The organism is Acinetobacter sp. NIPH 2100 (assembly GCF_000369805.1).
In the GTDB taxonomy this organism is placed as follows: Bacteria; Pseudomonadota; Gammaproteobacteria; order Pseudomonadales; family Moraxellaceae; genus Acinetobacter.
The window spans coordinates 2,474,743-2,590,085 of the sequence record NZ_KB850224.1 but is presented as its reverse complement, the minus strand read 5'-3'; the positions used below and the strand labels follow the sequence as shown (position 1 = coordinate 2,590,085).

Here is a 115,343-nt window from a genome sequence, read left to right as displayed (position 1 = left end):
GAGTAATGCAGCAAGAGCGCTTTTTTGAGTCATTCTAGGTGGTTCCAATATCTTGTATGAAGCAGACGAGCCTAGCATTTTAGGATAAAGCAAAGCCGACTTCTACGGGGGAAATCGGCTTTTTCATACAGTATTGTAACCTGAAGCTTAATTGGTCGGATTATTTCGAATAATAATTACGAACATCATCGCAAATTTGACGGTTGTCGCTATCAGAAGCTGCTTTTGCATCAGCTCGTGCTTCTTTTAAAGCTTCCTGAAAATCTTTGCCTTTCACGCGTTTATTGAGTGTTTCGACAGCCTTGGTATCATTACTTAAATAGGCTTTGACCAGATTGTCATAGGCTTTGTTAAATTTTAAATCTTTTCCAATGAGACTTGGGCAGATTTCAGAAAGCACATAGATTGCAGCAAGTTCTTGCTTGGTTACGCTGTCAGACATTGGCGTGACTTCAATCTTTTCAGTTTCTGACTTTTTCTCAGCCGCAAATGCTGATGAAGTAAGTGCACTCGAGGCGATGAGCAATGATAAACCTAGTGTTTTAAAAACATTTTTCTTCATAAGAAATCAGACTCAAATAACAAGACTTAAAGAATTTGAATAACTTATAGCATAAAAGGATGTTAAAAAATGTATGTTTGCTGTAGGAACCGTGGAGAAAATGTGGTTTTTAATTTGAGTATTGAAAACCTAGCCATTGTTTAATGGACTTATCAGGCTTAAAAAATTGTATGTGTTTGAAGAGGTTGCTTGGTGCATTTTTGCTCTTCACTTGATCTTCGAAGTCACCACGAATATGATTAAAAAATAAACTAATTGGCTTCTTTATGAAAATGAAAATAGTGGTTAAATGTGTATTGTGAAATATAAAGGTTGAGTAAAAAATTAGGAAAATAACAAATATATTGAAAGAGGAAGCAAGAACATGGAGCCAAAATTCAAAGGCGGTGTTGATATTGCACTGAAACTACCGCCGCATCAATTCGAAGCTACAGTCGCATTCTATCGTGATGTGATTGGTCTTAAGCAAATCACAGAAAAAGGTTCAGAGATTGGTTTTGAGTTTGGACCAGTTAAATTATGGATTGATGTGGTTGACGGGATGAGTCAAGCAGAGCTTTGGCTTGAACTGTTTACAGATAATTTTCCCGAAGCAGCTCAATATCTGAATCAGGCAGGTGTGGTGCGTTGTGATGCTATTGAGCCTTTACCTGAGGGCTTCAAAGGTGGTTGGATCAGCAGTCCAGCCAATATTATTCATATGGTCCGCGAACCAGATGCCTGGTAATGCTTATATGTATAGAACTAAGGCCTTGGTAGATAATGAAAGAGTGGTTTCAAACAATTTGGGTTTAAAACCACATGATTATTCCAAAGCTTGATTAGCCTTCGAAATTTAAAACTTCTTCACATACAGACTTTTGTTCAGCTTTATCGACTTCTGATGCTGCTTCACGCGCATCTTTTAACAAAGTTTTGAATTCGCCATCTTTTTGTAGGCTATCTAGTGATGCTGTTTTATCTGAATAATTGCTGAGATATGAACCCACCATTTTCTTGATATTTTGATCAAACTTGGTGTTCTTTCCGATCAAGTTAGGACACATTTCGATAAGCACTTGTGCATTGGCGATGTCATCTTTAATTAATGCATCCGCTTCTTTGACTGAAACCGCTTCATCAGCAAAAACAGCTGGTGCTGTTAAAAGTGTGAAACTCACCCCGAAAACTCGGATAAATTTAGATAAATGTCTCATGGTTGTATAAATTTCTAATACTATGAAGTCATAACTATATATAATTCAAGGAATAATTCAATTGGGAAAACTGCTGAGTAATCTGGTGGTTGTTGACATCTCTCTATGATTTTTAACTGTGATTTATGTTGCTTATTGATTTGGTATGAAGATCGAAAGATATGTTGTTCAGATGAGGAAGGATGGTTGAATTTAGTCTAATTTCAGTGATGGAACTTGACAAGTGGATTACCATTGCCTAGGTTTCATGCCTTATTTGAGTTATTTTCAGCTGTTCATGCAAGGCAGAGCTGAAGATGCCAGCAGATACTGTATAGAGAATTAATTTTAGTGAATATCTTAATAGCAAATGATGATGGTGTGTTCGCACCAGGACTACAAGCTTTGGCCCAAGCGTTAAAGCCATTGGGTCGCGTGGTGGTGGTTGCACCTGAAAGTGAACGAAGTGGTTATTCGAGTGCTTTAACGCTAGATCGCCCATTGCGGCCTATACAAATTTCTGAAGATGTTTGGGCTGTGAATGGTACACCTGCGGACTGTGTCTATTTATCCATGAATGGACTATTTGATTTTGAGTTTGATCTGGTGGTCAGTGGAATCAATAGTGGTGCCAATCTGGGTGATGATGTTTTATATTCAGGTACTGTGGGCGCTGCTTTCGAAGGACGCTTGATGAAGCATCCAGCAATTGCTGTATCACTAGCTGGATCAAATGTACGCGCTTATGAGCATCCGCAATATTATGCAGTTGCCGCGCAATGGGTTCATGATTTTATTGCCAAAGGTTTACCTGTTTTGCCACCGCGTCATATCTTTAATATTAATATTCCAGATGTGGAACAGATCAAAGGGGCGCAGGTCACCTATCAGGGGCGTCGTGCGCAATCAAAGCCAATAAGTAGTCATGTTGATCCGCGTGGTCGTCAAGTGTATTGGATTGGATTGGCAGGTGAAGCGATTACCGATCCACAAGCCGTATCGAGTGATATCCAGTCTGATTTTTTTGCAGTTTCGAATGGTTATGTCAGTATTACGCCTATCCAAATGGATGCGACTAACTATGCAGTACTGGAAAATTTGCACGCTCATGTAAATGGTTAGGCGTTTGAATGTTATAACTTTGTGAATATCAGAGGTGAGAACTCGTTTTTTCTCACTTTTTTGATACTCTTAGGCGCAAATATATTAAGGTTTTTTCGATGAGGGCGAAGATGCACTTAAACCATGTCTCGGTTTTTCTATCACAGAAGATGATTAAAACAATCGTTTTGTCTATGGCGGTTGCAACAGTGACAGTGATGACAGGGTGTGCGTCTAAACCGCAAGTGAATGGTGGCACACGTTCTGTGCAAGCACCAAATTATTATACTGTTCGTTCAGGTGATACTTTAAGTGCGATTTCAAATCGCTATGGTTTGAACTATCTAGATGTAGCCGCACTTAATGATATCTCTGCGCCATATCGAATTTATGTGAATCAATCTTTGCGCTTAAAAGGTTCTGTTGCTCAACGCACAACCTCAACACAAGTGATGGCGCAAACCGCACCTATTCAGCGTCAAAGCATTAATTTACCAACGCAGCAACCTGTTCCACCAAAAACACAGCCTGTGATCCCACGTCCCGTCGTACCAACCGTGCCAGTGAACCCATCATCGACGCTAGCTTCAAGCTTGCGTTGGGTGAAACCATCGAATGGACCAATTATCCAAAGCTATAATATGGCGAGTAATGTGAAAGGAACGCGTTATGGTGGTAATGAGGGCGATCCAATTTTTGCTGCTGCAAATGGGCAAGTGGTCTATGCTGCGGATGGCTTAAAAGAGTATGGCAATTTGGTCTTGGTCAAACATATTGATGGCTATATCACGGCATATGCACATAACAGCAAAATGTTGGTGAAGAGCGGTGATAATGTGACTGCTGGTCAGAAAATTGCAGAAATGGGTTCTTCGGGTGCTTCACGCGTCATGATGGAGTTCCAAGTCCGCTTAGATGGAAAACCTGTGAACCCTGTCACGGTTTTACCAAATTAACTCTAGGATTATTAACAATATTTCAATTATTTATTAATAATCCTCTAGTGCATAAATAGACTTCCTTGTATACTCAAATTAGATTGCTTTCATTAGAACAATAAGCATATTAATAAATTAAGGGTAAGAGGGAAGTCTATGCTAGATCAATTGCGTGCAATGGGGGTTTTTGCCTGTGTTGTCGAAAAAAGCTCTTTTAGCGGTGCTGCAAGAGACTTAGGGATTACAACCAGTGCGGTCAGTCAACAAATCCGTTCTTTAGAACAAGAAATGGATGTTACTTTACTTCATCGTTCAACTCGCAAACTTAGCCTTACTGAGGCTGGACAAGCATTCTTCTTAAGTTGCCAAGAAATGTTAGCTGCGGCGGAACGTGGCAAAATCAGAATTAATGAATTACGTGATGATCTGGTCGGTGATTTGCGTATTGCAACCACGCCTGAATTGGGTGCTTTACACGTGATTCCTGCACTTTCTCATTGGATGTCAGCGCATAAAGGCTTGGCAATTCATTTTGAAGCCGATCACCGTTATATCGATTTAATTGAAGAACGCATTGATATTGCGATTCGCATGAGCTTAAAAGTAGATGATCATCAACTGGCTGCTGTGCCTTTAGCACGAGTCGATCAAGTATTGGTTGCTTCACCGAGTTATCTAAATCAAGCACAGCCGATTACACGTCCTGAAGACTTGCGCCATCATGAATTACTACCCATCACTTTAATGCAAGGCTATCAACATTTTGCATTCCGTCATGGCATCAGTGGTGAAGTGGTGAATCTCGACATGAAATCACGTTTAGGCACCAATAATGTCTTCGTGGCAAAATCGCTATGTCAGCAAGGTCATGGTATCGCACGTATTTTGTATATGGATATTCAGAAAGAATTGGTGAGTGGTTCATTGGTTGAAGTTTTACCTGATTGGCAACTTCCTGCATATACCTTGCATGCATTAACGTCTAAGCGTGAACAATACCCGATGAAAGTGCATCGCTGTATTGATGCGTTGAAACAATATTTTGCTCAGTTACCAGGTGGACGTTCCTTACAGGGCGTAGCCTAACAAAAAAGCCATGCTTCTAGGAGCATGGCTTTTTCTTTTATCTCTTTTTCTTGTGTTTAAGAGATTTTAAGCTTTTTGCTTCAACAGCATTTTCTTCTGAAACTTTCGCTTCAGCAGCTTCTTTTTTTGCTTTCTTACGCTTTTTCTTTTTCTTTGGTTCATCATCTTCAACTGCTTCACCGTCTTCGATGGCTTGCCAATACTCAAGTTGTTCCATGACGGCAGCGTAGATTGAGTTCTTGCTGTAGCGTCCTTTTTTGTCGAGAGTTCCGACTGGACGTGCCATGAGAATCTCTAAAGCTTGGTCGATGATGTCGATCGCGTGGACATGGAACTGGCCAGCTTGCACAGCGTCAATCACATCTTGACGTAACATCAAGTGTTGCATGTTTTGACGTGGAATAATCACCCCTTGTTTACCTGTTAAGCCTTGCAGCTTACATGCATCATAGAAGCCTTCAATCTTCGCATTGACGCCACCAATTGGTTGTACTTGACCTAACTGATTCATCGAACCAGTAATGGCCCAAGATTGATCAATCGGAATTTGGCAGATGGCAGATATTAAGGCGGAGAGTTCCGCAACCGTCGCGCTATCGCCATCGACCTGTCCGTAACTTTGCTCAAATGCTAAAGCCGCAGAGAAGTGCAGGATTTGTTCACGACCGAAGTGTGCTTTTAAAAAGCTGGACATCAGCAAGACACCTTTGGCATGCAATGATCCACCCAACTCAACGCTACGCTCAATGTCTAAGATATCGCCGCCACCTTGATATACAGACGCAGTCAGGCGGGAAGGTAGACCAAACTCTACATCGGCATAGTGGATCACAGAAAGGGCATTGATTTGACCTAGGCGATGTCCTGAAGTTTCAATCAACTGGGTACCACGAGACAGATCTTGCCAATATAGCTCACGTAAATAGCCTAGACGATATTGACGATGATGCAGTGCTTGATTCACATGCTGATCGATCACGATTTTATCATCCGCTTTAAAAGCATGATGATGGGCTTCACGAATTAAATCACCTAGTGTAGAAGCATGCAGTGACAATGAGCTTTGATCTTCAGCTTGGCGACTAGAGTCAGTGAGTAAAGCGGCAAGCGCTGAGCGATCGAAAGGAAGTAATTTGTCAGCTTGAACATAATCAGCGATCAACTGCATATAGGCTTGTTCATTACTGTCATTACGTTGTAATGTATCGGTAAAGTCGGCACGGATTTTAAAGACACTGCCTAACTCTGGCTCAATCTCTAAAATTTCATAATAAATCTCAGGTTCGGCCAGTAAGATCACTTTAATATCTAAAGGAACAGAAGCAGGTTCAATCGAGATGCTACCTGTTAAGGTCAACATATGTTCCAAAGAGGATAACTTAAGTTGTCCTGATTTTAATGCGCGTTTTAAACCTTGCCATGCATAAGGCTGCTCAAGTAGCTGTTCAGCTTCAAGCATTAAAAAGCCGCCGTTGGCTTGATGCAAAGAACCAGGACGAATCAGGGTGAAATCGGTGGTAATCGTACCGTTATGTGTTAACTGCTCAACATGACCTAATAAATTGTAATGGGTTGGAAAGTCTTCAAAAATAACCGGCGCACCGCTATTTGGTTTGTTGGCAATGATCACATTGGCTTGATAACGTGAAGGGACACGGTTAAATAAAGCTGGAGTAAAATCATCTTCTTCTTGCTCTAAGATTAGCTCAACATTGTCAATAATGTCTTCAGCATAATGCTTTAAGAACAGTTCTAGTCCATTTACCTCTTTGTTTTTATTGAGTATAGACTCAATACGGGGCATCACTACTTGTGTTGCAATGTCACGATTTAAGCTTGAAACTCGATCACGCGCATCATCTTCTAAATCACCTAGATGCAAACCTAAGCGTTCAAGCTTTTTCTCCATATAGCGAATATTGGAGTTGATTTCTGTGCGCTCTTTGCTTGGTAGAGCATTCAACTCATTTTGAGTTAATTCATGATATTCATTCTCTTTGAGTTGCATCGGAATAAACACATGTTTGTCATTACGAGAAATCAATTTTAAATTGATTTCCTCACCTTCTTTGGTGAGTTCAACCAAAGCTTGCTGTTGTACGTCCCCCGTATCTTGACGAATACGTTCGATACGATTGTGGTAGCTTTCTGCACTAAAACGACGTTCTAACTGTTTTAAAATGATTTGCCATGCTTGTTGCAGTGCATTTTGAAATTTAGTGCCTTGTCCAGCTGGAAAGCGGAGTGCAATGGGCTGTCTTGGGTTTTTGAAGTTATTAACATATACCCAATCATTTGGCGTCGGCATGGTTTTGGCGTGTTGCTGCAGCAAACGCTTAATCATGGTACGTTTACCGAGTCCAGCTGTACCAACAGCAAAAATGTTATAACCAGAATAAGGTAGGGATATCCCAGCTTCAACAGAGGCGCGGGCTCGATCTTGCCCTAAAAAATTATTGAGTGGTTTAATCCGTTTTGTTGAGCTTGGTATCTCAGCTAAATCTGGAATATGAGTCAGTTGATCTGCACGTAATGCTGTTTTAGTCAGTGTTGGTTGTATGTCCGTCTGCTCAAAAGCGCTAGGTAATGAATTAAGGTTTGCAGTAATAGTGTTTGTTGGTGTTAAAGATAAAGTTGTTGCCGTCATTTGATCGAGTTTTTGGGTCACTGTTGCTGTCCAACAAATTAAACTAAAGTTGAGTAATTAAAGGTATACAGTTTTAGGTCTAAAGATCAAGCGAACTTGTGTTTTTTATCGACAAAACAAAAGAATGGTTGCATAAAGCAACTTGCAAGCAAGGGCAAGAAACGATTGAATAAGCACATTCACGCATGTTCATGGAAAATAATAACCAATGACAACTCAAGCCTCTAGTTGGGCATCTGCATTTAAAGCATTTTTAGATCGCCGTGCTCTAATTATGTTATTTCTTGGATTCTCTGCGGGGATTCCAATTTTATTGATTTTTTCTAGCCTATCTTTATGGTTGGGCGAAGCTGGTATCGATAAAAGTGCGGTCACTTTTTTTAGTTGGGCTGCACTCGGTTATTCTTTTAAGTTTGTTTGGGCGCCATTAATTGACGAATTGCCGGTTCCGTTTTTAACCAAAAGTTTGGGTCGTCGTCGTGCTTGGTTGCTCATTGCACAATGCTTAATTATTTGTGCGATTTGTATCATGGCATTTTCTGATCCATCTTTGGGTCAAAGCTATTTAATCCAGATGGCGGTCGGGGCTGTACTGTTGGGCTTTTCAGCAGCGACACAAGATATTGTCATTGATGCTTACCGTATTGAACTGGCTGAAACTGAAATGCAAACGGTTTTGGCTTCAACCTACAATGCAGGTTATCGTATTGGGATGATTGTTGCTGGTGCTGGTGCATTGTTCTTGGCTGCCTATTTAGGCACAGCGAAAGGCAACTACATCTACGAAGCTTGGAAATACACCTATTTAACTATGGCAGCCGTGATGGTGGTTGGGATCATCACCACTTTGTGTGTTCGTGAACCACAGGTAAATCGTGTTTATAAACACTATAAAACCACTGACTATTACCGCTTGGTATTTGTATTCTTTATTGCAGTTGCAACCTTTGTTATTAGTTATATTTATTCTGGCAATGTCACAGATGCAATCTCAAAATCAGCAGGGATTAAGGATACAGCTGCTTTATTTGGTTTAGAAGCATTACGCTTTTTAACAGCTACCGCAACGGCGTTATTAGTCGGTTTTGGACTAGTGAAGACTGGTGTCGTGAATCAGCAAATGGCAAAAGAAACATGGGTCGCTCCGATTCTGGATTTCTTTAAGCGTTATGGGGTCAAACTGGCTTTAGTCCTGTTACTGCTGATAGGTTTCTTCCGTATCTCTGACATTATTGCAGGGGTAATTTCCAATGTGTTCTATCAAGATCTGAACTTTAGTAAGGAGCAGATTGCAGAAGCGGTTAAAATTTACGGTGTTTTATTTAGTTTGGTGGGCGGTTTCCTAGGTGGTTTGTTGGCACAACGCATGAACATTATGAAATTGATGTTTGTCGGTGCAGTCTTAGCCAGCTCAACCAATTTGATTTTTATCGGTTTGGTAAAATCGGGTAAGCCACTCGATCAAGTTGAAGTACAAGTTGGTGATCAGCATTATCAAGTTCAGACTGATGAGGTGGGGTATTGGAAGCTACAGGTACCGAATGAAGTGTTGTTAAAGGCAGATTCAGTTCAGGTCAGCACCCAATATCAAAATCAGGCTGATTCTAAAATTCAATTGGCAGTGCCGTATTTAATCAGCTCGCAACAGCCTCAAATTCAATTGTTGCCAATGAGTGGTGATGACCAACTCACAGCAAAAGAGTTAAAACAAAGTTTGGTGATTAAAGGACAGCTCGCGAATATTAAGTCTGAAGATTTAGATGTTGAACGTCCAGTGATTTTAAGCTTAGATGGCCAGGAGTTTGTGGCGAAGCTAGATCAACAGGGTTTATTTAGTGGCGTTATCGATGGCAAAATTTTACAGGCATCGCCAAGTAAAAGTATTACAGCTGTAGCAAACTTAAAAAGTAATCCTACGGATCAATTGTTAGCAACACGACAATATCGTATTGATACAGCATCCCATGCAGAAACAGCGCTCAATGTAGATATTCAACCGATTACTGTGATTGATCCTGCTCAACAAGGCACAGTTGAGCTTTCTGGCAAGGTGATTAAAAGCTATAGCTCTTTATGGTTATATTTAGCCATTATTGTGGATAATTTGGCTTCTGGTCTGGCAGGTGCGGCATTTATCGCATTCTTGTCCAGCTTAACCAGCGTATCATTTACAGCAGTTCAGTATGCGATTTTCAGTTCTCTCATGACGCTCACGCCTAAATTGTTGGGTGGGTATTCGGGAACAATCGTCAGCAATATTGGCTATCCGAATTTCTTTTTAATGACGACTTTAATTGGTATTCCAATTTTAGTTCTTGTGGTTTGGGTTGCGAAACTTTTACGTGACCATGAAAACCAGACAACACAGCAGAAAGGTGAATAACTATGCGCATGTTACATACGATGCTACGAGTAGGTAATTTAGAACAGTCTTTAACGTTCTACACTGAGGTACTTGGTATGAAATTGCTACGCCAACGTGACTATGAAGAAGGGCGTTTTACGTTAGCATTTGTTGGTTACGGTGATGAAAAAAACAACACAGTGCTTGAGCTTACTCATAACTGGGATACGACGAGCTATGAACTTGGCAATGCCTATGGTCACATTGCAATTGGTGTAGACGATGCTTATAAAGCATGTGAAGACATCAAGGCCCGTGGCGGTAAAGTCGTACGTGAAGCGGGCCCAATGAAAGGTGGTGTAACGGTCATTGCTTTTGTTGAAGATCCAGATGGTTATAAAGTTGAACTTATTCAACAAGATCAGGATGCCTATAATAATTAATCTTTGGTCACATAAGCCCAAGATTTCTTATCTAAAGCCCTAGCTTTATTTATACAGCCCAGTATGATGTTCGATCAAATGGTCAACAAGTCATACTGGGCTTTATAGTTCTTAGAGAATAGATAGGGATAAGTTATGTTGAAATTATTGGCATTGGATCGCTTTACCATATTATTGGTTGGGATGGTAATACTGGCGACGTTTTTTCCAGTTTCGGGGCAAATTGCACATTATTTTAATATTCTAACCACCGTCGCAATCGCAATACTTTTCTTCTTGCACGGCGCGAAACTCTCACGTGAGGCAGTGCTTGAGGGGATGATGCATTGGAAAATGCATGCTTTGGTGTTTGCTTTTACTTTTGCGATTTTTCCTGTCATTGGGCTACTCGCTAGACCTGTCTTGGAACCTTTGTTGGGTCAGCCTTTGTATTGGGGTTTCCTGTTTATGTGCTTCTTGCCATCCACAGTACAATCTTCAATTGCATTTACCTCTATGGCCAAGGGCAATGTCGCTGCTGCTGTTTGTAGCGCTTCTTTCTCCAATATCATTGGTATGTTTATTACCCCGATTTTGGTCAGTTATTTTATTTTAGGACAAAGTCAGCACGGTTTTGATCCAACCAAATCGATTATTCAAATCACCTTGTTACTGCTAGTTCCTTTTATTCTCGGTCAGTTACTTCGTCCTTATGTTTTTCCGTATATGGTTAAAGTGCCAAGCATCGTGAAGGCTTTTGATCAGGGATCAATCTTAATGGTGGTGTATGGTGCATTTAGCAGTGCCGTGGTTGCAGGCCTATGGCATCAGGTCAGTGGTTTAACCCTACTATATCTAGTCCTTGCATGTTCAGTGTTACTGACGATCGTTATGCTGCTTGCTTTATATTTACCGAAATGGTTGGGCTTTAATCAGGCTGATCAGGTGACGATCTTTTTTTGCAGCTCCAAGAAAACACTGGCGAGTGGAGTGCCAATGGCACAAATTCTATTTATCGGGCAACCTTTGGGTATGATTGTGCTGCCAATTATGATTTTTCATCAAATTCAGCTCATGGTCTGTGGCGTGATTGCGAATCATTGGGCAAAATCCAAGCAGGAATAGTTCGCAAAATTTAATTCTTTGGCGTATAATGCTTGCCACTTGTTGGCTTTGCTCTGACCGTAAGAGTCTCGGTGAGTCAAAAGAAATGGTCTGTTGTGGTGTTGATCTGCAAGTGTGCGAACACTTTGCTTTCCTCGTTTTGAGAGTGATCAATTGCGATAACAGCTTAAGCCTTTCTTACTAATAGGAGCATCGAGCATGCGCGCCGATATTCACCCTAAATACGAAAACTTAGTTGCTACTTGTTCATGTGGTAACGTAATCGAAACTAAATCTGCTCTTGGTAAAGAAACTATTTACCTTGACGTATGTTCAGCTTGCCACCCATTCTATACTGGTAAACAAAAGAATGTGGACACTGGCGGCCGTATCGACAAATTCAAACAACGTTTCTCTGGTATGTCACGTTCTATCAAACGTTAATATCGAGAAAGAAAAAACGGGCAATATGCCCGTTTTTTTGTGTCTTCTAATTCTCCCTCCTTTCAAAAAGGAGGGAGAGTTTTTTATTGATCCTGTACGTCAGTCAGACGATCAAGTTTTTTCTGGAAATAGTTACCTTGTAAGTAGCGAGCTTCTACATTCCATGCATTTGCAAACAGATTCATGTCATTGAGCTCCATCAAGAAAATTTCCACTGGCTTTTGAGCTATAAAGTGCAGGATTTTTTCTTGTAATGTTGCCATGTCTTTGTCTGAACTCAGCATCTTGGTCAGTTTGCTATGCAAGCTCAAATACTGAACATCAATTTGTTGCAGTAGAGTGTCGCTATATAAGGAATCACCAAAACCACGAATCGAGATTTCTGCACCGTGTTGGCGGAGTAAGGCAATTTGTGGCTGTGCTTGAGATAAGTTCTGTTGAAGTGCTTGTTCTGAGAATTGCAAAATCAATGGATGTGCTTGTTTGCTGCCAATAATGGTCAATAACTTGGCAACCAATTCAGGCAATTTCTTATCATTCAACAGCACATGGTGATTGAGATTTACAATCAATTTAGCTTTAGGATATTGAGTAATAAAATTGTGCAATTGCTTGCAAGCTTCTACCAGTATCCAACGATCAAGCTGAATGGATAATTCCGGGTCATCTTTCAGATCAGCAAGATCACTTAAATCCTGCCATTGATTGTCAAAAATAAATCCACCAGAAACTTCATAGGTATGCGTATGCTGATCTTGTTTATCATAGAGCTGTTGATATTTAAGATGAATATCACCTGCATCAAGTTTCTGTTTCAGCCCTTGTAATAAGGTTAATTGGACTGCTGTTGGAATATGTTCTGTGGTAATGCCAATATCCGCATCAATTTTTGGCGTATTAAAGACAGGTAAGCTTTGTGCAAATGCTTTGCTGAGAACTTGTTCAAAACGTGCCTCATCTGGAATTGCTTGTGCAAGTTCACAATAACCCAATTTCAGATGCAAAGGGAAAGTATGCTGTGCTGTCGCTAATAGTTGTGGCTTCTGCAAGCTGTTCAAGCCAATTAGAAGCGAATTCAAGACATTCTTTGATTCAGCTTGAAATAAAGAAACATATATCGCGCTATCAACCTGATAAACAGGGGCATTTACCTGTTCTTTGATAAAGTTCTGAATATTGGAAAAGTAAGCTTTGCTTCCGCGCCAGTCGGTTTGGAAAACTTCATTTGGGCAGCTACTCAGGCTAAACAGCACAACCGCATTGGCATTGGCTGGGTGATTGGTGAGTTGCCGATTAATCTGCTGTAAAGCCGTATTTAAATTTGATACTTTTTCAGCAGAAACGGCTACTGCTGGTGTCGCGGCTGTAGTTTGAGAGGGCGTACCACATTCAATATTAAGTTGTATTTCTTCTTCATTCCCAGAAGGTAAAAATTCAAGATGCAGTGGATTATTTTTTACAGTTGCATTCTGGGTACGCAGTTCAAAACTGCCATGCTCAAATTGCCCTTGAGAAATCTTTTTAAACCGAAGTTTAAATTGGCTTAGGTCCTCTGGTTGTAACACATCCAGAATAGGTAAACCAATCAGTTCATCTTCACTGGCGAAACCGAATAGATTGGCATATTCAGCATTCACATTGATATGGATGCCTTCTTGTAAAATAGCAACCGCTTTGTGGCTCTCAGCAACCAAAGACTGTGCTTGAGACTGTGCCGCTTCTAATTCATTTAATAAACGATGTTCTGCTTGTACTAGGCGACTATAAGACAGCGCACGGACGATGCTGATATAGAATTTTTCTGGAGACTTAAGATTTAATACATCATAGATGCCTTTATGAATATAGGTCTGATATTGATCAGCGTTATAGTCATCTGGTTCTAACAGCAGTACGGGTAAGCTCGGCTGCGATGATGCCTGAATTAAAGACAGCGTTTGTTCAATTTTTAAGTCATAAGCACGACCAAAAATAACAATATCCCAGGGTAAATTTAGCTGTTTCTCAAATGTTTTAAGATCATCTAGCAATGTCGCTTGAATTTGATGGTCTTGTGCCGTAAAAATCGCTGCAATTTGATTATAACGCAATTGGTTATCATCAATAATCAGTAAACGGGTTTCCGTCCGTTTGAGTTTCTTAGAGAGTAAAGAATTTCTCACTTTAATGCTTCCCATAAATCTTGATCAATTGTGTCCATATTTTTTTGTGCCATATATTTTTGAAGAACAGGGAGTTCCTCATCATTTAGCAGTTCAAACTCAAATTGAACAAAACTCTGGGTAATTAATTGTGCGTTTAATAAATACACTTTGACTTCCTCTTTCCCCAATCTTAAATGAACAGCTTGGTGTTCTCTAAAAATTTGTGAACCTGGTAAAATTAAGGTTGTTTTTGTTTCATCCAAATTTTGGTTTTTTAATAAAAGTGTTGGATGATAGTTGCTGATATGCCGATCTGCTTGTAAGCGCACAGCACAAGGGAAAATCTCCTGCGCCAATACTTCTAAACCAAGTTCTAAACTTTTCTCGCTCGATTGTTTGAGCCAACGAATTACTCCTCCACGCCAGTGCCCATGTGATGTTTCTTTGACTAAAATATATTCGCCTGTTCTTAGGTTTTTCGGTGCTTCGCCTGACCATTTAATACGATAACCGTTCACACTGATATCGAGTATATCTGCTTGGTAAACAGCTTTGCTTTCACGGCTTAAACGCTGGATGGCTGATTCTTGATTATCTGTAGCGCTCTTTTTATCCCAAGCCGACATAAACTTGGATTCATTTTGCAGGCCATAACCGTGGTCTAACAATAACGTCTCGGAAAAGTTTTTCGCTTTAGATAAATAAAAGTGAGCCGTGAGCAGACCAAAGCAGATATGCAATTGTGCAGAATATTCATAACGCTCATGGCGACGTTCTGCGGTTGTACCTAAAATGGTTTGCACATGAAATTTCAGTGCTGGCGTTAAATAGATTTTTTCATTTTTAGAAATATATTCTGCATTTTTATGCAGCGTGGCTGTGACATGATCCAACAAACTATGTGTACTGATAAAAATGTTCGGGTTGAAGCCTGAACTTTGTTTTTTATTATAAATAGGTGGATGGTCTTTACTGGTATCTACCACATATTTGGTCAGATCAGTCTCCTTTGCCAAAATCTGAACCATTTTCGCCCAGTCAAAACTACACTGGAACAATGCCTGTATTTCAGATTGACGGATTTGATTGGTATTGAAAATATCCATCAAAATCAGTTGGGCGTAAGCCTGAGTAATATTGGTAATCGAACTAGGCTTACCTTGAGACTGGTCTAGGTTGGTATGCTGATATTTATGTGTCACTGCTGCATCATAAAGCTGATGGGCAATTAACCATTGTCCAGCAACTGGTTCGCTATACAACATATGCTGTTGATAAAGAAGTTGGGTCAGTTGCTGTAAAGATTGAAATGTTGCTAAGGTTCTTGCTGTTTGCAAGTTCTTTTTTTGATTCAGGGCGAAGATAGAGAACTTTTGCTGATCAAGTTGATCATTACTGCGACGCACAATATTGATATAAATTGCAGCGAAGTAGCAACGCAATAACATTGCCAGTTCAATAATGTGTTCATTACGATCAGAACTAATTACACCCTGATTAAAAAAGTTCTTTTCTAGGCTACCTAAAACATTTTCAATAGTCGGATGCAGAACCTGAACCAAGTCAAAACGTAAAGTTTCCGAACATTCTAATTCACTCAGCTCTAACAGAGCTGCAAACAGTGCTTTGGAGGTATCACCCAACTGCATAATGGACAAATTTGAAATCCATTCATTGAGACTTTTAGAATTGGTATCGCAAAAGCTAAGTTTGTCCCGTCTTAAGACTGTTGGAATTTGAAAAATATCCGAAAAAGCATTATTCATCATTGTGTTATCAATCTCAGAATGTTTGAACCCCAAAAAGCGGTGTTTTATTTTTTTCGCCCGCAATTTCCCTGACGAGTTTCGGGACGAGATATCCTGGTAAACTCGCTAATACATCACTGTATATCTGATCTATCTCTGAAGATCTTAAATCAAAATGCTGAGCACCTTTAACTTTATCCAAAACATGAAGGTAATAGGGCATTACTCGTGCTTCAAATAAACGGCTACTCAATGCATTTAAAGTTTCTGCAGAATCATTCACACCTTTGAGCAAAACTGCCTGATTGAGAACGGTTATATGCTGGAATGATAACTGTAGCAACTTCGAGCAAGTGAAATCATCGAGTTCAGCTGCGTGGTTTGAGTGTACCACTACTACAATACGTAGCCTACTGTTTTTTAATATAGAAATTAGCTCTTCATCAATACGATTCGGGATCACAATTGGAACCCGTGAATGAATTCTCAATATCTTAATCTGAGGGAGAGATGCGACTCGTTCTAGCCACAAAGAAATTTTTCGATTGTTTAAAGTGAGGGGGTCACCACCACTCAAAATCACTTCATTGATTTGTGGATTCTGCTCAATATACTGTTTAATGTTGAGCCAATCGTCATTTTTAGGAAGATTCTCCTGATATGGAAAATGACGGCGAAAACAGTAACGACAGTGAATCGCACATGCACCGGTTAAGGTCAGCAAAAAACGTGATTGATATTTGTGTAAAACCCCCGCCATCTGATTTGCGGCTTCTTCACCTAAAGGATCCGTCACAAATTCAGGATGCTCTTCCAGTTCTAGGTGATGGGGTAAGACCTGTAACAATAGCGGATCAAGTGGATCACCAATGGTCATTTTTCCGACGAATGCACGTGGAACGCGCAATTTAAACTGTTCAGAGGCAAGGATTGCCCCTGATAATAGCTGATCGGTAGATAACTCAAGCAGATTTAACAGCTCTAAGGGATCAGTAATTAGGTCACTGAGTTGTGATTGCCAGTTTTGCTCTTGATGTAAATAGTTTATCATGCCATACGTTAAAAATAGTGTTAGTGTCACACCTGTGCGTGTAGTCTAACATTAATAGATTTGAGTTTTAAGTTTGGAGTGCGCCTTTCATGGCCTATTATTCTACAAATGATTTTAAAGCAGGCCTTAAGGTTATGCTTGATGGCAACCCATGTTCAATCATGGAAAATGAATATGTAAAACCAGGTAAAGGTCAAGCGTTTAACCGTGTGAAATTACGTAACCTTCGTTCTGGTAAAGTATTAGAAAAAACATTTAAATCAGGTGACTCTTTAGAAGCAGCTGATATTGTAGAAGTTGAAATGGATTACCTCTACAACGATGGCGAAATGTGGAACTTCATGGATCCTGTATCTTTCGAGCAAATCGCTGCTGATAAAACAGCAATGGGCGATGCTGCGAAATGGTTAAAAGATGATTCAAATGAAAAATGTACGATCATGTTATTCAATGGCGTACCATTGAACGTAAATCCACCAAACTTCGTTGTGTTGAAAATTATTGAAACTGATCCAGGTGTACGTGGTGATACTTCTGGCGGTGGTGGTAAACCAGCGAAACTTGAAACAGGTGCGGTAGTACGTGTTCCATTATTCGTACAGCAAGAAGAAAGTGTTCGTGTAGACACGCGTACTGGTGACTACCTAGAACGTGCATAATTGTAAATGAGTGGCAGAGCTACTCAAGACATACAATTATCGAAGGGATGATTAAACAATCATCCCTTTTTTTATGCCAAAGTATTAGATAAATAATTGAAGCTAGAAGGTAAACTTACAAAGATATTTCTTCTACAGAAAATATAGAAAGGGAAATCTAAATAACCACGCGTTATGTAATTGAGAGGTTTTGAATGGAGACAACACAAGCAAAGTCAACACTTCCCTCAAAACTCCTATGGAGTTTGGTTGCCATCGTTGGGGCAATTTCATTTGGGATATTGGCGGTTAGTCGTGGTGAGCATGTTAATGCGGTCTGGTTAGTTCTTGCCGCGGTCTGTGTATATAGCATTGCATATCGGTTCTATAGTTTATTTATTGCAAACAAAGTTTTTGAATTAAATCCTAAACGGTTAACCCCAGCTCATCGTCTTGCCGATGGTCTGGATTATGTTCCTACTAATAAATTCGTTTTATTCGGTCATCACTTTGCCGCTATTGCAGGTGCAGGGCCCTTAGTCGGGCCTATCCTCGCAGCACAAATGGGTTATTTACCTGGTACCATCTGGCTCTTGGTCGGTGTGGTGATTGCCGGTGCGGTACAAGATTTCCTCGTTCTCTTTATCTCCACACGGCGAGATGGTCGCTCTTTGGGAGAAATGGCCAAACAGGAACTTGGTACCTTTGCGGGTGTCATTGTCATGCTCGGTACACTGGGCGTGATGATTATTATCCTTGCGGTATTAGCCTTGGTTGTGGTTAAAGCCTTGGCACATAGCCCGTGGGGGGTGTTCAGTATCGCTGCTACCATTCCAATCGCATTATTTATGGGCGTGTATATGCGCTATCTACGTCCAGGGAAAATTGCAGAAGTTTCTATCATTGGTTTTGTGCTGATGATGGCGGCAATTGTATATGGTGGGGATGTCGCCAAAGATCCATATTGGGGGCAATTATTTACCCTCAGTGGTACTCAATTGACATGGGCCCTGATCATTTATGGTTTTATTGCTTCAGTTTTACCTGTTTGGTTGTTGTTAGCACCGCGTGATTACTTATCGACTTTCCTTAAAATTGGTGTGATTGCAGGCTTGGCGATTGGGATTATCTTTGCGATGCCTGATTTGAAAATGCCAGCAGTCACGCATTTTGTTGATGGTACAGGTCCTGTATTTGCAGGTAGTTTATTTCCATTTCTATTTATTACCATTGCTTGTGGTGCGATTTCAGGTTTCCATGCCTTGGTTGCATCAGGCACAACCCCTAAACTGGTCGATAACGAAGTCAATATTCGTATGATCGGTTATGGCGGTATGTTGATGGAATCCTTCGTCGGCATCATGGCAATGATTTGTGCGACGGTACTTGATCCAGGCATTTATTTTGCGATCAATGCGCCAGCAGCAGTTTTAGGAACCTCGGTAGAGACCGCTGCGGAAGCAGTGCGTAATCTTGGCTTCGTGGTTAGCCCAGAAATGTTGACCTTATTGGCTCAGGAAGTTGGTGAGAGTTCAATCTTGTCTCGTACAGGTGGTGCACCGACATTTGCAATTGGTATGGCGCATATCATTTCAGAGATATTTAACAACCGCTCAATGATGGCGTTCTGGTATCACTTTGCGATTCTATTTGAAGCTTTATTCATTTTAACTGCGGTAGATGCGGGAACACGTGCATGTCGTTTCATGGTGCAGGATACTGTAGGAATCGTGGTTCCAGCGATTAAACAATCAAGTTCATTCTTTGGTAATTTGGTGGGGACCTTTGTCGCAGTCGCAGGTTGGGGTTTCTTCGTTTATCAAGGTGTGGTTGACCCACTCGGTGGAATTAACTCCTTGTGGCCGTTATTTGGTATTGGTAACCAAATCTTGGCATCGATGGCCTTAATCTTAGGTACGGTCATTCTATTCAAGATGAAAAAAGAGAAGTATGTTTGGGTCACTATTGTCCCGACGATTTTCTTGTTCATCACGTCAATGACTGCCGGCTGGCAAAAGATTTTCCATGAAAATCCGAAAATTGGTTTCCTTGCACAAGCGAATCGTTTCTCTGATGCAATTGCACGTGGTGAAATCCTTGCACCAGCTAAAACAGTTGCTGAAATGCAGACCATTGTCATGTCGAATCAGATCAATGCAGCCTTATGTGGCTTCTTTATGATTGTTGCGATTGTGATGATCATTGCTTCGATTGGTATTGTACGCAGAGCATTGGCGAGTCCAACACCAACAGTGAATGAAGCCCCTGCAGTTTATTCTGAAACCCCGATGACTGCGAATAGCATCAAAGGAGAGTAGTGATGGATTTTAAAGTTGCTCGACAAGGCAGTGCGGTGATTGTGAAGATTATTAAATTCACCATCATGTCGCAAAAACATTTGCTTTTATCACCCAAGAATTGGTCACGGATTGCCGTGTTATGGCAGCGTTTGCAGCAGAGCTTTCGGTTGATGGTGGGTGTGCCCGATTATGAAACTTATGTGCAGCATATGAAAGTGCACCATCCTGATTTAACGCCAATGGATGCAAAGACTTTTTATCGTCATTGTATTGATGCACGTTATCCTTCAGCTGGTGGTAATATGAAAAAATGCCCTTGCTAGAAATCAATTGATTTCGTTGAAAAAAAACCAAAACAGTGTATGTTGAAACATGCACTGTTTTATTTTGGGGATAAAATTATGTGGAGCACGGATCAGGCTTCAGTTCAAGACAAGAAAAGACAAAACCAAGCATTAGAACAAGATATCAAAAGCTTTGGTCAAAAGATTGAGCAATTTTTAATTGAAGTCAATCAGCTCATTTTAGATAAGCCGCAACAAACTAAACTGGCGCTGACCTGTTTGTTGGCAGGTGGTCATGTGTTGTTTGAAGACTTACCCGGATTAGGTAAAACCACCTTAGCCAGTGCTTTGGCTCGTTTGGCAGGACTCCATTTTCAGCGGATTCAATTTACCAACGATATGTTGGCCAGTGATGTGATTGGCATCAATATTTTTAATCAGAAAGAACATCTATTTGAGTTTAAGCAAGGGCCGATTTTTACCCAGATTTTGCTGGCAGATGAAATTAACCGTTGTAGTCCCAAAACCCAAAGTGCCTTGCTTGAAGCGATGGAAGAAGGCGCCGTGACTGTAGATGGCGTGCACTATGAATTGCCACAACCGTTCTGGGTATTGGCAACACAAAACCCACTCTTTCAAAGTGGCACCTATGCATTACCAGAGTCTCAGCTCGACCGTTTCTTGATGCGATTATCACTGGGTTATCCATCTCGTCAGGCAGAAAAATTACTGTTACAGCAAAGTTCACGGCAAGTGCTGATTCATCAGTTAGAGGCGGTATTTAATCAAGCTGATATTTTGCATTTACGTGAATTGGCAAAACAGATTTTTCTCAGCGACGCCGTGCTGAACTATATTTTAGATTTGGCTGCTGAAACGCGTAAACAACGCCACGGTCTATCTACACGTGGGGTATTGGCTCTCAAGGCTGCGGCACAAGCTTATGCTTTGGTTGAGGGACGCAGTTTTGTGACGACGGATGATGTACAAACCGTATTTGTGGCTGTGGTTGCACATCGCCTGAGTCTAGGTGAGACGGAGGTCAAACAGCTGTTGCAGTCAGTTGATGCATTGTAAGTGAGTGCAGGATATGCAAACTGGACTCAAACAACAGCTTAGTCAATGGATCGCGAAACGTTTCCAAGTGGATCACAGTAAAATACTGCGACAGAAGGATGTTTTGGTCTTTATCTATAAGCAAGGTTTTTTATATCTTATCCTGATACTAATCACTTTTATTGCTGGAATTAACTATGCAAATAATCTGATTTTAGGATTTTGCTTTTTAATCAGTGCCATTCTTTGTATTAGTTTTTATCTGACCTTTAAGCAATTACATGGTTTGTACATTGATGTTGTGATGCCTGAGGTCGGGCAAGTTGATCAGGCACTCATTTTAAAGCTGCTATTTAAACAGCCTGTCAGTGCCGCACGTTACCTAAGAATCCAATGGCAAAATCAAGAGCAGCTTATTTATCTAGACCAGACTCAACATAGCTTTGAATTGCCTTTTGTAGGAGAAAAACGAGGGTTATATGAATTTGGTGCTGTTAAAATTTATTCTACTTATCCATTGGGACTAGTACGTGCATGGACTTATTTATATCCAAAGCATAAAGTCTGGGTTGCGCCAAAGGCCTATGATTGGCAGAAAGAACATAAAAATAAACCTACTTCAGCTCAAGATAGCCTAGATGAATTTAAAGAGCTCCGAGGCTTTCAACAAGGTGATTCTTATCAGAATGTGGCATGGAAACAGGTTGCACGCGGGCAGGGATTCCTAATCAAAATGTTTGAAGCTCAAGCCAATCATCAACATTTAGAAATTGATTATCAGCAGATCCCAGCTCAAAGCCATGAAGAAAAATTAAGTTTTATGATGGGTTTGATCGAGCAATGTGAACAGTTAGGCGATGAGTATGCACTCATTTTGCCACATGCACGTTTGGAAAGTGGGCAGGGGCAAGCTCAGTTGATTAAGGCTAAACTTTTATTGGCGCAGGCATAATCATGACTAAACAAATCTATTTCTGTGTTTTGGCTACATTGGCCTTGGTTCTAATCGGGCAAGTTGCCTTCATTCCAGTGACCTTAACAGGTTTATGGGGTGTAGTGTGGTTGCTGTTGGTACGTCGATACAGCAAACAGAGCTGGGTAGCCTTTCCTAAATGGTTTTTGCTGGTCTTTATTTTATTGTCATTAGGATTGGTATATCTCAATTATCAGACTTTGTTGGGGGTAGAGGCGGGTGTTGCCTTTTTAAGTACCTGTTTATTTGCCAAATGTTTGGAAGCTAAAAATACCCGTGATTTATTGATTATCTTTAATTTTGCTCTATTTGTTAGTGCAAGCCTACTGTTACATAGCCAAGCTTTTTGGATGGCATTGATTGTATTTACAACTTTTGTGATGTGTTTAATTGGTTTGTATCGGATACAAACAGGATTGTTTAATCAGAAGAAATTGCCATCAAACCAACTTAAACAGGATGTGAAGCAAATTTTTAAATTTGTAGGCATTGCAATTCCTTTCTTCTTGATTTTATTTATCTTCTTTCCTCGATTACCACCACTTTGGGCAGTTCCAATTCAGAAGGATCAAGCGACAACAGGAATCAGTGATCGGATGTCACCTGGAGATATTGCGCAATTATCGCAATCTTCAGCGTTGGCTTTTCGGGTGGTGGCAGATATGTCGCAATTTCCAAGCAGACCAGAACTGTATTGGCGAGCTTTAGTTTTAGATGAATATGATGGAACTACATGGACCAGCAGTTTTTTTAATCAGCAAATCAAAAGAATACAGCCTACCCCTCGTAGCGTACCTTATCAGTATTTAGCAGCAGATGAACAAGCCAATTGGATCATGGGCTTGGAATACTCGATCCCACAGGAGCGTTATTTACAGCTTTATCAAGATCATAGTATTCGTCCATCAAGGCTCATCAAACGTAATGTACCGATACAAATGTTTTGGCTAGGAAGAAGGCCAGCAGAAGCAGTGTCTTTGTCACCGCGGCAACTAGATTTAAATCTTAAGTTTGATGAAGGTCGGGATATTAAAGCGCAGCAATTGGCACATACACTTTTTGAAAAAAGCCACAAGCAACCAGAACAATACCTACAATCTGTGCTGTCATGGTATCGAAAAAATGGATTTGTATACACTCTGACGCCAGGGACTTTAGGGGGGGATCGTATCGATCAATTCCTGTTCTCTAGCAGGAAAGGTTTTTGTGAACATTATGCCTCGAGTTTTGTCATGTTGATGCGTTATGCAGGGATTCCTGCACGTGTGGTGACAGGCTATCAAGGTGGACAATTGGCTCCAGATGGACAAAGTTGGGAGGTTCGACAGCTTGATGCGCACGCGTGGAGTGAGGTTTATCTTGATGGAAAATGGAAAAGAATTGACCCAACTGCCATGATTGCACCACAACGGATTGACACAGGCATGCAGGATTATCTGGCACAAGATCAAACTATATGGGGCGATGAGAGTAAGGCTTGGCGTTTACAACAGTTCAAATTTCTAAAAAATATGCGGATTTGGAGTGATTATTTAAGTTATCAATGGCAAAGCAAAGTAGTGGGCTATGATGCAGAAAAACAGAAAAATTGGTTATCTAAATTAGGTCTAGATTCAAGTTATGCTTACGCGCTGGTTTTGATTGTTTCTATCGGAATGATTCTGGTGGTCTATGTCGGTATTTATTGGTGGCGACAAACAAGGCAGCAAGAGGGCTATCAAAAAGCTGTACTTAAGTTTCAAAAGAAGTTGCCTAAAAATCTGCATAAACAACCAGCTGAAACCTTTCAGGTTTGGATGCAGCGTTTAGCCAGTCAGGTTGAGGATGATCATATATTTGAACAAACGATTGTGTTATATCAAAAAATTGTTTTTTTAGAGCAAAAGAATAGCGTGAATACTCAAGATTTTAAGCGCTTGCTTAAAGACTGCACAATTGCACTGAAACAATCTCAAAAAAACTTGTGAAGCTGATAAAAAATGAATATGATGCTTCTCATTCTAGGTGTATAGCTCAGTTGGTTAGAGCGCTACGTTGACATCGTAGAGGTCTCCAGTTCGAGTCTGGATATACCTACCAAGATATTAAAGTCATATAACTTTCTATAAAGTTACATGAACTCCAAAGCCCTGAATTGCATAGATTCAGGGCTTTTTTTTAATTCTTATAAGGTTTATTAAAACTAAAAAATTGAAAATTTTGAGGGTAACGAGAAATCGACCATACCTACATGTCGGATTATTTAGAATTTATTTATAGATATTATATCAAGATGATAAATCGCCCTAATCGAAGACCTGAAGTTTTTTAAATAAATACTAGAAATTAATATCCAATTTTTCTATTAGTTTTAATAACTTAATTTATAAACTTATAAAAAATAGATGTAAAGGGTAGCAGAGTTATTTTTTGATGATGAAGGGCAGGGATTACATAGGTGATTTGGGATAAATAAAACTCACTTAATATGATTTTTTTAATGACTTAAATTTAGCCTTTTGCTAAATTATCTCTAATATATAGGGGTATTTTATGACAAGAATTTTAATTGCTTCAATCCTATTGGCCTTGAGTTTAAATGTAACCGCTAATTCAGATTTTAATACTGATGATGAGTTGGCAAAATTAGGGATTGTTGGGCCAGATTTTAAATTTATAGATCTTGAACGAGCTACTGATTTTTTTAAAAAAACGACTGAGAAGCTATCAAGTTCACTGAATTATAAATCAAATGAATTAGTAAAAATAACATCAGCTTCGACGACACCACACTATTCTGCGGTAACGTTTAGCCCTACTGTAGATGTATCTGAAGCTGAAGAAAAAGATTTAGTTGATTTTATGAGTACGAGGGAAGCTGTTCAGGTATGGTGTAAAGAGCTTTTCAATTCTAAATATATGGGTGTAAATGATCATAAAGTTGAAGTGTTATATAAAAATAAAGTTGGAGCAACATTAGGTAATGTTGTTTTGAATAATCAAACATGTAGGTAGATTATTTTATAAAATTGAGTTAAATCAATATTTTCTCTTCAAAATTCAAAATCCCCACTTTTCCATTGGGGATTTTTATGCCATAAGAAAAAGATGGCCGCTCATGAGAGCAAAAATAAACAATTTGCTATGCTGTTGTTTTTCTGTTTCTTAATTGTTGATTTTAATCAAAAATTTACAAATTAGGAATTTTCAGCGTATTTCCCTTGTAGAATATTCACATCGTCGCTTAACTCTCCTGTTATAAGGATATCAACAGATTTGTACGATAACGTATTGGAATTATGATTTTTTATAAATGCCCAAGCGCTATAAGATGGCTTTGAGGATAGCGAAATTAATGAAACATTTTATCTTAACCAGTGTAACTGCAATAGCTGCAGTATTTTCTACACAGACCATGGCTTTAAACTTTGTTGCAGGTAAAGATTATACGGTTGTACAAAATCCAGAAAAGACGTCTGTGCCCGATAAAATCGAGGTACGTGAGTTCTTTTGGTATGGTTGCACATATTGTTTTAAATTAGAACCACATATGCAAACGTGGTTAAAGAAAATTCCAAATGACATCTATTTTCTTCGTACGCCAGCGGCCATGACCCCAATGTGGGAGCAAGGCGCACGCGCATATTATGTGAGTGAGGCCTTAGGTGTGCGTAAACGTACACATCTACCATTATTCCATGCCAATTTTTCTGGTAACCAAAGAATTTTGCAAAAGGATGCTTTCGCTAAATTCTTTACTCAATATGGTGTACCTGAGCAAAAATTTAATACAATGTTTGATTCTTTTGCAATCACTGCCAAAATTGCCGAATCCAATCAATTAGCTCGCAAGTATCAACTTACGGGTGTTCCTGCTGTGGTGGTAAATGGCAAATATATTGTGCAGGGCGGTGATGAAAAAGTCATTCAAGTGGTTGAATATCTTGTGGATAAAGAGCGGAAACAGAAATAATTTTTAGATCTTATAAATAGTATTATTTTTATTTGCATATATGGACCAAAATGCTTTATTCGCCGTGGTCATTATTTATTTTGTTTCGCTTTTTTCAGCCTCAAAAGGGTGCTTGACCCAAGTGGATAATGGTGCTAATTTAATCAATAAGGAAGTCATATACTATTTGGGATTTAAGAGAAATCTTGCCTAAATGAACAAAGATATGACAACCTGAACACACAGCTAACAACGAACGAAACGGTTCAGATCGTTTTTAAAAATGTTCAAGGTTGTAGAAAAGCCCGTTAATCGGGCTTTTTTAATGTCGATTATTTTTGAATAAAATTTAAGTTATAGTGAAATAAAGATTGGAGGAGCAATGGGGGATTGCGATGCTGATGTTTATTATTTTAGTCATTGTGATTGGCTTGGTTTTATTATTTTTGTTCGCAAACAAAACAGGTGCTACACAGGATACTACGGATTATAGTCATCCGTATTCTTCAACAACGTCTAGCTGCGATTCATTTCAGGACAATAACGATACGCATATGGATGATTGTAGTGCGAATGCTGATTCGAGTTCTGACTCAAGCAGTTGTGACAGTAGTAGTAATGATTAAAAAAGCTTGTACCCTTGAGGGTAAGAGGTACAAGCTAAACTGGGCTTAAGGTAAGTCAAACCAAATCATTTGGCTATCTTGTAATGCAGTAATGGTTGCTGTTTCATCAAACAGTAGCGCATCGCCTGCTTTGACTACGTGATCAGCAATCATGACTTCTCCTGAAATCACGTGCACATAGTTCACTTTTTTCTGTGCTGTAATTTCTAAATGTTGATCTTTCTCAATGACAGCAGTTTTCACTTCCGCATTTTGACGAATCGACATTGGCGCAGATGTATCACCAGCAATCAAGTGCCATTGGTTTGGATGATCTTTCGGGTTGAGTTGAATTTGCTGATAGGTTGGCTCAGCATCTTGCACATTTGGTTGAATCCAAATCTGTAACAGATGCACCGCTTTATCATGCTTGTTCATTTCACTATGGGTGACCCCAGTTCCAGCACTCATCAATTGCCATTCACCTGCATTGATTTGGCCTTCATTGCCCATACTATCTTTGTGGGAAATGGTGCCATCAAGTACACAGGTTAAGATTTCCATGTTGTCATGGGGATGGGTACCGAAACCATTATGTGCAGCAACCGTATCATCATTGATCACGCGAAGGGCACTGACACCCATATATTTAGGGTTGTACCAGCTACCAAATGAAAAGCTATGGTAGGTGTCTAACCAACCTGCTTTGACATGACCACGATTTTCACTACGATGTAGATAAGCATTCATCTTTCATCTCCCAATTATTATGTTTTGCTTGATGTTTATAGTATCGATTCATAATGATGATAAATAGTCTTTTATTGCGACATATTGTCCTAAAAATGAAATGATTGAGTATTTAACTTTTTATTTCAAATAATAAAAAAGGCTGAATCAAATATTCAGCCTTTTCAAGTTGGTAAACGAATTTACCAATCTTTTATTTTGATTTATTTTCCAACTGTGGAATTGCAGAACCTTGGCCAACAGCAAGTAAACCTGTTTCAGTATAGATACCGAGTTTTGCACGGGTATCAGTAATGTCGAGGTTACGCATGGTTAACTGACCGATACGATCCATTGGGGTAAACATCGAATCACCTTTCTCCATGGTCAAACGCTCAGCTTCATAGGTGAGGTTCGGAGATTCAGTGTTCATGATGGTATAGTCATTACCACGACGCAATTCCAAAGTTACGGTACCAGTAATGGCTTTAGCAACCCAACGCTGTGAAGTTTCACGTAGCATTAATGCTTGTGAATCGAACCAACGGCCTTGGTAAAGTAAACGACCTAAACGTAAACCGTTAATGCGGTATTGTTCGATTGTATCTTCGTTATGGATACCTGTTACCAAGCGCTCATAAGCAATGTGTAACAACGCCATACCTGGTGCTTCATAGATACCACGAGATTTCGCTTCGATGATACGGTTTTCGATTTGGTCAGACATACCTAGACCATGACGACCACCGATGCGGTTTGCTTCGAGAATGAATTCAACTGGATCTTCGATACGTTGACCATTCAATGCAACTGGCATACCTTCTTCAAAAGTAATGCTCACTTCTTCTGGTTGGATTTCAACGTCATCTTTCCAGAACGCAACACCCATAATTGGGTCTACGATTTTAATACCCGCATTGAGGTATTCTAAATCTTTTGCTTCATGCGTTGCGCCTAACATATTTGAGTCAGTTGAGTACGCTTTTTCTTTTGACATTTTATAGTCAAAGCCGTTGTCGATTAAGAATTGCGACATTTCGGCACGACCGCCTAACTCATCAATAAAGGTTTGGTCTAACCAAGGCTTATAGATTTTGAGGGCAGGGTTGGTCAATAAACCATAACGATAGAAACGTTCAATATCGTTACCTTTATAAGTAGAACCATCACCCCAGATGTTGACGTCATCTTCTTTCATTGCCGTTACAAGCATGGTACCTGTGACTGCACGACCTAAAGGTGTGGTATTGAAATAAGGAACGCCACCCGTGCTGATATGGAATGCGCCACACTGAATTGCAGCAATACCTTCCAGTGCAAGTTGTAAACGACAATCGATTAATCGAGCTTTGACTGCGCCGTACTGTTCAGCTTTCTTTGGAATAGCATCATAGTCATCTTCATCAGGTTGACCCAGATTTGCAGTGTATGCATAAGGCTCTGCGCCTTTCTGTTTCATCCATAATAAAGCTGCTGAAGTGTCTAAACCACCAGAGAAGGCAATCCCAACTTTTTTTCCTACTGGTACATGCTGCAAGATCGTTGCATTATCAGTCATTGCTAGTCCTAACTATTTCGAAATAGGCACCCTAATACATCGGTGACCAAAGAGAATTTATACGCTCAGTACTATATCACTTTTCAAATCGATTTTTTTTGTGTTAGGAAAGGAATTCTTTTTTTTTCATTTGAAAAATAGATTAACATCGGAAAAATATAAAGTTTTACGATAAGTATTCATCAGAAGGCATTCTCTTTTTATGGGCTTTCTAAGCCCAGAGGGAAGTGAGAGAAACGCTGTAAAACTTATCGCTAACAGTAGATCTTAAAGTGAATCATTTAAGCCAATAAATTGCTTCTCAATCGGGGTAAATACATGGTCCTGACGTGCAATCAGATATAAGCCGATATCTCGATACTGCTCAGGTGTTTCTCGATAATATTGGATCTTGTATTTTTCGATCAATGATTTGGCAATCATCGAAATACCCATGCCTAACTGGGTAAAGTGAATTAAAGCTTCATGATCATAAATATGGGTGAGTTCACCTTTTGTAAGATTATAGTCCACATAGATACTGTCTAAAGTTGTGGCATAGCAGCATTGTTCAGAAGCCAGCAAGATATTTTGATGATTCAGGCAATCTTCAAGACTCTCGTGGTTAATCATGTTTTTACCAATAATAACCAGTTGATCATCAGCCTTTTGAATGTATTGCAGATTTTTGTGTTTAGGGTATCCCAGAGCATAAGCTATATCCAGATTACCCGCTAAAATTTCCTCCTCAATATAACCTGTTGGGCCTGTTTTCATGGTCATAGAGAGGTCAGGGTAAGCTTCATAGAGTTTACTAAAAGAGGGATAAAAACGCATGCCGCCTAGGCTGGTATTGGTTCCAAAACGCAATACACTTTCTTGTTGATAGATCTTATTCTCTGTTTCTTCCCAAGTAAAAATCATCTTTTTGTATTGGGCGTATAAGTTCATCCCAGACTCAGTGAGTTCAACCCCTTTGGGTTTACGGATAAATAGTTGGCGTTTGTAGTGATTTTCAATTTTTTTGATTTTCGCCGTCATATTGGACTGCAAATAATTCAGCTTATTTGCCGCTGCTGTAATGCTTTTAAGCTCAGCAACAGTAACAAATGATCGGATATCGCTAATATCAATATTCACTTTAAGTCCTCAATATTTCAGCCTAAACAATTTAAAATCGCATTGTAGCATTGAGATTGAATTAGACATCAAAAAAAATGATGTATCTATTAAAACACAGCATTATTCATGATGTTATTTATTTTATACACTAGAATGACTTTCTAAGGGTTGAGTACAACACGTGAATATTCGAGTCGTTAGTGCAATCGCGTTGCTATGCTTGGTGTGGGGATCTTTATGGGGACTGGTCAAACATAGTCTGCAAGTGTTTCCGCCATTCCTCTTTATCTCTACACGGTTGATTTTAGCGGCATTGACATTGATGGTCGTACAACGAATTCTAAAAAAATCTATTTTGCCAAAACATGCTGAATGGAGGTCATTGATCATTTTAAGTATGTTGATCTGCTTTGGTTTCTATGCCACACAGACTTTTGCCATGCAATTTGTAGACTCAGGCCTATCTGCAGTGCTTGTGTTTACCATGCCAATTTTTATTGGCGTACTAGCGCATTATTTCTTAAATGAAAAGTTAAATCGCCAGAAGGTGATTGGACTTATTTTAGGGACTTTGGGACTGATGGCAATCTTATGGCCTCAACTACACCATTTACATCTAAATGTGTCTTTATTGGGGCAAGTTCTGTTAATTGGTTCGGGCCTCTTTTGGGCAATGTCTACGATTTATATTAAAAAGAATTTTGCTGCATACGACAAAATTAAATTGACGATCTGGCAGCTTTTGCTTGGTGGAAGTTTAATGTTCGTCATGGCTTTGTTATTTGAACCTGTCGATGCTCAGGTTTGGCTCAATCCTTTAAATGAATCTGCATTATTTTATATTGCAGTGGTCGGGACTGGTTTTGCCTTTGTACTTTGGAACTGGATTGTAAGTCAGGTCGATACCTTTATTGCTTCGATTTCGATCATGTGTATTCCAATTTTAAGCTTATTGTTGGGCTATCTGATTTGGCATGAACCTTTAACGCTGAATATTTTAATTGGCGCAGCATTTATTTGCTTGGGCATTATGATGAGTTCTTTAAAAATGAAATCAGCACGTGTCGATGTGGCGTATTCAGCGAATCAACAACGCTAAGCTATTGTTTAGCAAGAAATGTGAGTCTATATAAACATTCAATCTGCGTTTGAATTAAATTAATTTTATTGAACAAGATCAGCCATGTTTTCATTGCTGATCTTTTCGTTTTTGTCATTTGAATAATTAAGACCGAGCGAGCTTGGATAACTCATTATTATTACAAAATATTTATTCAGAAAATATGGACTGAGCTAGGTGGAATTGACTTTTTCAACGCTGAAAATTTTATAAATAGTCATCCCAAATAAACAAAAAAGTATTAAAGTACTATGCAACAAGTTGCAAAGCCAAAATTATAGAAGGAATACCATGACTAGCTATGCAAATATCTTAAAACCATTACATTTGGGTTTTACTACCATTAAAAACCGTGTCGTAATGGGCTCGATGCATTCAGGTTTAGAAGATCGTTTTTTCAATTATCCTAAACTTGCGGCTTATTTTGGTGAGCGAGCAAAGGGTGGGGTTGGCTTGATCATCACTGGAGGGATTTCTCCAAACCGCCAGGGTTGGTTGCTCCCTGCGGGTGGAACGATGAATAGTTTGGCGGATATTCCTCATCATCGTCTGGTCACACATGCTGTGCATAAGCATGGCGCAAAAATTTTGATGCAAATTCTGCATTCAGGCCGCTATGGTTATCATCCATTTTCGGTCTCATCGTCTGCAATTCAGGCACCCATTAATCCATTTAAACCGCGTCAAATGTCGGATGCTCAGATTCTTGCAACCATTGACGATTATGCGCGTTGTGCCAGTTTGGCTAAAAAAGCAGGTTATGATGGCGTAGAAATCATGGGTTCAGAAGGTTATTTAATTAACCAGTTCTTAAGTAGCCATGTGAATAAGCGTACTGACCGTTGGGGCGGTGATATCGATAATCGTATGCGTTTCCCTGTGGAAATTGTAAAAGCGATTCGCGCTAAAGTCGGTGAAAAATTCATTATTGCATTCCGCTTGTCTTTGCTTGATTTGGTACATGATGGCAATACCATGCCCGAAGTGATTGTAGTGGCCAAAGCATTGGAAAAAGCTGGAATTACGCTGTTAAATACAGGGATTGGCTGGCATGAAGCACGTGTCCCAACTATTGTGACTTCAGTCCCTCGTGCCGCATTCGTGGATTATACCGCTGCGGTAAAACAACATGTTTCTGTACCTGTGATTGCATCGAATCGTATCAATATGCCTGATGTGGCCGAAGAGATTATTGCTTCTGGCAAGGCTGATATGGTGCAAATGGCTCGTCCATTCTTGGCTGATGCATACTGGGTAAATAAAACCGCGACCAACCGTGTGGATGAAATTAATACTTGTATTGCATGTAACCAAGCGTGTTTAGATCATGCATTTAAGAATGAGCGTGTAAGCTGTTTGGTCAATCCACAGGCGTGTCATGAAACAGAATTGGTTTATATCAAAACCAAAAAACCAAAGCGTATTGCTGTTGTCGGCGGTGGTGTGGCGGGGATGTCGGCTGCAACAGTTGCAGCAAGTCGTGGTCATGCAGTGACATTGTTTGAAGCCAACAATGATGTCGGTGGTCAGTTTAATTTGGCCAAGGTTGTACCTGGTAAAGAAGAGTTTCATGAAACGATTCGTTATTTCAAAGTACAACTGAAACAGACAGGTGTTGATGTACGATTAAATACGCGTGCTAGCCGTGAGCAGTTAGAGCGTGAAGGTTTTGATGAAGTTATTGTGGCAACGGGTGTTGTACCGCGTGCATTAAAAATTCAAGGCAGCACAGCACCACAGGTGTTGTCATATGCAGAAGTATTGCGTGGTGCCGAAGTTGGACATAAAGTTGCGGTGATTGGTGCGGGTGGTATTGGTTTTGATGTTTCAGAGTTTTTATTAAAGCCACCACATCAACCTCAGCCACAGCCTTTGGCTGATTGGCAGCGTGAATGGGGTGTTGATCCAAATCCGAATTATATGTCTGAGGGGGGTACACAACGTCCAGAGGTGGAAATTCCAATTCGCCAAATTTATTTATTGCAACGTAAAACAACACCGCTGGGTATCGGTCTGGGTAAAACTTCAGGTTGGGTGCATCGCGCACAATTGAAAAAGCATGCGGTACGTATGCTTCGTGGTGTGCAATATAAAGCAGTCACCGATGAAGGTTTGTGGGTCGAGCATAATGGACATGACCAATTATTGCGTGTCGATACGATTGTGGTCTGTGCAGGGCAGGAATCGGTTAAAGATTTAATGCCAAAAGACGGTGAAAATACCTCAGCGAACTATCATATTATTGGTGGTGCGAAGCTGGCTGCCGAGCTTGATGCGAAGCGCGCGATCCGTGATGGTGCTGAATTAGCCGCTAAACTCTAAAATTGATGAAACATTATGCATTTGAATACATTGCAGTTAAATTTCTCTTGTATAAAGAGGGCAAGCTTTGTATTCTTACGCACATGGAAGCGTGGCAGAGCGGTTTAATGCACCGGTCTTGAAAACCGACGAGGGTGTGAGTCCTCCGTGAGTTCGAATCTCACCGCTTCCGCCAAATTCAAAAAGCCCTTGTAAATAAATACAAGGGCTTTTTTCTTATCTATATTTTTATCTTACATTGTTGGTGAATAATCAGAGTTTGATTTAGATACTTACCTGTCTTTTATATAACAGGAACCATCGAGCGTTTGGATCAAGCTAGATTCAGCCTTTCCACAATTGATCAATGCATGATTATAAGAATGCTAGTTGGCCGCACGATAGATTTTGGGTGCAGAGCCATTTCTGTAGAGAGTTATATAAGCCTTCAACGATAGGTTCAGCCTCTAGAAAATTCAAAAAAGCTCAAAACAGTATCAAAATGGGTTGTAGTCTAACTTTATCTATAGCAGCTCCTTAAAATTTAAGATCAACATATTTTTAAATGAGCTGTATAAAACATTCAAAAAAGGGGTTAGGTCTAAAGTTTCAATAGATAAATTTTTCTTGAAAAATAACAGGGATCTACACTTTTTTTTACCGTTCGGTATGTTTTGTGAAAAAATCACGCTTTTGTTAATTTATGTGTTCAATTTTGTATTTTTGTAGTATTCTTTTGTGAAAATTGTCAACAAATTCGTACAATTTGTCAATAAGAAATCTATCTTTACATTTTTGTGGGTTCTGAAACATGATAAGCCGATTCAAGAAAAGCGTTGTCTCAAAAACTTCATTTATCGCTTTAGTTGGCTTATTTATTGGGTTTCATAGTTCTATTGCTTTTGCTCAACCTAAAGCAGGAAGTAGTATCACGAATATTGCAAGTGGTGACTTCTATGATGAGCAAGGTAATCTGCAAGTCATTAATTCAAATGCAGTTATTTTAACTGTTCAACCGATCTATTCTTTAACTTTACAAAGTAATCAACAGAACATCGGCACTATTGGCAGTAAAGTTAATTTTCCGCATGTTTTAACAAATACAGGTAACATCGTAGATGACTATAAATTAAGCCTTATTCAGTTAACCAATGATCAATTTAATTTAGATAATGTCGCTGTTTATATCGATCGGGACCAGAACGGGGAGCCTGATGACAATAATAATTTATTGAATTCAAGCATGAGCTTTCGTTTGGAAGCAGGAGAGTTTGCTTCCTTGGTTGTAGTTGGCAGTATCCCAACCAACGTAAGTGCAAATAACGTTGCTAACTTTACTTTAACCGCAACAAGTCAACACGATAACACGATCGTTATGACGGTAAATGATACTGCGAAAGTGGTTGATGATGCTGTTATTCAAGTCACGAAATCACAAAATATTAGCACTGGTAAGACTGGCACAGAAATTACCTATACCTTGAGCTATTCAAACACAGGTACTGCCGCAGCAAGATTGGTATTACGAGATATTTTGACCACAGATGTGACATATAAGTCTGGGAGTGGTAGTTGGGGGAATGGTGCAGGATCTTTAACCGATGCGGATGATACGGAGACAGGCGCAAATGCACCAATAAAATATAAAGCGAGTAATGGACAAATTGATGTAGAACTTGCAAGTGTGGCTGCTTTGAGTAAGGGCACAGTAAGTTTTAAAGTAACCGTGAATCCAAATGCCGCTGAAAAAATTCCCAACACCGCAGATTACCAGCAATACAATACATCAAATGCTATTTTGAAAAATACATTAACCAATACGGTAATTTTTAATGTTCAACAAACTTTAGGTGTAGTACTTAACTATAGTCCGAGCAGCGCAAGTGATGACGGCGAACCAAATGGTGGGTTAAATAACTTACAAATCCAAAATAATACCTTTGGAGGCGTAGCAAAAGAAATCCAATTTGATAACTATGTTTGGAATACAGGCCAAGCGACTGATACTTATAATTTAAGTTTTGTTAAAAGTAACGTACCAAGCTGTGCTGTCGTTCGTTTATATCATGCTGATGGTCGTACTTTACTTACAGATACAAATGGTGATGGCATCATTGATACTGGTGGATTGGCTTATGGCACTTCCAAAAGAATTAAATTAGGGGTTTATTTCCCATCTAATTGTACTTCAACAAGTACAATGGATTTCGATATTACAGCGACCTCAACTACGGATACCAGTGTAAAAAATAGTACCCGTGACAGGTTGGTCAATACGTTAGCTGTTGGAGAAAGTGACTTATATAACAGCAACAATTCTGGTGTAGGTGTTGGAAATGTCACTGGTTCTGGTGGACAGGCATTATTGGTGAAAAATGCTATTAAGGGTGCAAATGCTGTTTTCCCACTTGTTATTCGAAACAACAGCACAGCCTCAAATAATTATAATCTGTACGCTTCGAGCACAGCGATTGACATCAATAGTATCAATACGACTTTACCAACAGATTGGGTGGTGAAGTTTTATAATGGTGATGCAACTTGTCAAAATTTACAGGGTGAGATTACAAGCACTGGAAACTTAGCTGCTGGAACAACTAAACAATATTGTGCTGTTGTAACAGTTCCCGCGAATACGACTTTGACAAGCTTGCCAATTTGGTTTGCGATGAAATCACCTATGAATGCTCAGGGTGACAGCATTAAAGATCAGGTTGATGTGGCAATACGTAAATTAACTTTAGCGAATGACCAGCAAGGCCGAGTTAATGTTGGGGGTACGGTTGTTTACCTACATACCTTGAAAAACATGGGTACCTTCGTTGAAGGTGATGCAAGTGGAAAGGTGAGCCTGAATGTAGTGCCTCAAAATATCAATGATGGGTTTATCTATACCCTATATTTTGATGCAAATAATAATGGTGTATTAGACTCTACGGATCCTATTGCTACAGATTTATTTATAACGGGCGGCTTAAATCCACAAAGTTCTGTTCAATTGCTATTAAAAGCTCAAGCACCTCTCACAGCGACAAATGGTATTTCTAGTGCTGCGAACATCGTGGTGTCGGCAACAAATATAATTCAAGGTTTAAACCTAGCAACCATTCAGAATACAGATTTAACAACAGTTGATCCGACGCAGCTTCGTTTAACGAAAGAACAGGCTAAAGATGAAGCGTGTGTACTTCTGAATGTGACTACAGCCACATATGCCAGTAACCCCTTGACGATTAAGCCAAATCAATGTGTAACTTATCGACTCACTATTAAAAATGATGGTTCAACACCCGCAGCAAATGTTGTGATTAATGATGTCGTGCCTGCTTATAGTATTTTACGAAATGCCTTGCCACCTTCAATTAGTAAAGGCTCTGTAACCGTGAGTGGGGATCAAATATCAGGAAATATTGGAGCACTTGCACCACAGGAGCAGGCTGCATTGTATTTTTCTATTCGGGTTGCACCTTAAGTTAGGCGGATGATATAAGATGAATATAATCAATACATTAAAAAATATCCGCACTAACATAATCGTTTTAGTGATTCTGTTTATTACTTTCTTGGGGATTCAGCAGTCAAGTTTTGCTGCGGTTCCGACACGTCAAATCATCAGTAATATGGCCATTGGTGAATATACAGAAGAGGGGTCAACTGTTGTCCAAGTCAGCCGTTCCAACTTAGTCCAAACGACTGTTCTTCCTGTTTATTCTGTTAATTTAACTGCAAACAACAGCAAAAATGTTGTTGCTGGCCAAACCGTATATTTCAACCATGTTTTGACCAATACGGGTAATGAGGCAGATCAATACACATTTGCAGTGACAAATAATACGGGGGATAGCTATGACTTTAGTAATCTATCCGTATATTTAGATAAAGATAATGATGGGGTGCCTGATGGTGCTGTAATTACGTCTTACTCTTTAAGTGCGGGTGAGTCTGTTGGTTTGATTGTGGCGGCAAATGTGCCGAGTGGAGCGACGGTTAGTCAGAATGGATTGTTAACATTCACTGTAAATTCTTCGAACAATGCTACTGGGATTAAGATCAATACAGATACAGCAACCGTTACGAACCAGTCTGCTTTGGTGGTCCGTAAAAAGTTTTCTCAAACTACTGTAGCAAATGGTGATGTCGTTACCGTTCGTTTGGATTATCAAAATTTGGGTAATACGGCTACAGGTTCTGTAACGTTAACAGATGCACTTGATTCCAGTTTGGTATATCAACTAAATAGTGGTGAAAACTGGAATGGCACAACGGTCAATCCAAGCACGGGTAGTAATGATCCAGCAGGGATTAATTACAGTGTGACATCGAATACTGTAACTGCGATCATCAGTTCAATTGCAGCAAATGCGACGGGTTATATTGAGTTTAAAGTCAAAGTAAATAAAACAACTGCTGGTGCAGTCAACAATACCGTTAATTTTCAATATGATCACGATAATAATGCAGCAACAGCAACTATTTCTGATCTAAGTAATGTCGCTGTACTCAATATCGCTCCAATTTATGCCGTCAAAATTAATGGTAGTGTGAGTGATGTAAATAACAGTACTACAGTTGTGGCTACTCCCTCAGCGCAGGGTGGGCAACTCACTTTTAATAACTATGTTTGGAATACAGGTAATAGTAATGATCGATTTAACTTAATCTTGACAGCAAGTACCTTCCCGACAGGGAGTCAAATTGAATTTTATCGTGCAGATGGGGTAACACCATTATTAGATAGTAATGGCGATGGTATCCCTGATACGGGATTATTATCAGCAGGTACTAATTTACCGATTATTGTTAAAGTGCGTTTACCGAGTAGTTATGCTGTAACTGCTGATACCGCATTCGAAGTTTCACCTCAGGCACAGTCTTTAGGTGATATGACTAAAACAAGTTTGATCAAGGATCAGGGTAATTTACTTGCCACAACCGTAGCGCGTTTAGTTGATTTAACCAATAGTCCAGAAAACAACGGATTAGGGAATGGGAATGTTGATAATGCAGGCAATCCATGGAAAACCATCCCTGTGTCAACAAGTGTCAATCCTGTCGCGGGCGGGCAAGCTATATTTCCATTAAAAGTGAGTCATACGGGTATTGGGGCCGAATATTTGCTGAGTGCGAATGCAAGCAGTGATTTTACCAACTTAACTCTACCAAATGGCGTAAATCGTGTTCGTTTCTATGTTTCTGGAAATGGCTTAAATTGTAGTGTTTTAGGCAGTGAGACAGGTAAAACGATCTATCTCAATAATGCTGAAAGTCAGTTAATTTGTGCCGTTGTTGAAGTGGATCAGTTAAATAGTAGTTCAACTACACTGATCTATTTCCGTGTGCTTTCTACAAGTTTTGTGAGTGGAAATAATAGTAGTAATCCAAGCCAAGATATTATTAAAAATGCGATTACGATTCAGAGTGTCAATTCTGTAGCTCAAGTAGAATTTACACCAAATTCACGTGGACAAATTTCACCGCTAGGTACCGTTATTTATAGTCATCTTTTAACCAATAATACCGACGTTGACTACACGGGTAACTATAGTTTTCTTAGCAATAATGACCAGATTGAGTTTAATAGTACGCTTTTCTATGACGTAAATGGAAATGGCGTTTTTGATGCTGGGGATTTGGTGATGAGAAGCTTAGCTGATTTACCAGGGGGGAAGTTGGCGGCGCATACTCAAGTGAAGTTATTGCTTCAAGTTAAAAATCTAGTAGCGAATAATCTTGCCCAAGCGAATAACACCACGATTAATTTAACGAATAACAGTAATGGTCAGGTATTAGCATCTATTACGGATGTAACGACCGTACGTCAAACGCAGCTGAAGCTCAGTAAATTACAAGCACGTGATTTTGACTGTAATGGCACAGCTGATGAGTCTTTTACAACAAATAGTTTAAATATTGGTAAACAAACAAATGGCCAAGGTCAGTGTGTGTTGTACAAGGTGATTTTAACAAATACCAGTGCAACAAGTTTGAGTACCACATTTACTTTTAGAGATATGACACCTGCTTATACGGTTTTATCTCACTCACCTATTTGTACGGCATGTAGTGGTATGACAGCTCCAACAGTAGGTAATGCTGGAGCGGTTTCAGGAACATTAAATAGTGTAGCTGCAAATCAAAGTTACGAATTTAATTTTGGGGTGCGCTATGTTGGTCAGTAAACAAAAAATGAAAAAAAATATTTCTAAGAGTCGTTTGGTAAGCCAGATAGTTGGGCATATAAATACATGGATAGTGCTCATTATAAGCTATTTGCTGTGCAGTCAAGTCGTCTTTGCTGCACCGCCAACCATTGAGATTTTTTCAGGCTCGGGGTCTGGACAAGGTCCAACAGCATCTTCAGGTACACACACATTCTTGCTCAACAGAAATAACCCATCAGATAATACGGGTGAGACATATGCACCGACTACAACGGTAAGTTATTCAATTACTAATTCAGTATTTAATACAGCTGTTTATTCTGGTCAAGGTGCGGCAGCTAACAAGGCTGAGTTAACATTTGGTGGTGATGGAGATGCTTCTAGCGTTACTGGCATTAATATTTTGAGATCATTAAATGCAATTGGTGGTGCTCAGGATCAAATGTTTGCAGCGAGTTTGCAAAATGCACCAACTGGTTGTGTAAATGGTTCTGCGTGTTCAAGTACTAATGGTGGAATTAGCTCATCAAGTAATTATGGCGTATCAATGTTTTTGATGACTAAAGGACTCAATAATACAAATGCGTCTACAAGTAATAGAGTAAAAATGGGGACAGTGCAGATCACTTTTAATAGACCTGTTACAAATCCAATTTTACAAGCCGCTGGTATGGGAGCAACAACTGGAACAGGCTTGGGTTTCGGCGGAGAGTTTACATTAACGGGAAGTAACCTTTCTACTTTACCAGTACTTAGTCGCATTGCTGGGAGTAAAGAGTTCTCAGTTAGTGGCAATAATATTACAAATAATGCCTCTACGATTACATCTACGAGTGGAAGTGGTGGAGCTAGCGGTAGTGTCTATATTAAAGGTAAGGGAATTACCTCATTAACTTTTGATGTGTATGTTCGTGGCGATGGTAAAGGGTCATGGGCAAATAATGCAGCTGATGCCTTTTTCTTCGGTATATCCAGTATGGATGCTGATAGCGATATTTCCATTGTGAAAAGCCAACGTGTCGGGACTTCTGGAGCTTTTGTACAAACTCAATTAAATAATGTTCCTGTAAACTCGATTATGCAATATCAGCTGTTGATTAGTAATACGAAACCAGCAACTGCAACGGTGGGTGGCTCAGCCTATTTAGCTCCTTTCTCTGATGTGATTCCTTCTAATTTAAAGGCAGTCAGTATTGTTGGAACTGCAAGCACGACAGGTACTGGTACGACATGTTCACCAACATTGTCTGGTAATGATACGAGTGGTTATACCTTAACAGGAACTTTTAGTGGTGCAAGCTCAGCCACATGTACCATTGTGATTCAAGCAACGGCTAAAGTAGCAGGGACAATTACCAATACAGCAACGATTGAAGCAACTTCAACCGATTCAGCGACTACAAATGATAGCAGCTCTGTAAATGCGATTATTGTCGATCCAACACCAGTAACGGCTGATACAGCTATTTTGGAAGCTCGCTTCAGTGTTACACCTAATTTACCCACCATTGTTCGGGGACGAGTTGGTTCTCAGCTTATTGATATTAAAAATGAAGGACCTAACAATGCAACCAATGCAATTGCTACTTATGTTGCTGCGCCACAAACTGGTGTAACAGTCACAGGTGTCAATGTGGTTGGTGGAGCTGCGTGTACTCAAAGTGGGAATAACTGGACCTGTCCTTTAGGAAGTGTTGCAAATGGAGCTACGAAACAATTATCTGTGAGCTACAGTACAGCAGCAGCTTCATCATTAGGCACTGCGCAGCAAGCTACCGTTAAGGTTTCCAGTGATGAGTTCAACCCTGGCAGTGGTGTTGGTGAAACACTCTATAAAGTTTGGGGAACAAATCAACAGAATGAATATCGTAGAAATGGTGCATTCTGGGTCGGTTATGAGGGTGCCGGTGGTACGGCTAAGGTGGGTGCTTACGCTGATGAGAGTTCATCAATTGTGAGTGCATGGCCTGCTAACCAAGCCAGCCCAACGGGTGGATATTTAATTTCTGGTAATAATGGGACGAGTGATTCAACGTATGGAGCATCAAGTACAAATGCCTCTGCAATGATTCAAAGAATTATTACCAATATGAGTTCAGATGCAAATGCAACGGTACAGCTCAATTTAATCGATACCCCAGATATTGGAGATAACCGTCGAGCATGGGAATTTACCACAGGAGTCTACATTGCCAACTCACAAGCGATAACGTTGTGTATGGGCAATACCAGTATTGGTATAGATGATAGTGGCTATATCATGGTGGATGGTGTTGTTGTCAACAGCTCAAATAACTATTTGAGTGGGGGCGTTTCAGCATCAACATCTTCTGCTTTAACACCAGGTTATCACCGAATAACGTACCGTATTACCAACCGAAATACTTATGCTGGTGCGAGCGAACGAGCTGCAGGTGGGTATGGAGCGATTGGACTGTCACTGAGCGGAAGTTGTACGACGGCAAACTATGATACGGCAACCAGTACTGGTATTCCTGTAAGTATTAATATTATAGATGGTGCAAGAATTAAGATTGCTAAAAATTCAGTAAATGGCACAGGTACATTTAACTATATTAATCTTTCCAATCTCGTAAACAGTACAACTACAGTTACAACAGATGCTGTAACTACGGTTACAGCAGGAACAACAGCAATTTCTGCACAACAGTTATGGGCTCAAACCCTAAATACGGATGTGTCGATCACTGAAAGTGCTTTAGCTGGGTATGTTTTGTCAGGCGTAAGCTGTACAGATGCGAACAGTGCTACAACAGGTAATACAGGCACTTTTTGGACGCTTGTCAATAATATTGTGACGATCCCTGCTGCACGTATTAAAGAAGGCGCCAACATCACTTGTACGTTTACAAATACCAAGCTTATTTATGTAGATATTACCGGGCGGGTATTTGTTGATAATAGTGGTACAACACTGGATGCAAGTAAGGCATATAACGCTATTCAGGATGCTGGTGAAGTTGGAATTGCCAATAGCACGATTCGTTTGAATAACTGCAGTACAACACAACTGGCATCAACTGTAACAAGTGCCAATGGTGATTATGCTTTCTCGATTGAGCAAAGCCTATTGCCATCATCTTTCTGTATTGTTCAGCAGAATTTGCCTGAATATATTTCTGTGAGTGGTAGCAATGGATACACTCGTGCAACAGATACGATTACGCTAACAAAGACCAGCGCAACTAGTTATTCGGCAAATAACTTTGGAGACGTGATTGTTAATGTTGTGTTGAATGAGGATGGGCAACATACAGCGATTGCGGGGGATGTGACTGATTATCCTCACCGTTTAACCACGCAAATTCCTGTGCAACTGACTCAACTTTTGCAGACCCAAACCCAGCAGCCAAACTCTAGTGCTGATCAGCCATGGCAAGCATTAATTTATCGGGACACTAATTGTAATGGTCAGGTAGATATGGGAGAGGGTGTATTTAATCCAACCGTAGCAAGTTCTGTTTTATTACAACCAAGTGTTGATATCTGTTTAGTGCAGCGAGTCCATGTGCCAAGCAATGTTGCTGCTGGAGCTCAACATATTGGAACTCTGCAAGCGGGTTATCAATTTACGCTAACAAATCCAGCGCAGACCATTTCGGGGCAAACTGTCAAACGTCAGGATATGACACTTATTGGCAGTGCTGGTTTGACGTTGACAAAAAAAGTCCGTGCTGTAGCTAGCTGTCCATCTACTTCGGCGGACCAAAATGTCTTTGTTACAAATAATCTGGCAAATAAACAAGATAATTTAGAGTATGAAATCACATATAAGAACAATAGTGTGAAGAAATTACAGAATGTCAAAATCAAGGATAGTTTACCAACTGGTACTAATTTTGGCAGTGTCAGTTGTGTCATTACACCGAGTGGAAATAGCTGTAATTCAAGCCGTTCTGGCGACAATCTTGAATGGACGCTAACAGGACTTTTAAATCCATCTGCTTCAGGAACTTTAAGATTTTGTGTGGCGCAGTAGTCAGTCGTTAGGCAAATGTGTCGAAAATAATATTGGTTCAGCATACTTAAATTAAAAAGTTGGTACAGAAGTTGCTAATGCTTGAACTGGTAGATATTTTTTTTACAAAAATGTGATTTTTTTCAACAAAAGTACACAGAAATGATGTATTTTTGTAACCGTTGTTAGTTTCTTTGAAAAGCGCCCTAAGCAAAGTTCAAAGAACTCTGGAAATTAGTTTAGGAGCCAAAGAGATGTACTTAACAAGTAAATGGAAAAAATACTTACTAGGGACGGCAACTTTATTTTTAGCTGTGAATGTTTTTGCTGAAACCAAAGCAGTTAAAGATCCTGTTTCAGTGGAGCTGAAGACTTACCTGATCAGTGTTAATGCTGAAGGTAAATCAAATGCGAAGTTGGTGACTAAGGTAAAGCCAAACGATGTGATCGAGTATCGTGCAACGTATACAAATAATACATCGGGAAAAATTAAAAACTTGGCTGCTACGCTGCCAATACCAGTAGAAACGCTATTTTTGGCTAAGTCTGAGCCAGAAAATGCGCAAGCAAGTACAGACGGTACAAATTTTGCCCCGATGCCTTTAAAACGCAAAGAGGGTAATCAAATGGTGAACGTTCCACTGAAAGATTATCGTGCATTACGTTGGACGATTGCAGAACTTCCTGCTGGAAAATCTGTAACGGTTTCAGCCCAAACGCGTATTAACAGTGACAAAACCAAAAATTAAACAAACTGACATTGAATATCAACAGGGGTAAGTTCCGAATGTCAAATCAAACTCAACGTTTAAAACTAACGCAATTGGCAGCTTCAGTTGCATTAGTTGCGGGTGGTGCAGCTTTTCTTCCAACTGCACATGCTGCGGCTCCTAGCGCAGGTACAAACATTAGTAACATTGCATCTGCAAGCTATACGGATAGCAATGGTTCTAATAAAACTGTGACATCAAACGTCGTTACTACGACTGTATTGCAAGTTGCTAGTTTTACTTTGATCTCAGATCAAACCAAAACGGCAAATGCGAATGGCCAAGTGTCTTTATCTCATACATTAACCAACACGGGTAATGGTAGCGATACATTTAACGTCGCTGTTGCGAATAACGATACACGTGATAACACCACAGATAACTACGATTTCAGCGGTCTGAAAGTCTATCTTGACGCGAATAAAGATGGTGTTCCAGACAGTCAAACTCCTGTTACCAGTATTACTCTAGCTGCAGGCGAATCTGTTAATTTAATCGTACAAGCAACAACAGCAAGCAACAACGTGACTGCTGGTGATCTTGGTAAGTTAACTGTTTCGGCAATTAGTGGTTTCGATACAAGCGTAACTGCTAAAAACGTTGATACCGTTAAAATCACCAATGGTGCTGTAATTAGCTTAGTAAAATCTGCAAGTGTTAGTAATGTAGATGCAACTTTATCAAACCCAACAGCACGTGAAGTTGAATATAGCTTAGTTTACCAAAACACAGGTAATACGACGGCAACTAACGTTACGATCACTGACGTACTTCCAGCAGGTTTAACTTATGTTGCTAATTCTGCAACAGTAAATGGTACTGCCGTTAATGATGGTACTGCTGATTCAGACGGCTATAGCTTTGCATCTGGAACAGCTACATTAGTTATTCCGACCGTTGTTGCGAACAGCAGTGGTGTGTTGAAATTTAAAGTTCGAGTCAATCAAAATACTCCAGCTGGTACAATTACAAACATCGCTGAAGTAGATCCAGATGGTCCAGGTACAGAAGGTAAAACACCATCTAACCCGAACGATGTAACCGTATTAGGTGTTAAAAAAGGTACGATTAACGATAGTACGACCGATGCCTTTGCTGATGGACAAGCGTCTACCGCTCCAGCTGATGATGTAATTACCAAGTCAACAACTCAAGGTACGCCAGTTACCTTTGGTGTTACAGCGGGTGGCGGTGAGCCAATCGTCGTACATAACACAGGTAATGTGACAGAAGCCTTTAACATTACAGTGAATAAAAACTCTTTACCAGCTGGTAGCATCGTTGAATTATTCAAAGCGGATGGTGTAACACCATTAACCGATACCAATGGTGATGGCGTTGTAGACACTGGCCCAGTTGCAAGTGGTGCTGCATACCAAGTTGTTGCTAAGGTGACTCTGCCTTCTGGTTATTCTTCAACGACACCAATTAGCACGATCTTAACATCAACACCTGTTACGAATTCTACGGGTACGGATACCATCACTTTAGTGATTGATAAAGTTGTTGCGTCTACAGTTGACTTACACAATGGTGATGCAACAAACAGTACGGGTACCGTTGCTGGTGCAACTGGTAAAGATACTGGTCAATATATCGATACTAAATCAACCAAGCCTGGTCAAGCGGCTAGTTTCCCATTAACTGTTGATAATAAAGGTGCAACTGGAGATAACTATAATTTATCTACATCTCCTGTATTACCAACGGGTTGGACAGTTCAGTATTACTTAGCTGATGGTGCTGGTAATCCAACAGGTGCTCCAATTACCAACACAGGTAATATCCCAAGTGGTGGCAGTGTTCAACTGGTTGCAGTTGTAACTCCTCCTGCAAATGCGCCAGCTGGTGATCAAGAAGTTATCTTCAAAATTGTGTCTCCTGCTACAGGCTTAACAGATGTCATGTCTGATCGCGTAACTGTAGAAACTAATCGTGTGCTTAGCTTGCAAAATGACCGTACTGGTCAAGTTGCACCAGGTGGTACGGTTGTTTACAAGCATACCTTAACCAACAACGGTAACATCGTTGAAGGAGCTACAGCAGGTAGCTTGCCATTCACATTGACCAATGATCAAGCTGCAAATGGTTGGGTAACTAGCTTGTTTGTTGATTTGAACAATGATGGTGTGGCTGATGCCAATGAATTGGTTACAGGTAATGATCTTGCAGCGGTATCTGGCAGTATTGCTCGTGGTGCATCTGTAAACTTACTCATCAAAGTTCAAGCGCCAACAAATGCAACTGCGGGCACACCAAGTGCAGTCGTATTAACGATTAAACCAACAGTTGTTGGTGGTCAGTCTGTTGCTGACTTAGTGAACACAGACTTAACGACTGTTACAAGTGGTCAAGTACGTTTAGTGAAAGAGCAATCTTTAGCGAACTGTTCAACGGGTGCAGCGACAGGTGCTTATACTCAAAATACCGTTTCTGCGAAGCCAGGCGAGTGTGTGAAGTATAAGATCACTGCGACTAACGAAGGTAATGCAGACGTAACCAATGTTGTGATTAGCGATGCTACACCTGCTTATACAACCTTGAAAGTGGTTGCAAGTGCCTCTCCAGTTGCAACAAATGCGACTTTAAGTACTTCAACTGCAGCTTTAACTGATGGTTCAACAGGAACTATTGCAGCTGAGAAAACACCTCTTGTGCCAAACACAAGTGCAGTGTTGGAGTTTGTAATCAAAGTAAATAATTAATATTCATTCAAAAATTTAGATTATTAGGAATGAATAATTAAATGTGAGGACATTTGTGCTTTGCAGGTGTCCTCATACCATAATTTTTTAATTTTGTTTATTTAGACTATTTAGTTGAAGGGTAGAGCGCTGTGCTACAACAGAAGCAAATTCGAGCATGTCAAAACATGTCTTTCATGTTATCAACGCTGACAATATCTATATTTTCTGCGCAGTATAGTCATGCCGCGAATATTCCTGAAGTTGGTAGTACAATTCAAAACGTTGCTTATGCAACTTTTATCGCTGCAAATGGTAAAGAACAACAATCAGTTTCAAATACTGTAGAAGTCAACGTTTCAGCATTATATGCCATTACTCTAACTACACCACCTGTGCTTGATACTGAGCCTAATGTAAGAGTGATATGGGCAAATACCTTATCGAATAATAGTAATGCACCGGTTAATGTTCAGCTAGAGACATTAACAATTAATGAATTAAACAATATAAAAATTTACATAGACACAAATAAAGATGGTCAGTTTGATACAACTGATCAGCAAGTCATTCAATCTGTACCTCTGCAAGTAGGTCAGAGTGTTAATTTATGGGTTGTTGCAACCACAAATTCGAATTTAAGCGAAGGTCAGCAATTTAACTTGCCGATTAAAGCAACTGTTGTTGAAGATACCAACGCAACAGCAACTGCGATCGATAGCGCGATTAGCTATGGTGCTAAATTAGTTGCAACCAAAGAAGTTCAGCAAAAAACCTTTGAGCCTTCTGCAACTGCAAATTATGATTTAAATTATACATTAAATATCAGTAATCAAGGCAAAAAACCAGCTCGACCTATTGATGTGCTGGTGGATGGTCAAACACAGAAGATGGTGCTGTTGGTTGATGATTTACCACCGAATACCACATTCAAATCTGCTTTAGCAAAAAATGTCCAAGCTAAAATTTTATACAAGCTTTCAAATAATAGTTATAGCACGATCGCCCCAAGTGACGTTACACAGATCAACCAACTTGTTGTTGGTTTCCCACAAATTGCGGCGAATACATCTGAGCAAGTTGATCTTGTCGTCAGTATGAATCGTAATATTGCAAAAACCACTGTAAAAAATACTTATAAAGTTTCGTATGCGGTTACGGATAGCCAAAAAGATATTTTATCAAATGTAGCAACTACATTGGTGAGTGGTTCTGCCGATATTACCAACAACTCAAGTGATTTTAAGAGCATTTTAGCTACAGGTAGCGTGAATAAACCGCTGAATATCGAGGCTAAAAATGCAAGTTGTAATGCTGATCGTTACACGGCTGATCGTGTAAAAATTAGAATTAAATCAACAAAGACAGGTGATGTAGAAGAAGTTATTGGTATTGAAACGGGTGTGAATACGGGTGTATTTCATTATACATTACCAACAACGTTATCAGACAAAGGTATTTCATTTGATGCGGTTTTACAAACGCTCAAACGCGATAAAGTTGATATTAGTTTAACGGATTGTTTGGATGCACAAGGTCAATCTACAGCAACAATCACGGACATTAATACAAATGTCTTGATGGATCCGTATGGGACTGTTTTTGATGCTAAAACTGGCTTACCTGTGGCTGGCGCTACAGTGACTTTATTAGATCAAAATGGTCAGCCAATTGGCAGTAATGTTGCATTTACAATTGATGCTCAAACGGGTGCGATGACCTCTATACCAGCGACACAAGTGACCAATAGTGCTGGTGAGTTTATTTATCCACTTGTGAAAGCGGGTACATATAGTTTTGTTGTAGATACAAAGACAATTTCGGGTAATACACGTTATACGTTCGTTAGTGATCGTTCTGTATACCCTAGCTTTCCAGCAGATAAAGCAATTGATTTAAAATGGTCATACGCGGGGCAGTTTACATTAAACAATGGTGATCCAGCACTTAATATTGATATTCCAATTGACCCAGAAGTCGCAAACACCAGTTCATCTTTATTTGTTAAAAAAGCTGCTTCTAATAAGACTGCTGAGATTGGTGAATTTGAAGAATATACAGTCACTGTTGCAAACCGCGGGACTGCAGATTCAGCGAATGTTTCAATCACCGATACACTTCCTCGCGGCTTTATTTATGTACAAGGTTCAATGCGGGTTGATGGTACTAAAGTTGAAGATCCGTTAGGTGGCAAAGGCCCTTATTTAAAGCTTGGCTTAGGCACGCTCACACCAAATAAAGAAGTCAAAGTCCAATATCGTGTTTATATAGGACCTAATGCATTGAATGGCGATGGTATTAACCGTGTTCGCGCCAAAGATGCAAAAGGCATTGAGTCTAATGAAGCATCGGCAAAAGTAGAAGTAACCCCCGGTGCGATGATTTCCGATGGGTTTATTGTTGGTAAAGTCTTCACCGATTGTAATCGAAATGGTATCCAAGATGCAGGGGAAATAGGTGTTCCAGGGGTACGTATTTATTTGGAAGACGGAAGTTATGTTATTACCGATAGTGAAGGTAAATATGACTTCTATGGAATTAGTGCCAAAACACATGTTTTAAAAGTAGATCGTACAAGTTTACCTACTGGTTCTGAATTGGTCTTAATTAGTAATCGCCAAGCAGGTGATCCGAATAGCCGTTTTGTTGATTTAAAACGTGGTGAATTGCATCGTGCTGATTTTGCGATTGCTGAAGGTGAAGGTCAATGTTCAGAGTCTTTAATTGAACGTGTGCTAGAGCGTAAAAAACGCATTGAGCAAGACAATACCAATTTAGAGCAAGTATTACGTTCAGATTTAACAGCTGATCCAATTTTTTCCAAAGTTACAGATGTTCGAGGACAGCCTTCGAGTGGTTGTATTTCTGCCGTTGGTGTTCAGGCGAACTGTAATCTTGATTTTTCTAAAGAACAAATCAAAGAAATTAAGCAAATACAGTTTGAGCCTGAAAAAACTGGTGCACAACCTTCTGTGGCTTTACCAAGTTCTTCAACCTTGGTATTGCCAAATGAAACTCCAGTAGATTCAGCTAGCGCTGTAAAAATGATTAATCTTGAAACAGCTTTAGAAACAGCTGTGAATAATCAATTAGAAATTTTGAATCTCAAAGACGGGCAGATATTGCCTTATCCTCAAACATCTATTCAGGTTAAAGGTGCGGCAGGTACTCAGCTTGAACTTTGGGTAAATGGAACACGTGTTCCTGAAAAGCGTATTGGTAAACGTGCTGTATTACCGAATATGCAGGTTTCAGGTTTAGACTTTATTGGTGTTGACCTAAATGCTGGTCATAACACGATTGAAGTACGTCAAGTGGACATGATGGGGAACACTCGTGACATTAAACGTATTGATGTGATCGCCCCAGACCAATTAGATAAACTGCAACTTGAGCCAAGTAAAACGATTCCGCAAGCGAATGGCCGTGACCATTTTAATGTGAATTTAAAAATCGTTGACCGACATGGCACATTGGTATCAAGCCGTACACCTATTACCTTAGACAGTTCAATTGGTAAAATTGATTTAGTTGACTTAGATCCAAAACAACCAGGTATTCAAGTATTTGTTGAAGGTGGTAGTTTACTTGTTCCAATTCAAGCACCGATTGAAGCAGGTGAAGGCACTCTATCTGTTGAAAGTGGTATTTTCCACTCAAGCACACCAATTCGTTTCTTACCTGATTTAAGACCAATCATTGCTGTTGGTATGGTTGAAGGTTCGCTTAATTTTAAAAAGTTTGATCCTAAAGAACTAAGTGGTGTCAATTCAAACGACGGTTTTGAAGAAGAATTAAATGAAATTTCAGCTTCAAAAGATGGTAAGCGTAATTTAACTGGTCGAGCAGCATTATTTTTGAAAGGTAAGGTCAAAGGGGAATATCTTCTTACACTTGCATATGATTCTGACAAAGATAAAAAGCAAAGATTATTCCGTGATATTCGTCCTGATGAATATTACCCAGTCTATGGTGATTCTGCTGCCAAAGGCTTTGATGCCCAGTCAACCAGCAAATTATATATTCGTGTAGATAAAGGCCGTTCATATGCCATGTACGGTGATTACGTAACTCGGACTGAAAATGATGAAGGCCTATCTTTAGGTCAATATAACCGTTCATTAACAGGTGTTCGTAGTACTGTCGAAATTGATAAATATAAAGTTACAGCCTTTGCTGCACAGACAAATACCCAACAAGTTGTGAATGAACAACGTGCTATGGGAATTTCAGGTCCATATAGTTTAGGTGGTGTGAATGCCCAAGATGTACGTGATAATAGTGAAAAAGTAGAAGTCATTACGCGTGACCGTAACAATTCAGGTTTAATTATTGCACGCACAACTTTGACACGTTTTACTGATTATGAGGTTGATACTTTCAGTAATAGTATTTATCTCAAAGATCCAGTTCCAAGTGTTGATGCTGATTTAAATCCAGTATTTTTACGCATCACCGTTGAATCTGATCAAGGTGGTGAAGAATATACGGTTGGTGGTGTATCTGGTTCTGTAAAAGTCACAGACAAAGTGAAAGTGGGGGCTTCTTACGTTAAGAGCAATAATCCACTGACTCAAGATCAGTTGGCGAGTGTGAATACGGTTGTTAAATTTGCCAATGATAAAGGTAAGTTTGTTGCTGAATTTGCTCGATCAGAAAATATTAATGATGGCTTGAACTCTAATGTAGCACCTGATGCGACCGGTAAATTATCAGGTGATGCTGCACGAGTTGAATTAAACTACGCTTATAAAGACTTGGAAATGAAGGTTTATCATAACCAAGCAGATACTGGTTTTTATAATACTGCTGCACCGATTACGGCTGGTCGTAAAGAGAGTGGAATTAAAGGACGCGTACAACTCAATAAAGTTGGTTTGGCGAAGCTAGAAGCGATTCGTACCGAAGATCAGTTGAGTGGTGTAAATCAAGGTGTTTCAGCCAGTATTGAGCGTGCAATAAATCGCATTTTAGCTGTAGAGCTCGGTCTAAAATATTATGATGAATCATCAAACCCAGCAACGCTGAATACCACACAAACTGCGCCATACCATGGTGTGACCGTTCGATCTAAGTTAACCAGTCAACTTCCTTGGCAAGGTTCGAATGTTTTCGCTGAATATGAACAAGACATTTCTGAAGCCGATCGCCGTGTTTTTGCATTGGGGGCAAATTATCAAATTAATTCAAAACTTCGTGCTTATGGCCGCCATGAATTAGTTTCTAGTCTTAGTGGTCTTTATGATCTGAATAGTAATCAGCGCCGCAATGTAACCGTATTTGGTCTGGATAGTAAGTATAACAATAACGGTACCGCCTTTAGTGAATATCGTATTCGCGATGGTATTAGTGCGCGAGAGGCTGAGGCAGCAATCGGTTTACGTAATCGTTGGGAACTTGAAAAAGGTTTCTATGCAAATACGAGTTTTGAACAAACCAAATCGTTATCAAGTACGAATAATTTAAGTTCTGATAGCACAGCGGCATCTTTAGGGGTTGAATATTTAAAGAATCCAAACTGGAAAGCAGTTGCGCGTATTGAAGCACGTTGGTCAGATCAGTCGGATACGATTTTGAATAATTTAGGCGCTGCTTATAAATATTCAGATGATGTGACATTATTAGCAAAAAATGTAGTGAGCCTTACAGATAGCAAGAATGACAGTAGCGGTGACCGTTTAATAGATCGCTTCCAGTTAGGATTAGCTTATCGAGATACGGAGCACAATCGTTTTGATGCTTTGGCCAAAGTCGAATATCGTTATGACGATAATAAAACAGATTTAAGTAATCCTTATCTTAAACATGTTTATATTTTCTCTAATCATTTAAATTACCATCCAACACGTGATCTTACGCTGTCTGGTCAATATGCTGTGAAAAATGTGGAAACGACATTCTCTGGTTTAGAGTCTACTGGGATGACACATATGTTCAGTGCAAGAGCAATGTATGACATCAGTGAAAGATGGGATGCTGGTGTACATACTGGCGTATTATGGTCTGATATGAGTTCAGGGCGTAGAGTTCTGGTTGGTGCTGAGCTTGGATATCTCGTTGCAGCAAACTTATGGTTGTCTGGTGGCTATAATTTCTCAGGTTATAAGGATGATGATCTGGTAGATAGTGACACCACAATTCAAGGTGCTTATGTTCGTTTTAGATTCAAATTTGATGAGAATCTGTTCGCGAGTAATACAGGGCCAAAATAAGCCCAACGTGATATTGAATTTGATTGCCGCCGCTTCCATAGAATTTAAAAAATCCCTTGTTTTTACAAGGGATTTTTTATTTACGCTATTCATCAGACAAAGAATAGTTATTGCAACTTATCCTGCGTGTTGGTTTCAAAGTCACTGGCATCATGTCGTTCATGCAGTTGGCTAGCTAAGTCGCCAAAAGTACGATTCACCATACGCCCACGCTGTACCGCAGGACGCGCCTGAATGGCATCGGCCCAACGTTGAACATGTTTATACTGATCTACACTTAAGAATTCATCCGCATTATAAACCCAGCCTTTTACAACGCTGCCATACCATGGGAAAGCAGCAATATCAGCAATGCTATATTCATGACCCGCCAAGTATTCGTGCTTTGCTAAATGCTGGTCTAATACATCCAATAAGCGTTTGGTTTCAAGGGCAAAGCGGTTAATCGCATATTCAATTTTTACTGGTGCATAGGCATAAAAATGCCCTAAACCACCCCCAATATAAGGTGCGCTGCCCATTTGCCAAAATAACCAGTTCAAACATTCGGTACGTGCCGCAAGCTCAGTGGGAATAAAGGCTTTAAATTTTTCAGCTAAGTAAAGCAAGATTGAACCTGACTCAAACACTCTGAGTGGTGGATTTTGACTGTGATCCACCAAGGCGGGAATTTTTGAGTTTGGGTTAATTTCAACAAAGCCACTACCAAATTGTTGGCCTTCACCGATTTTAATTAACCAAGCATCATACTCAGCATCGGTATGTCCTAATGTGAGCAACTCCTCAAGCAGAATCGTCACTTTTTGTCCATTAGGTGTGGCAAGTGAATATAACTGGAGTGGATGTTGTCCAACAGGTAATTTCTGCTCATAGCGACTCCCTGAGGTTGGCTGATTTAAATCTGTTTTTTCTCCAGTCCATTGCCAGACTTTGGGTGGAATGTAGTTTGAATCATTCATTATGACTTGCCATTTTATCAATTGATTCATCCAGTTTAGGCGAGCTCATCTAGGATTGGGTAGCTTTTTTGTGGCAAAGCTTTATCAGTTTTTCTGCGAATTTTAGTTGAATATTTCATTCATCAATTTTTGACTTAATCAATTGAAAATGTTCACGAATCACATTAAGCCAAGCCTGTACCGCGGGAGAGACAGGCAGATTCTTTTTCCATGCCATAGCGAGATGCCACTGAATGTTTGGCTTTTCGAGGGGAATGGCTGCAAATAATTCAGGATCGAGCATGTCGGTATAATACTGTGGTAATAGGGCAATCCCCATCCGTTGTAGCACCATATCTGCCAGCAAATTCCATTGACTGGTACGGCAGGCAATGCTTGGATAGAAACCATGCTGCTGACACGCATCCAGAATAATGCGATTGAGCGAGAAATTTTCGGGAAACATTAAAAAGGATTGGTTTTGTAATTCTTCTAGATATATTTTTTTGCGGGTTGCCCAAGTCGCATCTCGGCGTAATAGCACCATCAACGGATAATCACACAATTCGATGCTATTAAAGATTTGCTGATCGAAAGGATGTAACAACACCCCCACATCCAGTTCATTATTTAGTAAAGCCTGTTCAATTCCTTTGGAACCGACTTCTAGAAAAGAAAGTTCGATCTCAGGCCATTGTTGATGGTAATCAAACAGGGCAGTGGTGAGCAGTTGAGAACCTAAAGGTGGAACGCCTAATTTTAAAGTGCCTGTTTTTAATTGCTGATAGTTTTCGATCTCCAGAAAAATATTTTGTTCTGCCTGCAAAAGCTCAAGCGCATGCTGATAGATACGCTGGCCAATTTCCGTGAGTTCAACCTGTCTCTTGCGGCCATGTTCTGGCTTTACCAACAACTGTACTTGAAGTTGTTGTTCAAGCTGCTGCAAGATTTTACTAATGGTCGGTTGCGTCAGATAGAGCTGTTCCGCAGTACGGGTAAAGCTTTGGGTTTTGACCAAAGTGACAAAGCATTGTAGCGATTTGAATGAAAGCATAATGGGTAAAATATTATTCCATTTTTGAATAATTTTAACATGAATAATTCATATTATGCCAATAGCACTGGGTTAGCATAATAATGTAGTTCACCATTTTATTTCGTTGTCATGAGCACTGATTCCGTTTCTGAAACTTCTTCCACAAACAGCTTTTTCATATTGGTCAAACAGATTTTAATTCTGGCGGCTTTTTGGGGTGTCGGTTATGTCTTGCATCAATATTTAGGTGTCCCAATCTCCGCAGGGATTTTAGGCATGTTGTTATTGCTGATCTGTCTATTTCTCAAGGTGATTAAAATGGATCAGGTGGCAATCGGCGCTACGGTCGTTCTCGGCGAATTATTGCTGTTTTTTGTGCCTGTGGTTGTCGCCGTGGTTCAGTACAAAACGCTGTTTATGACTGAAGGCTGGCAAATTGTACTGAGTATTGTGCTGGGGACGATCTTGGTGATGTTGAGCACCTGTCTGACCATTCATTATTACAACCGTCTCAAAAGCTATTTGCAAACACGTAAACCTTTCCAGCATAAGCATATCTAAAGGCATTTCACATGAATATCTGGTCAATCCTGTGTCTGATCTGGACTTTGGTCGCCTATGTGGTTGCAAAACGTCTCTATCAGAAACATCCTAAATTATGGCTTTCACCCGCGATTAGCGTGCCAGTGCTCACGATTATATTAATGACGATTTTTGGCATTTCCTATCAGACCTACGCCCAAGATACGAAATGGATCGTCAACTTACTTGGACCTGCAACGGTTGCCTTTGCTGTGCCTATTTATCGTTATCGCGCTACCATCCGTAAAAATCTCGGTGTTCTATCCATCGCGATTGTTGTGGGTATGAGTGTCGGGGTGATGTCGGCTTATGAGATGGCACAGCTTTTTCATTTTAGTCCAGAAGTCACCAACAGTTTGATGGCTCGTTCTATTTCAACACCTTTTGCGATGATTCTAGCCGAAGATATTCATGGTTCAGCAGCATTGGTGTCGCTATTTACCGTGATTACGGGTTTGGTTGGGATGATTTGTGGAGATGCAATTTTAGCATTCACCAAAATCCGTTCCGCTGTGGCAAATGGTGCTGCATTTGGTAATGCCGCTCACGGCTTTGGTACCGCAAGAGCCCAACAACGGAATAATGAAGAAGGCGTGATTGCCAGCTTAACCATGGTGATTGCAGGTATCTTGATGGTGCTGGTTGGGCCATTTGCCATTCATTTGTGGTTATTACTCTAAGCCTTGTATTTATGTTGCATAAGCAAATATTGAGCGAGTCAAAGCTGCGTGCTGTTCAAAGCGAGTGGCTTTTAGATCCGCTGTTATTCACTGTCTTTAAAAGTTTCATTTAAGGCTTGTTGCACTGCATCGACTCTGGATTTACAGGCTTTGTAAGCGGCCATTGACTCTTCGACGATTTTCATCAAATTATCAATATCAGGTTGTTCTTGTGCTTCGAGCAGTTCAGCATTCTTTTTTAATAATGCATAACCATCTTTAAAACTTAATTCTTTCTTAGTCATGATCAATCACCTCGGTGAGCTTGGCATGGATATAACCATCTTGCATTTCAATCGATAGGGATGAACTTGCTTGATGGATCGAGCGAATCGCTTTATTTTCACTGCGGACAATGCCATAACCTTTAGCGAGTACATTTCTCGGGTTTTGCAACAAGGTTTCCCGCATTAATGCTTCGATTTGAGTCGAAGCTGTTTTTAGTTGTTGCTTGGCAAAATATTGCAGCGTTGATCTGGCAACTTGAAGTTGCAAATAGCTGGTACTGATTTGATTTTCAGACTGCGACTTGATTCGACTGATGAATTGATCATTCTGACTTTGATAAGCCGTAATCTGATGTTGAGAAAGCAATTTAATGGTTTGAAAATGTTCCATCACTTCTACAGAACGTTCCGAAATCAGATTGCGAATACCTGCAATCACCTTACTTGGCGTATCGAAGGAACGATGGGCAATTTCATCTAAAATAGTCCGATCTTTTTCATGTCCAATTCCTACCCAAATCGGTACTTTACGCTTACACAGCAGGGCAGCAAGATCATAGTCATTTAAATACGCCAAATCGTTAACAGCACCGCCACCTCGAATGATCACGATCAGGTCGGGCGGAATAGTATAGTCTGCTGCCCATTGACGTAGCCCAGTGCCTAGCGATTCCATAATGCTGTGCGCAGCGGTATTTCCCTGGAAAGTCGCGTTGTGGTAGACAAAATGACAGACACCTGCTTGATGTAATGCATCGGCATCTTTCTTAAAGTCACCTAATCCAGCCGCATTTTCAGGCGCAATCACCAACACATGCTCAATATCAAAAGGTGTGGGCAGGGCTTTGTTCAGTGGAAGCAAACCCTCACTGCTGAGTCGTGCAAGGATCTGCTGATAGCGTTTAGCAATATCACCGAGGGTAAAACTAGAATCGATATCTTCAATATTGACAGAGAAGCCATATTGAGGATCGAAGCGGGCCTTAATTTTAATCAGTACATTTAAGTCTTTGGACAGTTCAATTCCACTTTCACGTTCAAATTTGAACACGATTTTTGCGGCAGAGAATTTCCAGATCGTGGCTTTACAGCTCGCAATAACTTTGTCTGTGTCTTGTTCTTTTTCAGCCAGTTCAAGGTAGTAATGCCCACCTTTGATACTCAGATTCCGAATCTCGGCTTTCACCCAAACAGGTTCGTCAAAGCTCAGGCGAATAATTTCCTGTACCGTTGCTAGATAATCGCTGAGAGAGAGTTGCGGTTCAGACATTGGATCAGACGATGAATAGGATAGGGCTATAGTAGCAAATGGATTAACCTGATAACAAATAAGGCCTATATTATTTTTATTTATTTTTGTTGAGCGATAACGCATCTACAGTTTATTTTTACAGATTGCTGTAGATGCGTGTTGTAGGCAGATATTAGAGAGATTTATTCCATTTCAAAAATTTAAATAATCCGAACATAAACATGATCCAGACCGGAATTAAAATCACGGATTCCCTAAAGCCTTGCGTCCACATGATGTATAAAATCATCACGATAAACGCCAAAACCAGATAATTACTAAATGGTGAAAATAAGGCAGGGAATTTGACTGTTTTACCTTGTTGTTGAACGGCACGTTTAAATTTTAAATGGGTAAAGCTAATAATCGCCCAGTTTAAAACCAAAGCTGCAACTGCCATATACATCAAATGACTTAAGGCTTGTTCTGGCACAAAATAATTCAGTAACACACAGCCAAAAATTAAAATCGAAGAAAAGATCACCGCAGGCATGGGTACGCCTTGCTGACTAACTTTTGCAAAAACTTTTGGGGCATTGCCTTGTACTGCCAACCCATAGAGCATACGGCTATTGGCATACATACCGCTGTTATACACAGACAGTGCCGCCGTCAAAATAATAAAATTGAGTAAATGTGCTGCCCAATCAATCCCGAGTTGACTAAAAATCATCACAAATGGGCTTTTATCCAGACCGCCCAAATCCAGTTGATTCCATGGAATCAGTGACATGATGATGGCAAGCGAAGCCACGTAGAAAATCAGAATCCGAAAGATCACCTGATTGATAGCTTGCGGAATGCTTTTCTCCGGATTTTCAGCTTCAGCAGCAGTCATACCGATTAATTCAATTCCACCAAAAGCAAACATTAAAAAGGCCAGCATATAAAACAGACCAGAGAAACCATGCGGAAAAAATCCGCCGTGTTGCCAAAGGTTTGCGAAGCTAGCCGTTGATTCTGTACCTGCTGTGAGCAAAAGAAACAAACCAAATAAAATCATTGAAATGACAGCAACGACTTTAATGATGGCCAACCAGAATTCTGATTCACCATAAAACTTCACATTGCCTAGATTTAAGCAGGTCACAACAATGAAGAAAAATAAAGTCGAGATCCATGCAGGTATATGTGGCCACCAATAATGGATATATTTGGCAATGGCTGTCAGCTCAGTCATTGCCACCAAAATATAAACCACCCAATAATTCCAGCCCGATAAAAAGCCAGCAAATCTTCCCCAATATTTTTGTGAAAAATAACTAAAAGAGCCTGCAACAGGTTCTTCTACAATCATTTCACCCATTTGTCGCATGATCAGAAATGCGATCAGACCAACGATGGCATAGCCCAAAATAATCGAAGGGCCAGCAGACTGGATCACTTGAGCAGAACCTAGAAATAGTCCAGTACCCACTGCACCACCCATGGCGATCAAGTGGATATGTCGATTTTTAAGCCCACGTTTTAATTGGGGAGAGGAATTACTCAAAATAAGATGCGCTGAACAAAAAAGAAGTGATTGTAATGGATTGTGAAGGGGGCGACTAGTTTGAAACTAACATTAAAATTGCATTTGTATGCATTCTAAAAATTAAAATCTCTGATGATTAAATATCGATCATAAATAGCTGGCTTTAGGATAAGAAGGTACTGAAAAAAATGATAAAGAAAGGCGCAAGCACCGTTAAAATAAAACCACTAAAAATAGCAACTTGTGTATCCAAAGGAGAGCAATTATTTTTGATAAAAGGAAGTGTTGAATCCATGGCCGTTGCACCACAAATCCCGATGACAGGGTTTGGATAGTTTCTACCTAAAAGATATAACAACGCGATTGCATAAAACTCCCTGATAAGATCGGTAAGTAAGGCAAAAGTACCTTGTTCCGCACCTAAGGTTTTACCAATCAATGGACCTGAGAGAGAAAACCAGCCAAAACCACTACCGAGTACAATGAGTTCAAAGAATGATCGATCTAAAATAAAAGTCGTCAAATAAGCTGCAATGAACAGTGCAATGATTGTGAGTAATGGAACCTTGACATGGTTAAGGGTTAAAGATTGTATTTTAATCGTGGCTAGATCGACCCCAACTAAAAAGATGAGAAGATAAAGTAATATATTGCTAATCGTTTCACTTCCCAATGTATCTGGGAGGATGAGATAGAGAACCATCCCGATAAGAACCATTGAGATCGCAATCAGGCATTCTAGAACGGGTTTTAAAATTTCAGATAGCGATTTTCGATTTTCGCTGATGTTATGTGCTTTCTTAAAAAGAAAAACAAAGGTAATCGCACTAATCACCGTCGCATAGATAAAAGACTCAACAATGATGGTAGAGCCGAGTTCTTTATCAAATAGAACAACACCGAATTGAAAACCGATCGAAATAAGCAGTAGCCATACTAAAATAGTGATATAGCCAACCAATTTATTTCTAATGGTTGGTTTGGTGACTCTCCCAATCCCCCAGCCGAAGAGCAGGGAGAGAAGGATAGGAGATAGGGAAAATAGAAGATTATTGATCATATTTTTTGCTTCGTTAATGAATAATCAATCAGGATGACCCATCTTTCACCTAAGAAGTTGAGTTGATCATTCGATATTTTTTTAATGGGTGAGACATAATGACAGACAGAATGATCATGTACCGCAAAACTATCTAAAATATTTTTTAATGTGAATTGACTATAAATTTTTTCGACATTGACCTCTTCTAAGCGTTTATTTCTTTCACTCGGATGAGCAATATAGTTTTCGCCGCCAGTAATATTATTACTGCGATAGAACAGATGGGCAAAGGTAAAAGGTTCACCATCTTGATGGAAACAGTCTGGAGAACTAATCCCTTGGCTCTGATCGTTTGAGGTGAGTTTAACAAAATGTATGCCGACATAGATGGGCAGATAATATTCGCTCAATCCGAATGTAAGTTTATAATCTTCAATAATTAATTTATTCAAATAATGTGAGAGCTTTACATTTCTGCTCAGTGCATTGAAATATCGAATAGAGCCATGTTCCGGATTGTTATTTCCCTGATCATATCCAGAGAGTTCTTGGCCATCGTCTCCCAACGTTGTCGGTAACCAAATTGGTTCGATATGCTTTTCCCATGGAAGAATTAAAGCATTTCCATAGCGTCTAAAGCGTTGTGTATTGGGTGGTGCAAAAGGATCTCTTTCTAATGCTTTAAATTCTCTTGAAATTGATATTTTTGATTCAATATCGATTTCTGAGGTTTTGTATTGTATGAATCCATTTTGCTTAAATTTTTCTTTTAACGGTGACGTCTCGAAGTCGTGGATGAGTGGAGATTGATAATTTTGAAGAATTTCTTTTTTTGCTAAATTTTCTTCTAACATGGGATAGCCCTCTATCAGTGATGAAACTTAATCATGTAAATAAAATATTTCATATTTGTTAAATTTAAATATAATTATTATTAATAATCATATGCTTTAATTTATTTAATGGTAAAATTTTTATATAAAAACAGTCGCTTGTTCTTTTGAGAATATGGTTTTTAAAATGATAGCAAGATAAATGATTTAGTTAGCTACAAATAATGTGGATAGGTATGCCTTTACCTTATCTGCCTCAGATAGGGTTGGGAGTCATTGTTTAAGTCATACGATTTTTTTATAAAAAATGAGCTAAACAGTGCAGCTCTGAGCGTTATTCAGCGGAGGGAGAATAAAAAGAATTACCTCAAGCCAAGGCTGATAATTAAAAATTTCAGCAAAGCTTAGCAAATAATAATATTTCATGTGATTTTTCAATCAGATTAGACTCATCCAAAGATAAATAACAACAACGTATTTATCAAAAGAATCAATTTTTCATTCGGATGTTGTCTTTGGATTGGCTGTATATACAGAGTGTACTGCCGCAGTTCTATGCGGCAACCCTCATGACCTTAAAAATCTCCTTTATTGGTATTGTGTTATCTATTTTATTGGGGCTGATCTGTAGTGTGATTAGTACCTATAACGTTCGAATACTCAACAAAATTGTCAAAGTCTATATTGAGGTTTCCCGCAATACGCCCTTGCTCATTCAGCTATTTTTTCTCTATTACGGTTTACCTAAGATCGGGATCAAACTAGATGGTTTTACCTGTGGTGTGATTGGTCTAACTTTTTTGGGCGGCAGTTATATGGCAGAAGCCTTCCGTGCAGGCTTACAGTCAGTTGCACAAGGACAGATTGATTCTGCCCGAAGTGTGGGACTCAATGCCGTCCAAGTCTTTCAATATGTGGTGTTTCCACAGGCGCTGTCGCTTTCTATTCCAGCCATTGGTGCGAACTGCTTATTTCTGATTAAAGAAAGCTCAGTTTTGAGTGCGATTGCAGTGGTGGAGCTCTTGTTTGTGACCAAAGATTTGATTGGGATGGACTATAAAACCACAGAAGCTTTATTTCTATTAATCATGGCCTATCTGATTATCTTGTTACCTGTTTCAGCACTCACCAGTTATTTGGAATATCGCAGTCGGAAGGTGAGCCATGGAACTTGAGTATTTATTTCAACCGAGCCATCTCGAACGGTTGCTGTATGGCCTGCTACAAACCATTGAAATTGCTTTTCTTTCTGTGTTTTTATCTGCGATTTTCGGGACGGTTTTTGGGGTGATCATGACCTCCAAAAACATACTGATTAAAATTATTTGCCGTTTTTATTTAGAAACCATTCGGGTTGTGCCGATCCTCGTCCTATTGTTTGTTTTCTATTTTGGTTTAGCGACGTGGTTTAACTGGCAGCTCTCATCATTTTGGGTGTGTATTTTTGTATTTACCTTATGGGGAACTGCGGAAATGGGCGATTTAGTTCGGGCCTCGATTACTTCGATTGATCAGCATCAACGTGATTCTGCTTATGCTGTAGGTTTAAATCATGTGCAGGCATTGATTTACGTGATTTTCCCACAAAGCCTAAAAAGAGTGACACCTGGGGCATTGAATCTGTTTACCCGCATGATTAAAACCAGTTCATTGGCGGTACTGATCGGGATGGTGGAAGTTCTGAAAGTCGGGCAGCAGATTATTGAAAACTCATTATTGACGGTACCCAGTGCCTCGCTATGGATTTACGGTTTCATCTTTATTCTTTATTTCCTGATTTGTTATCCATTATCGCTTTTAGCAGCGCATTTAGAAAAAGTGTGGGAGAACGCATGACTTTGTTATCGATACAACATGTGCAGAAATTTTATAAACAAAGTCATATCTTGCATGGCATTGATCTGGATGTGCAACAAGGGGAAGTGGTGGTGATTTTGGGGCCATCGGGTTGTGGCAAAAGTACCTTGTTGCGCTGTATCAATGGGTTGGAACCGATCCAAGAGGGGGAGATTCATCTCAAAGATATTGGAAGATTAGGGCAGGATTTGCCATGGGATAGCGTACGTCAGCAGATCGGCATGGTGTTCCAGAACTATGAGTTATTCAAGCATATGAATGTGATTGATAACATTCTGCTTGGCCCCTTAAAAGCACAAAAACGGCAACGTGTAGAAGTGGAACAACTGGCAGATCACTTATTGCAGCGGGTGGGATTGCTTGATCGTAAATATGATTATCCTGCCAATTTATCGGGTGGGCAAAAACAGCGAATTGCGATTGTCCGTGCATTGGTCATGAAACCGAAAGTGATTTTATTGGATGAGATAACCGCAGCCTTAGATCCTGAAATGGTACGGGAAGTGCTGGATGTGGTGCTGAAACTGGCACAGGAAGGCATGACCATGCTCATCGTCACCCATGAAATGGGTTTTGCACGCAAAGTGGCAGACCGCATTATTTTTATGGATAAGGGCAAAATCATTGAGCAAAGCTCACCTGAAGCATTTTTTCAGCATCCACAAACAGAACGGGCGAAGACCTTTCTAAATATTTTAAATTATTAAAAGCAATAAGAGGACTTTATGCGATTAAATTTAGCAGCTGGGCAACATCACTCTCCTTCAAAGACAAAAATGTTTGGTTTGGGCATCACTTGTGTACTGATGGCAGGTGTATTGACGGGTTGTAATCAGCCAACTTCGTCAGAGGCCAAAAGTGTAGGACAGGATACATCGTTGGAACAGATTCGGAAAAATGGTGTCCTACGCGTAGGTGTATTTGCGGACAATCCACCGTTTGGCTATGTCGATAGTGCGGGCAAAAATCAGGGCTTTGATGTGGCACTGGCAAAGCGTGTGACCAAAGATTTACTCGGTGATGAAAATAAAATTCAGTTTGTGATTGCGGAAGCTGCCAATCGGGTTGAATTTTTAAAGTCAGATAAAGTTGATGTGGTCTTTGCCAGTTTTTCTGTAACACCTGAACGTCAACAGGTCGTAGATTTTTCCCAACCTTATTTAAAAGCATCACTGGGAATTGTTTCACCTAAGGATAAAGCTATTACCGATGTGAAAAGTCTGGAAGGCAAAACCTTGATTGTAAATAAGGGTTCGAGCTCAGAGATCTATTTTAGTAAAAATTATCCAAAAGTTAAGTTGTTGAAATTTGGACAAAATACCGATGCTTTCAATGCGCTGATTGACGGTCGAGGGGATGCCATTTCTCAAGACAGTACTTATGCACTGGCATGGGCAGCCAAGAACCCGAATTATGTGGCGGGTATTCCTCAGATTGGCAATCAAGACTTTATTGCAGCAGGTGTGAAAAAGGGCAACACCCAATTGTTGAACTGGTTGAATGATGAAATCAAGCAGCTCAGGACGACAGGTGAGGTTCAGAACATTTATGACCAAACCTTGAAACCGATCTACGGTGAAAAAGTGAATCCCAATATCTTTTTAGATGTTGATACCACCAAGCAATAACAGATTTTAAAACACAAAAAAGGTGAAATTATGCAAACAATAACATTTTCAAATATTCAAAAATTATTGCTGGCTTCTGTATTTAGTTTAGGAATGACAGCATGTAATAAAAATCCTCAGTCGACTGAAAAGCCCGCAGATACTTCAGCGCAGCTTTCCAGTATTGAACAGATCAAGAAAAACGGTGTGGTTCGTATTGGTGTATTTAGCGACAAGCCGCCGTTTGGTTATCTGGATGCACAAGGTAAAAATCAGGGCTTTGATGTGGAAATTGCTAAACATGTCGCCAAAGATTTATTGGGCGATGAAAATAAAGTGCAGTTTGTACTGACTGAGGCGGCCAACCGTGTCGAATATCTTAAAGCCAATAAAGTCGATATTATTTTTGCCAATTTCACGGTGACACCTGAACGTGAACAGGTGGTGGATTTTGCTCAGCCTTATTTGAAGGTTGCTTTAGGTGTGGTGTCTCCTAAAAATAAACCGATTACTGATATTGCTCAGCTCAAGGATCAAATCTTGCTGGTCAATAAAGGCACGACAGCGGATTCATTTTTTAGCAAGCAACATCCTGAAATTAAGTTGCAAAAATATGAGCAAAACACGGAAACTTTTGATGCTTTAAAAGATGGTCGAGGTGCTGCTTTGGCACATGATAATTTATTGGTGTTGGCATGGGCAAAAGAAAATCCAAATTACACTGTCGGCATTACTAATTTGGGTGAGCAAGATTTAATTGCACCTGCCGTGCAAAAGGGCAATAAAGAATTGCTGGATTGGTTAAATCAAGATTTAGAAAAATTAGCCAAAGAAGGGGTTATCCATCAAGCCTATGAAAAAACCTTAAAACCTGTTTATGGTGATGGTATTCCTGCCAAAGACTTAATTATTGAATAAGTACTTCGACTGAAGAAAAAGCGAAGCAAAGTTAAATCTTGCTTTGCTTTTTTATTTATCTGATGGTTGTTTTTCCTCAGTGATGTCCGTTACAAAGAGCTGATAGTGGTGCTAAAGCGACCTCTTTAGAATGATAAAAAATAAAAGGACGCATTACATGCAAAATACTGAAATTGATTTTATTGTTAAAGACACACTGACTGCATTGGCATTTTATGAGCAGGTTTTTGAAGTCGAAAGAATAGAAGTAGGTGATTTTGTGGTTGGGCAGAATAGTGTAATTATGAGTATTCACGGCGTTCATTTTCATATGCTAGATGAAAACCCAGATTTCCAATTGCTTGCGCCTACCCAAGACAGCTATATCCCGATTTGGTTTAATATTACGGTCACTGATATCGAGAAAACATTGCAGCAAGCAGTTGATGCAGGTGCAGTGCTGATTCAAGCTGTGCAGCATATGCCAGCAATGGGCATTAAGAATGCCATGTTCAAAGATCCTTTTGGCTATATGTGGTTATTGCATCAGGTGATTGAGGTGGTTGATTATGAAACACGGGCTCAATTATTAGAACAACAAGGTTTTCAACGTAAGCCCACTCAGAATAAATAAGTTAAATCATAAAATGAGGATCTTATCAGGCAAGTATTCATACTTTTCGATGCTTGCCTGATACAGCTTATCTAAACAATTGTTATTTTAAAAAGACTTGCTCAGTGTAAAGACCGCAGCGGTTTTCAGCCCTTTCTTGGATGTATCAGTAAACCCATCAGTATTAAGATCCGTTCCAATTGCTGCCAGTTCCGCACTCAAGTTCATGGGTGGATAGCTATAATTGGCTCCTATTTTCCAGTCGATAAAGTGATCTTCTGCATCTCCTCCATAAATTGCTTGGCTTGCTTTGGAATAGCCTAAGCTTGCAATAGCGCCAAAGTGGGTATGGGCTATTGGCGTGCTATATAAAAGATTAAAATACCAATTTTTGACGTCTTCGCCGAAGTTTTGGCGCGTTGCTTTGCCGCCGTATTGAGGGGTATAGCTGATACTTGGGCTAAAGCTATCATTATCGCTCAAAGCATTGTTTATGATCATTTTTAGATAGTATTCATTGTAATTTAAATCGCTTTTACCTACATAATGATAACGAAGCATGCCAAGGTCAATTGTAGGTTGGAATTTCCCTAAAAGAATTGGAGTTGCGTAGCCAAAAGAAGGATCGAGTTCCAAGTGTGCGTCATCACCGAAATCAACATTTGAGGTAAATGCCGCTAGATAAAATCCAGAGGAATGGTTTAAAAGAAAGTTTCCTTGAAAAGCAGCATCATTCTTGCTCTGAGTTTGTCCACGCCAACGATATTCGCTGCCGAGTGATACATTTCCAGAAAGATTGAAATTCGAAGCAGATGGTTGATCTGATGCAAAAGCATAATTGGAAGATAAAACTGTCGCTAAAACTAATACCCGATATAAACCTTTCATAACATCCTCAACATATGAGTTAAATTTGATGAGATGTATATTAGGTTTTAATCTTTTGATAAATAATAAAATTAACGTAAATTATGCGTAAAGAAAGCATAAATTTTTAACGTCTATTTTATGGGTTCTGCGGGCACACTTTTAAGACCCCTGTGGTCGTGCTATTTAAGACTTTTCCATTATCTGACATTGCTGTCATCATCGGCACAGGCTGTTTTGTGGCTTTTTCAATCAAAATTGAATGCGGTTCATTTTTTTCAAATAGAAACTGTTCGCCCCATTGGCGTAGTGCAACCACAATCGGGAATAGTTTTTCTCCTTGATCTGTCAAAATGTACTCTTGATAGGCTGTGCCATCAGACGCGGCCTGTGTTTGCAGAATTTCGGCAGCAATTAATTTATGCAGTCTGTCCGAAAGAATGTTACGGGCGACATTCAAGTTTCGTTGTAGGTCACCAAAACGATGAATGCCATCCATGACATCTCGCACAATCAGCAGTGACCAACGATCTCCAATCACATCGACACAACGTGCAACAGGGCAAAACTCTGTAGTTGAACTTTTATTGTTTGACATCGCATTCTCAATAGATTTGGATTGATCTGGTTGCATTTTAAAACTAGATGGTTTAGGGTTCAACTAGTTTTATTTTGAAACTAGTTTGGGTGCGCGATGAATCATCCCTGTACATCAGCTTTATCTAAAAAAGAAAATCATCTTTTCACTCAGCCAAGAAAATTGCCCACTGGCTTGGTCTGGCTGTTTGCAATCGCGAGTGGTTTAAGTGTTGCCAATGTTTATTATGCGCAACCTTTACTGGATGCTATTGCTCAGGACTTGGCAATTCGCTATGCCACGGTTGGGAGTGTGATTTTGGTGACCCAAATCGGGTGCGCTGTGGCTTTATTATTGTTGGTGCCATTGGGCGATCGGATGGATCGCCGTCGGCTCATGCGATTGCAGCTCTTGGCGCTTGTTGCTGCGTTGATTGCCGTCAGTATCACAAAAACTGTACTTGGCTTATTTGCAGCGATGTTTGCGGTGGGTATGTTAGGCACAGCCATGACACAAGGACTGATTACCTATGCTGCAAGTATCGCTGAACCTCATGAACGGGGCTATGTGGTGGGTACAGCACAAAGTGGTGTGTTTATTGGATTATTATTGGCTCGCGTTTTTGCTGGCGCAATCAGCGATCTTGCGGGCTGGCGCAGCGTCTATTTTTGTGCAGCACTGCTGATGTTGATGATTGCTTTGCCACTGTGGAAATCTCTGCCGATGGTCGCCAATTCAAATCATCAACTGAGCTATCCACGTTTGATTTTGTCCATGCTGACCTTAGTTTCCAAAAATAAATTATTACAGATACGGGGAATATTGGCATTGTTGATGTTTGCGGTATTCAATATTTTTTGGAGTGCGTTGGCGCTATTGCTCAGTGCGCCTCCATATCACTATTCACATACTGCAATTGGTGCATTGGGTTTGGTTGGAGTATTGGGTGCATTGATGGCAAGCAAAGTAGGGCAATGGGCAGATCAAGGTTTTGCGCAAAGAACCAGTGGCTTTGCATTGTTGCTGATATTGTTGTCTTGGATCGCTTTCGCTCAAATTGAGTATTCAATTGCGGCATTGATCTTGGGGATATTATTACTCGATTTAGGAGGTCAAGCCTTACACGTCACCAATCAAAGTATGATTTTGCAAATACAACAGGATAATCAAGGCCGTTTAGTCGGGCTGTATATGCTGTTTTATGCCGCAGGCAGCGGTCTAGGTGCAATCAGCACAACCATGACCTATGCCAAAGCAGGATGGCTAGGTGTCTGTTTGCTAGGCGGCTGCATCAGTGTGATTGCCTTATCCTTTTGGTGGATTACACGAAATGCTCAACATGACATAGAGCTGCTTGAGGGCAATTGAGTGAATTTGTGCTTAGACTCAATTGCCATGAGATCTATAAAATGATCTATCGATATAATTTTATTCAATCCCGATGACGGTGGTGATGTAGGCTGTTGTGAGCAAGATCATCAAACCCAGAGACATTTCAAATAAAATGGCATAGCTTAATTGCTGTGAAAATTTAGGCTCTTGAAGGCGAGGGGTAAAATACCATTTGTTAAATGCAGCCAACAGTAAAATACTCACCACAAATAAAAGCTTAATACTAAAACCAGATCCATAAGGTGTATTGATTAAAGCATTAAAATCTTTAAATAAAAGTACAGCAACACTGGCACCACATAGGATTAAAATCGTAACCACAAACACTGCGATACGCCCAAATAAATGCATGCGCTCTTTTAACGCCAAGCCATTTATTGCACGACTGGTTTTCCAGAGTGGGTATAAGGCGCCCATCCATAAAGACATGACCAGTACATGGATGGATAATAAAAATTGGGCAAACAAGGATAAATTAGTGACATGACCCAGCTGAGAAAAGCTATAGACAATCAGCAGTATGGGGAGTGTAAAGATTATCTTTTCAAATGCATTGGTTGCAGTATTTTTTTGATTCAGTTTGAAGATCAGCAATGCGAGTATCATTGCAAAACTAAGGATGCGAATGAGATGTGCATGTCCAGTCGCAGTGTTGATCAGAATGTTGATGTAGTTCCAATCAAACATACCAAGCAAGCCTGTATTGGCAAAACTTCCAATTAAAAACAAGAAACTTAGAGTACTTGAGATCAAACCCAGAGCTGCACCAAGGGTCATATAATTGACAATATTTGCTTTGATTTCAGCATAGCGTCCGAGTAGGAAATAGCTAAATGCTCCTCCAACCACAAAAGCAATACTCAAATAGAGGCCAATTTTTGTTATCCAGGTTGCGAATATCCAATATTCAGACATCATTATTTATTCCTAGGAATGAATAAGTTACCAATGTGGTATTGGTAACTTATTCAGGCGGTTGCAATTTTATCTGGATTATTTGAGGGTGAAGCTATATTCACCATTCATGTTGTGCCCATCTTTGCCCATCGTGCCCCAAAGCACGGTATATTTGCCTTTTTTTAGGCTTGGCAGCGCAACATCAAATGATTTCTTCAAATCATGGCTGACTTTATAATTAAGCGGCAGTTCTTTGCGTTGTTCATCAACAACTTTAATATTCATCAACATCACTTCCTCACCAAAATTAAGGGTTAAGTTTTTAGGTTGCGTTGAGACAATGGTATTTGCAGCGGGTGTTGCACTGAGCAGGGTGACATGGGCAAATGCACTATTGGTGGCAGCAGCCAATGTCGCACCCAACAAAATATTTCGTAGTGCAGTTGTTTTATTTGAAAATAAACGCATTTTTTATCCTCTTCTGATGCATGAATATGAGGTGATGACCCATTGAGAGCCATCACTTTTCATCTTGGATTATGAAATATGCAGAGGTACATCTACGCGACGTGAAAATTACTTTTCTGTCATTTTGATGTTGCAAGACTCGGTTTGATGCTACGAAGAACGATTGGTAGCGACAGGATATAAATGAGGACCACACTCAGCCAAATCGCACCGGGCCATGCAGATTGAAACTGAAAATACAGGCTTGAGAACAATAAGGGTGCAAACATCGAAGCCAGACTGATGGTTGAAGCAATGATGCCTTGAAACTGGCCTTGCTGTTCAGGTGAAACTTTTTGTGAGGCCAAGGCCTGTAAAGATGGCGTTCCAATACTGCCTAAGGCAAAAATTGGCATTATTGCAAAAATAACCCAGCCCTGTTGGGCAACAGCCATGATGGATAAGGCAATACAAGAGCAAGCGATTCCGATCAAAACCGTATTTCGATCTCCAAATCGTTTGGATGCATGTTGAGGGATAAAGGCTTGTACCAACATTTGGCATAAACCAAAAGTAGCTAAAGATAGTCCCACCCCAAAACCATTCCATTGAAAAGTAGCATGTCCCCACAGAGCCCAACACACCGCATAAGCTTCACCAGTCGCACTAAAAATAAAGAAAGTAGCGATAAGCGGAAATACGCTAGATATGGATCGAAGCGAGCTAAATACTTTGAATGGATTGAGTGAAGTCGCTGAATCTTTTGGAGGAATCGAGGTTTTTGACTCTGGTAATGCCAAATAGGCAACAACAAAGTTCAGTCCTGCAAGTAGTGCTGCAATGATAAATGGCAATCTCAGCCAATATTCACCTAATATACCTCCAAGTATCGGGCCAATGATAAAGCCTGCGCCAAACACGGCACTCATCAAACCGAAGTATTTTGCTCGTTGATCTGGTTTTGAAATATCCACCAGATAAGCAGAAGCAACTGACATATTGGCACTGGTCATTCCAGCTATGACACGCCCAATCAATAACAGGAGCAGATTGTGTGAATAGGCCAAAAATACATAATTAAATGCTGAACCCGCTAAAGAGAGTAGCAGGATGGGGCGTCGGCCAAATTTGTCACTTAAGACCCCAAGGACAGGTGAAAAGATAAATTGCATGGCCGCATAAAGACTGCTCAATATCCCAATGTACATGGCGATATGAGTACTATGGGTAATGTCTCGCAGCAGTGAAGGTAAGATTGGAAAAATAAGACCAATGCCGATTGCATCCAAAGCAATGGTAGAGAAAATAATAAATAAAGGTCGATTCATAAAGCGTCCTATCGAAATAGCAGGCACAGAAATACTGTGAAAACCTGTTAACGATGCCTGATAACAACTCAAGCCCTGATGAACGCTGACCGAACCTTTTAAAAGATAAGGATATGTGTTGATGCGATATTTTTCTTTCACATAGAAAATGTATCTACAACAATTTTTCGCGGTTTTTTTATCGTAACAATGAAAACGAATGAACTTATTAGGTTCTATCGTCTGTTGAAAATTTTAGCATTAAAAATAAGCAAGAAACAATATAGTCTCAAGTGAAAGCAGATGTGTCATGTCATTCAACATCACACATCTGAGGAGAGCATCATTATTTTTTGGTATTCGGCAACAACGCGGTCATAAAACCTAACAAAGGTAAGAATGAACAGAGTTTATAAACCCAGACAATGCCGTGTGTATCCGCCAAATGGCCTAGACCTGCTGCTCCAATACCACCAATACCGAACATCAATCCAAACATTAAGCCTGCAACCATGCCAACTCGCCCTGGAACAGCTTCTTGTGCATAAACTACAAGTGCAGAGAAGGCAGAAGACATCACTAAACCGATAATAATCACAAGAATGCCTGTACCCATTAATCCCACATAAGGCAGCATCAGGGCAAATGGAGCAATACCCAAAAAGGATACCCAAACCACCGCTTTACGTCCGATACGATCACCGACTGGGCCTCCTGCAAAAGTACCCAACGCCACAGCGCCTAAAAACATGAATAGATATAACTGCGATGTCTGGATTGAAACATCAAATCTTTCAATGAGATAGAAGGTAAAATAATTGGTAATGGCAGCGATATAGATAAATTTAGCAAATAGCAAAATACAGATGACAGCCATGGCCTGAATCACCTGTTTACGTGTCAAGGTTGAAATGGCGTGTTGACTAGCGAGGCGATGTGCAGGTGCTTGTTTGACCAGCCATTTGGTCACGCGTAATAAAACGAAAATAGCCAAAGCAGCAACTAGAACAAATAAGCCAATTGCACCTTGTCCGTTGGGGATAATCACGGCTGCGGCAACTAAGGGACCTAGTGCTGAACCGGTATTTCCGCCAACCTGAAACATGGATTGAGCCGTACCAAAACGTCCACCCGATGCAGTACGAGCAATACGAGATGCTTCAGGATGAAATGTGGATGAACCTATACCAATCAGTGCAGCTGCAAAGAGTAAGCTGTGATAACTTCCTGCAATCGCCATTAAACCAATGCCAATCAGCGTGGCGAGCATGCCCGCAGGCAATAAATATGGTTTTGGATGTTTGTCGGTATAGAGTCCAATCCACGGTTGTAATAATGACGCGGTAATTTGATACACCAACGCAATCCAGCCAATCTGGGCAAAGCTTAGAGAAAACTCTGCCTTGAGCATGGGATAACTTGCAGTCACCACCGCCTGAATGGAGTCATTTAATAGATGAGCAAAGGCGACTGCACCGACAACACGCAACACGAATTTTTGCGGTTGATCTTGAGGTGGAAATTGCTCTTGTGGAAAAGTGTTCTCAAGAGTCCCTGTATTCGTTGCCATACGTGCTCCAACAGGTTGTATCAGCTTAAATCGTGATATTGAAGAAGGTTTGTTTTTCAGCGTTTTTATCCTAAACTGAACTGAAAGCGGCCCACAATCATATTTGGGACATATAGTATCGATTTCAGGCCATATTGAGAGACGAAGCTAATGCGTAATATTCAGGTCAATGATTATCAAGATGTGGCTCGCAATGTCATGGCAACGGGCAATGATTACGAGGATGGACACATCCTCGCAAGTCATCGCCATAACAGAGGGCAATGCCTGTATGCAATAACAGGTGTATTGACTGTAACAACCAATAAAGGCAGTTGGGTGGTGCCGCCGAAACGTGCGCTTTGGATTCCAGCAGGGATTGATCATGAAGTGCATATGGGTGGTATCACCAAAACACGTAGTGCCTATATTCTTCCAGAAGTCGCGCGCAAAGCAGGTTTACCCATTTATTGTGCCGTAATTAATGTGTCGCCGTTATTGCATGAATTACTCTCGACAGCGGTTGATCTACCTGCCGAATATGAATTGGGTGGACGCGATGATTATTTAATGCAATTGATCATCGCCGAAATCGCGTTGATGCCTGAATTGCCATTGAATGCGCCTTTACCACAAGAGCCACGCTTGGCTGCATTATGTTTGCAATTATTAAAAGCACCGACTTTAGATCATGATCTGGATCAGATTGCTGAACAGGTTGGGATGAGTCGTCGCAATTTCACCCGAATTTTTCGGCTACAGACAGGCATGAGTTTTAGCCATTGGCGGCAACAGGCTTGTCTACTGAATGCGTTGACTAGAATGGAATTAGGACAGCCGATTACCCGTGTGGCGATGGAGCTTGGTTATAGCAGCAGTAGTGCATTTACTGCGGCCTTTAAACGTTCTTTAGGCGTAGCTCCGCGCTTTTATTTACAAGGAAAATGATTTGGCGAATGTGATAATGTGAGATGAAATCAATTCACTCATTTCACGATCATTTTTATGGTTTGAGAACATAAGATCAACGATAAATTTATGCTGTCATTATTAAAAGGTTTGGCCTTGTCCCATCAAGGTCTGGAAAAAAATAACACATTTGGCGAAGGACGATCTGGAACCCTAAATGCGATTGAGCATCTGGGTTATGTGCAAATAGATACCATTTCCGTAGTTGAACGTGCGCATCATCATGTTTTATGGAGTCGCGTACCAAATTATCAGCTGGATCACTTAAATCAGTTGGTGAAAGCGCAGAAAGTTTTTGAACATTGGGCTCATGCGGCCTCTTATCTTCCAATGCGGGATTATCGTTATGCCATGCCATTGATGCATGCAATACGAAATGGTGAACGTCGCTATTTCAAAAGTGATCCGCATTTGATGAAGGAGATTCTGGCTCGGGTTAAGGCAGAAGGTAAAATCCAACTGCGAAATATGCAGAAGGAGAAGCGGGAAGGCCCAGCAGGTTGGTGGAATTCCGGTCCAAATCGTAAGGCGCTTGAGCAGTTATTTATGCAAGGTGACTTGATGATTTGTGAACGTAACGGGATGGAGAAAATTTTTGACCTGACTGAACGCTGTTTGCCAGAAGGGATTGATCTCAGTACACCCACGTTGCATGAATATGCACATTATTTATTGAACATGAACATACGCGCACACGGTGTATTTACATGGAAGCAGTTATTGCATTTAAAAGGGAAAGAGTTGCGTGAGGTGATGCGTACCGTATTGGATGAAAATATCGATGCAGGTTTAGTAAAGGTTATTAAACTGGAAAATGGACAAATGATTTATGCAGCCACTGCCGTCTTGGAACATGAACCCGCTATTCAAGCACAACTCAAAATATTGTCTCCTTTTGATAATCTGGTGATTCATCGTGAGCGCTTGAGTAGCTTATTTGACTTTGATTACCGTATTGAATGTTATGTGCCAGCTGCGAAAAGACAATATGGTTATTTTTGTTTGCCCTTGTTGTATGCAGATCGGTTTGTTGGCCGTATTGATTGTAAAGTGCATCGCCGTGAAAAGAGATTAGAGGTGATTCGTCTGCATTTAGAAGATCCGAATATGCAGGACCGAGAGGCTTTTATTAAAGCTTTAGAGCTGGAATTACAACGTTTTGCTGTGTTTAATCAGTGTACTGAAGTGGATCAGTATCGGATTTAGTAAATAGAAGTAACCAATCATGATCTGTCATCGTTCAGATCATGATTGGTTGTTGAGTTTATATTAGTCTTTATTACTCAGTTCTTTTGATAGCTCATCCCAACGTTGATTTGCGCTTTGCATCGCTTGCATTTTGATATGACCAAAGCCACGTACTTCCGCAGGAAGCTCGGCAATTTGTGCAGCCACTGTCAAATTGTACTGTTGTGGTGCTGCAATAAGTTCTTTTACAAATCCAATGTAGCGATCACGCCATGCGTGCTCTTGTTGACGTTCTTGTTGATGTGCAAATGGATCAAGGAAGCTTTCGCGAAGCCATTGTAACCGAGCAAGCAACATCATTGGGAAGCGCATCCAGTAACCAAAGACACGTTTGCGGACATTGGTACCCAGTGTCGGTGGTGCAAGGTGATAGGAAAGGCGTATCCCACGACCAAATTGCGACTCGATTGATTTCTTAAAGTTTGCACCTGTCAGTAAACGTGCCACTTCATACTCATCTTTATATGCCATCACACGATAGAGTTGCATCGCTATCGTGATTGCCAATGCTTCAGGTAGTAATTTCGATACCTGTTCTAACAGCATACGATATTGATTTGCATAGCTTTCATTCCAATAGTCTTGCAGGCGTGAAGTCCGATCATTGATGAGTTCAGGCAATGTCTGTGGTGCATTCTGTTTTGGCAAACTGTCGAGTAGGCACTTCGCCAGATCTGGATCGTTTGCAAGATGGCAGCCTACGCGGAAAGCTTCCAGATTCTTTTCAACCGCCGTACCATTTAGTTGAATGGCTTTTTCAATACTCTCGCGCAGTAATGGAATTTGACCTGATTGCCATGCCATCCCTAGCAAGAGCTGATTGGCAAAAATGGCATCGCCTAAGACTTGTGTGGCAATCTGTGCGGCAGGTAAGGACACCAGTTTTCCTTGCTCGACACGACCACGAAGACGATTGATCAAGTCCGTAACTGGGGCAAACCAGTCACGCTTATTGATAAAGTCAGATGTAGGTGCACTATCTTCATTAACGAGCACCATCGCATCTTGTTTTAAGCGTGATAGCGCTGCATGACTGCCTGCCACAATTGCATCTGCACCAATCAATAGGTCACATTGATGTTCAGGAATTTTGGTGGAGGAAATTTGGCTATCGTCAGTCGCAACTTGAATATAGGAATAAACCGTACCACCTTTTTGTGCTAGTCCTGCCATATCCATGACACGGGTCGCTTTTCCTTCTAGATGAGCTGCCATACCCAATAAAGCCCCGACAGTGACCACACCCGTTCCACCCACACCGCCGACCATAATACGACTTGGCGTATCGCCAAGTTGAGGGATTATTGGTCGTTCAGGCCAACCTGTAGCAAAACCTTCAAACTTGGCTGGACGTTTCATATCCCGTGTATGCACAGTGACAAAACTTGGGCAGAAACCTTCTACACAGGTGAAATCTTTATTACAACTGCTTTGGTTAATTTGACGCTTGGTGCCCAATGTCGTTTCTACTGGTTCAATCGACAGACAATTTGATTTTTTTGAACAATCGCCACAACCTTCACAGATATCGCTATTGATGTAGAGGCGTTCAGCTGGGTCTGGATACATATCGCGTTTACGACGGCGACGCTTTTCGCTGGCACAGGTCTGCACATAGATTAAAGCGGTGACGCCTGAAATATCACGCAATTCACGTTGCACGGTGTCTAAATCATTTCTATGTCGGATTTCTACATTGGGTGCAAGATGTTCTTCAGCATGAATTAATTCAGGTTCATCAGTCACAATGACCTGTTTTTTAATCCCTTCTGCATCAAGCTGACGGGTCAGTTGCGCCACACTCAAATGTCCATCCACATGCTGACCACCGGTCATGGCAACGGCATCGTTATACAGAATTTTATAAGTGATATTGATATTGGCTGCGATGGCTTGTCGAATTGCCAAATAGCCTGAATGAAAGTAGGTCCCATCACCGAGATTGGCAAAAATATGCTTTTCATTGGTAAAGTGTGATGCACCCGCCCAACTGACACCTTCGCCACCCATTTGCGAGAAAGTTTCAGTGCCACGATCCAGTGATACCGCAATATAGTGGCAACCGATGCCACCTAAGGCGCGGCTGCCTTCAGGCACGACTGTGGAGGTATTATGCGGACAACCACTACAGAAATAAGGTTTACGGTCTGCCAGATCCAGCACGCGTCGTGACTCTTGTTCTGCTTTTTGCAATAAATCGATGCGATTTTGAATTTGTTGTCTTAAATTCTCAGGTAAATCGAGTTGTAGAAAACGTGCCGCCAGCATTTTGGCAATCGGTTCGGGCTGAAATTCATAGTGTCCAATGAGAGGTGCTTCCTCGATTGACGTACTCCATTCACCTTTCCCATGCGGTGCTTTGCCGATCACATGTGGACGTTGATCATCGGGCAGGGAATACAGTTCATCCTTGATTTGTGATTCAAGAATAGGGCGTTTCTCTTCAACCACGATCAGCTCTTGCAAACCCTCAGCAAATTCGCGAATACCTTGAGGTTCTAAAGGCCAGATCAAGCCAACTTGGTAAACACGTAGCCCAAGCTGTTGTGCTGTTTCATTCTCAATGCCTAAAATGCGTAAGGCTTCAATGGTATCGAGATAGCCTTTGCCACTGGCAACAATCCCAATCTGGGCATTTTCACATGGCCAAGTGGTTTGATTGAGTTGATTGGCGCGTGCATAGGCCAATACTGCAGGTAAACGGTATTGATACAGGCGTTGTTCTTGTTGGATACCATGATCAGGCCAACGGATGTGTAAACCATCGGCAGGCAAATCAACTTCTGGCAAAACAGGCGTGACACGATCTAGATCAACATTGACTGAAGCAGAGGTTTCAACAATTTCACTGACCAGTTTCATCGAGGTCCAAACACCAGCAAAGCGTGACATGGCAACTGCATGTACACCTAAATCGAGAATGTGTTGCACCGAAGTTGGATAGAAAATTGGAATACCGCAACCCATCATCACATGTTCGGATTGATGTGGAACTGTCGAAGATTTACAGGAATGATCGTCACCAAATAAAGCAACTACGCCACTATGTTCGGCGGTTCCTGCGAGGTTGGCATGACGCAATACATCGCCTGAACGATCTACACCAGGGCCTTTACCATACCACCATGCAGTGACACCATCATATTTTCCTTGACCGGCAAGGTTCACTTGCTGCGTGCCCCAAATGGCCGTTGCCGCGAGATCTTCATTAATACCGGGTTGAAACACGACATTGTGATCTTTAAGTATGCCTCCAATTTGCCAAAGAAAATTATCATAGTTACCGACCGGGGAACCACGATAGCCTGAAATAAAACCAGCGGTATGATACCCATTCAGTTCATCACGGCGTGTTTGTGCTAGAGGTAACCGAACCAGTGCCTGAATACCGCTCATATAGGCCGAACCGTCATCACTGATATATTTGTCGTCCAGTGATACATCCATAGTAGCGATCATTTTTGGAGTAACTTTTGTCGCTATATTCATTTATGTCTCCTTAGAATTGTATGTAGTTTTGACTACTTTCTTTTTTCAACATCCGGTTGAATATTTGGAGTAAGTACATCTAAAGAAAAAGATTGAGTGGCTGTATAACTTAAAAAAGCTGCTCAATGTATGTACATATTTGTCATTGTGGTTGATCCAGACTGGTGCAACAATGCGTAATTTAGAAAAAGATATTTACGTTATGCGCAAAAATCTTGATGGTGGATTGCTACATGCGATGCATGCCTTCCTGAAAGTCATTGATAGCGGCAGTTTTACGGCTGCTGCGGAGCAGATGGAATTGACAACTGCGCAAGTTTCGCGATTAATTAGCGAATTAGAAGGGCGGTTAGGTACAAAACTACTACAACGATCAACCCGACAGCATGCCTTGACTGAAATTGGTGCAAACTATGCAGAGCAGTGCCGTCAGGTGCTGGCGATGGTGGAAGAATCCGAAGCACAGGCTATGGGGATGGCAACCAGACCACAAGGGCGGTTACGTGTACTGAGTATGGCCAGTTTCGGGCATCATTATTTAGCACCGATGATGGCGGAATTTTGTCAAACTTATCCTGAGCTTACGGTTGAATACCGAACCTCGCAAAACGTACCTGATCTTTTAGGCAAAGGTATTGATGTCAGCTTGTATCTGACTGAGTCCTTGGCAGATTCAAGATTTGTCGCGCGCCGAATTGGGACGATTTTTTCGGTGTTATGCGCTTCGCCTGCCTATCTGGAAAAACATGGTGAACCTCAATCACTGGATGATTTACAAACGCATGCCTGCTTACGCTTAGTCAATCCATCGATTACCCCACAATGGCATCTGGTCAGTGAAAACAGCTGTTCTTATCAGATTGATATTAATGGTCCGTTGATTGCAGATACACCTGAATTGCTGCTAGATGTGGTACAGCAGGATATGGGCATTGCTTTATTGCCAACATTCTCATCGATTGATGCGATTCGGGCAGGGCGATTACGCCGTATTTTACCTGCTTGGCGGTCACCTGATATTGGGGTTTATACTTTATTGCCATCACGTCATTTTGTTGATGCAAAAACACGGGCATGGCTGGAGTGGGTTGAGCAGCATATTTCTCCAAAAATACAGCAAGATACGGATTATTTTTTATAAGTAATTTGAGAGAGCGTTAGAAAAAGAATAATAAGGATTAAAATTAAAAAAATGCTTCTTTATAAAGAGGCATTTTCTACAGAGATGAATAATATATTTTTAAATAAATTACATGAGGAATTTAATCTCAGCTCCTAAATAGAATGAGATAAAGATGAGACCTGATGAACTGGGCAAGTTTCATTGATTAAGCCTGTTGCTAGAGGATGAGAAAATACGATCTATATATTGCTAAGCACATTTTGTTTGCCAATACGCATTGGCATAATTCGATAAGCTTTTTCGGTTGAGTACATGACTAATATTTTGGCTGGCTTGCATCAGTTTTTCTAAATTGATTCCTGTTTCAAAGCCCATATGCGAGAGCAAATAGAACAGATCTTCGGTGGCGACATTACCTGAAGCCCCTTTGGCGTAAGGGCATCCACCCAAACCAGCCAGCGAAGAATCAAATACACGAATGCCTTGCTGTAAAGATTGATGAATATTGGCAATCGCCATGCCATAAGTATTATGAAAATGTCCTGCCAAAACCTTACTGTCGAGTTCAGCCAGACAAGCTTGCCAGACTTTTGCGACACGATCTGGTGTGGCTGTACCAATGGTTTCACCCAAAGATACTTCATAACAACCCATGTCATAGAGCCGTTTAACCACTTTCAGCACTTGCTCAGGTGCAATCGCACCTTCATAAGGGCAATCGACAATACAAGAAACATAACCACGGACACGGATGTTCTGCGCTTTGGCTGCGGTCATCACATCGCTAAATTTTTCAAAACTTTCATCAATCGAGCAATTAATATTTTTACGGGTAAAGCTTTCAGAAGCTGCAGTAAATACCGCAACCTCTTTGCATCCTACAGCTTGAGCAGTTTCAAAACCTTTGATATTGGGGGTAAGCAGACTAAATTGCACATCGGTCGTTTGGGGTAATTGTTTAAATAGCTCATCACTCTGCGCCATTTGCGGTACCCATTTTGCAGATACACAGGAGCCGACTTCAATCGATTTCAAGCCAGCATTAACCAAATCGTGAATAAAGTTTAAACGTTGTTGGACGGTCAAAGCCTGTTTTTCATTTTGCAGGCCATCACGCGGACCGACCTCCACGATTTTGACAAATTCACTCATGCAACTTCCTCCTGCGCAGGTTGAAATTCCACCAGTTCATCGCCAGCTTTGACCTGATCACCTACTTGGAAATAGGAATCCACAATCACACCATCTTGTGGTGCGCGAATGGTGTATTCCATTTTCATGGCTTCAAGCGTCATTAAGATATCGTCTTTCTTGACGTTATGATTTGCACTGACCAGCACTTGAGTCACGACACCTGGCATCGGTGCTTTAAGATGACCTTGATCCGCTTGGCTATCGGCTTGATTATAATCTTGGCGAATATAAGCAAATTTATGACTTTGTCCGCTATGGAACAGCGTGATGCCTTGCGTGCTTTGGTTGAAAGCTAGTTTTTGCTGTGTGCCATTGAGATGAATCTCAGCTGTATGCGCATCTAGCAATTGTCCTGAAATAGGGTAGCTCTTCCCATTATATTCAGCATTAAAGCCTTGTTCAGCCGAGCTAATTTTGATTTGAATGCTCTGATCTAAATAGTTCAGTTTAATGATTTGTTGGAAAGCAATATTTAAACGCCATAACGGTTGTGCTTGCCATAATTGTTTTTGGCTAGAACGATTGTTGTTAAGTTTGCTCAGGAATTCGATAAAGGCTGTGCTAACCACCAATTCAGGCTTAATCTGTTCTGGATGGAACAAGAAATCTTGTTCACGTTGGATTAGGTTGGTATCCAATTTGGCTTGTTTGAATGAGTCGCTACGAACAATTTTTTCTAAAAAGGCAATGTTATTACCTAGACCATCGACGTGGAATTGACTGAGTGCATGTTGCATTTGAATCAAAGCCGCTTCACGGTTTTTACCCCAAACGATCAGTTTGGCAATCATCGGATCGTAGTAGGTGGTGATTTCATCACCTTCAACGATACCACTGTCGACACGGACGAATTGGTTTTGCGTTGGGTAATGTAAATAGTCAATTTTGCCGATGGCAGGTAAAAAGCCCTTTTCGGGTTCTTCTGCATAAATACGTGCTTCGAGCGCATGACCATGAATCTGTAATTGATGTTGCAGTTTCGGTAAAGGTTCACCATCTGCGACGCGTAGTTGCCATTCTACAAGGTCCTCACCTGTAATCATTTCAGTAACAGGATGTTCGACTTGCAGACGGGTATTCATTTCCATGAAATACGCGGTTCCATCTTGCTCCACAATAAACTCAACCGTACCCGCGCCGACATAGTTCACCGCACGGGCAGCATCGATTGCAGCTTGGCGCATGGCATCCAGTTTTTCGCTTGGCATTTGTGGTGCAGGAGCTTCTTCGAGTACTTTTTGGTGGCGGCGTTGTACCGAACAATCACGTTCAAATAAATGCACATAGTTACCATGTGTATCGCCAAACACTTGTACTTCAATATGTCGCGGTTGAATTACATAGCGTTCAATCAACACATCATCATTACCAAAGCTCGATTTGGCTTCACGTTTACATGAGGCTAAGGCATGCAGGAAATCTTCACTACGCTCAACCAGACTCATGCCTTTACCACCACCACCAGCACTGGCTTTAATTAAAACAGGGTAGCCAATTTGGTCTGCCTGTTGCTTTAAAAAGTCGGCCTCTTGATTGGTCCCGTGATAGCCAGGGGTTAATGGCACACCTGCTTTTTCCATCAAGGCTTTAGAGGTGGCTTTTAAGCCCATCGCTAAAATCGCATCGACGGGTGGGCCAATAAAGCAAATGTTGTGTTGTTGGCAAGCGAGTGCAAACTGATCATTTTCTGAAAGAAAACCGTAGCCCGGGTGAATCGCTTGACTGCCTGTATCAATCGCCGCCTGAATAATACGCTCTACCTGTAAATAACTTTGAGTCGCAGGGGACTGACCAATATAAATGGCTTCATCGGCAAGTTTGACGTGTTGTGCATTGGCGTCTGCATCAGAATATACCGCAACCGTTGCAATACCGAGTTTTTTTGCGGTACGAATCACGCGGCAGGCAATCTCGCCACGGTTCGCAATTAAAATCTTTTCAAACATGATGATCGTCCTTAATTGTTGTTATTCGAGTGAGAAACCCATGCAGGCTGTTGTTTATTTAAAAAGGCATTCAGTCCTTCTTTGGCTTCGCTGCCCTGACGAACTTGAGCAATATGTTGTGCCGTCTGTTGCAGCAAGTCATTGCTCATGGTCTGGTTGCTCACCATTTGAATCAGTTGTTTTGATGCCGCCTGAGCCTGCGGGCCACCAAGTAACAGGGCATCAATAATTTCTTGAACTTTCTGGTCTAAGTCTTCTGCATCTGCCACTTCATGTGCCAAGCCAATAGATTTGGCTTCACGCGCAGAAATCCGTTCTGCGGTTAAGAAGTAGCGCGAAGCCTGTCGTGCTCCAATCGCACCAATTACATAGGGACTGATAGTCGAAGGGGCAAGACCTAAACGGACCTCAGACGTTGCAAATTTAGCATCGGTACTGGCAATACAAATATCACAGGCCGATGCCAAACCCATGCCACCGCCAAAGGCAATGCCATGCACACGAGCAAGCGTCGGTTGCTTTAAGGTCGCAAGTGCATTTAGCATCTGTGCAAGTTTTAAAGCATCGGCTTCATTTTCTGCTGACGAAGCTTGACCTGCCTGTTTCATCCAGTTCAGATCAGCACCTGCCGAGAAGCTTTTACCTCGTCCAGCCAAGATCACCACACGGATATCATCACGCCTATTTAGGCTGTTAAAGCAAGTATGTAATTCTTCAATCACTGTGGTATTAAAGGCATTGTGCAGTTCTGGGCGATTAAGCCAAACATAGGCAACTTGACCTTGTTGTTCCAGTTGTAAAAATTGATAGCTCATAGACACCTCTTACATGCGGAACACGCCAAATTTGGTTGGCTGAATGGGTGCATTGAGCGCCGCAGCAAGGCTCAGACCAAGCACATGACGGGTTTGAGCAGGGTCAATGACACCGTCATCCCAAAGACGGGAAGAGGCATAATACGGATGGCCTTGATGCTCATATTGTTCACGAATCGGTTGTTTAAATTGATCTTCTTCCTGTGCTGACCACTGTGCACCTTTTTGCTCAATCTGATCACGTTTTAAAGTTGAAAGTACACTGGCAGCCTGTTCACCACCCATCACCGAAATACGAGAGTTTGGCCATGTCCATAAAAAGCGTGGCGAGTAAGCGCGGCCACACATGCCATAGTTACCTGCACCAAACGAACCGCCAATAATCAGGGTCAGTTTAGGTACATTGGCTGTCGCAACCGCCATCACCAATTTGGCACCATTTTTTGCAATGCCTTCATTTTCGTATTGACGACCCACCATAAAGCCAGTGATGTTTTGGATAAATAACAATGGAATATTGCGTTGGGTACACAGCTCAATAAAATGTGCACCTTTTTGTGCAGATTCGGAAAAGAGAATGCCGTTATTGGCAATGATGCCGACGGGCATACCGTAAAGCGAAGCAAAACCAGTAATGAGGGTTGAGCCAAAACGGGCTTTAAACTCATCAAAGCGTGAACCGTCGACAATACGTGCAATCACTTCACGTACATCGAAAGGTTTACGTGCATCACTTGGAACAACACCATAAAGTTCCGATGCATCAAATAGCGGCTCATCTATTTGTTTATTTAATTCGGTTGGTTTTTTATTCAGATTGGCAACGATGTTACGTGCAATCGCTAGCGCATGTTCATCATTTTCAGCCAAATGATCCGCAACCCCTGAAAGACGGGTATGGACATCACCACCCCCTAAATCTTCACTGGTGACCACTTCACCTGTTGCGGCTTTTACCAAGGGAGGGCCACCCAGAAAAATCGTACCTTGATTACGCACAATGATGGTTTCATCTGACATGGCAGGGACATAAGCACCGCCAGCGGTACAACTACCCATCACCACCGCAATTTGGGCAATCCCTTGGCTCGACATCCGCGCCTGATTATAGAAAATACGTCCAAAATGATCACGATCAGGGAAGACTTCATCTTGCATTGGTAAAAAAGCACCCCCTGAATCCACCAGATAAATACACGGCAAGTGATTTTGCTCGGCAATTTCCTGTGCACGCAAATGCTTTTTCACTGTGAGCGGATAATAGGTGCCACCTTTGACGGTTGCATCATTGGCGACGATCATGCAGGTCACACCATTGACTTGGCCGATGCCTGCAATCACACCCGCAGCAGGAATGTCATCTTCATAAACCTTATAAGCAGCTAATTGTCCAATTTCTAAAAAAGCCGTGCCGACATCAATCAGTTGATCAATACGATCACGTGGCAATAATTTGCCTCGGGCTAAATGTTTTTGACGGGCATTTTCTCCACCACCTAAAGCTACTTTTTGAGCCACTTGTTTTAGATCGCTGACCAATGTTTGCATGGCGTGTTGATTGGTTTTGAAGTCTTCACTTCGCACATTAATTTTGCTGTGTAATTGGTTCATAAGCTGCATCCTGATTTATGGTTATTATTTGGTTTCATTAAACAGTTCGCGGCCAATCAGCATGCGGCGAATTTCTGAAGTTCCTGCACCAATTTCATAAAGTTTGGCATCACGCCATAAGCGACCTGCCGAGAATTCATTGATATAACCATTACCACCGAGGGTTTGAATGGTTTCACCTGCCATCCATGTGGCTTTTTCTGCTGCATATAAAATGGCACTGGCTGCATCTTTACGTAAACTGCGGTCATGGTCGGCTTTGTCACAGGCTGCGCCAACCGCGTAGACCAATGCTTTACAAGCGAGCCAAGTGGAATACATATCTGCCAGTTTGCCTTGCATCAATTGGAATTCACCCAAGGCTTGGCCGAATTGTTCACGTTCATGTAAGTAGGGAATCACCACATCCAAACAGGCATCCATAATGCCTAAAGGACCTGCACTTAGGACCGCGCGTTCATAATCCAGACCACTCATCAGTACTTTGGCGCCGTTGCCTACACCACCGAGTACGTTCTCAGCAGGGACTTCAACATTGTCAAAAAATAGCGGATAAGTGTTGGAACCACGCATACCGAGCTTGTCTAAATGCTTGCCATGACTAAAGCCTGGCATATCTTTTTCGATCAGGAAGGCCGTCATGCCTTTGGCACCTGCATGTGGATCGGTTTTGGCATAAACCACCAATACATCAGCATCGCCACCATTGGTAATCCACATTTTTGAACCATTTAAAACAAAGTGATCGCCTTTTTGTTCAGCACGCAGCTTCATACTCACGACATCAGAACCTGCATTCGGTTCAGACATTGCCAAAGCACCAACAAAGTCGCCTGAAATCAGCTTGGGTAAATATTTCTGTTTTTGTTGCTCACTGCCATTGCGGTTAATCTGGTTAATACACAAGTTAGAATGTGCACCGTAAGAAAGACCAATAGAGGCGGATGCGCGTGAAATTTCTTGTAGCACAATGATATGCGCCAAATAGCCAAGATTGGTGCCGCCATATTCTTCAGAAACAGTTAAGCCCATGAGTCCCATGTCACCAAATTTCTTCCAGAGATGGGCTGGGAATTTATTATCTTGATCAACTTGCTGAGCAATTGGTGCAATTTCTTTGGCACAAAATGCAGCAACTGAATCTTGTAGAGCAATTAACGTTTCATCCAGACCAAAATTCAAGCTACGTAGGTTCATTGTGTTGTCATCCCATTGGTTATATTTGTTGTTCCATTAAGCGTTGTTGTATGTGCTTATGAACTACCTTACAATGAATTTTTAAAAAAGTGAATAGTGATTCATAAAATGATTTACAATTCACTTTATTTGTTAGAGAATAAAATTTATGAGCTATAAACGATCAACTTTAATGCAGGAGCGGATGGAGCAAAATCGTAAATCGATTTTGAGTTCAGCCAGAAAATTAATTTCAGAGGGAGGATTCAAAGACGCGCAGATTCAAACCATTGCCGAGCAAGCAGGGGTCTCAAGTGGTCTGGTTTATCGCTACTTTGACAATAAAAGTCAGGTACTGATTGAAGTTTTGTCTGAAGCCATCAATACCGAGTTGTTGGTGATCGATGCCATCACAGAAAGTGATCTGACCGCACAACAGAAATTGCATAAAGCAGTTGCGACCTTTGTCAAACGGGCACTCAACAGCCCTCAGCTGGCATATTCACTCATGTTTGAGCCAGTGGATTCAACCGTTGAACATGAGCGTTTTCGGGTAAAGCAGTTGATTAAACAAAGTATTAAAAAAATCCTTGCAGATGGAAATGCAAGTGGTGAGTTTGTTCTGGATGACTTAAATACAACAGCCATGTGTGTGGTCGGTGCGATGACCTATGTGGTGGTTGAACCTTTAGATCCAGCTCAAAATACCAAGTTTGATCAGACGCATAAAGACTATTTTTCCAAACAGATTGCTGACTTTTGTGTGGATGCAGTACAGAAAAAGTAGGGCAGACAGAACGGTTTAAAATCACAACAATAGGCAGTTTGAAGAGTAGTTGCAGTAACAACAATTAGATCAGGTAAGAACAGAATTAAAAAGAATCAAGGAGAATGATTCAATGCAACACGTACGGTTAAGCTATGCCTCTGGAACCAGCTCGCAGCCCCTGTTGGGGATGACGATTGGAGATAAATTTGATCAGGCCTGCCAACTCTATGCAGAGCAAGAGGCCATTGTCAGTTCGCATCAGAACAGACGCCTCAGTTATAAACAACTACAGCATGAGGTGAATGCTTTTGCTTGTAGTTTGCTCAAGCTCGGTTTGAAAAAGGGGGATCGATTGGCGATCTGGTCGCCCAACTGTGTGGAATGGACAGTGACCCAATTTGCCGCGTTCAAAGCGGGTATTATTTTGGTGAATCTGAATACCGCCTATAAAAGTCATGAACTGGAATATGTGCTCAATAAAGTCTCCTGTAAAGGCTTGATCATCGCCTCACAATTTAAGACCACAGATTATCAAGAATTACTCACCAAGATTGCACCTGAGCTGACATCTAGCTCCGATAAAGTGCTTCATTCAGCCCGTTTACCGCATTTAAAATATGTGATCAAAATTGACGAGCAGCAACATACAGGCATACATCGTTTTGGTGATTTGCTAGAAATTCCAAAACAATCTCAGCTCGATGAGTTGCAGTGCTTAACTAAGCAGTTGCAGTTTGATGAGACCATCAATATTCAATTTACCTCAGGAACAACAGGCAATCCGAAAGGGACCATGTTGACCCATCATAATATCCTGAATAATGGTTATTTTGTTGGGGAAGGCATTGGTTTAACCCCACAGGATCGAGTCTGTATCTCGGTGCCTTTATTCCATTGTTTTGGCATGGTGATGGGCAATCTGGCTTGTATCACACACGGTGCAACCATGGTTTATCCTGCTTCGGTGTTTAATCCATTAGAAAGCTTAAAAACCATTGAACAGGAAAAATGTACTGCTGCTTATGGCGTGCCAACCATGTTTATTGCCATTTTGGAGCATGAGCAATTCGCTGAATTTGATTTGAGCAGTTTGCGTACAGGCATTATGGCAGGCAGTCCATGCCCAAGAGAAATTATGCAGCGTGTGATTGACCGTATGCATATGTCAGAAATTACCATCTGTTATGGTATGACTGAAACTTCCCCAGTCAGTGTGCAAAGCTATATCGATGATTCAATTGATAAACGGGTCAGTACTGTGGGCCATGTACATCCACATTTGGAAGTTAAAATTGTCGATTTAGAAGGTGAAATCGTTCCGCTAGGGACACTCGGTGAACTTTGTGTACGTGGTTATTCAGTCATGGCTGGGTATTGGGATGAGCCTGAAAAAACCAAAGAAGTCATCGATGCAGCGGGCTGGATGCACACGGGTGATATTGCTGAAATGAACAGCGAAGGCTTTGTCAAAATCAAAGGCCGGATTAAAGATGTGGTTATTCGTGGGGGAGAAAACCTGTTTCCAAAGGAAATAGAAGACTTTTTATATACCCATCCAGATGTATGTGATGTGCAAGTCATAGGTTTGCCCGACATGCGTTATGGTGAAGAGCTCTGTGCCTGCATCATTTTACACGAGCATCATCAAAGCAATGAAGACAGTATCCGTCGTTTCTGCAAAGAGCATATTTCACATAATAAAGTGCCACGTTACGTTAAATTTTTTGATGAGTTTCCGATGACCGCATCAGGTAAAGCACAGAAATTTAAATTACAGGAAATCATGCGGGTAGAACTGAATTTGACTGCTGAAATTTTTGATTAAAATGGTGTTCCTCCTTTGTGTACGCAGGCAAGGGAGGAAAATTTGATGTTGCGGTTTTATCTAAACATAGGATGTCAGGATCAAAAAATGAAGATCAGAAATGATTGGTCACGTGCTGAAATACAGGCTTTATATGAGCAGCCTTTGTTGGATTTAGTCTTTCAGGCACAACAGTTACATCGACAATTTTTTACTGCGAATACGATTCAGGTCAGTACTTTACTCTCTATTAAGACTGGAAAATGTCCAGAAGATTGCAAGTATTGTTCGCAATCGGTCCACTATGATTCGAAACTGGAAGCAGAAAAACGTATTGCAGTCGAGAAAGTCATTCAAGAAGCACAAAAATCCAAAGCCTCAGGCGCATCACGATTTTGTATGGGGGCTGCATGGCGCAATCCGCATGAACGCGATATGCCTTATGTATTGGACATGGTCCGCGAAGTGAAAGCTTTGGGACTGGAAACCTGTATGACTTTGGGTATGCTGAATGCTTCACAAGCAGAACGTTTAAAAGATGCGGGACTGGATTATTACAACCATAATCTGGACACCTCGCGTGAATATTATTCACACATTATCAGTACCCGAACTTTTGATGACCGTTTGGATACCCTAGACCATGTTCGTCAGGCAGGGTTGAAAGTCTGTAGTGGCGGTATTGTGGGTTTAGGTGAAAGCCGAGAGGATCGGATTGGCCTTTTACATGAACTTGCAACTTTGCCGTTACATCCAGAATCCGTGCCTATTAACATGCTGGTTCCGATAGAAGGGACACCATTGGCTCAGGTGGAAAAACTGGATGTGATTGAATGGATTCGAACCATTGCTGTGGCGCGTTTGATTATGCCGAAAAGTTACATTCGACTCTCGGCTGGGCGTGAAGCATTAACCGATTCCGATCAAGCCTTGGCGTTTATGGCAGGTGCCAACTCTATTTTTTCTGGCGAAAAGTTATTAACCACTGCCAATGCGGGTGAAAGTCGTGACCAAGCCTTATTTCAAAAACTAGGCTTAAAAATAGAAGCGAGCAAACCTTCTGTGAGTCAGTTATCAGTCGATGCGATGCTGACCATTTAAGACTTTTAAAAAGTAGAGGATCAAATGGCGAAAGATTTTAATAGTCAGAAAGTGGTGGAACGCTATGATGATCATATCCGCCGACTGATTCCAGGTTATGCGCTGATGCATCAACAAGTCGATGCTCTTTTACAGTCGGCTCTAAGTTCTGATGCACAGATTTTAATTGTCGGTTGTGGCACAGGCTATGAACTTGAATATTTATTGAATAGGCATCCGACTTGGACTTTTACGGCAGTTGATCCTTCTTTGGGCATGCTGCAGAAAGCACAAGCACTGATTCAGCAGCTTGGACAGTCAGAGCGTGTGCAATTCATTCATGGAGAAACAGCAGCATTGCCGACACAGCCAAAATTTGATGCGGCACTGTCGATCTTGGTTACACATTTTGTGCCGCATGAGTTGAAATCAGATTTTTTTGCAGAGATTTCAAAGCGCTTAAGAGCCAAAGGACTTCTAATTACTTACGACCTCATGGCTTGTGAAAATCCTCAACAATTTAAAGCCTTGCCTTTGTTATGTCAGGCTAATGGTCTGAGTATTGAGCAGAGTGATGCAATGATGGAACGTTTAGCACAAGACTTTTTTACGCTCGCTTTTGACGATTATCAGCAACTGCTTCAGCGGACAGGTTTTGCACAGGTGCATTGTTTTAGCCAAGTTTTAACGTATCAGGGACTGATTGCCCAGAAAAAGCAGGACGATATCTTGACCTCGGAACATTCTGGCAAGGTCGTTTTCGCTCAACAAGGAATCCAACATTAAAACAGCAACTTAATTTTTTAGCTTTTAACGGAAGTTTTGAGCAGTGGCTCATATCGCTGCTGCTAGGTTTTGCTGTCTTTAAAAAAGTCAAAGTGAATGAAAGTAGATTGAAAATAGGAGGTGAAGATTAAATAAATCAATGATTTGAAATTTTTAGAATAAAAAATGTGATGTGGTACTTCTGTACGACAAAGGATAAAACACAAACAAAGAATGATCTTAAAACGGGTTTTAAGATCAATTGAAAAGGAAATTGATTTCAATGAAAAATTTTATTTTAACGGTACAAAAAAGCATGTTGGCTGTGGGTGTTTTAACGGCCATGTCCTCTGCTTATTCGGGAACTGAAAGTGCTGAAATTGCCCAGCTCCGACAGGAGGTTCAAGAGTTGCGAGCGATGCTGCAACAGTATGTAAAGCAGCCTGTTCCAGCCCAGTCGACGGCTCCAGTCACCGTAGCTGCTACACCGCAAGTGGCTGAAACACAGGCGCCTAAACTGAATATCAGTAAAGCGGGAGCAGAAGTTAGTTTATATGGTTATATCCGGGCCGATGCCTCTTATCAGGCCAAAGGTGCATCGACAATGTATAACAATATCAGTGGCGTACCACTGGAACATACTGCCGAGGAAGCTCAACAAAAAGATCGTTTGCATTCAACGGTCAACGTCACCCGTTTAGGTTTGAATTTTAAAACGCCGACAGCCGCTGGCGATGTCGGTGGCAAGTTGGAAATGGATTTCTTTGGTGGCAGCACACGCGATCAATTCCGTATTCGCCATGCCTATTTAACCTTTGATAAATGGTTGATTGGTCAGACTTGGTCAACTTTTATTGCCCCTGAATATTATCCAGAAACGATCGATGCTGGGACTTATGTCGGTGGCGCATTACAACGCTCACCATTGGTTCGTTATAGCGACAATCTATCAGCCAATACCAGTTTTGCTGTGGCGATTGAGGATCCAAAATATACCGCAACTTCTGACCCGGATAATGAAATGCGTTTGCCTGCTTTGGTGGGACGATTGAATCATAAATTTGAGAATGGTTCCTTGTTGTCTGGCCGAACCTTTATGGCTGAGAAAAAAACCAGTAATGACGAAGAATGGGCATGGGGTGTGGGGCTAGGGGGTAAATATCAGTTAACGCCACAAACCTTCTTAAAAGCGGACTATTACCATGTCAAAGGCGATGGTCGTTTTCTATTATGGACCAATAACAGTTATGTGATTGATGATAAGAATAATATTCAGAGCAATGAATTCGACACCATTTCAGCAGGTCTGACTCATCAATTTAATTCACAGCTTCGTTCAACCTTGGGTTATGGCTATATGAAAGCTAAAGATGACAATACTTTTGCCCAAATCCAAAAAACTAACCTGACTCAAAATAAAGAGCTTTGGCAAGGTTGGATCAATGCCATGTACAACCCGTATAAACCCATTACTTTGGGCGTGGAATACGTCTATGGCGAGCGTGAAACTTTTGAGGGGCGTAAAGGAATTGATAACCGCTTCAATATGATGGCGAGTTACGACTTTTAATCAAGACCTTGAATAATCTGTTTTTTCTTTAGGGTGCAGTATGTCGTTTTAAACAAGAATTTATCTCATAGAGGAGATGATTAAATGGCAACATCGACGTTGAATGTCAATGCAATTATTGACCAAGCAAAATTTACCCCTTTTCATTGGAGCATTCTGCTTTGGTGCTTACTCATTATTATTTTTGACGGTTATGATCTAGTCATTTACGGTGTGGTTTTACCCGTATTAATGCAGGAGTGGTCACTCACAGCAGTACAGGCGGGTATGTTGGCCAGTACGGCCTTATGTGGAATGATGTTTGGTGCCATGCTATTCGGGGCTTTGGCAGATAAAATTGGTCGCAAAAATGTGATCTTGATTTGTGTGACTTTCTTTAGTGGTTTTACCTTTTGGGGTGCATTTGCATCGACGCCTTTTGAGTTTGGTCTGTTACGCTTTTTAGCAGGTTTGGGGATTGGTGGCGTCATGCCAAATCTGGTGGCGTTAACCTCTGAATATGCCCCAAAGCGGATGCGCAGTACTTTGGTGGGCAGTATGTTTAGCGGTTATGCCATTGGTGGGATTATTTCAGCGCTGTTAGGAAGCTATCTGGTGGAAAGCCAAGGCTGGCAAATCATGTTTTTGATTGCAGGTATTCCATTATTACTACTACCGATTTTATGGAAGTTTTTGCCTGAGTCACTGACCTTTTTAGTAAAAAGTGGCAAGACCGAGCAAGCCTATGCCATTATCCAAAAAATTGCACCAGATCAGGCATTAAGTACTGATACACGCTTATGTTTGAATGAGGATAATCTGGGCACAGGCAGTTCAGCAAAAGCCTTATTTCAGCATGGCCGTGCTTTGAGTACCTTGATGTTTTGGCTATTATTCTTTATGTGTTTGCTGATGGTTTATGCATTGAGCAGTTGGTTGCCTAAACTGATGCTGGCAGCAGGTTACTCATTGGGTAAAAGTATTTTATTCCTGCTAGCACTGAATGTGGGTGCCATGATCGGAGCAATCCTAGGAGGAGTACTCTCCGATAAATTCCATTTAAAACCAGTCATTTTAACCATGTTTGTTGCAGGTGTATTTGCACTGGTTGGACTCGGCTATAACTCACCAGCCTACATTTTATATGGTTTGGTGACGATTGCAGGTGCTGCAACCATCGGGACTTCAATTCTGCTATACAGTTATGTCGCACAGTACTATCCCTTAAGTGTACGCTCGACAGGGATCGGCTGTGCTTCTGCGGTTGGGCGGATTGGCGCAATTGTCGGGCCGATCTTAACTGGCATGCTACTGACTTTAGGCTTACCACATAAGCTGAACTTTGTAATGATCGCCATACCCGCCATCATTGCAATTTTTGCAGTGTTGGTGCTGAAACGGCATGAATCCGATAGCGGCAGTAAAAGCGCGGTGAATGCAGCATCGAACATTGCTGAGACTGGTGAAGCATAGTCATCATCATTATTTATACAAGAAAGTCGATGGGCTCAGTTCATCGACTTTGTATTCCTTAGCTTGACGAAGTCAACGGCATGATTCTGGTTTTTAAAATGTTCATAAAGGTTTTTAAAATCATATTGTAGTTTTTGCCTTTGTGAGTGATTAGGCAGATCGGGGTACTGTAATGCATCACATCCTGTAAAATAGGCTGCATCAAACCATCTTCCACCCATTTCTTGGCATAATGATCGGGTAAAAAACCCAGAAATTTCCCTGTTAAGATCAGAAAGGCAATGCCTTCACGGTCAGTTGCGGTGGCTGAACAGTCTAGTAACTGGTGTAATTGGGTTGCTTCAGCAGTAATCGCATAGTTAGGCAAAACAGCCTGCCAGTTTTTTAAATCCACCGTATTGATTTCACCTAAATGTTGAAATAGTGGATGGTTTTTGCCGCAATACAGAAAAGATTTTTCACGATATAAATCAAAATAATCCAGCCCAGATAGAGGTGTAACCAAAGGAATCGCACCTGCATGTAAGCGATTGTCTAAAACACGACATTCAATATCAGACAAGGTGCTCATGCTGATATTGATCACCACTTCTTTGTTTTCTTCCGCCAATACCGCAAGGGTATTGGTAATATAGGCGCTGGGCATAGTCACCAAATTGTTGATAATTCCAATATTAAACTCACCTTTGAGCTGATTGTGCATTTGATTGATTTTGGCTCGAAAGTCTTCAATCGAAGCACTAAGCACTTCGATATATTCCAGAATTTCCCGCCCCTCATCTGTCAAAGCAAAGCCTGCTCGGCCTCGTTGACACAGTCGGATACCAAGCCGATTTTCCAGATCACTCATATGCAGACTAATCGCAGAGCGACTAATGCCAAGGATGCTTTCAGCAGAGCTAAAGCTGTGGCAATCACACACCGTTTTAAATATTTTGAGAAGTTTTATATCAAAATCAGTCACTTGATTTAATTTTTTCGGTTTCATTTAGTTTTGCTTTTTTATATCTAAACTCAAGACAATTTGAATTTATCAAAACTATATCGCTCTGTACACTCCAAGCATAACCCCAAAACAAGAAGAGTGATTATGTTTGATATCGATACCTCAAATGACCGAGATAAGGCAATGGAAGTGAGTCCGTCAGATATTCAAATGAGCTTAAATTTTCAAGCGCATTGGATGCCATTTTCTGCCAATCGTAATTTTCACAAAGATCCACGCATCATCGTAGCTGCAAAAGGAGCGCACTTGGTTGATAGTACTGGACGTGAGATTTATGACTCTTTGTCAGGTTTATGGACCTGTGGAGCAGGGCATACCTTGCCTGAAATTCAAACAGCGGTCAGTACGCAACTGGCAAAACTGGATTATTCACCTGCATTCCAGTTTGGACATCCTTTAGCTTTTCAGTTGGCTGAAAAAATTGTGCAACACATGCCAGAAAAACTACAGCATGTTTTCTTTACCGATTCGGGTTCTGAGTCTGCAGATACTGCCGTCAAAATGGCACGGGCTTATTGGCGTATCAAAGGTCAACCGAGCAAAACCAAGCTGATTGGGCGCGCTCGCGGTTATCATGGCGTTAACGTGGCAGGCACAAGCCTAGGCGGGATTGGTGGCAACCGTAAAATGTTCGGTCAATTGATGGATGTTGATCATTTGCCGCATACCTTGCAACCGCATCTAAGCTTTACCAAAGGCTGTGCCGAAACGGGAGGCATTGAACTGGCCGATGAGATGCTTAAACTGATTGAACTACATGATGCATCAAATATTGCCGCTGTGATTGTTGAACCAGTTTCAGGCTCAGCAGGCTGTATTGTGCCACCAACAGGCTATTTAAAACGCCTGAGAGAAATTTGCGATCAACATAATATCCTGCTGATTTTTGACGAAGTGATTACTGGCTTTGGCCGTATGGGCACATGGACTGCGGCTGAATATTTTGATGTTACCCCTGATCTACTTACTTTCGCCAAACAAATTACCAATGGTGCCATTCCATTGGGTGGCGTGGTGGCAAGTGGTGAAATTTACAACACTTTTATGCAACAAGACTTGCCTGAACATGCAGTTGAATTTACCCACGGTTATACCTATTCAGGGCATCCAGTCGCTTGCGCTGCTGCTTTAGCCACATTAGACGTATTGGAAAAACAGAACTTAATTACTCAATCTGCGGCCTTAGCGCCAAGTTTTGAAAAGTTGCTGCATGAATTAAAAGGCGCACCGAATGTGATTGATATTCGCAACTGTGGCTTGATCGGTGCCTTACAACTGGCACCACGAGATGGCGATGCCACCATTCGTGGATTTGAAATTGGTATGAAACTGTGGAAAGCAGGTTTCTATGTACGTTTTGGTGGAGACACCATTCAATTTGGCCCAATGTTTAACAGTACTGAAGCTCAATTATCACGGTTAATGAATGCCGTGGGTGAAACCCTATATCAAGTGAAATAAGGCTGAGCTGTAACACAGTTTGAAGTACATGGAAAATAATACAGAGAGCAGGAATACAAATGAATAATTTAGAACATTTTGATGCTGATCAGTTCAGCAATGCAGATTCAACTCAAGCATCATCAGCAACTCAAATGCTTGGGCATTTCATTCAAGGTGGTCTGGTCACGGAGTCCGACAGAAAACAAGCGGTCTATAATCCTGCAACAGGTGAAATCAGCAAAGAGGTTGCCTTGGCAGATACGCAATTGGTCAATCAGGTGGTACAGATTGCAGAGCAGGCGTTCCCTGCATGGCGTGATACGCCTGTGATTAAACGTGCACGGGTAATGTTTAAGTTTAAACAATTATTGGAAGAAAATGCTGAGAAGCTGTGTGAGCTGATCGGACAGGAACACGGCAAGATTTGTCATGATGCCCAAGGTGAATTACAGCGTGGCATTGAAAATGTGGAATATGCCTGTGCTGCACCTGAGTTTTTAAAAGGTGAATATTCAAAAAATGTTGGCCCAGATATTGATTCTTGGAGTGAATTTCAGCCTTTAGGAGTAGTTGCAGGAATTACACCTTTTAATTTCCCTGCGATGGTGCCGTTGTGGATGTTCCCGATGGCCATTGTTTGTGGCAATTGCTTTATTTTAAAACCCTCTGAAAAGGCCCCTTCAGCCGCATTATATCTGGCTGAATTGCTTAAGCAGGCAGGATTACCTGATGGTGTATTCAACGTGGTGAACGGTGACAAAGAAGCGGTAGATGCTTTACTCCATCATCCAAAGATTCAAGCAATTAGTTTTGTCGGTTCAACGCCGATTGCCGAATATATCTATCGTACCGCGACTTCGACCGGGAAACGCTGTCAGGCACTGGGGGGTGCAAAAAATCACGCCATTATCATGCCTGATGCTGATATTGATAATGTCGTGACCTCATTACTAGGTGCCGCCTTTGGTTCATCGGGGGAACGTTGTATGGCGTTATCGGTTGCCGTCGCTATCGGTGATGAAGTTGCGGATGTGGTGATCGCAAAGCTCAAGCAAGAAATGCAGCAATTGAAGTTTGGACATTATGCCGATGCCAGTAATGACTTTGGCCCGCTCATTACGCAAGCACATAAAGATAAGGTACAAGCGTATATTCAAAGTGCAGAGCAACAAGGTGCTAAAATTGTGGTCGATGGCCGTGATGCTAAACCTATTGGTTATGAAAACGGTTTTTTTGTTGGACCGACTTTGATTGATCAAATTTCTCCAGAAATGACCAGTTATCAGCAAGAAATTTTTGGACCTGTATTACAAGTGATTCGTGTTGAAACCATGCAACAAGCCATGCAACTGATCAATGATCATGAATATGGTAATGGCACCTGTATTTATACCCGTGATGGTGAAGCAGCACGTTATTTTAGCAACAATATTCAAGTGGGAATGGTCGGTATAAATGTGCCGCTACCAGTTCCTGTTGCTTATCATAGTTTCGGGGGCTGGAAACGTTCATTATTCGGTGATTTATATGCCTATGGTCCAGATGGTGTACGTTTTTATACGCGCCGTAAAACGATTACACAACGTTGGCCATCGGCACAAATTCGTGAGGCAAAACAATTTGCCATGCCAACTTTAAATTAATTTGCACTTAGGGAAAACAACCAGTTTTCCTTTTTTATTTTTTGTAGGAATTGAAAAATGTGATTAACGACTTGATACGTATTTTTAAGGAATAAAATATGAATAGTACGAAAACAACAAAATTAGGTGAAGGACTCTCCAACCGCCATGTCACGATGATCAGTATTGGTGGAGTGATTGGTGCAGGCTTATTTGTCGGTTCATCCGCTGCAATTGCCAAAGCAGGGCCCGCTGCGGTATTGGCTTATATCATTACCAGTATTCTGGTTTTTCTGGTCATGCGTATGCTCGGTGAAATGGCCGTTGCACAACCAGATACAGGTTCATTTTCCACCTATGCACGTAAAGCAATTGGCCCTTGGGCTGGTTTTACTATTGGATGGTTATATTGGTGGTTTTGGGGTTTAGTGATTCCAATCGAAGCGATTGCGGGTGCTGAAATTTTACATGCTTGGTTTCCACAGATTTCCAGTGCAATTTATGCTTTCGCGTTTATTATTCTGCTGAGTTTGGCGAATTTCTTTAGCACCAAAAGTTTTGGTGAGTTTGAATTCTGGTTTGCTTTAATCAAAGTGATTGCAATTATTGTATTTATTTTGATTGGTGTCACGGCAGTCTTTGGATTTTGGCCTCTAGCTAAAGATGTTAGTGGTGTTGGTCATCTATTTTCAAATGGCGGCTTTATGCCACATGGGATGGGTGGGGTTTTATCAGCCATCTTAATTTCGGCATTTTCATTTTTTGGTATTGAAATTTTGTCGATCGCGGCAGCAGAATCTAAAAATCCAGAAGAAAAGATTAAACGAGCCACCAATTTGGTGCTTTATCGCATTATTTTATTCTTTGTGGTGTCTATTTTTCTTGCCGTTGCCTTGGTCGATTGGCGTTCGCCAGACTTACAGAAATTAGGGACATTTCAGTATGTGTTGGTCAGTCTCAATGTTCCACAAACCAAGCTGATTATGGACACCGTGGTATTTATTGCTGTTGCAAGTTGTATGAATGCAGCTGTATATACCTCTTCCCGAATGTTGTTTGCATTGGGTGCACGTCATGAAGCACCCAAACTTGTCACTAAAATCAATGGAGCAGGTGTACCCACTATTGCTGTATTTGCATCGACTTTTGTTGGTGTCATCTGTTGCGCTGTCAATTATCTGTTTCCAGGTCAAGTCTTTGGTTTCTTGCTCTCAACCACGGGTTCAATTGCACTATTGGTTTATCTGGTGATCGCATTTTCTCAGTTACGCTTAAGAAGCAAATTAGAAAAAGAGGGGGCAACTGTTCCTTTTAAAATGTGGCTATTTCCTTGGCTGACATGGTTTGTGATTATCGTGATTACGAGCGTGTTGGGATATATGTTCTTATCACCGCAATATAGTCATGAAACAACATTATCCTTGAGTGTAACCATAGGTGTCGTGATCTGCGGTTTGATTGTGACGCGTAAGCAGAAAAGTAATAGGCCAGTCGCGGTACGTGTAGATTAGTTCAAATTTTAAAAAGCATCAGGTCTCTGTTTGAATGCTGAGGCCTGATTTTTTATAGGAGAAATATGAGCAACCTGCACAAGCAGTCATAATAATCGCAATACCAAGAATCTGATAAAGATTGAGCTGCTCTCCCAGAATTAACCAAGCCGCAATGGCACTAACCGCAGGCGAAGCACTCAATAATATTCCAAAGACTTTGGGCTCTAGCTTTTTCATTGCAAAAATATCCAGTAAGAATGGAATCGTGCTGGAAAGTAGCGAAACTAAAATGCAGAGCAATAATATCCAGTATGAATGCAGAATATTACCTATGTCGGTAATGCCAAAAGGGAGTGCAAATAAGCAGGCGACCAGCATTCCAATTGCGACGGTATTTCCGCCACCTTTTGCAACTTTGGTGCCATAGATAATATAAAGCCCCCAACAGCATGCTGCCGCGAGTGCGTACCCCATGCCTAGATAGCTAAAATTTTGATGACTCCCCCCTAAAGGCAAAAGTATTAAGCCGATCAATGATAGACCACCCCAAATTAAATCCTGTTTCTGCTTTGACATGAACATCGCGACAGTTAAAGGGCCTAAAACTTCAATTGAAATGGCAATACCAATAGATAAATGGGCAAATGCTTTATAAATTAAAAGATTCATACAGCTGAGCACGAGTCCATAAATAAAAAGGTTTTTCCAAGGCAGGTCGGCATGAAAAGTACGCCATGGTTTAAATATAATCCATAACAAAATAGCGGAGAAACTTAAGCGAATGAGCGCAACGCCTTCTGCTCCGAAGATTGGAAACAATGTTTTTGCAATCGCAGCACCAATTTGAACAGAGATCAGAGATAAGCAGGCTGCGGCCAAAGCCAGTTCTTGTTTAGGGTGGGCAGAAGAAATCATGTCGATGACCAAGAGATGGATCATGAGATTTTAGTTCTAGAACTGTGATTAAAATCTGCTTATTCATTGAAGTGAATGAGTTATTCACTCTATTATTAGCAAAAGATGAGGAATTAATTCATGGCTGAGATTTCACTTGATCATTTCGATTATGCAATTTTGAGAATATTACAGCAGGATAATAAAACCTCACATCGACAGATTTCAGATCAAATCGGTCTTTCCCAAGCATCGGTACAACGACGTATTGTCCGAATGGAACAAGAATCCATTATCGAAAAAAATTGTGCGGTATTGAGTCCTAAAAAGTTTGGAGAGAAGGTCACTTCTATTATTGAAGTCCGTCTCGCCGAAGATCGTTCAGTGGTTATGGATCGGGCAAAGCAGTACTTTGCGGCAGTCGATGAAATTCAACAATGCTATTTCGTTAATGGCGGTGTTTCTTTTATCATCATTATGATCTCCAATAATTTATCGCATTTTGAAACTTTGGTTAGAAAGCATTTTGCAGACAATAATGACGTCAAGACCTATCGAACCTTAATTGTTTTAGATCGGGTCAAAGTCAGTTTGGATTTATGCTTTTAAATTGAATTGATGGGTAGGCTTCACTTGGTTGAGTTGTCATCGTTCCTCAACCCAGCATGATTTTGTGTGATCAGCGGTTCTGTGGAAAAAGTTCAATGCCATTTTCGATCAAACATTGACGCAAGATACTAAAAGCAAACGTCATATCTTGTTCTTGAACACAGGCAAATCCAAGCAATAAACCGGGTTGAACTGGCGTATCTGTACCAGAGTAATATTGAGAGAGTGGACGAACATTGACGCCACGAGAAAGTGCCAGTGCTGAGACTTCAATATCATTGGCATGTTCTGGTAACTTCAGCACTAAATGCAAGCCAGCATCATGATTAAATTCATGTAAAAATACATCACCCAGATAGCGGTGAATCAATTCAATCAAGAATTTACGTCTTTTACTGTAGAGCAAACGCATCCTTCTAATATGTGCTGCATAGTGTCCTTCACGGATGAATTCGGCCAAGGCTCGTTGAGTCAATAGATGGCCGCCACGATAAAGCTCAACCGAAATGGTACGTAGAGGCTGCACCAATTGTTTGGGCACAACCATATAACCAATACGTAAGGCGGGATAAATCGTTTTACTAAAAGTACCAATATAGATTACGGGTGGATTATCTTCCAAACCCTGTAAAGATGGATAGGGCTGACCCGAAAAACGGAATTCACTATCATAATCATCTTCAATGATCCAACTGTTATGCTGTTTAGCCAGATCAAGCAATTTCCTACGTCTAGGCAAACTAAGGTGTGAACCCAAAGGATACTGATGTGAGGGCGTGACAAAAATCAGACGAGGCGGGGGTGACGGTTGCTCTTCAGGTATAATTCCTTCCGCATCAACTGGCATAGGAATAATATTTAAGCCATTGATACGCAGAATATTCTTGGCACCCCAATAGCCAGGGTTTTCAATCCAGACATGATCATCCAAGTCACACAAAGCACGTGATACCAGATCAACCGCCTGATGGATGCCTTCAGTAATAATGATCTGGTCGGTTTCACAATTGACTGAGCGGGCAATCCGCAGATAGTCCGCCAGTGCCTGACGTAATTCAGTACATCCTCCAGCATTACTATAAATCAAATTGGCAATTTCAGGCTGACGGCTTAGACGGGACTTAATTCGATTAAATTCGGCATGTGGAAATTCTGTGACATCAGGTGCGCCAGGCACAAAAGCTCCCCATTGATAAGGGGAGGCTGCTGCATGTTGAAGTAAACTTGCGCCACGTTTGGAGAGTGTGCCATTTGGATCGATTTTAGTTGTTGTAGGATGAATGGTTGCTGTACCTACTTGAGTATAGCTTTCAGGCAGGTTTTCTGAAACCCAAGTGCCTCGACCTGTATGTGCCTGAATATAACCTTCAGCCCGTAACTGTTCATAGGCATTGAGTACGGTATTACGTGAAACATTTAGTTCATTGGCCAAATCACGGGAAGCGGGCAGACGAGTATTAGGTGCAAGAACCCCTTCTAAAATGGCCTCTCTTAGACAATGAAAAACCCGAGCAGGTAAGGTCCCTTCACTGATTTGTTGTAAGTGCTGTAACAGGTAGTCGCCTAACAAGGTACGCAATTGGCTCTCTCCTTTAGTCCAAAAATGGCTCTCGTCTATTCCCTATAAAAGGTACACATTAGGTACCTATAGCGCATTTTAACGTTGTTTCAGCAAGTTTTTTTTCGATGAAGCCGTTTAAATGCTCCAAAAGATTATTGTTTAGTCGTGTAGAGGTAAAAAATGGATGCAAAGCATATTGCAATAAATGCTCGTAAACAGCAAGCAACACCACGTGGTGTTGGCGTCATGTGCCAATGGTATGCTGAACGTGCGAGCAATGCGACTTTATGGGACATGGAAGGCAATGAATATATTGATTTTGCAGGTGGAATTGCAGTTTTAAATACAGGACATTGTCATCCGAAAGTGATTGCAGCTGTGGCTGAGCAATTGAATAAATTTACGCATACGGCTTACCAGATTGTACCGTATGAAAGTTATGTCGCACTGGCTGAGCGTATCAATGCACGTGCGCCTATTGAGGGGCCTGCAAAAACAGCATTTTTTACCACAGGTGCAGAAGCGGTTGAAAATGCAGTGAAAATTGCACGTGCTGCGACAGGTCGTCACGGTATTATTACATTTGGCGGTGGTTTTCATGGCCGTACTTTTATGACCATGGCCATGACGGGAAAAACAGCACCCTATAAACGTGACTTTGGCGTGATGACGGCTGGGGTATTTCACGCACGTTATCCTGTTGCTTCAAAAGGCATTACGGTTAAAGATGCCTTGATTAGTTTAGAAGAAATTTTTAGTGAGGATATTGCAGCACACGATGTGGCAGCCATTGTGCTCGAACCTGTACAAGGTGAAGGTGGTTTTAATGTCGCACCTGTAGAATTCATGCAGCAATTACGCAAGATTTGTGATGAACACGGTATTCTTTTAATTGCTGATGAGGTCCAAACGGGTTTTGCACGTACAGGTCAATTGTTTGCTATGCAGCATTATCCAGTCAAAGCTGATTTGATTACGATGGCAAAAAGTTTGGGTGGTGGTTTTCCATTGTCTGGTGTTGTTGGTCGTGCCGAAGTGATGGATGCACCAAACCCAGGTGGTTTAGGCGGTACTTATGCAGGTAATCCACTGGCGATTGCAGCAGCCAATGCGGTGATTGACGTGATTGAAGATGAACAACTATGTCAGCGTGCCAATACATTAGGCGCAGAATTAGTGGCGATGCTCACAGCAGCACAGAAACATGCCAAAGATATCATTGATATTCGCGCTTTGGGTTCGATGGTTGCGGTTGAGTTTGGTGATCATGCAACGGGCCAACCGAAACCAGAAGTGGCTAAAGCCATTCAGCAATATGCAATGGAGCAGGGCTTATTGCTTTTAACCTGTGGTAAGCATGGCAATGTGATTCGTTTTTTGTATCCATTGACCATTCCTGAAATTCAGTTCAATCAAGCATTGGTGATTATTCAAGATGCCATTGCTGCACAACAACCTGCATCGCAAAAGCCTGTTGGAGCTTAAGCATGATTGATTTTGGCTTACAGGCTTTATTAAAGCATCCAGATATTCGCTTTGATTCAGCTTCGACAGAAAAATACTTTGTAGTGGATGATGCTGCAACAGGGCAGGCTTTGGCTTGGGTGAAGAGATCTGATCAAGCTGATGTGGAAGCCGCTATTGCGCGTTCAGCCATCGCTCAAGCACAATGGCAGCAGCAAACTGCTTTGGTCCGCGCCGACATTCTATTGGCTTGGTATCAGTTGATTTTGCAACATCGCGAAGCTTTGGCGCAGATTTTGACAGCAGAGCAAGGCAAATCGTTAGCCGAGGCACGTGGCGAAATTGGTTATGCCGCTTCATTTATTCGCTGGTTTGCAGAACAGGCACGCCGTGTTGATGGTTCTGTGTTAACCCCAGTTCAATCTCAACAGCGTTTGATTGTACTTAAGCAAGCGATTGGGGTGACTGCAGCAATTACCCCGTGGAATTTTCCAGCAGCCATGATCACCCGAAAAATTGCACCAGCTTTGGCTGCTGGATGTTCGATGTTGGTTAAACCCGCAGAACAAACGCCATTAACTGCCTATGCTTTAGCTGTTCTTGCTGAACAGGCAGGTTTACCTGCGGATTTATTTATCCTGATTAGTGGCGATGCGGTAGCAGTCGGACAAACCCTATGCACAAGCGATACGGTACGTAAACTCAGTTTTACAGGCTCTACCGATGTTGGTCGTATCTTAATGAAACAATGTGCGCCAACCATTAAAAAACTTTCACTAGAACTGGGTGGCAATGCCCCTGTGATTATTTTTGATGATGCGGATGTCGAGCGTGCAGTGCAAGGCATTATGGTCAGCAAATTCCGTAACAGTGGACAGACTTGCATTTGTGCCAACCGTATTTATGTTCAAGATGGAATTTATGAGGCGATTTGTGAGCGCTTGAAAGTTGCGGTTGAACAGCAACTTCGTGTTGGTGACGGGCGTGAAGATGGTACGACCCAAGGCCCGTTGATTGATCAAGATGCAGTCGAAAAAGTGCAATCACATATTGCCGATGCATGCAGTAAAGGAGCTTCAATTGTTGTCGGTGGTCAACCATATGCATTGGGTAAAACTTTCTTTGAACCGACCATCTTAAGAGACGTAACACAGGAGATGAAGGTTGCCAAGGAAGAAACCTTTGGCCCATTGGCTCCTTTATTCCGTTTCAATGAAGAAGCTGAAGCCATCGCGATGGCCAATGATACCGAGTTCGGCTTGGCCAGTTATATCTTCACCAAAGATGTGGCACGTCAATGGCGTGTCGGTGAAGCCTTGCAATATGGGATGGTAGGTGTGAACACGGGATTGATTTCAAATGAAGTTGCGCCTTTTGGTGGAATCAAGCAATCAGGTCTAGGGCGTGAAGGCTCTCAATTCGGCATTGAGGAATATTTAGAGCTCAAATATATGTGCGTTGATATTTCATAAATGACAAAAGTTAAAGACCTAAATGCGTAGGACCCACGCTTTAGGTCTTTTTTATTATTTAAGCTATTGATTAAGAAAAGGGTAAATAGAATTTTCTTGATATAAATTTAACTAAAATTTTTTAAGACTGAGTAAACTGGAGAGCTTTGCTCATTATTAAATTCAATTGCATCTGAGATAAGATATCGATTCTCAATTCTTTTTATGATTAAAGTCGACACGCCGTGAATAAGAATAGTGTTGTGGTAAATTTTTTCTATTCTATTATTAATGCAATTTAAGTGAATTAAATAAATGTTTTTTGATAATATTTTAATTTTCTGGACTTCATATCTACATTCATTACTATTTAAGTTTTCCAAAAAATGATAGATCGTATTTGAGCTAATGTTTTGATCTTTACTTATGTAATGAAAGTCATGGGTAAAGTATTGCTCTGCTTCATGATAGTTTATCCTTTTTTGCTGAGAGAGATATTTTAATCGTTTTACGATAACTATAGATATGTTCTCAATTTCAGACATAAAATTAATCTCTATATTTTTTATTATTTGATTATAGTTTTATTTGTGGGTGAGTTGTTGTTTATTTAAAAATTTGTCCCAATCTGTTTTTATTTTATGATTCATGTGTGTTTATATTTTTTAGTGCTTTTTTGAGTGCAGAAAAAAGATCTTGATGTTAATTTTTAGTGTTTTTAATGTTTATTTATCTTTCTTTATTTTTAATATGATGACTCTTTTGTTTTTTGAGATTTGATAGTGAAGAAATGGATTTGTAAAAGTTGTGGTTTGTACAAAAAGATTATTCCAGGTCATATTAAATCAGGTCGAAAAGTTTTTTTTATACATAATGCCGATAATATGAATAAAACAATTAAGAAAGGAGTGGTTGTCAGTCGAAACAAAGATATTTTGATTATCCTCAGTGAGGGACTTTTATGTATGGTCAAAGACATTGATGTTTACCCCGAAGATGCTCCTGTGTATTTTGTATACAACATGTTTGGTGCGTGTGAGTGCCCAACCAAGTAACACGATACTTTTTATATTTTATATATTGAAAATGGCACGCAAAGTCAAAGAATTAAGCAAAGTGTCAAGTTATATCAGGCAAGGGCTTTATACTTAAAATCTAAATAGTTCCAAAATGTAGATGTAAAAATCCATGGTCAAACTTGAATCGATAAGTTTTATCCAATACTAAGGAGCATTACATCAATTTCATGGTTAAAGAAACCGTGTATGGAGCATGTTTTGAAAAGGAATAGATCCGATGCCTAAATGTGTAGTCATGAAGCAAACTTTTAATGCACCTATCGACTTTATTTTTCTACTTTTTTCTAAACACCGAACATTCAATACCGTGTTGTGGCCGCTGCAATCCGTAGTGATAAAAACTTCTAATGATGCTCATAATACTGATGGGATCGGTTCAATTCGAAAAATGGGAATCGGCCCGTTAAAACCAATCCAAGAAGAAATTACCCAAAGCATATCCAACCAGCTGATTGAATATAAAATGTTAAAAAATAGTCTGTTTTCTTATCATTTAGGCCGATTGGAATTTGAACAGGTTGGTGAATGCACAAATTTAACCTATAGCATTTGGTTGGATAGCAAGATTCCTTTGGTGACAAACATTGCGCTTATGCAGCTTAAGTCTTTGGCTACATATGGTTTGAAAAAAATTGCAATTCAAATGAATCAATTTAAGATTAAAGCGCTGTAACTTTTTACTACATGGCATTTTAATAAAAAAATGGACACAAAAATTGATCTGCAGCCACTGCTGTTAGATGTTCTACATCAAAATTTCAGCAATATTGTATTTAAGGAAGCATAATGAATTTAAGCAAAAAGACGATCATTATTACAGGTGCTTCAAGTGGAATTGGCGCAGAGGCAGCGATTCAACTTGCTCAAGCCGGAGCAACGGTTTGTCTGATTGCACGTCGTGCTGATGAATTACAGAAGATTCAGGCTACGATTCAAGCTCAAGCGGGGCAAGTCTTTATTTATCCAGCAGATATCACTGATGCTGAGCAGCTCAAAGCGTGTTTAGATAAAATATTGTCTGAACATCAAAAGATTGATGTGTTAGTGAATAATGCAGCGCGTTCTATCAGGCGTCCGATTTTGGAATCACTTGATCGCTTACATGATTATGAACGTACCATGCAGATCAATTATTTTGCGGCAGTGAATATGACACTGCATTTATTACCTCATTTTCTAGCCAATGCTTCGGGTCATATCGTCAATATTTCAACCATGTCAACGCAGGTTCCAATTCCTTTATTTTCAGCCTATCTGGCCAGTAAATCGGCACTTGAGTCTTTTTCTCGTTCACTTTCGATGGAGTTAAAAGGAAAAGGAATTGATGTCAGTATTGTTTATTTTCCAATGGTCAGAACACCAATGTCTTCTAAAACAGCAATATATAAACATATGAAGATGTTGGATACACCTGCAGCAGCGGGATGGATTGTGAAAGCCATTGAGAAAAAATCTTATCGTGTCAGTAGTAAAACGGGCCTTGTTGCAAATGCCTTACTAAATACTGCACCGACTTGGGCAATGAATCTTTCACGGCCACTGTTCCAATTAATGGATCAACGCTTAAAGAAGAAACTAAAGACTGATGAAGCATGATTGATTAGTTTGTCGATAAAAAAAGCAGCTGAAGCTGCTTTTTTTATAGATTAATAGATGAATTTAGAGATTTTATCTGCCGTTTGGATCACCGTCTCAGCAATTTCATTTCTAAAATGATGCTCATCATAACTGCCTAATGGACAGCTCACAGAGAGAACAGCAGCCATTTTATTGGTTGATTGTTTATAAATCGGTGCAGCACAGGCTGCCATATCATGGTTGTAATGACCCCAACTCACCATGGAGTGCTGTGTTTTTACATAGCTAAGACGCTGTAGTAATTCTTTGAGGTTTTTAGGTGTTAGCTCAGAAAAGGTGTCCCACTGACTAAAACCTTTATAACGATCCCTGATCTCAGTTTCTGGCAAATCGGCCAACAGCATTTGCCCAATGACAGTTGCATGGGCAGGCCAACGTGTACCTAACCCAATATTACTGGTAAATGTGCCATTGGATTGAATGTTGTTAATAAAGACGATATGTGTCCCTTCCAATATAGAAAGGTGGACAGCAAGCTGGGTTTGATCGCGAAGCTCTTTCATGAGCGGTGTCGCTAAATCTAATAGGGACTGTCTAGATAGACTATTAAAGCCAAGCTCCATGACTTTTGAATCTAGTGCATAGGTTTTTTGCGATGCCTTTCTCAGAAAACCACAAGATTCCAAGGTATAGATCAGTCGAAATGCACTGGAACGGTTTACATCTAAAATCTCGGCAATTTCTGTGATGGTCATTTCTTGGGTTTGTTGATTAAAGGCTTGCAGGATTGCCAAGCCACGAACTAAGCCAGGGACTAAATAACGCTCATCATTTTTTATTGCATCAGATTCTTGGGAGTCTGTTTCAACTTTCGAATTCATTGAGTTAATTTTCCTATCAAAAAAGCACAAATTTGTACATTTCGTTTTCTTCGGTTTGTATTGTAACTGCAAATAGATTTATAAAATATATTTTTATATATAAAACAAAATTTTTTCAGTAAAACGTAAAATAATGTGTAATAAAAATCAAGATACTGAATTTAAAGAATATATTTAATTTGACAGGAAAAACCGCATAGGAGTATTCTTTACTAAAGTTTGTTATATCAAATATTGTTTTATATATAAAACAAATGAGGATGCAAGGATGAGTTGGATCTCAGTTTGTCAGCAAGACGACATCACCGAAGACGAGCCGAAAGCCATTGAAGTCGACGGTAAGAAAATAGGCGTTTTTTTCATCGATGATCATTATTTTGCCATCGAGAATGTTTGCCCACATGCTTTTGCCTTATTAACAGAAGGTTTTATTGAAGATCAAACAGTGGAATGCCCATTACATGAGGCAATTTTTGATATTCAAACAGGTGAGCTAAAAAGTGGTCCGGGATGCCGTGATTTATGCACTTATCCCGTACGTGTTGAAGGGCAGGACGTTCAAATTCAACTATAAGTCTTATTTATAAGGATGGAATCTCATGAAAACTTTTAATGAGAAGCTAGCGAATTGGATTCATGCCACGCCAGCGACCGAAGCAGGGATTAACAATATTCAAATACCAGGACAGTCAGAACTTCTGGTTTGGCAGACGCGTTATAAAGAGCCAACAGTCTACGAACAGGATTTTGTTCAGCACTTAATTAAGGCCTTTTCGACAGGCGTAACAGAGCTTGGTGATTTAGTTCAATCTTTAAATCAGCAGGGCTTCCGTTGCGAGTCTGGTGAGCTATGGACTTCTGAAGCATTTTCAGAAGAAATGCAACGTTTGGGTTATTGATTCAAGGAAGAACAGTTATGAACGCAGCAGTATCAGTTACGCCAACTGTAGAAGAGTATTTGGATCTGGGTTTACGTGATCAGTGGCACCCCGTTTTAGCAAGCTGGGAAGTTGCAGCCAATCCTGTCGGCATCACTCGTTTGGGCGAAAATATCGTAGTATGGCGTGATGCCGAAGGTCAAATTCATGCTTTGGAAGATCGCTGTCCGCATCGTGGCGCACGTCTTTCTCTAGGTTGGAATCTGGGTAATCGAGTTGCTTGCTGGTATCACGGTGTCGAAGTTCGCCATGATGGTGTGGTGGAGGATGTGCCTGCGGTACATGATTGCCCAATGAAAGGTACGACCTGTGTAAAAAGCTATCCTGTGATTGAACAACATGGTGCAATTTTCATGTGGTTTGGCATCGATGCCAAAGAAGCGCCGAAGCCACTGGATTTTCCAGAGCAGTTGGCGAGTGAGGAGTGGAGTTCATTCCTATGTCAGGCAGATTGGGAAGTGAATCATCAATATGCAATTGATAATGTGATGGACCCAATGCATGGCAGCTATTTGCATTGCACTTCACATTCAATGGCAGAGGGTGATCGTACTGCGGAAATGAAACATCGTTCGACTGAACATGGTTTTATTTTTGAAAAAGAAGGTCAAGTCGGAGTGAATTTTGACTGGGTTGAATATGCCAATACAGGCGCAAGCTGGTTACGTCTTTCGATTCCATATCGTAAAGATTTTGGACCAGGTGGTGAGTTTTGGATTGTTGGCTATGCAACACCAATTGATGAAAAAAATACCCGTGTGTTCTTCTGGCGCTGTCGTAAAGTCGGTGGTTGGCAACGTAATGTTTGGCGTTTCCTTTACCGTAATCATTTAGAAAAATTGCACTGGGATGTATTGGAGCAGGATCGCATTATTTTAGAAAATCTTGCACCCAATGCACGTCGCCATGAATTTCTCTATCAACATGATGTTGGTTTATCTCGTTTACGCCGCCTCATGAAAAAAGAAGCGGAAAAGCAGTTAAAGAAAATTGCTGCATTAAATACGTCAAACCGTATTGAAATGCAGGAAGAAGTTCATGGTTAACGTCGCATTGTTGCAGGACAAGAAAGTCTTTGTCACAGGTGCAGCGAGAGGCTTGGGACGGGACTTTGCTCAGGCCATTGCTGAAGCAGGTGCTCATGTGGTCATGGCCGATATCCTAACCGATCTTGTGCAAAGCGAAGCAACAGCTTTGCGAACACAGGGTTTAAAGGTTGATGCTGTGAGCATTGATTTGGCAAATGCAGACTCGATCCAGCAAGCAGTACAGCAAGCAGCTGAAAGCATGGGCGGTATAGATGGATTGGTCAATTGTGCTGCGCTTGCAACCAATGTGGGTGGTAAGAGCATGATGGACTATGATGCGGATCTTTGGGATCGTGTCATGAATATTAATGTGAAAGGTACTTGGCTAGTGACTAAGACTGCGGTGCCTTATCTCAAGCAGTCTAGTGCAGGCAAAATCATTAATGTGGCATCAGATACTGCTTTATGGGGTGCACCGAATTTGATGGCCTATGTGGCAAGCAAAGGTGCCTTGACTGCAATGACGCGTTCGATGGCAAGAGAACTTGGACCATTCAATATCTGTATCAATACGCTTTCACCTGGGTTGACTCTGGTTGAAGCAACAGCCTATGTGCCGCAAGAACGTCACGATTTATATGTCAATGGTCGTGCGATTCAACGTCAGCAATTACCACAGGATTTGAACGGAACAGCCCTTTATTTATTGTCAGATTTGTCCTCGTTTGTGACTGGGCAAAACATTCCGGTAAATGGCGGTTTTGTCTTTAATTAAGGAGTAATCTCATGATTACAGGGATTGAGATTTTAAAATTTGGCGTTGAGGACAGAGCTGCTTCGAATAAGTTTTTGGCAGATTTCGGTCTAAAGCAAAGCCAGTCGGATATTGAAGGGGCAGATCTTTACCAAACCCAAAATGGTAGCAAGATCTATTTATTTGATTGTGATGATATTCGCTTACCTAAAGCAATTGAATCAGGTTCAACCCTACGTGAAGTGACTTGGGGTTTGGATGATGCAGCCCATGATTTGGCTCAGCTTGCACTTCGCTTAAATGATGTAGAAGGTTATCAAGCCAGTGCTGATATGGTGCAATGCATAGATCCGAATGGCATGACCATTCGCTTCCAGAAAAGCTTTACACAAGAGTTGCCTGCATTAAAAACAGAAGGCATTAACCAGTATGGCAATGTGCAACGGGTCAATGCAGCAAGTCCTGTATATGAAAAAGGACAACCTGTTGCGATTGGTCATGTGGTGTTTTTTACCCCAGATTTAGAAACAACTGAAAATTTCTATCGTGAGAAGCTCAGTTTTCATCTGTCAGACGCTTATCGTAACCGTGGTGCATTCTTACGCTGTCGAGGCCAAGGTTTTCACCATGATTTATTCTTACTTTCTGTTCCGAATAAACCAGCAGGTCTCAATCACGTGGCATTCGTGGTTCGTGATATTCATGAAGTGATTGGCGGTGGATTGCACATGAACCGTTCTGATTGGTCAACCTTTATTGGTCCAGGACGTCATCCAATTTCTTCAGCTTATTTTTGGTATGTCAACTCACCACTTGGTGGCGCATTTGAATACTATACCAATGATGACTTTTTGACAGAAGAATGGCAGCCACGTATCGAAGAACATCGTCTAGAACTCTTTACGGAGTGGGCGATTGAAGGCGGTTTGGATGATCATACTCGTCGTCAAGTCAAACCTGCATAAGTACTGATTTAGCAGGGAGATTAAGCTATGGAAAGAATCGTAATCGTGGGTGCAGGACAAGCCGCAGGTTGGGCAGTTAGTACTTTGCGTCAAAATGGATATTCAGGTGAAATTCATGTGGTCTCAAATGAAGACCGTGTGTTTTACGAACGCCCACCATTGTCAAAACAGGTGCTTTCAAAAGAAGCAACTTATGAAAGCTTGCATCTGTTTTCTCCAGAGCAGGTACAGGACTTTAACATTCAGTGGCATAAGCCAGCGGTTGCCACTCAGGTTGATCGCCAGCAGAAGCAAGTGGTTCTGGAAAGCGGTCAGGTTTTACCTTACGACAAATTGTTGATCGCAACAGGTAGTCGTGCCCGTGTTCCTGTGAATACCTGGCAGTTTATTCCCAATGTCATGACTTTACGTAATGTTCAAGATTGTGAGCGTTTAACCGAGATATTGCAGCATTCGCAAAAGTTAGCAGTGATTGGTGGTGGCTGGATCGGTCTTGAAATTGCAGCGACAGCGCGTAAACAAGGCAAAGAAGTTCATATTTTTGAATATGGCGATCGTCTTTGTGCACGTAGTGTTAGCCCTGATGTATCTGCTTTTCTAAAAAGCATGCATGAGCAACAAGGGACACAGATTCATTTAGATAGTAAAAATTTGCATTTGATTGAAGCGGGTCAGCAAAAAGTTGAAGTGGTGAATCATCCAAATGCGAGTGAGCTGTTTGATTGTGTGGTTGTGGGTGCAGGTGCGGATATTGCCAAAGAGCTTGGTGCCAATGCTGGCCTAGATGTAAAAGATGGCATTGTGGTGAATGGCTTTGGTCAAACCTCTGACCAAGATATTTATGCCGCAGGTGATGTTGCCATTCATCCAGGTTTGGGGTATTGCATCCAGTCATGGGCCAATGCACAGAATCAGGCGATTGCCGCAGCAAAATCGATGTTGGGAATAGAGACTGAATATACCGATATTCCATGGTTATGGTCAGATCAGTATCACTTCAATATTCAGATATTAGGCACTTATCAACCGGAAAAAACCGAGCAGATTGTGGTTCGCAAAAGCGCAGATGATCAATCCAGTTATTTGTATTTAGATGATCAAAACCATTTGCTGAACATGATTGCGATTAATGATTCTAAACTGGTCAAGCTGGCAAAGCGTTGGATGCAGTCCAATACCGAGTTAGACCCAAAATTATTAGCAGACCCTGAATTTAATGTCATGAAATTAAAACCATAAACATTAGATCCGGTTCATGACTCAATCGAAGGAATGAAGTATGAGTAATGAAGAGAAAAGTGGATTAAAGCATTGGGTTCCTGCTTTTGTCCTGATGGTATGTGTCGTTCTGGCATTTTTCGACAAAATTAGTATCGCGGTTTTATTTGCTGACCCGCACTTTCAAGGTGCGATGGGAATTGCAGAAGACAAGGCAAAACTCGGATGGCTCATGACCAGCTTCTTGTTGGCTTATGGATTCTCCTCGGTGTTTTTAAGCTTTTTGGGCGATATTTTTAATCCGAAGAAAATGCTGTTTTGGAGCGTCGCGTCATGGGGGTTGCTCATGTTCTGTATGGGATTTACCACAAATTATACAGGTATGTTGATCTTGCGGGTTTTGCTTGGCTTGGCTGAGGGACCATTGTTTGCATTGGCTTATGCCATCGTGAAACAAACTTATACTGATCATCAGCAAGCACGTGCTTCGACCATGTTTTTATTAGGAACACCGATTGGTGCATTCTTGGGTTTTCCAATTACTGCTGCGGTCTTAGCAAAGCATGATTGGCACACCACATTCTTTGTAATGGCTGGTTTGACCGTAATTGCATTGCTTGCGATTGCTTTTGGCTTGCGTAATTTACAACTCAAGAAAACCATTGAACTGGAATCGACCAGCAAACGTGTCAATTTCAAAGGTCATATTCATAACACCAAAGTGCTATTACAGAACCGTGCTTTCTGGCTGGTCTGTATCTTCAATATTGCATTGATGACCTATCTATGGGGCTTAAACAGTTGGGTACCGTCTTATCTGATTCAGGATAAAGGTTTTAACCTGAAAGAGTTTGGCGTTTATTCAAGCTTTCCATTTATTGCCATGTTGATTGGTGAAGTGATTGGCGCATTCCTTTCGGACAAGTTAGGTCGCCGTGCCATTCAAGTCTTTAGCGGTTTATTGGTGGCAGGCATCTTTATGTATGTCATGGTCATTATGACTGATCCGATTTTAGTGATCGCAGCGA

Annotated in this window: 92 protein-coding genes and 2 tRNA genes (2 of these 94 only partly in view); 61 read left to right on the top strand and 33 right to left on the bottom strand. The window is 40.9% G+C overall.

The window, feature by feature from the left end; translation table 11 throughout:
* Window positions 1-33, bottom strand: the beginning of a protein-coding gene (gene dacC, locus F887_RS05965) for a D-alanyl-D-alanine carboxypeptidase PBP5/6 (RefSeq protein WP_005295505.1). It extends 1,116 nt beyond the left edge of the window; only the first 33 of its 1,149 coding nucleotides appear in the window; it begins with the start codon at window positions 31-33; its stop codon lies off the left edge, out of view.
* A 127-nt stretch (window positions 34-160) separates the two neighbouring features.
* Entirely contained in the window at window positions 161-562 is a 402-nt protein-coding gene (locus tag F887_RS05970) for an MCR_0457 family protein (RefSeq protein ID WP_005295503.1), read from the bottom strand.
* A gap of 364 nt (window positions 563-926) precedes the next feature.
* Between F887_RS05970 and F887_RS05975 the strand changes: the two genes are divergently transcribed.
* Window positions 927-1,289: a VOC family protein gene (locus F887_RS05975; protein WP_005295501.1), complete on the top strand. Its 363-nt coding sequence runs from the start codon at window positions 927-929 to the stop codon at window positions 1,287-1,289.
* A gap of 94 nt (window positions 1,290-1,383) precedes the next feature.
* Here the strand turns inward: F887_RS05975 and F887_RS05980 are convergent, their stop codons facing one another.
* Complete coding sequence (locus tag F887_RS05980; protein ID WP_005295498.1) at window positions 1,384-1,758, bottom strand: MCR_0457 family protein; 375 nt, start codon at window positions 1,756-1,758, stop codon at window positions 1,384-1,386.
* A 330-nt stretch (window positions 1,759-2,088) separates the two neighbouring features.
* On the opposite strand from F887_RS05980, the gene surE reads away from it, so the two are divergent.
* The 3 genes from surE (at window position 2,089) to F887_RS05995 (ending at window position 4,862) form a co-directional block, all read left to right on the top strand.
* Window positions 2,089-2,859 carry a 5'/3'-nucleotidase SurE gene (surE, locus tag F887_RS05985; RefSeq protein WP_005295495.1) on the top strand — a complete coding sequence of 257 codons (771 nt, stop codon included), beginning with the start codon at window positions 2,089-2,091 and terminating at the stop codon, window positions 2,857-2,859.
* Window positions 2,860-2,969: 110 nt separating this feature from the next.
* Entirely contained in the window at window positions 2,970-3,794 is an 825-nt protein-coding gene (locus F887_RS05990) for a peptidoglycan DD-metalloendopeptidase family protein (protein ID WP_005295493.1), read from the top strand.
* 138 nt (window positions 3,795-3,932) lie between these two features.
* Window positions 3,933-4,862 (top strand): LysR family transcriptional regulator, encoded by a 930-nt coding sequence (locus F887_RS05995; protein WP_005295489.1) that lies wholly within the window; start codon window positions 3,933-3,935, stop codon window positions 4,860-4,862.
* Between the two features lie 37 nt (window positions 4,863-4,899).
* Here F887_RS05995 and F887_RS06000 read toward each other — a convergent pair whose 3' ends face one another.
* Window positions 4,900-7,530, bottom strand: a complete 2,631-nt coding sequence (locus F887_RS06000) for a Lon protease family protein (RefSeq protein WP_005295487.1) — start codon at window positions 7,528-7,530, stop codon at window positions 4,900-4,902.
* Between the two features lie 187 nt (window positions 7,531-7,717).
* Here F887_RS06000 and F887_RS06005 point away from each other — a divergent pair, with 187 nt between their 5' ends.
* The 4 genes from F887_RS06005 to rpmE all read left to right on the top strand — a co-directional run bounded on the left by F887_RS06005 (window position 7,718) and on the right by rpmE (window position 11,823).
* Window positions 7,718-9,892 carry an AmpG family muropeptide MFS transporter gene (locus F887_RS06005; protein ID WP_005295485.1) on the top strand — a complete coding sequence of 725 codons (2,175 nt, stop codon included), beginning with the start codon at window positions 7,718-7,720 and terminating at the stop codon, window positions 9,890-9,892.
* A 2-nt stretch (window positions 9,893-9,894) separates the two neighbouring features.
* On the top strand, window positions 9,895-10,296 hold the full coding sequence (gene gloA, locus F887_RS06010) for a lactoylglutathione lyase (RefSeq protein WP_005295483.1): 402 nt from the start codon (window positions 9,895-9,897) through the stop codon (window positions 10,294-10,296).
* 135 nt (window positions 10,297-10,431) lie between these two features.
* The gene (locus F887_RS06015) at window positions 10,432-11,400 is read left to right on the top strand and encodes a bile acid:sodium symporter family protein (protein WP_005295481.1); all 969 of its coding nucleotides are present in this window, start codon (window positions 10,432-10,434) and stop codon (window positions 11,398-11,400) included.
* Between the two features lie 198 nt (window positions 11,401-11,598).
* Entirely contained in the window at window positions 11,599-11,823 is a 225-nt protein-coding gene (gene rpmE / locus F887_RS06020; RefSeq protein WP_005145945.1) for a 50S ribosomal protein L31, read from the top strand.
* Window positions 11,824-11,906: 83 nt separating this feature from the next.
* Here the strand turns inward: rpmE and F887_RS06025 are convergent, their stop codons facing one another.
* From F887_RS06025 to epmB, 3 genes are read right to left on the bottom strand one after another with little or no spacing between them, the layout of a single operon-like run.
* Window positions 11,907-14,000 (bottom strand): EAL domain-containing protein, encoded by a 2,094-nt coding sequence (locus tag F887_RS06025; protein ID WP_005295478.1) that lies wholly within the window; start codon window positions 13,998-14,000, stop codon window positions 11,907-11,909.
* A complete protein-coding gene (locus F887_RS06030) occupies window positions 13,982-15,736 on the bottom strand; it encodes a hypothetical protein (protein WP_005295476.1) in 1,755 nt (584 codons plus the stop codon). Before F887_RS06030 ends, F887_RS06025 begins: the two co-directional genes overlap by 19 nt.
* A gap of 13 nt (window positions 15,737-15,749) precedes the next feature.
* The gene (gene epmB, locus F887_RS06035; protein WP_005145955.1) at window positions 15,750-16,766 is read right to left on the bottom strand and encodes an EF-P beta-lysylation protein EpmB; all 1,017 of its coding nucleotides are present in this window, start codon (window positions 16,764-16,766) and stop codon (window positions 15,750-15,752) included.
* An 89-nt stretch (window positions 16,767-16,855) separates the two neighbouring features.
* Here epmB and efp point away from each other — a divergent pair, with 89 nt between their 5' ends.
* From efp to F887_RS06085, 10 genes are all read left to right on the top strand, one after another.
* Window positions 16,856-17,425, top strand: a complete 570-nt coding sequence (efp, locus tag F887_RS06040) for an elongation factor P (protein ID WP_004808248.1) — start codon at window positions 16,856-16,858, stop codon at window positions 17,423-17,425.
* A 194-nt stretch (window positions 17,426-17,619) separates the two neighbouring features.
* Complete coding sequence (locus F887_RS06045; RefSeq protein WP_005145958.1) at window positions 17,620-19,722, top strand: carbon starvation CstA family protein; 2,103 nt, start codon at window positions 17,620-17,622, stop codon at window positions 19,720-19,722.
* Window positions 19,722-20,027: a YbdD/YjiX family protein gene (locus F887_RS06050; RefSeq protein ID WP_171067404.1), complete on the top strand. Its 306-nt coding sequence runs from the start codon at window positions 19,722-19,724 to the stop codon at window positions 20,025-20,027. Before F887_RS06045 ends, F887_RS06050 begins: the two co-directional genes overlap by 1 nt.
* 78 nt (window positions 20,028-20,105) lie before the next feature.
* The gene (locus F887_RS06055) at window positions 20,106-21,065 is read left to right on the top strand and encodes an AAA family ATPase (protein ID WP_005295470.1); all 960 of its coding nucleotides are present in this window, start codon (window positions 20,106-20,108) and stop codon (window positions 21,063-21,065) included.
* Between the two features lie 13 nt (window positions 21,066-21,078).
* The gene (locus tag F887_RS06060; protein ID WP_005295467.1) at window positions 21,079-21,996 is read left to right on the top strand and encodes a DUF58 domain-containing protein; all 918 of its coding nucleotides are present in this window, start codon (window positions 21,079-21,081) and stop codon (window positions 21,994-21,996) included.
* A gap of 2 nt (window positions 21,997-21,998) precedes the next feature.
* A complete protein-coding gene (locus tag F887_RS06065) occupies window positions 21,999-23,984 on the top strand; it encodes a transglutaminase TgpA family protein (protein WP_005295466.1) in 1,986 nt (661 codons plus the stop codon).
* A gap of 35 nt (window positions 23,985-24,019) precedes the next feature.
* Window positions 24,020-24,096: transfer RNA gene (locus tag F887_RS06070), tRNA-Val, on the top strand.
* Between the two features lie 453 nt (window positions 24,097-24,549).
* Window positions 24,550-25,011, top strand: coding sequence for a hypothetical protein (locus F887_RS06075; protein ID WP_005295463.1), 462 nt, complete (start codon window positions 24,550-24,552; stop codon window positions 25,009-25,011).
* A 340-nt stretch (window positions 25,012-25,351) separates the two neighbouring features.
* Window positions 25,352-25,969, top strand: a complete 618-nt coding sequence (locus F887_RS06080) for a thiol:disulfide interchange protein DsbA/DsbL (protein WP_005295461.1) — start codon at window positions 25,352-25,354, stop codon at window positions 25,967-25,969.
* Between the two features lie 374 nt (window positions 25,970-26,343).
* Window positions 26,344-26,574, top strand: a complete 231-nt coding sequence (locus F887_RS06085; protein WP_005295459.1) for a hypothetical protein — start codon at window positions 26,344-26,346, stop codon at window positions 26,572-26,574.
* A 45-nt stretch (window positions 26,575-26,619) separates the two neighbouring features.
* On the opposite strand, the gene F887_RS06090 is transcribed toward F887_RS06085, so the two are convergent.
* The 3 genes from F887_RS06090 to F887_RS06100 form a co-directional block, all read right to left on the bottom strand.
* Entirely contained in the window at window positions 26,620-27,303 is a 684-nt protein-coding gene (locus tag F887_RS06090) for a pirin family protein (protein ID WP_005295457.1), read from the bottom strand.
* 193 nt (window positions 27,304-27,496) lie between these two features.
* Window positions 27,497-28,840 (bottom strand): argininosuccinate synthase, encoded by a 1,344-nt coding sequence (argG, locus tag F887_RS06095; RefSeq protein ID WP_005295454.1) that lies wholly within the window; start codon window positions 28,838-28,840, stop codon window positions 27,497-27,499.
* Window positions 28,841-29,107: 267 nt separating this feature from the next.
* On the bottom strand, window positions 29,108-29,959 hold the full coding sequence (locus F887_RS06100) for a LysR family transcriptional regulator (RefSeq protein WP_005295452.1): 852 nt from the start codon (window positions 29,957-29,959) through the stop codon (window positions 29,108-29,110).
* A 163-nt stretch (window positions 29,960-30,122) separates the two neighbouring features.
* Here F887_RS06100 and F887_RS06105 point away from each other — a divergent pair, with 163 nt between their 5' ends.
* The 9 genes from F887_RS06105 to F887_RS06145 all read left to right on the top strand — a co-directional run bounded on the left by F887_RS06105 (window position 30,123) and on the right by F887_RS06145 (window position 53,168).
* Entirely contained in the window at window positions 30,123-31,040 is a 918-nt protein-coding gene (locus tag F887_RS06105) for a DMT family transporter (RefSeq protein WP_005295450.1), read from the top strand.
* A 312-nt stretch (window positions 31,041-31,352) separates the two neighbouring features.
* The gene (locus F887_RS06110; protein WP_005295448.1) at window positions 31,353-33,383 is read left to right on the top strand and encodes an NADPH-dependent 2,4-dienoyl-CoA reductase; all 2,031 of its coding nucleotides are present in this window, start codon (window positions 31,353-31,355) and stop codon (window positions 33,381-33,383) included.
* 85 nt (window positions 33,384-33,468) lie between these two features.
* Window positions 33,469-33,558 (top strand) — tRNA-Ser (locus F887_RS06115).
* A gap of 615 nt (window positions 33,559-34,173) precedes the next feature.
* Complete coding sequence (locus tag F887_RS06120) at window positions 34,174-36,834, top strand: DUF11 domain-containing protein (RefSeq protein ID WP_005295444.1); 2,661 nt, start codon at window positions 34,174-34,176, stop codon at window positions 36,832-36,834.
* A 19-nt stretch (window positions 36,835-36,853) separates the two neighbouring features.
* Window positions 36,854-39,541, top strand: a complete 2,688-nt coding sequence (locus tag F887_RS06125) for a DUF11 domain-containing protein (protein ID WP_005295442.1) — start codon at window positions 36,854-36,856, stop codon at window positions 39,539-39,541.
* Complete coding sequence (locus tag F887_RS06130) at window positions 39,528-43,523, top strand: prealbumin-like fold domain-containing protein (RefSeq protein ID WP_005295439.1); 3,996 nt, start codon at window positions 39,528-39,530, stop codon at window positions 43,521-43,523. The genes F887_RS06125 and F887_RS06130 overlap by 14 nt, the downstream gene beginning before the upstream one ends.
* Before the next feature lie 233 nt (window positions 43,524-43,756).
* A complete protein-coding gene (locus F887_RS06135; RefSeq protein WP_005295437.1) occupies window positions 43,757-44,251 on the top strand; it encodes a hypothetical protein in 495 nt (164 codons plus the stop codon).
* Window positions 44,252-44,289: 38 nt separating this feature from the next.
* Complete coding sequence (locus F887_RS06140) at window positions 44,290-46,977, top strand: beta strand repeat-containing protein (RefSeq protein ID WP_005295435.1); 2,688 nt, start codon at window positions 44,290-44,292, stop codon at window positions 46,975-46,977.
* A gap of 131 nt (window positions 46,978-47,108) precedes the next feature.
* The gene (locus tag F887_RS06145; RefSeq protein ID WP_005295434.1) at window positions 47,109-53,168 is read left to right on the top strand and encodes an SdrD B-like domain-containing protein; all 6,060 of its coding nucleotides are present in this window, start codon (window positions 47,109-47,111) and stop codon (window positions 53,166-53,168) included.
* A gap of 107 nt (window positions 53,169-53,275) precedes the next feature.
* Here the strand turns inward: F887_RS06145 and yghU are convergent, their stop codons facing one another.
* Window positions 53,276-54,127 (bottom strand): glutathione-dependent disulfide-bond oxidoreductase, encoded by an 852-nt coding sequence (gene yghU / locus F887_RS06150; RefSeq protein ID WP_005295432.1) that lies wholly within the window; start codon window positions 54,125-54,127, stop codon window positions 53,276-53,278.
* A gap of 115 nt (window positions 54,128-54,242) precedes the next feature.
* Window positions 54,243-55,160: a LysR family transcriptional regulator gene (locus tag F887_RS06155; protein ID WP_005295429.1), complete on the bottom strand. Its 918-nt coding sequence runs from the start codon at window positions 55,158-55,160 to the stop codon at window positions 54,243-54,245.
* A 111-nt stretch (window positions 55,161-55,271) separates the two neighbouring features.
* On the opposite strand from F887_RS06155, the gene F887_RS06160 reads away from it, so the two are divergent.
* Both F887_RS06160 and F887_RS06165 read left to right on the top strand, forming a co-directional pair.
* Window positions 55,272-55,703, top strand: a complete 432-nt coding sequence (locus F887_RS06160) for a CidA/LrgA family protein (protein WP_005295427.1) — start codon at window positions 55,272-55,274, stop codon at window positions 55,701-55,703.
* 11 nt (window positions 55,704-55,714) lie between these two features.
* Complete coding sequence (locus F887_RS06165; RefSeq protein WP_005295425.1) at window positions 55,715-56,404, top strand: LrgB family protein; 690 nt, start codon at window positions 55,715-55,717, stop codon at window positions 56,402-56,404.
* Window positions 56,405-56,487: 83 nt separating this feature from the next.
* Here F887_RS06165 and xseB read toward each other — a convergent pair whose 3' ends face one another.
* The 5 genes from xseB to F887_RS06190 all read right to left on the bottom strand — a co-directional run bounded on the left by xseB (window position 56,488) and on the right by F887_RS06190 (window position 61,331).
* A complete protein-coding gene (xseB, locus tag F887_RS06170) occupies window positions 56,488-56,688 on the bottom strand; it encodes an exodeoxyribonuclease VII small subunit (protein ID WP_005295423.1) in 201 nt (66 codons plus the stop codon).
* Window positions 56,681-57,940: an exodeoxyribonuclease VII large subunit gene (gene xseA / locus F887_RS06175; protein ID WP_005295421.1), complete on the bottom strand. Its 1,260-nt coding sequence runs from the start codon at window positions 57,938-57,940 to the stop codon at window positions 56,681-56,683. The genes xseB and xseA overlap by 8 nt, the downstream gene beginning before the upstream one ends.
* Before the next feature lie 154 nt (window positions 57,941-58,094).
* Window positions 58,095-59,453: an amino acid permease gene (locus F887_RS06180; protein WP_081401644.1), complete on the bottom strand. Its 1,359-nt coding sequence runs from the start codon at window positions 59,451-59,453 to the stop codon at window positions 58,095-58,097.
* 145 nt (window positions 59,454-59,598) lie between these two features.
* On the bottom strand, window positions 59,599-60,495 hold the full coding sequence (locus F887_RS06185; protein ID WP_005295417.1) for a LysO family transporter: 897 nt from the start codon (window positions 60,493-60,495) through the stop codon (window positions 59,599-59,601).
* On the bottom strand, window positions 60,492-61,331 hold the full coding sequence (locus tag F887_RS06190) for a 2OG-Fe dioxygenase family protein (RefSeq protein ID WP_005295415.1): 840 nt from the start codon (window positions 61,329-61,331) through the stop codon (window positions 60,492-60,494). The genes F887_RS06185 and F887_RS06190 overlap by 4 nt, the downstream gene beginning before the upstream one ends.
* Window positions 61,332-61,825: 494 nt before the next feature.
* On the opposite strand from F887_RS06190, the gene F887_RS06195 reads away from it, so the two are divergent.
* From F887_RS06195 to F887_RS06220, 6 genes are all read left to right on the top strand, one after another.
* On the top strand, window positions 61,826-62,485 hold the full coding sequence (locus tag F887_RS06195; protein WP_032863157.1) for an amino acid ABC transporter permease: 660 nt from the start codon (window positions 61,826-61,828) through the stop codon (window positions 62,483-62,485).
* The gene (locus F887_RS06200; RefSeq protein ID WP_005295412.1) at window positions 62,475-63,146 is read left to right on the top strand and encodes an amino acid ABC transporter permease; all 672 of its coding nucleotides are present in this window, start codon (window positions 62,475-62,477) and stop codon (window positions 63,144-63,146) included. The genes F887_RS06195 and F887_RS06200 overlap by 11 nt, the downstream gene beginning before the upstream one ends.
* Window positions 63,143-63,874, top strand: a complete 732-nt coding sequence (locus F887_RS06205; protein ID WP_005295410.1) for an amino acid ABC transporter ATP-binding protein — start codon at window positions 63,143-63,145, stop codon at window positions 63,872-63,874. Before F887_RS06200 ends, F887_RS06205 begins: the two co-directional genes overlap by 4 nt.
* Window positions 63,875-63,892: 18 nt before the next feature.
* Window positions 63,893-64,795, top strand: a complete 903-nt coding sequence (locus F887_RS06210; protein WP_005295407.1) for a transporter substrate-binding domain-containing protein — start codon at window positions 63,893-63,895, stop codon at window positions 64,793-64,795.
* A 30-nt stretch (window positions 64,796-64,825) separates the two neighbouring features.
* Window positions 64,826-65,692 carry a cysteine ABC transporter substrate-binding protein gene (locus tag F887_RS06215; protein WP_005295406.1) on the top strand — a complete coding sequence of 289 codons (867 nt, stop codon included), beginning with the start codon at window positions 64,826-64,828 and terminating at the stop codon, window positions 65,690-65,692.
* A 157-nt stretch (window positions 65,693-65,849) separates the two neighbouring features.
* Window positions 65,850-66,305: a VOC family protein gene (locus F887_RS06220; protein ID WP_005295404.1), complete on the top strand. Its 456-nt coding sequence runs from the start codon at window positions 65,850-65,852 to the stop codon at window positions 66,303-66,305.
* Between the two features lie 87 nt (window positions 66,306-66,392).
* Here the strand turns inward: F887_RS06220 and F887_RS06225 are convergent, their stop codons facing one another.
* Together F887_RS06225 and F887_RS06230 are read right to left on the bottom strand one after the other, a co-directional pair.
* The gene (locus tag F887_RS06225) at window positions 66,393-67,172 is read right to left on the bottom strand and encodes a TorF family putative porin (protein WP_005295401.1); all 780 of its coding nucleotides are present in this window, start codon (window positions 67,170-67,172) and stop codon (window positions 66,393-66,395) included.
* Window positions 67,173-67,290: 118 nt separating this feature from the next.
* Window positions 67,291-67,749 (bottom strand): winged helix-turn-helix transcriptional regulator, encoded by a 459-nt coding sequence (locus tag F887_RS06230; protein ID WP_005295399.1) that lies wholly within the window; start codon window positions 67,747-67,749, stop codon window positions 67,291-67,293.
* Between the two features lie 96 nt (window positions 67,750-67,845).
* Here F887_RS06230 and F887_RS06235 point away from each other — a divergent pair, with 96 nt between their 5' ends.
* Window positions 67,846-69,096 (top strand): MFS transporter, encoded by a 1,251-nt coding sequence (locus F887_RS06235; protein ID WP_005295397.1) that lies wholly within the window; start codon window positions 67,846-67,848, stop codon window positions 69,094-69,096.
* A gap of 60 nt (window positions 69,097-69,156) precedes the next feature.
* Here the strand turns inward: F887_RS06235 and F887_RS06240 are convergent, their stop codons facing one another.
* The 4 genes from F887_RS06240 to F887_RS06255 all read right to left on the bottom strand — a co-directional run bounded on the left by F887_RS06240 (window position 69,157) and on the right by F887_RS06255 (window position 73,341).
* Window positions 69,157-70,038 carry a copper resistance D family protein gene (locus F887_RS06240; protein ID WP_005295395.1) on the bottom strand — a complete coding sequence of 294 codons (882 nt, stop codon included), beginning with the start codon at window positions 70,036-70,038 and terminating at the stop codon, window positions 69,157-69,159.
* Between the two features lie 75 nt (window positions 70,039-70,113).
* Complete coding sequence (locus tag F887_RS06245) at window positions 70,114-70,485, bottom strand: copper resistance CopC family protein (RefSeq protein ID WP_005295393.1); 372 nt, start codon at window positions 70,483-70,485, stop codon at window positions 70,114-70,116.
* Between the two features lie 119 nt (window positions 70,486-70,604).
* Window positions 70,605-71,792 (bottom strand): TCR/Tet family MFS transporter, encoded by a 1,188-nt coding sequence (locus F887_RS06250; RefSeq protein WP_005295392.1) that lies wholly within the window; start codon window positions 71,790-71,792, stop codon window positions 70,605-70,607.
* Between the two features lie 325 nt (window positions 71,793-72,117).
* On the bottom strand, window positions 72,118-73,341 hold the full coding sequence (locus F887_RS06255; RefSeq protein ID WP_005295389.1) for an MFS transporter: 1,224 nt from the start codon (window positions 73,339-73,341) through the stop codon (window positions 72,118-72,120).
* A 150-nt stretch (window positions 73,342-73,491) separates the two neighbouring features.
* Between F887_RS06255 and F887_RS06260 the strand changes: the two genes are divergently transcribed.
* Window positions 73,492-74,268: an AraC family transcriptional regulator gene (locus F887_RS06260; RefSeq protein ID WP_005295386.1), complete on the top strand. Its 777-nt coding sequence runs from the start codon at window positions 73,492-73,494 to the stop codon at window positions 74,266-74,268.
* Between the two features lie 90 nt (window positions 74,269-74,358).
* The gene (locus F887_RS06265; RefSeq protein WP_005295384.1) at window positions 74,359-75,495 is read left to right on the top strand and encodes a winged helix-turn-helix domain-containing protein; all 1,137 of its coding nucleotides are present in this window, start codon (window positions 74,359-74,361) and stop codon (window positions 75,493-75,495) included.
* A 63-nt stretch (window positions 75,496-75,558) separates the two neighbouring features.
* Here F887_RS06265 and F887_RS06270 read toward each other — a convergent pair whose 3' ends face one another.
* Entirely contained in the window at window positions 75,559-79,026 is a 3,468-nt protein-coding gene (locus tag F887_RS06270) for an indolepyruvate ferredoxin oxidoreductase family protein (RefSeq protein ID WP_005295380.1), read from the bottom strand.
* 202 nt (window positions 79,027-79,228) lie between these two features.
* Here F887_RS06270 and F887_RS06275 point away from each other — a divergent pair, with 202 nt between their 5' ends.
* On the top strand, window positions 79,229-80,167 hold the full coding sequence (locus F887_RS06275; RefSeq protein WP_032863155.1) for a LysR family transcriptional regulator: 939 nt from the start codon (window positions 79,229-79,231) through the stop codon (window positions 80,165-80,167).
* A gap of 231 nt (window positions 80,168-80,398) precedes the next feature.
* On the opposite strand, the gene F887_RS06280 is transcribed toward F887_RS06275, so the two are convergent.
* The 5 genes from F887_RS06280 to F887_RS06300 are packed head-to-tail and all read right to left on the bottom strand — an operon-like array spanning window position 80,399 to window position 86,912.
* Window positions 80,399-81,301: a hydroxymethylglutaryl-CoA lyase gene (locus tag F887_RS06280; RefSeq protein WP_005295376.1), complete on the bottom strand. Its 903-nt coding sequence runs from the start codon at window positions 81,299-81,301 to the stop codon at window positions 80,399-80,401.
* Complete coding sequence (locus tag F887_RS06285; RefSeq protein WP_005295373.1) at window positions 81,298-83,289, bottom strand: acetyl/propionyl/methylcrotonyl-CoA carboxylase subunit alpha; 1,992 nt, start codon at window positions 83,287-83,289, stop codon at window positions 81,298-81,300. Before F887_RS06285 ends, F887_RS06280 begins: the two co-directional genes overlap by 4 nt.
* A gap of 11 nt (window positions 83,290-83,300) precedes the next feature.
* Window positions 83,301-84,104, bottom strand: a complete 804-nt coding sequence (locus F887_RS06290) for an enoyl-CoA hydratase/isomerase family protein (protein ID WP_005295370.1) — start codon at window positions 84,102-84,104, stop codon at window positions 83,301-83,303.
* Between the two features lie 9 nt (window positions 84,105-84,113).
* Entirely contained in the window at window positions 84,114-85,715 is a 1,602-nt protein-coding gene (locus tag F887_RS06295) for a carboxyl transferase domain-containing protein (RefSeq protein ID WP_005295368.1), read from the bottom strand.
* A gap of 24 nt (window positions 85,716-85,739) precedes the next feature.
* Window positions 85,740-86,912: an isovaleryl-CoA dehydrogenase gene (locus F887_RS06300; RefSeq protein WP_005295367.1), complete on the bottom strand. Its 1,173-nt coding sequence runs from the start codon at window positions 86,910-86,912 to the stop codon at window positions 85,740-85,742.
* Between the two features lie 148 nt (window positions 86,913-87,060).
* On the opposite strand from F887_RS06300, the gene F887_RS06305 reads away from it, so the two are divergent.
* The 6 genes from F887_RS06305 to F887_RS06330 all read left to right on the top strand — a co-directional run bounded on the left by F887_RS06305 (window position 87,061) and on the right by F887_RS06330 (window position 94,331).
* Window positions 87,061-87,678 carry a TetR/AcrR family transcriptional regulator gene (locus tag F887_RS06305; RefSeq protein WP_005150661.1) on the top strand — a complete coding sequence of 206 codons (618 nt, stop codon included), beginning with the start codon at window positions 87,061-87,063 and terminating at the stop codon, window positions 87,676-87,678.
* A 112-nt stretch (window positions 87,679-87,790) separates the two neighbouring features.
* Window positions 87,791-89,485: an AMP-binding protein gene (locus F887_RS06310; protein WP_005295364.1), complete on the top strand. Its 1,695-nt coding sequence runs from the start codon at window positions 87,791-87,793 to the stop codon at window positions 89,483-89,485.
* 87 nt (window positions 89,486-89,572) lie between these two features.
* Complete coding sequence (bioB, locus tag F887_RS06315) at window positions 89,573-90,565, top strand: biotin synthase BioB (protein ID WP_005295362.1); 993 nt, start codon at window positions 89,573-89,575, stop codon at window positions 90,563-90,565.
* 24 nt (window positions 90,566-90,589) lie between these two features.
* Window positions 90,590-91,330, top strand: coding sequence for a class I SAM-dependent methyltransferase (locus F887_RS06320; RefSeq protein WP_005295360.1), 741 nt, complete (start codon window positions 90,590-90,592; stop codon window positions 91,328-91,330).
* 262 nt (window positions 91,331-91,592) lie between these two features.
* A complete protein-coding gene (locus tag F887_RS06325; protein ID WP_005295357.1) occupies window positions 91,593-92,879 on the top strand; it encodes a DcaP family trimeric outer membrane transporter in 1,287 nt (428 codons plus the stop codon).
* Between the two features lie 84 nt (window positions 92,880-92,963).
* Window positions 92,964-94,331: an MFS transporter gene (locus tag F887_RS06330; protein WP_005295355.1), complete on the top strand. Its 1,368-nt coding sequence runs from the start codon at window positions 92,964-92,966 to the stop codon at window positions 94,329-94,331.
* A 58-nt stretch (window positions 94,332-94,389) separates the two neighbouring features.
* Here F887_RS06330 and F887_RS06335 read toward each other — a convergent pair whose 3' ends face one another.
* Complete coding sequence (locus F887_RS06335; RefSeq protein WP_005295352.1) at window positions 94,390-95,319, bottom strand: LysR family transcriptional regulator; 930 nt, start codon at window positions 95,317-95,319, stop codon at window positions 94,390-94,392.
* A gap of 96 nt (window positions 95,320-95,415) precedes the next feature.
* Here F887_RS06335 and F887_RS06340 point away from each other — a divergent pair, with 96 nt between their 5' ends.
* The 3 genes from F887_RS06340 to F887_RS06350 all read left to right on the top strand — a co-directional run bounded on the left by F887_RS06340 (window position 95,416) and on the right by F887_RS06350 (window position 99,913).
* Complete coding sequence (locus tag F887_RS06340) at window positions 95,416-96,798, top strand: omega-aminotransferase AptA (RefSeq protein WP_171067403.1); 1,383 nt, start codon at window positions 95,416-95,418, stop codon at window positions 96,796-96,798.
* 59 nt (window positions 96,799-96,857) lie between these two features.
* Window positions 96,858-98,423, top strand: a complete 1,566-nt coding sequence (locus tag F887_RS06345) for a CoA-acylating methylmalonate-semialdehyde dehydrogenase (protein ID WP_005295347.1) — start codon at window positions 96,858-96,860, stop codon at window positions 98,421-98,423.
* A gap of 98 nt (window positions 98,424-98,521) precedes the next feature.
* Entirely contained in the window at window positions 98,522-99,913 is a 1,392-nt protein-coding gene (locus F887_RS06350) for an amino acid permease (RefSeq protein WP_005295344.1), read from the top strand.
* An 18-nt stretch (window positions 99,914-99,931) separates the two neighbouring features.
* Here the strand turns inward: F887_RS06350 and F887_RS06355 are convergent, their stop codons facing one another.
* Window positions 99,932-100,810 carry an EamA family transporter gene (locus tag F887_RS06355; RefSeq protein ID WP_032863153.1) on the bottom strand — a complete coding sequence of 293 codons (879 nt, stop codon included), beginning with the start codon at window positions 100,808-100,810 and terminating at the stop codon, window positions 99,932-99,934.
* Window positions 100,811-100,930: 120 nt separating this feature from the next.
* Here F887_RS06355 and F887_RS06360 point away from each other — a divergent pair, with 120 nt between their 5' ends.
* On the top strand, window positions 100,931-101,398 hold the full coding sequence (locus F887_RS06360) for an Lrp/AsnC family transcriptional regulator (protein ID WP_005295339.1): 468 nt from the start codon (window positions 100,931-100,933) through the stop codon (window positions 101,396-101,398).
* A 70-nt stretch (window positions 101,399-101,468) separates the two neighbouring features.
* Here F887_RS06360 and F887_RS06365 read toward each other — a convergent pair whose 3' ends face one another.
* Window positions 101,469-102,977 (bottom strand): MocR-like pyridoxine biosynthesis transcription factor PdxR, encoded by a 1,509-nt coding sequence (locus F887_RS06365; protein WP_005295337.1) that lies wholly within the window; start codon window positions 102,975-102,977, stop codon window positions 101,469-101,471.
* 162 nt (window positions 102,978-103,139) lie between these two features.
* Between F887_RS06365 and F887_RS06370 the strand changes: the two genes are divergently transcribed.
* From F887_RS06370 to F887_RS06395, 5 genes are all read left to right on the top strand, one after another.
* Window positions 103,140-104,444 (top strand): 4-aminobutyrate--2-oxoglutarate transaminase, encoded by a 1,305-nt coding sequence (locus F887_RS06370; RefSeq protein ID WP_005295335.1) that lies wholly within the window; start codon window positions 103,140-103,142, stop codon window positions 104,442-104,444.
* Between the two features lie 2 nt (window positions 104,445-104,446).
* A complete protein-coding gene (locus tag F887_RS06375; RefSeq protein WP_005295332.1) occupies window positions 104,447-105,895 on the top strand; it encodes an NAD-dependent succinate-semialdehyde dehydrogenase in 1,449 nt (482 codons plus the stop codon).
* A gap of 761 nt (window positions 105,896-106,656) precedes the next feature.
* On the top strand, window positions 106,657-106,929 hold the full coding sequence (locus F887_RS06385; protein WP_005295328.1) for a hypothetical protein: 273 nt from the start codon (window positions 106,657-106,659) through the stop codon (window positions 106,927-106,929).
* A 241-nt stretch (window positions 106,930-107,170) separates the two neighbouring features.
* A complete protein-coding gene (locus tag F887_RS06390; RefSeq protein WP_005295326.1) occupies window positions 107,171-107,626 on the top strand; it encodes an SRPBCC family protein in 456 nt (151 codons plus the stop codon).
* A gap of 113 nt (window positions 107,627-107,739) precedes the next feature.
* On the top strand, window positions 107,740-108,549 hold the full coding sequence (locus F887_RS06395) for an SDR family NAD(P)-dependent oxidoreductase (protein WP_005295324.1): 810 nt from the start codon (window positions 107,740-107,742) through the stop codon (window positions 108,547-108,549).
* A gap of 50 nt (window positions 108,550-108,599) precedes the next feature.
* On the opposite strand, the gene F887_RS06400 is transcribed toward F887_RS06395, so the two are convergent.
* Window positions 108,600-109,412: an IclR family transcriptional regulator gene (locus F887_RS06400; protein ID WP_005295320.1), complete on the bottom strand. Its 813-nt coding sequence runs from the start codon at window positions 109,410-109,412 to the stop codon at window positions 108,600-108,602.
* Window positions 109,413-109,680: 268 nt separating this feature from the next.
* Between F887_RS06400 and F887_RS06405 the strand changes: the two genes are divergently transcribed.
* The 7 genes in view from F887_RS06405 to F887_RS06435 are tightly spaced (at most 40 nt apart) and all read left to right on the top strand, a layout consistent with a single transcriptional unit that may run on beyond the window.
* Window positions 109,681-109,986: a non-heme iron oxygenase ferredoxin subunit gene (locus F887_RS06405; RefSeq protein ID WP_005295318.1), complete on the top strand. Its 306-nt coding sequence runs from the start codon at window positions 109,681-109,683 to the stop codon at window positions 109,984-109,986.
* A 25-nt stretch (window positions 109,987-110,011) separates the two neighbouring features.
* Complete coding sequence (locus F887_RS06410; RefSeq protein WP_005295316.1) at window positions 110,012-110,311, top strand: recombinase-like helix-turn-helix domain-containing protein; 300 nt, start codon at window positions 110,012-110,014, stop codon at window positions 110,309-110,311.
* A 17-nt stretch (window positions 110,312-110,328) separates the two neighbouring features.
* Complete coding sequence (locus F887_RS06415) at window positions 110,329-111,396, top strand: aromatic ring-hydroxylating oxygenase subunit alpha (protein ID WP_005295314.1); 1,068 nt, start codon at window positions 110,329-110,331, stop codon at window positions 111,394-111,396.
* Window positions 111,389-112,153: an SDR family oxidoreductase gene (locus F887_RS06420; RefSeq protein ID WP_005295311.1), complete on the top strand. Its 765-nt coding sequence runs from the start codon at window positions 111,389-111,391 to the stop codon at window positions 112,151-112,153. Before F887_RS06415 ends, F887_RS06420 begins: the two co-directional genes overlap by 8 nt.
* Window positions 112,154-112,164: 11 nt before the next feature.
* A complete protein-coding gene (locus F887_RS06425) occupies window positions 112,165-113,097 on the top strand; it encodes a VOC family protein (protein WP_005295307.1) in 933 nt (310 codons plus the stop codon).
* A gap of 27 nt (window positions 113,098-113,124) precedes the next feature.
* Window positions 113,125-114,336, top strand: a complete 1,212-nt coding sequence (locus F887_RS06430) for an NAD(P)/FAD-dependent oxidoreductase (RefSeq protein ID WP_005295304.1) — start codon at window positions 113,125-113,127, stop codon at window positions 114,334-114,336.
* Window positions 114,337-114,376: 40 nt separating this feature from the next.
* Window positions 114,377-115,343, top strand: partial view of an MFS transporter gene (locus F887_RS06435; protein ID WP_005295303.1) — the 5' portion only. 257 nt of this gene lie beyond the right edge of the window; 967 of the gene's 1,224 nt are visible here — the first part of the coding sequence; the start codon lies at window positions 114,377-114,379; the stop codon falls past the right edge of the window.

What these genes read in the sequence shown, in the direction of transcription:
- F887_RS06075 (WP_005295463.1), top strand. Translation starts at nt 24,550, where the DNA reads ATGACAAGAATTTTAATTGCTTCAATCCTATTGGCCTTGAGTTTAAAT.
- F887_RS06135 (WP_005295437.1), top strand. Translation starts at nt 43,757, where the DNA reads ATGTACTTAACAAGTAAATGGAAAAAATACTTACTAGGGACGGCAACT.
- F887_RS06015 (WP_005295481.1), top strand. Translation starts at nt 10,432, where the DNA reads ATGTTGAAATTATTGGCATTGGATCGCTTTACCATATTATTGGTTGGG.
- F887_RS06060 (WP_005295467.1), top strand. Translation starts at nt 21,079, where the DNA reads ATGCAAACTGGACTCAAACAACAGCTTAGTCAATGGATCGCGAAACGT.
- F887_RS06300 (WP_005295367.1), bottom strand. Translation starts at nt 86,912, where the DNA reads ATGAACCTACGTAGCTTGAATTTTGGTCTGGATGAAACGTTAATTGCT.
- F887_RS06120 (WP_005295444.1), top strand. Translation starts at nt 34,174, where the DNA reads ATGATAAGCCGATTCAAGAAAAGCGTTGTCTCAAAAACTTCATTTATC.
- F887_RS06220 (WP_005295404.1), top strand. Translation starts at nt 65,850, where the DNA reads ATGCAAAATACTGAAATTGATTTTATTGTTAAAGACACACTGACTGCA.
- F887_RS06055 (WP_005295470.1), top strand. Translation starts at nt 20,106, where the DNA reads ATGTGGAGCACGGATCAGGCTTCAGTTCAAGACAAGAAAAGACAAAAC.
- F887_RS06205 (WP_005295410.1), top strand. Translation starts at nt 63,143, where the DNA reads ATGACTTTGTTATCGATACAACATGTGCAGAAATTTTATAAACAAAGT.
- F887_RS06330 (WP_005295355.1), top strand. Translation starts at nt 92,964, where the DNA reads ATGGCAACATCGACGTTGAATGTCAATGCAATTATTGACCAAGCAAAA.
- F887_RS06415 (WP_005295314.1), top strand. Translation starts at nt 110,329, where the DNA reads ATGAACGCAGCAGTATCAGTTACGCCAACTGTAGAAGAGTATTTGGAT.
- F887_RS06200 (WP_005295412.1), top strand. Translation starts at nt 62,475, where the DNA reads ATGGAACTTGAGTATTTATTTCAACCGAGCCATCTCGAACGGTTGCTG.
- F887_RS06065 (WP_005295466.1), top strand. Translation starts at nt 21,999, where the DNA reads ATGACTAAACAAATCTATTTCTGTGTTTTGGCTACATTGGCCTTGGTT.
- F887_RS06265 (WP_005295384.1), top strand. Translation starts at nt 74,359, where the DNA reads ATGCTGTCATTATTAAAAGGTTTGGCCTTGTCCCATCAAGGTCTGGAA.
- F887_RS06125 (WP_005295442.1), top strand. Translation starts at nt 36,854, where the DNA reads ATGAATATAATCAATACATTAAAAAATATCCGCACTAACATAATCGTT.
- F887_RS06230 (WP_005295399.1), bottom strand. Translation starts at nt 67,749, where the DNA reads ATGTCAAACAATAAAAGTTCAACTACAGAGTTTTGCCCTGTTGCACGT.
- F887_RS06375 (WP_005295332.1), top strand. Translation starts at nt 104,447, where the DNA reads ATGATTGATTTTGGCTTACAGGCTTTATTAAAGCATCCAGATATTCGC.
- F887_RS06405 (WP_005295318.1), top strand. Translation starts at nt 109,681, where the DNA reads ATGAGTTGGATCTCAGTTTGTCAGCAAGACGACATCACCGAAGACGAG.
- F887_RS06350 (WP_005295344.1), top strand. Translation starts at nt 98,522, where the DNA reads ATGAATAGTACGAAAACAACAAAATTAGGTGAAGGACTCTCCAACCGC.
- F887_RS06130 (WP_005295439.1), top strand. Translation starts at nt 39,528, where the DNA reads ATGTTGGTCAGTAAACAAAAAATGAAAAAAAATATTTCTAAGAGTCGT.
- F887_RS06185 (WP_005295417.1), bottom strand. Translation starts at nt 60,495, where the DNA reads ATGATCAATAATCTTCTATTTTCCCTATCTCCTATCCTTCTCTCCCTG.
- F887_RS06425 (WP_005295307.1), top strand. Translation starts at nt 112,165, where the DNA reads ATGATTACAGGGATTGAGATTTTAAAATTTGGCGTTGAGGACAGAGCT.
- F887_RS06295 (WP_005295368.1), bottom strand. Translation starts at nt 85,715, where the DNA reads ATGAACCAATTACACAGCAAAATTAATGTGCGAAGTGAAGACTTCAAA.
- F887_RS05990 (WP_005295493.1), top strand. Translation starts at nt 2,970, where the DNA reads ATGCACTTAAACCATGTCTCGGTTTTTCTATCACAGAAGATGATTAAA.
- F887_RS06320 (WP_005295360.1), top strand. Translation starts at nt 90,590, where the DNA reads ATGGCGAAAGATTTTAATAGTCAGAAAGTGGTGGAACGCTATGATGAT.
- F887_RS06290 (WP_005295370.1), bottom strand. Translation starts at nt 84,104, where the DNA reads ATGAGCTATCAATTTTTACAACTGGAACAACAAGGTCAAGTTGCCTAT.
- F887_RS06215 (WP_005295406.1), top strand. Translation starts at nt 64,826, where the DNA reads ATGCAAACAATAACATTTTCAAATATTCAAAAATTATTGCTGGCTTCT.
- F887_RS06030 (WP_005295476.1), bottom strand. Translation starts at nt 15,736, where the DNA reads ATGATGAATAATGCTTTTTCGGATATTTTTCAAATTCCAACAGTCTTA.
- F887_RS06285 (WP_005295373.1), bottom strand. Translation starts at nt 83,289, where the DNA reads ATGTTTGAAAAGATTTTAATTGCGAACCGTGGCGAGATTGCCTGCCGC.
- rpmE (WP_005145945.1), top strand. Translation starts at nt 11,599, where the DNA reads ATGCGCGCCGATATTCACCCTAAATACGAAAACTTAGTTGCTACTTGT.
- F887_RS06235 (WP_005295397.1), top strand. Translation starts at nt 67,846, where the DNA reads ATGAATCATCCCTGTACATCAGCTTTATCTAAAAAAGAAAATCATCTT.
- F887_RS05995 (WP_005295489.1), top strand. Translation starts at nt 3,933, where the DNA reads ATGCTAGATCAATTGCGTGCAATGGGGGTTTTTGCCTGTGTTGTCGAA.
- F887_RS06270 (WP_005295380.1), bottom strand. Translation starts at nt 79,026, where the DNA reads ATGAATATAGCGACAAAAGTTACTCCAAAAATGATCGCTACTATGGAT.
- F887_RS06080 (WP_005295461.1), top strand. Translation starts at nt 25,352, where the DNA reads ATGAAACATTTTATCTTAACCAGTGTAACTGCAATAGCTGCAGTATTT.
- F887_RS06390 (WP_005295326.1), top strand. Translation starts at nt 107,171, where the DNA reads ATGCCTAAATGTGTAGTCATGAAGCAAACTTTTAATGCACCTATCGAC.
- argG (WP_005295454.1), bottom strand. Translation starts at nt 28,840, where the DNA reads ATGACTGATAATGCAACGATCTTGCAGCATGTACCAGTAGGAAAAAAA.
- F887_RS06245 (WP_005295393.1), bottom strand. Translation starts at nt 70,485, where the DNA reads ATGCGTTTATTTTCAAATAAAACAACTGCACTACGAAATATTTTGTTG.
- F887_RS06090 (WP_005295457.1), bottom strand. Translation starts at nt 27,303, where the DNA reads ATGAATGCTTATCTACATCGTAGTGAAAATCGTGGTCATGTCAAAGCA.
- F887_RS06240 (WP_005295395.1), bottom strand. Translation starts at nt 70,038, where the DNA reads ATGATGTCTGAATATTGGATATTCGCAACCTGGATAACAAAAATTGGC.
- xseA (WP_005295421.1), bottom strand. Translation starts at nt 57,940, where the DNA reads ATGTCTGAACCGCAACTCTCTCTCAGCGATTATCTAGCAACGGTACAG.
- yghU (WP_005295432.1), bottom strand. Translation starts at nt 54,127, where the DNA reads ATGAATGATTCAAACTACATTCCACCCAAAGTCTGGCAATGGACTGGA.
- F887_RS06275 (WP_032863155.1), top strand. Translation starts at nt 79,229, where the DNA reads ATGCGCAAAAATCTTGATGGTGGATTGCTACATGCGATGCATGCCTTC.
- F887_RS06005 (WP_005295485.1), top strand. Translation starts at nt 7,718, where the DNA reads ATGACAACTCAAGCCTCTAGTTGGGCATCTGCATTTAAAGCATTTTTA.
- F887_RS06370 (WP_005295335.1), top strand. Translation starts at nt 103,140, where the DNA reads ATGGATGCAAAGCATATTGCAATAAATGCTCGTAAACAGCAAGCAACA.
- F887_RS06250 (WP_005295392.1), bottom strand. Translation starts at nt 71,792, where the DNA reads ATGAATCGACCTTTATTTATTATTTTCTCTACCATTGCTTTGGATGCA.
- F887_RS06190 (WP_005295415.1), bottom strand. Translation starts at nt 61,331, where the DNA reads ATGTTAGAAGAAAATTTAGCAAAAAAAGAAATTCTTCAAAATTATCAA.
- F887_RS06155 (WP_005295429.1), bottom strand. Translation starts at nt 55,160, where the DNA reads ATGCTTTCATTCAAATCGCTACAATGCTTTGTCACTTTGGTCAAAACC.
- F887_RS06325 (WP_005295357.1), top strand. Translation starts at nt 91,593, where the DNA reads ATGAAAAATTTTATTTTAACGGTACAAAAAAGCATGTTGGCTGTGGGT.
- F887_RS05975 (WP_005295501.1), top strand. Translation starts at nt 927, where the DNA reads ATGGAGCCAAAATTCAAAGGCGGTGTTGATATTGCACTGAAACTACCG.
- F887_RS06355 (WP_032863153.1), bottom strand. Translation starts at nt 100,810, where the DNA reads ATGATTTCTTCTGCCCACCCTAAACAAGAACTGGCTTTGGCCGCAGCC.
- F887_RS06400 (WP_005295320.1), bottom strand. Translation starts at nt 109,412, where the DNA reads ATGAATTCGAAAGTTGAAACAGACTCCCAAGAATCTGATGCAATAAAA.
- F887_RS06140 (WP_005295435.1), top strand. Translation starts at nt 44,290, where the DNA reads ATGTCAAATCAAACTCAACGTTTAAAACTAACGCAATTGGCAGCTTCA.
- F887_RS06430 (WP_005295304.1), top strand. Translation starts at nt 113,125, where the DNA reads ATGGAAAGAATCGTAATCGTGGGTGCAGGACAAGCCGCAGGTTGGGCA.
- F887_RS06085 (WP_005295459.1), top strand. Translation starts at nt 26,344, where the DNA reads ATGCTGATGTTTATTATTTTAGTCATTGTGATTGGCTTGGTTTTATTA.
- epmB (WP_005145955.1), bottom strand. Translation starts at nt 16,766, where the DNA reads ATGATAAACTATTTACATCAAGAGCAAAACTGGCAATCACAACTCAGT.
- F887_RS06225 (WP_005295401.1), bottom strand. Translation starts at nt 67,172, where the DNA reads ATGAAAGGTTTATATCGGGTATTAGTTTTAGCGACAGTTTTATCTTCC.
- F887_RS06025 (WP_005295478.1), bottom strand. Translation starts at nt 14,000, where the DNA reads ATGGGAAGCATTAAAGTGAGAAATTCTTTACTCTCTAAGAAACTCAAA.
- F887_RS05980 (WP_005295498.1), bottom strand. Translation starts at nt 1,758, where the DNA reads ATGAGACATTTATCTAAATTTATCCGAGTTTTCGGGGTGAGTTTCACA.
- F887_RS06280 (WP_005295376.1), bottom strand. Translation starts at nt 81,301, where the DNA reads ATGAGTGAATTTGTCAAAATCGTGGAGGTCGGTCCGCGTGATGGCCTG.
- F887_RS06335 (WP_005295352.1), bottom strand. Translation starts at nt 95,319, where the DNA reads ATGAAACCGAAAAAATTAAATCAAGTGACTGATTTTGATATAAAACTT.
- F887_RS06110 (WP_005295448.1), top strand. Translation starts at nt 31,353, where the DNA reads ATGACTAGCTATGCAAATATCTTAAAACCATTACATTTGGGTTTTACT.
- F887_RS06310 (WP_005295364.1), top strand. Translation starts at nt 87,791, where the DNA reads ATGCAACACGTACGGTTAAGCTATGCCTCTGGAACCAGCTCGCAGCCC.
- efp (WP_004808248.1), top strand. Translation starts at nt 16,856, where the DNA reads ATGGCCTATTATTCTACAAATGATTTTAAAGCAGGCCTTAAGGTTATG.
- xseB (WP_005295423.1), bottom strand. Translation starts at nt 56,688, where the DNA reads ATGACTAAGAAAGAATTAAGTTTTAAAGATGGTTATGCATTATTAAAA.
- F887_RS06305 (WP_005150661.1), top strand. Translation starts at nt 87,061, where the DNA reads ATGAGCTATAAACGATCAACTTTAATGCAGGAGCGGATGGAGCAAAAT.
- F887_RS06260 (WP_005295386.1), top strand. Translation starts at nt 73,492, where the DNA reads ATGCGTAATATTCAGGTCAATGATTATCAAGATGTGGCTCGCAATGTC.
- F887_RS05970 (WP_005295503.1), bottom strand. Translation starts at nt 562, where the DNA reads ATGAAGAAAAATGTTTTTAAAACACTAGGTTTATCATTGCTCATCGCC.
- F887_RS06160 (WP_005295427.1), top strand. Translation starts at nt 55,272, where the DNA reads ATGAGCACTGATTCCGTTTCTGAAACTTCTTCCACAAACAGCTTTTTC.
- F887_RS06165 (WP_005295425.1), top strand. Translation starts at nt 55,715, where the DNA reads ATGAATATCTGGTCAATCCTGTGTCTGATCTGGACTTTGGTCGCCTAT.
- gloA (WP_005295483.1), top strand. Translation starts at nt 9,895, where the DNA reads ATGCGCATGTTACATACGATGCTACGAGTAGGTAATTTAGAACAGTCT.
- F887_RS06210 (WP_005295407.1), top strand. Translation starts at nt 63,893, where the DNA reads ATGCGATTAAATTTAGCAGCTGGGCAACATCACTCTCCTTCAAAGACA.
- F887_RS06395 (WP_005295324.1), top strand. Translation starts at nt 107,740, where the DNA reads ATGAATTTAAGCAAAAAGACGATCATTATTACAGGTGCTTCAAGTGGA.
- F887_RS06360 (WP_005295339.1), top strand. Translation starts at nt 100,931, where the DNA reads ATGGCTGAGATTTCACTTGATCATTTCGATTATGCAATTTTGAGAATA.
- bioB (WP_005295362.1), top strand. Translation starts at nt 89,573, where the DNA reads ATGAAGATCAGAAATGATTGGTCACGTGCTGAAATACAGGCTTTATAT.
- F887_RS06255 (WP_005295389.1), bottom strand. Translation starts at nt 73,341, where the DNA reads ATGGCAACGAATACAGGGACTCTTGAGAACACTTTTCCACAAGAGCAA.
- F887_RS06045 (WP_005145958.1), top strand. Translation starts at nt 17,620, where the DNA reads ATGGAGACAACACAAGCAAAGTCAACACTTCCCTCAAAACTCCTATGG.
- F887_RS06420 (WP_005295311.1), top strand. Translation starts at nt 111,389, where the DNA reads ATGGTTAACGTCGCATTGTTGCAGGACAAGAAAGTCTTTGTCACAGGT.
- F887_RS06345 (WP_005295347.1), top strand. Translation starts at nt 96,858, where the DNA reads ATGAATAATTTAGAACATTTTGATGCTGATCAGTTCAGCAATGCAGAT.
- F887_RS06410 (WP_005295316.1), top strand. Translation starts at nt 110,012, where the DNA reads ATGAAAACTTTTAATGAGAAGCTAGCGAATTGGATTCATGCCACGCCA.